Source organism: Oenococcus oeni (assembly GCF_020510245.1).
Lineage (GTDB): Bacteria > Bacillota > Bacilli > Lactobacillales > Lactobacillaceae > Oenococcus > Oenococcus oeni.
Genome location: NZ_CP084701.1, coordinates 1,267,872 through 1,383,214 on the forward strand (window position 1 = coordinate 1,267,872; position 115,343 = coordinate 1,383,214).

115 protein-coding genes, 3 tRNA genes and 3 rRNA genes (2 of these 121 cut by a window edge) are annotated in these 115,343 nt (G+C 37.7%); 20 read left to right on the plus strand and 101 right to left on the minus strand.

The window, feature by feature from the left end:
* The 3 genes in view from J3U91_RS06690 to J3U91_RS06700 are tightly spaced (at most 2 nt apart) and all read right to left on the minus strand, a layout consistent with a single transcriptional unit that may run on beyond the window.
* Positions 1–651 carry the 5' portion of an ABC transporter ATP-binding protein gene (locus J3U91_RS06690; protein WP_002817382.1) on the minus strand. 24 nt of this gene lie to the left of the window's left edge, so 651 of the gene's 675 nt are visible here — the first part of the coding sequence; the start codon lies at positions 649–651; the stop codon falls past the left edge of the window.
* A gap of 2 nt (positions 652–653) precedes the next feature.
* Positions 654–1,715: an ABC transporter permease gene (locus J3U91_RS06695; RefSeq protein ID WP_002818587.1), complete on the minus strand. Its 1,062-nt coding sequence runs from the start codon at positions 1,713–1,715 to the stop codon at positions 654–656.
* Between the two features lies 1 nt (position 1,716).
* The gene (locus J3U91_RS06700) at positions 1,717–2,265 is read right to left on the minus strand and encodes a TetR/AcrR family transcriptional regulator (protein ID WP_002817384.1); all 549 of its coding nucleotides are present in this window, start codon (positions 2,263–2,265) and stop codon (positions 1,717–1,719) included.
* A gap of 569 nt (positions 2,266–2,834) precedes the next feature.
* On the opposite strand from J3U91_RS06700, the gene crcB reads away from it, so the two are divergent.
* Entirely contained in the window at positions 2,835–3,221 is a 387-nt protein-coding gene (gene crcB, locus J3U91_RS06705) for a fluoride efflux transporter CrcB (RefSeq protein ID WP_002817385.1), read from the plus strand.
* A complete protein-coding gene (locus J3U91_RS06710) occupies positions 3,218–3,577 on the plus strand; it encodes a CrcB family protein (RefSeq protein ID WP_002817386.1) in 360 nt (119 codons plus the stop codon). The genes crcB and J3U91_RS06710 overlap by 4 nt, the downstream gene beginning before the upstream one ends.
* A 501-nt stretch (positions 3,578–4,078) precedes the next feature.
* On the opposite strand, the gene J3U91_RS06715 is transcribed toward J3U91_RS06710, so the two are convergent.
* Complete coding sequence (locus tag J3U91_RS06715; RefSeq protein WP_002818585.1) at positions 4,079–4,666, minus strand: MFS transporter; 588 nt, start codon at positions 4,664–4,666, stop codon at positions 4,079–4,081.
* 513 nt (positions 4,667–5,179) lie between these two features.
* Between J3U91_RS06715 and J3U91_RS06720 the strand changes: the two genes are divergently transcribed.
* Positions 5,180–5,587 (plus strand): hypothetical protein, encoded by a 408-nt coding sequence (locus J3U91_RS06720; RefSeq protein ID WP_002818583.1) that lies wholly within the window; start codon positions 5,180–5,182, stop codon positions 5,585–5,587.
* A 58-nt stretch (positions 5,588–5,645) separates the two neighbouring features.
* On the opposite strand, the gene J3U91_RS06725 is transcribed toward J3U91_RS06720, so the two are convergent.
* Complete coding sequence (locus tag J3U91_RS06725) at positions 5,646–6,113, minus strand: winged helix DNA-binding protein (RefSeq protein ID WP_002818582.1); 468 nt, start codon at positions 6,111–6,113, stop codon at positions 5,646–5,648.
* Between the two features lie 99 nt (positions 6,114–6,212).
* Between J3U91_RS06725 and J3U91_RS06730 the strand changes: the two genes are divergently transcribed.
* Positions 6,213–6,809, plus strand: coding sequence for an NAD(P)H-dependent oxidoreductase (locus tag J3U91_RS06730; protein WP_002818580.1), 597 nt, complete (start codon positions 6,213–6,215; stop codon positions 6,807–6,809).
* A 41-nt stretch (positions 6,810–6,850) separates the two neighbouring features.
* Here J3U91_RS06730 and J3U91_RS06735 read toward each other — a convergent pair whose 3' ends face one another.
* The 10 genes from J3U91_RS06735 to J3U91_RS06780 form a co-directional block, all read right to left on the minus strand.
* Positions 6,851–7,483 carry a L,D-transpeptidase gene (locus tag J3U91_RS06735; protein WP_002818578.1) on the minus strand — a complete coding sequence of 211 codons (633 nt, stop codon included), beginning with the start codon at positions 7,481–7,483 and terminating at the stop codon, positions 6,851–6,853.
* A gap of 104 nt (positions 7,484–7,587) precedes the next feature.
* On the minus strand, positions 7,588–7,989 hold the full coding sequence (locus J3U91_RS06740; protein ID WP_002818576.1) for a DUF3021 domain-containing protein: 402 nt from the start codon (positions 7,987–7,989) through the stop codon (positions 7,588–7,590).
* A gap of 2 nt (positions 7,990–7,991) precedes the next feature.
* Positions 7,992–8,441, minus strand: coding sequence for a LytTR family DNA-binding domain-containing protein (locus tag J3U91_RS06745; RefSeq protein ID WP_002818574.1), 450 nt, complete (start codon positions 8,439–8,441; stop codon positions 7,992–7,994).
* 30 nt (positions 8,442–8,471) lie between these two features.
* Positions 8,472–9,224 carry an ABC transporter permease gene (locus J3U91_RS06750; RefSeq protein WP_002818572.1) on the minus strand — a complete coding sequence of 251 codons (753 nt, stop codon included), beginning with the start codon at positions 9,222–9,224 and terminating at the stop codon, positions 8,472–8,474.
* A gap of 118 nt (positions 9,225–9,342) precedes the next feature.
* Entirely contained in the window at positions 9,343–10,230 is an 888-nt protein-coding gene (locus J3U91_RS06755) for an ABC transporter ATP-binding protein (RefSeq protein ID WP_002818571.1), read from the minus strand.
* A gap of 301 nt (positions 10,231–10,531) precedes the next feature.
* Positions 10,532–10,696, minus strand: a complete 165-nt coding sequence (locus J3U91_RS06760; RefSeq protein WP_002818570.1) for a hypothetical protein — start codon at positions 10,694–10,696, stop codon at positions 10,532–10,534.
* Positions 10,697–11,025: 329 nt separating this feature from the next.
* Complete coding sequence (locus J3U91_RS06765; protein ID WP_002817398.1) at positions 11,026–11,829, minus strand: alpha/beta hydrolase; 804 nt, start codon at positions 11,827–11,829, stop codon at positions 11,026–11,028.
* Between the two features lie 97 nt (positions 11,830–11,926).
* Positions 11,927–13,198 carry a D-alanyl-D-alanine carboxypeptidase family protein gene (locus J3U91_RS06770; protein WP_002818569.1) on the minus strand — a complete coding sequence of 424 codons (1,272 nt, stop codon included), beginning with the start codon at positions 13,196–13,198 and terminating at the stop codon, positions 11,927–11,929.
* A gap of 518 nt (positions 13,199–13,716) precedes the next feature.
* Complete coding sequence (locus tag J3U91_RS06775) at positions 13,717–14,076, minus strand: helix-turn-helix domain-containing protein (protein ID WP_002818567.1); 360 nt, start codon at positions 14,074–14,076, stop codon at positions 13,717–13,719.
* Between the two features lie 215 nt (positions 14,077–14,291).
* Positions 14,292–14,795, minus strand: a complete 504-nt coding sequence (locus tag J3U91_RS06780) for a GNAT family N-acetyltransferase (protein WP_002820281.1) — start codon at positions 14,793–14,795, stop codon at positions 14,292–14,294.
* A 184-nt stretch (positions 14,796–14,979) separates the two neighbouring features.
* Here J3U91_RS06780 and J3U91_RS06785 point away from each other — a divergent pair, with 184 nt between their 5' ends.
* Positions 14,980–15,150, plus strand: a complete 171-nt coding sequence (locus tag J3U91_RS06785; RefSeq protein ID WP_002818565.1) for a hypothetical protein — start codon at positions 14,980–14,982, stop codon at positions 15,148–15,150.
* A 373-nt stretch (positions 15,151–15,523) separates the two neighbouring features.
* Positions 15,524–15,976: a hypothetical protein gene (locus tag J3U91_RS06790; RefSeq protein ID WP_002818561.1), complete on the plus strand. Its 453-nt coding sequence runs from the start codon at positions 15,524–15,526 to the stop codon at positions 15,974–15,976.
* 752 nt (positions 15,977–16,728) lie between these two features.
* Here J3U91_RS06790 and J3U91_RS06795 read toward each other — a convergent pair.
* From J3U91_RS06795 to J3U91_RS06810, 4 genes are all read right to left on the minus strand, one after another.
* On the minus strand, positions 16,729–17,256 hold the full coding sequence (locus J3U91_RS06795; protein ID WP_011677541.1) for a hypothetical protein: 528 nt from the start codon (positions 17,254–17,256) through the stop codon (positions 16,729–16,731).
* 111 nt (positions 17,257–17,367) lie between these two features.
* Positions 17,368–17,550 (minus strand): TMEM175 family protein, encoded by a 183-nt coding sequence (locus J3U91_RS06800; protein WP_002818556.1) that lies wholly within the window; start codon positions 17,548–17,550, stop codon positions 17,368–17,370.
* A 1,923-nt stretch (positions 17,551–19,473) separates the two neighbouring features.
* A complete protein-coding gene (locus tag J3U91_RS06805) occupies positions 19,474–19,650 on the minus strand; it encodes a hypothetical protein (RefSeq protein WP_002818554.1) in 177 nt (58 codons plus the stop codon).
* A gap of 108 nt (positions 19,651–19,758) precedes the next feature.
* Positions 19,759–20,166, minus strand: coding sequence for a hypothetical protein (locus tag J3U91_RS06810; RefSeq protein ID WP_002818552.1), 408 nt, complete (start codon positions 20,164–20,166; stop codon positions 19,759–19,761).
* Positions 20,167–20,251: 85 nt separating this feature from the next.
* On the opposite strand from J3U91_RS06810, the gene J3U91_RS06815 reads away from it, so the two are divergent.
* Both J3U91_RS06815 and J3U91_RS06820 read left to right on the plus strand, forming a co-directional pair.
* Positions 20,252–20,521 carry a hypothetical protein gene (locus tag J3U91_RS06815; protein ID WP_002816753.1) on the plus strand — a complete coding sequence of 90 codons (270 nt, stop codon included), beginning with the start codon at positions 20,252–20,254 and terminating at the stop codon, positions 20,519–20,521.
* A 335-nt stretch (positions 20,522–20,856) separates the two neighbouring features.
* Positions 20,857–21,066 carry a KTSC domain-containing protein gene (locus J3U91_RS06820; protein ID WP_002818550.1) on the plus strand — a complete coding sequence of 70 codons (210 nt, stop codon included), beginning with the start codon at positions 20,857–20,859 and terminating at the stop codon, positions 21,064–21,066.
* A gap of 86 nt (positions 21,067–21,152) precedes the next feature.
* Here the strand turns inward: J3U91_RS06820 and J3U91_RS06825 are convergent, their stop codons facing one another.
* The 3 genes from J3U91_RS06825 to J3U91_RS06835 all read right to left on the minus strand — a co-directional run bounded on the left by J3U91_RS06825 (position 21,153) and on the right by J3U91_RS06835 (position 24,839).
* Positions 21,153–21,587, minus strand: a complete 435-nt coding sequence (locus J3U91_RS06825) for a hypothetical protein (RefSeq protein WP_002818548.1) — start codon at positions 21,585–21,587, stop codon at positions 21,153–21,155.
* 146 nt (positions 21,588–21,733) lie between these two features.
* Positions 21,734–23,014, minus strand: coding sequence for a chloride channel protein (locus tag J3U91_RS06830; RefSeq protein ID WP_002816749.1), 1,281 nt, complete (start codon positions 23,012–23,014; stop codon positions 21,734–21,736).
* Positions 23,015–23,543: 529 nt separating this feature from the next.
* Entirely contained in the window at positions 23,544–24,839 is a 1,296-nt protein-coding gene (locus J3U91_RS06835; RefSeq protein ID WP_002820282.1) for an MFS transporter, read from the minus strand.
* 103 nt (positions 24,840–24,942) lie between these two features.
* Between J3U91_RS06835 and J3U91_RS06840 the strand changes: the two genes are divergently transcribed.
* Entirely contained in the window at positions 24,943–25,530 is a 588-nt protein-coding gene (locus J3U91_RS06840; protein ID WP_002818546.1) for a winged helix-turn-helix domain-containing protein, read from the plus strand.
* A 249-nt stretch (positions 25,531–25,779) separates the two neighbouring features.
* Here the strand turns inward: J3U91_RS06840 and J3U91_RS06845 are convergent, their stop codons facing one another.
* Positions 25,780–26,634 carry an oxidoreductase gene (locus tag J3U91_RS06845; protein WP_002818545.1) on the minus strand — a complete coding sequence of 285 codons (855 nt, stop codon included), beginning with the start codon at positions 26,632–26,634 and terminating at the stop codon, positions 25,780–25,782.
* An 83-nt stretch (positions 26,635–26,717) separates the two neighbouring features.
* Between J3U91_RS06845 and J3U91_RS06850 the strand changes: the two genes are divergently transcribed.
* Both J3U91_RS06850 and J3U91_RS06855 read left to right on the plus strand, forming a co-directional pair.
* Positions 26,718–27,077 carry a MerR family transcriptional regulator gene (locus J3U91_RS06850; protein ID WP_002816744.1) on the plus strand — a complete coding sequence of 120 codons (360 nt, stop codon included), beginning with the start codon at positions 26,718–26,720 and terminating at the stop codon, positions 27,075–27,077.
* A gap of 189 nt (positions 27,078–27,266) precedes the next feature.
* Entirely contained in the window at positions 27,267–28,226 is a 960-nt protein-coding gene (locus J3U91_RS06855; RefSeq protein ID WP_002818544.1) for a D-2-hydroxyacid dehydrogenase, read from the plus strand.
* A gap of 307 nt (positions 28,227–28,533) precedes the next feature.
* On the opposite strand, the gene J3U91_RS06860 is transcribed toward J3U91_RS06855, so the two are convergent.
* The 4 genes from J3U91_RS06860 to J3U91_RS06880 form a co-directional block, all read right to left on the minus strand.
* Positions 28,534–29,325, minus strand: a complete 792-nt coding sequence (locus J3U91_RS06860) for an alpha/beta fold hydrolase (RefSeq protein ID WP_002818543.1) — start codon at positions 29,323–29,325, stop codon at positions 28,534–28,536.
* A gap of 1,242 nt (positions 29,326–30,567) precedes the next feature.
* Positions 30,568–30,639 (minus strand) — tRNA-Glu (locus J3U91_RS06870).
* Positions 30,640–30,887: 248 nt separating this feature from the next.
* A complete protein-coding gene (locus tag J3U91_RS06875; protein ID WP_002816741.1) occupies positions 30,888–32,195 on the minus strand; it encodes an alkaline phosphatase family protein in 1,308 nt (435 codons plus the stop codon).
* A gap of 58 nt (positions 32,196–32,253) precedes the next feature.
* Positions 32,254–32,925 carry an aggregation-promoting factor C-terminal-like domain-containing protein gene (locus tag J3U91_RS06880; RefSeq protein ID WP_226489928.1) on the minus strand — a complete coding sequence of 224 codons (672 nt, stop codon included), beginning with the start codon at positions 32,923–32,925 and terminating at the stop codon, positions 32,254–32,256.
* A 330-nt stretch (positions 32,926–33,255) separates the two neighbouring features.
* Between J3U91_RS06880 and J3U91_RS06885 the strand changes: the two genes are divergently transcribed.
* The 5 genes from J3U91_RS06885 (at position 33,256) to J3U91_RS06905 (ending at position 36,171) form a co-directional block, all read left to right on the plus strand.
* Complete coding sequence (locus J3U91_RS06885; RefSeq protein ID WP_004164862.1) at positions 33,256–33,630, plus strand: acylglycerol kinase family protein; 375 nt, start codon at positions 33,256–33,258, stop codon at positions 33,628–33,630.
* Positions 33,603–34,229 (plus strand): diacylglycerol/lipid kinase family protein, encoded by a 627-nt coding sequence (locus tag J3U91_RS06890; protein ID WP_226489929.1) that lies wholly within the window; start codon positions 33,603–33,605, stop codon positions 34,227–34,229. The genes J3U91_RS06885 and J3U91_RS06890 overlap by 28 nt, the downstream gene beginning before the upstream one ends.
* Before the next feature lie 79 nt (positions 34,230–34,308).
* Positions 34,309–34,749, plus strand: a complete 441-nt coding sequence (locus tag J3U91_RS06895; protein WP_002820284.1) for an Rrf2 family transcriptional regulator — start codon at positions 34,309–34,311, stop codon at positions 34,747–34,749.
* 107 nt (positions 34,750–34,856) lie between these two features.
* Positions 34,857–35,636 carry a (S)-acetoin forming diacetyl reductase gene (locus J3U91_RS06900; RefSeq protein WP_002820287.1) on the plus strand — a complete coding sequence of 260 codons (780 nt, stop codon included), beginning with the start codon at positions 34,857–34,859 and terminating at the stop codon, positions 35,634–35,636.
* 172 nt (positions 35,637–35,808) lie between these two features.
* The gene (locus J3U91_RS06905) at positions 35,809–36,171 is read left to right on the plus strand and encodes a hypothetical protein (RefSeq protein ID WP_002820288.1); all 363 of its coding nucleotides are present in this window, start codon (positions 35,809–35,811) and stop codon (positions 36,169–36,171) included.
* 37 nt (positions 36,172–36,208) lie between these two features.
* On the opposite strand, the gene J3U91_RS06910 is transcribed toward J3U91_RS06905, so the two are convergent.
* The 4 genes from J3U91_RS06910 to J3U91_RS06925 form a co-directional block, all read right to left on the minus strand.
* Positions 36,209–36,448: a hypothetical protein gene (locus J3U91_RS06910; protein ID WP_002820289.1), complete on the minus strand. Its 240-nt coding sequence runs from the start codon at positions 36,446–36,448 to the stop codon at positions 36,209–36,211.
* A gap of 863 nt (positions 36,449–37,311) precedes the next feature.
* Positions 37,312–37,791: a DUF3324 domain-containing protein gene (locus tag J3U91_RS06915; RefSeq protein WP_235043489.1), complete on the minus strand. Its 480-nt coding sequence runs from the start codon at positions 37,789–37,791 to the stop codon at positions 37,312–37,314.
* 32 nt (positions 37,792–37,823) lie between these two features.
* Entirely contained in the window at positions 37,824–38,270 is a 447-nt protein-coding gene (locus J3U91_RS06920; RefSeq protein WP_226489930.1) for a WxL protein peptidoglycan domain-containing protein, read from the minus strand.
* A gap of 138 nt (positions 38,271–38,408) precedes the next feature.
* Positions 38,409–38,984 (minus strand): WxL domain-containing protein, encoded by a 576-nt coding sequence (locus J3U91_RS06925; protein ID WP_002820292.1) that lies wholly within the window; start codon positions 38,982–38,984, stop codon positions 38,409–38,411.
* Positions 38,985–39,352: 368 nt separating this feature from the next.
* Here J3U91_RS06925 and J3U91_RS06930 point away from each other — a divergent pair, with 368 nt between their 5' ends.
* Positions 39,353–39,955: a recombinase family protein gene (locus J3U91_RS06930; RefSeq protein WP_002820293.1), complete on the plus strand. Its 603-nt coding sequence runs from the start codon at positions 39,353–39,355 to the stop codon at positions 39,953–39,955.
* A 128-nt stretch (positions 39,956–40,083) separates the two neighbouring features.
* Here J3U91_RS06930 and J3U91_RS06935 read toward each other — a convergent pair whose 3' ends face one another.
* From J3U91_RS06935 to murI, 8 genes are all read right to left on the minus strand, one after another.
* A complete protein-coding gene (locus J3U91_RS06935; protein WP_226489931.1) occupies positions 40,084–40,248 on the minus strand; it encodes a hypothetical protein in 165 nt (54 codons plus the stop codon).
* Positions 40,249–40,274: 26 nt separating this feature from the next.
* Positions 40,275–41,054: a hypothetical protein gene (locus J3U91_RS06940; protein ID WP_226489932.1), complete on the minus strand. Its 780-nt coding sequence runs from the start codon at positions 41,052–41,054 to the stop codon at positions 40,275–40,277.
* Positions 41,055–42,211: 1,157 nt separating this feature from the next.
* Positions 42,212–42,285, minus strand: a tRNA-Lys gene (locus J3U91_RS06945).
* A 59-nt stretch (positions 42,286–42,344) separates the two neighbouring features.
* Positions 42,345–43,331, minus strand: a complete 987-nt coding sequence (locus J3U91_RS06950) for a LacI family DNA-binding transcriptional regulator (protein ID WP_002820135.1) — start codon at positions 43,329–43,331, stop codon at positions 42,345–42,347.
* A gap of 113 nt (positions 43,332–43,444) precedes the next feature.
* A complete protein-coding gene (locus tag J3U91_RS06955) occupies positions 43,445–43,930 on the minus strand; it encodes a hypothetical protein (RefSeq protein ID WP_002820136.1) in 486 nt (161 codons plus the stop codon).
* 5 nt (positions 43,931–43,935) lie between these two features.
* Positions 43,936–44,358, minus strand: a complete 423-nt coding sequence (locus tag J3U91_RS06960; RefSeq protein ID WP_002820137.1) for a DUF948 domain-containing protein — start codon at positions 44,356–44,358, stop codon at positions 43,936–43,938.
* 42 nt (positions 44,359–44,400) lie between these two features.
* On the minus strand, positions 44,401–44,934 hold the full coding sequence (locus J3U91_RS06965) for a YfcE family phosphodiesterase (protein WP_002820138.1): 534 nt from the start codon (positions 44,932–44,934) through the stop codon (positions 44,401–44,403).
* Positions 44,931–45,776, minus strand: a complete 846-nt coding sequence (gene murI / locus J3U91_RS06970) for a glutamate racemase (RefSeq protein WP_002820139.1) — start codon at positions 45,774–45,776, stop codon at positions 44,931–44,933. The genes J3U91_RS06965 and murI overlap by 4 nt, the downstream gene beginning before the upstream one ends.
* 63 nt (positions 45,777–45,839) lie before the next feature.
* Here murI and J3U91_RS06975 point away from each other — a divergent pair, with 63 nt between their 5' ends.
* The gene (locus tag J3U91_RS06975) at positions 45,840–46,265 is read left to right on the plus strand and encodes a YslB family protein (protein WP_002816729.1); all 426 of its coding nucleotides are present in this window, start codon (positions 45,840–45,842) and stop codon (positions 46,263–46,265) included.
* A 4-nt stretch (positions 46,266–46,269) separates the two neighbouring features.
* Here the strand turns inward: J3U91_RS06975 and zapE are convergent, their stop codons facing one another.
* From zapE to atpB, 20 genes are all read right to left on the minus strand, one after another.
* Complete coding sequence (gene zapE, locus J3U91_RS06980) at positions 46,270–47,073, minus strand: AFG1/ZapE family ATPase (protein WP_002820141.1); 804 nt, start codon at positions 47,071–47,073, stop codon at positions 46,270–46,272.
* The gene (locus J3U91_RS06985; protein WP_002820142.1) at positions 47,070–48,320 is read right to left on the minus strand and encodes a DnaD domain protein; all 1,251 of its coding nucleotides are present in this window, start codon (positions 48,318–48,320) and stop codon (positions 47,070–47,072) included. Before J3U91_RS06985 ends, zapE begins: the two co-directional genes overlap by 4 nt.
* A complete protein-coding gene (coaE, locus tag J3U91_RS06990; protein ID WP_002821595.1) occupies positions 48,317–48,940 on the minus strand; it encodes a dephospho-CoA kinase in 624 nt (207 codons plus the stop codon). Before coaE ends, J3U91_RS06985 begins: the two co-directional genes overlap by 4 nt.
* Positions 48,919–49,743, minus strand: a complete 825-nt coding sequence (gene mutM / locus J3U91_RS06995; RefSeq protein WP_002820147.1) for a bifunctional DNA-formamidopyrimidine glycosylase/DNA-(apurinic or apyrimidinic site) lyase — start codon at positions 49,741–49,743, stop codon at positions 48,919–48,921. The genes coaE and mutM overlap by 22 nt, the downstream gene beginning before the upstream one ends.
* Positions 49,736–50,269, minus strand: a complete 534-nt coding sequence (locus tag J3U91_RS07000; protein WP_002820149.1) for an NUDIX hydrolase — start codon at positions 50,267–50,269, stop codon at positions 49,736–49,738. Before J3U91_RS07000 ends, mutM begins: the two co-directional genes overlap by 8 nt.
* Positions 50,256–52,991: a DNA polymerase I gene (gene polA / locus J3U91_RS07005; RefSeq protein ID WP_002826669.1), complete on the minus strand. Its 2,736-nt coding sequence runs from the start codon at positions 52,989–52,991 to the stop codon at positions 50,256–50,258. The genes J3U91_RS07000 and polA overlap by 14 nt, the downstream gene beginning before the upstream one ends.
* A 6-nt stretch (positions 52,992–52,997) precedes the next feature.
* Positions 52,998–54,131 (minus strand): D-alanine--D-alanine ligase family protein, encoded by a 1,134-nt coding sequence (locus J3U91_RS07010; RefSeq protein ID WP_002820152.1) that lies wholly within the window; start codon positions 54,129–54,131, stop codon positions 52,998–53,000.
* Between the two features lie 71 nt (positions 54,132–54,202).
* Entirely contained in the window at positions 54,203–55,180 is a 978-nt protein-coding gene (locus tag J3U91_RS07015) for a DUF2785 domain-containing protein (RefSeq protein WP_002821593.1), read from the minus strand.
* Positions 55,177–56,400, minus strand: coding sequence for an FtsW/RodA/SpoVE family cell cycle protein (locus tag J3U91_RS07020; RefSeq protein ID WP_002820153.1), 1,224 nt, complete (start codon positions 56,398–56,400; stop codon positions 55,177–55,179). The genes J3U91_RS07015 and J3U91_RS07020 overlap by 4 nt, the downstream gene beginning before the upstream one ends.
* A gap of 10 nt (positions 56,401–56,410) precedes the next feature.
* Positions 56,411–56,623: a DUF2969 domain-containing protein gene (locus J3U91_RS07025; protein WP_002816718.1), complete on the minus strand. Its 213-nt coding sequence runs from the start codon at positions 56,621–56,623 to the stop codon at positions 56,411–56,413.
* 4 nt (positions 56,624–56,627) lie between these two features.
* Positions 56,628–57,752, minus strand: coding sequence for a rod shape-determining protein (gene mreB, locus J3U91_RS07030; RefSeq protein WP_002818537.1), 1,125 nt, complete (start codon positions 57,750–57,752; stop codon positions 56,628–56,630).
* Between the two features lie 38 nt (positions 57,753–57,790).
* Entirely contained in the window at positions 57,791–58,012 is a 222-nt protein-coding gene (locus J3U91_RS07035) for a DUF1146 family protein (RefSeq protein WP_011677536.1), read from the minus strand.
* Positions 58,013–58,067: 55 nt separating this feature from the next.
* Complete coding sequence (locus tag J3U91_RS07040; protein WP_002818535.1) at positions 58,068–58,496, minus strand: F0F1 ATP synthase subunit epsilon; 429 nt, start codon at positions 58,494–58,496, stop codon at positions 58,068–58,070.
* A gap of 13 nt (positions 58,497–58,509) precedes the next feature.
* The gene (gene atpD / locus J3U91_RS07045) at positions 58,510–60,024 is read right to left on the minus strand and encodes a F0F1 ATP synthase subunit beta (RefSeq protein ID WP_002818534.1); all 1,515 of its coding nucleotides are present in this window, start codon (positions 60,022–60,024) and stop codon (positions 58,510–58,512) included.
* 14 nt (positions 60,025–60,038) lie between these two features.
* Positions 60,039–60,950: an ATP synthase F1 subunit gamma gene (atpG, locus tag J3U91_RS07050; RefSeq protein WP_002818533.1), complete on the minus strand. Its 912-nt coding sequence runs from the start codon at positions 60,948–60,950 to the stop codon at positions 60,039–60,041.
* Positions 60,950–62,512, minus strand: coding sequence for a F0F1 ATP synthase subunit alpha (gene atpA / locus J3U91_RS07055; protein ID WP_002818530.1), 1,563 nt, complete (start codon positions 62,510–62,512; stop codon positions 60,950–60,952). Before atpA ends, atpG begins: the two co-directional genes overlap by 1 nt.
* Before the next feature lie 3 nt (positions 62,513–62,515).
* Positions 62,516–63,067 (minus strand): ATP synthase F1 subunit delta, encoded by a 552-nt coding sequence (gene atpH, locus J3U91_RS07060; protein WP_002816390.1) that lies wholly within the window; start codon positions 63,065–63,067, stop codon positions 62,516–62,518.
* Positions 63,067–63,597, minus strand: a complete 531-nt coding sequence (atpF, locus tag J3U91_RS07065) for a F0F1 ATP synthase subunit B (RefSeq protein WP_002818522.1) — start codon at positions 63,595–63,597, stop codon at positions 63,067–63,069. Before atpF ends, atpH begins: the two co-directional genes overlap by 1 nt.
* Before the next feature lie 24 nt (positions 63,598–63,621).
* Entirely contained in the window at positions 63,622–63,834 is a 213-nt protein-coding gene (gene atpE / locus J3U91_RS07070) for a F0F1 ATP synthase subunit C (protein WP_002816393.1), read from the minus strand.
* Between the two features lie 39 nt (positions 63,835–63,873).
* A complete protein-coding gene (gene atpB, locus J3U91_RS07075; protein ID WP_002818520.1) occupies positions 63,874–64,599 on the minus strand; it encodes a F0F1 ATP synthase subunit A in 726 nt (241 codons plus the stop codon).
* A 127-nt stretch (positions 64,600–64,726) separates the two neighbouring features.
* Here atpB and J3U91_RS07080 point away from each other — a divergent pair, with 127 nt between their 5' ends.
* Positions 64,727–65,587: an NAD(P)H-hydrate dehydratase gene (locus tag J3U91_RS07080; RefSeq protein ID WP_002818518.1), complete on the plus strand. Its 861-nt coding sequence runs from the start codon at positions 64,727–64,729 to the stop codon at positions 65,585–65,587.
* Here J3U91_RS07080 and J3U91_RS07085 read toward each other — a convergent pair.
* The 26 genes from J3U91_RS07085 to ezrA form a co-directional block, all read right to left on the minus strand.
* A complete protein-coding gene (locus J3U91_RS07085) occupies positions 65,565–66,866 on the minus strand; it encodes a D-serine ammonia-lyase (protein WP_002816395.1) in 1,302 nt (433 codons plus the stop codon). The genes J3U91_RS07080 and J3U91_RS07085 overlap by 23 nt on opposite strands.
* A 135-nt stretch (positions 66,867–67,001) precedes the next feature.
* Positions 67,002–67,118, minus strand: a 5S ribosomal RNA gene (rrf, locus tag J3U91_RS07090).
* Between the two features lie 73 nt (positions 67,119–67,191).
* A 23S ribosomal RNA gene (locus tag J3U91_RS07095) occupies positions 67,192–70,079 on the minus strand.
* A 213-nt stretch (positions 70,080–70,292) separates the two neighbouring features.
* Positions 70,293–70,365 (minus strand) — tRNA-Ala (locus J3U91_RS07100).
* 99 nt (positions 70,366–70,464) lie between these two features.
* Positions 70,465–72,029 (minus strand): 16S ribosomal RNA (locus tag J3U91_RS07105).
* Together the 16S, 23S and 5S rRNA genes with 1 tRNA gene alongside form the textbook arrangement of a ribosomal RNA operon.
* A gap of 400 nt (positions 72,030–72,429) precedes the next feature.
* Complete coding sequence (gene rpoC, locus J3U91_RS07110; RefSeq protein WP_002820333.1) at positions 72,430–76,131, minus strand: DNA-directed RNA polymerase subunit beta'; 3,702 nt, start codon at positions 76,129–76,131, stop codon at positions 72,430–72,432.
* Positions 76,132–76,142: 11 nt separating this feature from the next.
* Positions 76,143–79,736, minus strand: a complete 3,594-nt coding sequence (rpoB, locus tag J3U91_RS07115; RefSeq protein ID WP_004164905.1) for a DNA-directed RNA polymerase subunit beta — start codon at positions 79,734–79,736, stop codon at positions 76,143–76,145.
* Between the two features lie 221 nt (positions 79,737–79,957).
* Complete coding sequence (locus tag J3U91_RS07120; protein WP_002816803.1) at positions 79,958–80,161, minus strand: cold-shock protein; 204 nt, start codon at positions 80,159–80,161, stop codon at positions 79,958–79,960.
* A gap of 175 nt (positions 80,162–80,336) precedes the next feature.
* Positions 80,337–81,344, minus strand: a complete 1,008-nt coding sequence (locus J3U91_RS07125) for a DUF4811 domain-containing protein (RefSeq protein ID WP_002820335.1) — start codon at positions 81,342–81,344, stop codon at positions 80,337–80,339.
* A complete protein-coding gene (locus J3U91_RS07130) occupies positions 81,341–82,879 on the minus strand; it encodes an MDR family MFS transporter (protein ID WP_002820337.1) in 1,539 nt (512 codons plus the stop codon). Before J3U91_RS07130 ends, J3U91_RS07125 begins: the two co-directional genes overlap by 4 nt.
* Positions 82,880–82,960: 81 nt before the next feature.
* Positions 82,961–84,808 carry an ABC transporter ATP-binding protein gene (locus tag J3U91_RS07135; protein ID WP_002820338.1) on the minus strand — a complete coding sequence of 616 codons (1,848 nt, stop codon included), beginning with the start codon at positions 84,806–84,808 and terminating at the stop codon, positions 82,961–82,963.
* Positions 84,801–86,552 (minus strand): ABC transporter ATP-binding protein, encoded by a 1,752-nt coding sequence (locus J3U91_RS07140; RefSeq protein WP_002820339.1) that lies wholly within the window; start codon positions 86,550–86,552, stop codon positions 84,801–84,803. Before J3U91_RS07140 ends, J3U91_RS07135 begins: the two co-directional genes overlap by 8 nt.
* 45 nt (positions 86,553–86,597) lie before the next feature.
* The gene (gene trhA, locus J3U91_RS07145) at positions 86,598–87,251 is read right to left on the minus strand and encodes a PAQR family membrane homeostasis protein TrhA (protein ID WP_002820340.1); all 654 of its coding nucleotides are present in this window, start codon (positions 87,249–87,251) and stop codon (positions 86,598–86,600) included.
* 50 nt (positions 87,252–87,301) lie between these two features.
* On the minus strand, positions 87,302–88,432 hold the full coding sequence (gene recA, locus J3U91_RS07150; protein WP_002820341.1) for a recombinase RecA: 1,131 nt from the start codon (positions 88,430–88,432) through the stop codon (positions 87,302–87,304).
* Positions 88,433–88,548: 116 nt separating this feature from the next.
* Positions 88,549–89,109, minus strand: a complete 561-nt coding sequence (gene pgsA / locus J3U91_RS07155) for a CDP-diacylglycerol--glycerol-3-phosphate 3-phosphatidyltransferase (protein ID WP_002820342.1) — start codon at positions 89,107–89,109, stop codon at positions 88,549–88,551.
* Positions 89,106–90,080, minus strand: a complete 975-nt coding sequence (locus J3U91_RS07160; protein ID WP_004164906.1) for a helix-turn-helix domain-containing protein — start codon at positions 90,078–90,080, stop codon at positions 89,106–89,108. Before J3U91_RS07160 ends, pgsA begins: the two co-directional genes overlap by 4 nt.
* Before the next feature lie 20 nt (positions 90,081–90,100).
* Positions 90,101–91,378: an EF-P 5-aminopentanol modification-associated protein YfmH gene (gene yfmH / locus J3U91_RS07165; RefSeq protein ID WP_002820344.1), complete on the minus strand. Its 1,278-nt coding sequence runs from the start codon at positions 91,376–91,378 to the stop codon at positions 90,101–90,103.
* Positions 91,368–92,621, minus strand: a complete 1,254-nt coding sequence (locus J3U91_RS07170; RefSeq protein WP_002820345.1) for a M16 family metallopeptidase — start codon at positions 92,619–92,621, stop codon at positions 91,368–91,370. The genes yfmH and J3U91_RS07170 overlap by 11 nt, the downstream gene beginning before the upstream one ends.
* Before the next feature lie 7 nt (positions 92,622–92,628).
* Positions 92,629–94,062 (minus strand): cardiolipin synthase, encoded by a 1,434-nt coding sequence (gene cls / locus J3U91_RS07175; RefSeq protein ID WP_002820346.1) that lies wholly within the window; start codon positions 94,060–94,062, stop codon positions 92,629–92,631.
* A 3-nt stretch (positions 94,063–94,065) separates the two neighbouring features.
* Entirely contained in the window at positions 94,066–94,611 is a 546-nt protein-coding gene (gene mreD / locus J3U91_RS07180; protein ID WP_002820347.1) for a rod shape-determining protein MreD, read from the minus strand.
* On the minus strand, positions 94,604–95,455 hold the full coding sequence (mreC, locus tag J3U91_RS07185; protein ID WP_002816816.1) for a rod shape-determining protein MreC: 852 nt from the start codon (positions 95,453–95,455) through the stop codon (positions 94,604–94,606). Before mreC ends, mreD begins: the two co-directional genes overlap by 8 nt.
* 12 nt (positions 95,456–95,467) lie before the next feature.
* On the minus strand, positions 95,468–96,475 hold the full coding sequence (gene mreB / locus J3U91_RS07190) for a rod shape-determining protein (RefSeq protein WP_002820349.1): 1,008 nt from the start codon (positions 96,473–96,475) through the stop codon (positions 95,468–95,470).
* A gap of 45 nt (positions 96,476–96,520) precedes the next feature.
* The gene (locus J3U91_RS07195; RefSeq protein WP_002820351.1) at positions 96,521–97,735 is read right to left on the minus strand and encodes a bifunctional folylpolyglutamate synthase/dihydrofolate synthase; all 1,215 of its coding nucleotides are present in this window, start codon (positions 97,733–97,735) and stop codon (positions 96,521–96,523) included.
* Positions 97,728–100,436, minus strand: a complete 2,709-nt coding sequence (locus J3U91_RS07200; protein WP_002820770.1) for a valine--tRNA ligase — start codon at positions 100,434–100,436, stop codon at positions 97,728–97,730. The genes J3U91_RS07195 and J3U91_RS07200 overlap by 8 nt, the downstream gene beginning before the upstream one ends.
* A gap of 1 nt (position 100,437) precedes the next feature.
* A complete protein-coding gene (locus J3U91_RS07205) occupies positions 100,438–100,647 on the minus strand; it encodes a hypothetical protein (protein ID WP_002820771.1) in 210 nt (69 codons plus the stop codon).
* Between the two features lie 141 nt (positions 100,648–100,788).
* Positions 100,789–102,492: a septation ring formation regulator EzrA gene (gene ezrA, locus J3U91_RS07210; RefSeq protein WP_002820773.1), complete on the minus strand. Its 1,704-nt coding sequence runs from the start codon at positions 102,490–102,492 to the stop codon at positions 100,789–100,791.
* Between the two features lie 271 nt (positions 102,493–102,763).
* Here ezrA and rpsD point away from each other — a divergent pair, with 271 nt between their 5' ends.
* Entirely contained in the window at positions 102,764–103,378 is a 615-nt protein-coding gene (gene rpsD, locus J3U91_RS07215) for a 30S ribosomal protein S4 (RefSeq protein ID WP_026163821.1), read from the plus strand.
* An 84-nt stretch (positions 103,379–103,462) separates the two neighbouring features.
* On the opposite strand, the gene pnuC is transcribed toward rpsD, so the two are convergent.
* From pnuC to dnaX, 16 genes are all read right to left on the minus strand, one after another.
* The gene (gene pnuC / locus J3U91_RS07220) at positions 103,463–104,233 is read right to left on the minus strand and encodes a nicotinamide riboside transporter PnuC (RefSeq protein ID WP_002821742.1); all 771 of its coding nucleotides are present in this window, start codon (positions 104,231–104,233) and stop codon (positions 103,463–103,465) included.
* 150 nt (positions 104,234–104,383) lie between these two features.
* The gene (groL, locus tag J3U91_RS07225) at positions 104,384–106,018 is read right to left on the minus strand and encodes a chaperonin GroEL (protein WP_002820778.1); all 1,635 of its coding nucleotides are present in this window, start codon (positions 106,016–106,018) and stop codon (positions 104,384–104,386) included.
* A gap of 3 nt (positions 106,019–106,021) precedes the next feature.
* A complete protein-coding gene (locus J3U91_RS07230; protein ID WP_002820779.1) occupies positions 106,022–106,297 on the minus strand; it encodes a GroES family chaperonin in 276 nt (91 codons plus the stop codon).
* A 112-nt stretch (positions 106,298–106,409) separates the two neighbouring features.
* Positions 106,410–107,075: a redox-sensing transcriptional repressor Rex gene (locus J3U91_RS07235; protein WP_002820780.1), complete on the minus strand. Its 666-nt coding sequence runs from the start codon at positions 107,073–107,075 to the stop codon at positions 106,410–106,412.
* An 83-nt stretch (positions 107,076–107,158) separates the two neighbouring features.
* Positions 107,159–108,184: a tRNA (adenosine(37)-N6)-threonylcarbamoyltransferase complex transferase subunit TsaD gene (gene tsaD / locus J3U91_RS07240; protein ID WP_002820781.1), complete on the minus strand. Its 1,026-nt coding sequence runs from the start codon at positions 108,182–108,184 to the stop codon at positions 107,159–107,161.
* The gene (gene rimI, locus J3U91_RS07245; protein ID WP_002820782.1) at positions 108,181–108,696 is read right to left on the minus strand and encodes a ribosomal protein S18-alanine N-acetyltransferase; all 516 of its coding nucleotides are present in this window, start codon (positions 108,694–108,696) and stop codon (positions 108,181–108,183) included. Before rimI ends, tsaD begins: the two co-directional genes overlap by 4 nt.
* The gene (tsaB, locus tag J3U91_RS07250; RefSeq protein ID WP_002820783.1) at positions 108,680–109,405 is read right to left on the minus strand and encodes a tRNA (adenosine(37)-N6)-threonylcarbamoyltransferase complex dimerization subunit type 1 TsaB; all 726 of its coding nucleotides are present in this window, start codon (positions 109,403–109,405) and stop codon (positions 108,680–108,682) included. Before tsaB ends, rimI begins: the two co-directional genes overlap by 17 nt.
* Entirely contained in the window at positions 109,402–110,400 is a 999-nt protein-coding gene (galE, locus tag J3U91_RS07255; RefSeq protein WP_002820784.1) for a UDP-glucose 4-epimerase GalE, read from the minus strand. The genes tsaB and galE overlap by 4 nt, the downstream gene beginning before the upstream one ends.
* 37 nt (positions 110,401–110,437) lie before the next feature.
* Positions 110,438–111,184: an acyl-[acyl-carrier-protein] thioesterase gene (locus tag J3U91_RS07260; RefSeq protein WP_002826696.1), complete on the minus strand. Its 747-nt coding sequence runs from the start codon at positions 111,182–111,184 to the stop codon at positions 110,438–110,440.
* Positions 111,177–112,040 carry a 16S rRNA (cytidine(1402)-2'-O)-methyltransferase gene (gene rsmI, locus J3U91_RS07265; protein WP_002816830.1) on the minus strand — a complete coding sequence of 288 codons (864 nt, stop codon included), beginning with the start codon at positions 112,038–112,040 and terminating at the stop codon, positions 111,177–111,179. Before rsmI ends, J3U91_RS07260 begins: the two co-directional genes overlap by 8 nt.
* On the minus strand, positions 112,012–112,914 hold the full coding sequence (locus J3U91_RS07270; RefSeq protein ID WP_002816831.1) for an AAA family ATPase: 903 nt from the start codon (positions 112,912–112,914) through the stop codon (positions 112,012–112,014). Before J3U91_RS07270 ends, rsmI begins: the two co-directional genes overlap by 29 nt.
* Complete coding sequence (locus J3U91_RS07275; protein WP_002820788.1) at positions 112,914–113,240, minus strand: cyclic-di-AMP receptor; 327 nt, start codon at positions 113,238–113,240, stop codon at positions 112,914–112,916. Before J3U91_RS07275 ends, J3U91_RS07270 begins: the two co-directional genes overlap by 1 nt.
* Positions 113,237–113,878 carry a dTMP kinase gene (tmk, locus tag J3U91_RS07280; RefSeq protein WP_002820789.1) on the minus strand — a complete coding sequence of 214 codons (642 nt, stop codon included), beginning with the start codon at positions 113,876–113,878 and terminating at the stop codon, positions 113,237–113,239. Before tmk ends, J3U91_RS07275 begins: the two co-directional genes overlap by 4 nt.
* On the minus strand, positions 113,875–114,102 hold the full coding sequence (locus J3U91_RS07285) for a hypothetical protein (RefSeq protein WP_002820790.1): 228 nt from the start codon (positions 114,100–114,102) through the stop codon (positions 113,875–113,877). Before J3U91_RS07285 ends, tmk begins: the two co-directional genes overlap by 4 nt.
* The gene (recR, locus tag J3U91_RS07290; RefSeq protein ID WP_002820791.1) at positions 114,099–114,704 is read right to left on the minus strand and encodes a recombination mediator RecR; all 606 of its coding nucleotides are present in this window, start codon (positions 114,702–114,704) and stop codon (positions 114,099–114,101) included. The genes J3U91_RS07285 and recR overlap by 4 nt, the downstream gene beginning before the upstream one ends.
* On the minus strand, positions 114,704–115,343 hold the final stretch of the coding sequence (dnaX, locus tag J3U91_RS07295) for a DNA polymerase III subunit gamma/tau (RefSeq protein WP_002820792.1). It continues 1,145 nt past the right edge of the window; 640 of the gene's 1,785 nt are visible here — the last part of the coding sequence; the start codon falls outside the window, past its right edge; it ends in the stop codon at positions 114,704–114,706. The genes recR and dnaX overlap by 1 nt, the downstream gene beginning before the upstream one ends.

A 115,343-nucleotide genomic window follows, 5' to 3' on the forward strand; every position in this document is an offset into this window, starting at 1 on the left:
ATCGAGAATTTCATAAATCTTGTCGGCAAAATCCACTAAACGCAAGTCGTGAGTGACAACTACGATGCTTTTGTGTTGTTCTTTTGCTAAAGATTTAAATAAACTGCCAACCTCTTTCACATTATCGCTATCCAGCGATGCCGTCGGTTCGTCCGCCAATATAATACTGGGGTCCGTGTACAGTGCTCTTGCAATTGCCGCTCGCTGATTTTGGCCGCCTGATAATTCCCCGGGGTATTTTTCTTGCAGTTCCTCAATTCCTAATTTCTTTAAGAGCGAATCCAAACTGGAACTATCCAAATTACCCTTATTTTTGACTTTATCAACCAAGACAAATTGTTCTTTTACGGTTAAGTATGGAAGCAAATTATATGATTGGAGAATGAAAGCAATTTTATTTAAACGCAAAGTATCCCGGTCCTTTGACGAAAGACCTTCAATTGGTTGACCTTCAATATTTACCTGACCGGAGGTTGGTTTTTGCAATCCACCTGCGATTGTCAAAAAAGTGCTTTTACCAGAACCAGAAGGACCCAACACTAAATTAAATTGATTATTTTCGGCAGAAAAATTTATATTTTTCAAGACGTGGACTCGGCTTATTTTATTTCCAAAAATTTTATTGATATTCCGTAATTCAATCACTGACATATTTATTCTCCAATCACGCTAATCGGGTTAATACGGACAATGATCCTGGCTGGAATCAATGCGCCGATAAGTCCGGTTATAATCAAACCAACAGCAACGGACAGCAAAATAGGTAAATTAAAACTCATTGGCACGGCAGTCGGGATAAAAACAGCAGTCAAAATTGTCAAAAGAGCAGCAATAATCAAACCGCTAACAACAAGAATTGCCGACTGGCAAATCGTCGCAATAACAAGAATTTTCGCCGGAATTCCTTGGGCCCGCAGAACCGCATAATTTTTTATTTTTTGAATTGTCAATATATATAAGAAAACAGCAATTACAATTAAAGAAATAATCATTAAGAAAGCAATCATGAAAGTAAAAGTTGAATTTTGGGCCGAATAACCCGGTAATTGATTAATAAATTTTCCTGATGAATAACTTTTTAGTTGAGAATTAGCTGCCTTAAAATTAGAAGATTGGGAAACGACCGCACTGGCTTTAAAGTCGCTTCTGCTACTCTGCATTTTTTTCCAGGCACTCAAAGTTCCGTAAACGACTGGAGCAACACTCAATTTAGCGCCTTTAGTAAAGCCAACAATTTGATATTTTCCAGAGAAGGAATTGAAACTGACTTTCTCGCCGAGTCGATAGCCGTCATCTTTGAATTGTTCGTCGACAACAATTTCCCGATTACTAGCTGCTTTACGTCCACTAAGCAGTTTGATATTCTTAAAAATAAATTGGTGTTTATCCAAGCCGATAAACTGAGCAGATTCCTTTTTATTCCCTTTCGATTTAACTACTATCGAAGCTTGGCCGATATAAGCATCTTTTCTGCTTAGCTTAAAAGTGCTTAACTCCTTCTTCGTGATCAAAGATTGAGATAAATTAATATCTGAATCCTTGTCCAAAACAATTCGTTTTATATGCCAAGAATCAATCACCTGAGTATTTTCTTGAGCCAGGCCCAAAGCTAAGCTGGTCAGGACAAAAATCAAATAAGCAATTAAAACGATCATCGATATAATCAGTCCATAACGTAGCTTTTCTCGTTTAATTTCTTTTAAAGCCAAGAACATTTCATTCATCCCCTTTTTTGGATAATTGTTTTAGTAAAACCGCCAAACGTGTGATTGCCATGTCCTTTATTTCTGGATTCAGCATAATCAGTTTGATAGTTTCATGGCTCATAACTTTGGCAGCCCATTGCCGATCATTTTCTTCAGTTGAGGAAGAGCTTCCTCTAGAAGGAGATTTTCTTTTACCAGCCAACAAGGATTCGTTCTTCAAAAAATGCATCTTTATAAATTGATAATAATCAGTCTGGTTAATTTGATTAACGAAATTTTCAACTTCCTCGATATATAAATTAGGATCAAAATTAAAGTTATTCAGCCGCCCAACGATATTTCGGTGAATATCAGTCATAGCCAACTTATAGAGATGTAAATATGCGTCATCCAAGTCATCAAAATATTTATAAAAAGCTCCACGAGAGATGGCTGCATTTTTAACAATCCGCGCCACCTGGGCCTCAGCCAAGGAATAACTTGAAAATTCTTGATTTAAAGCTGCAATTATCCGTGCCTGTTTTTTTGAGTCCAAATTAAGAAAAGTTTTTGATACCATTAATATCCTCTAAATAAGTGACACCACGTCACTAAGATAAATTCTATCAGAATGGTGACACGGCGTCAATTTTTCTAAAAACCAATCATATTTTTAGAAGATGATTGGTTTCTCTATATATACCAATTTAATAAAAATAGACGATTTTTTAGTCGTCGGAATATGATTAAAAAATAAGTAATTTAGTAAGGTCACTGACAAGAATAATAAATTTATATTTAACGTTAAGTAAGATAAAACTTCACCAAAAGTGGAGTTTCTTTGGATGAAAAAAAGACCACCATTGAATGGTAGTCCGATATGCATTGATCTGTTGAATCTATTTAATGAAATGAAAAAAGTTCAAAAAATTTAACTTCGATTAAAAGCCGTTCTTAATACTAAGGTGTTGTAGCCATTTGCGGCTACAAGCAATAGCCTATTTCTCAACAATTAAGTGTAAATAAAATTTTAATTAAGCGTAAATAAAGTATTTAAAAAGAAATTGTTCTTTCACTTTTTTAAATTTAATTGAATAGAAAAAGAAATAAATATATTATGAAGAGACATTCTTTTTTTGGAGAAATAAAATGAACTATTTTTTGATGATAATATTGGGAGTTTTGGGCGCGGAATCACGCTTTGCAATAGAATTAACTATCGATAACAGCGCTTATCCTTACGGTACTTTGATAATTAACATGATCGGCTGTTTTCTCTTGGGTTTTATGTATTATTTTTTTGTCGAAGCAAAAAAAACGATAAATCAACTCGTTGCGGTAGTTTCAACTGGTTTCGTTGGCTCATTCACAACTTTTTCAACTTTCGAACTAGAAATTTTCAAAATGTTTCAATTAGATCAATATTTAAAAGCTATAAGCTATTTTTTCGTAACAATGTTAAGCGGGTTATTGTTCGTCTTTCTGGGATATTGTTTAAGTAAATTAATAATAATTAAAAGAAAGGAAAACAAATGATTCAAATATTTTCAGTCGCTTTGGGCGCCGCATTAGGTGTTCTTGGTCGCTATCAAATAACCAATTCAATTAAGAAAAAATGGTTGAATATGATTTATCCCTGGCCAACTTTTTTGATTAACTTTTTGGGATGCCTTCTTTTGGGTTTGTTTTATTCGCTTAATTTATCGGAAAATGTATATCTTTTTTTAAGTATGGGCTTTACCGCTACTTTTACAACTTTTTCAACTTTTAACTTGGAGAACATAGAATTACTGAAGTCTCATCAATATCGGCAATTTTTTAAATATCTCTTGGCAACTTATTTATTAGGATTTTTCGGTGTTTTTTTAGGTTTTTTTATTGGCAATTTGTGATTTTATATATCAATAAAGTAATTAAAAACCCAAAATTTAAAATATTGCAATGTTTTATCATCAAACATCCCGTTATCTCGTTCGGGTCGGTTAAAACATTCTTTATCAGGAAATATTAAAAGCTCATTTATTCATTTTTTAATTTATTGTTCGTTTGCTATTTCTATTTGAATATAACAAGATCGAGAAAAAAATTGCCAAACATATACCCAAAATTACATAAGTCCATCGCTGCCAACTGCTGACGAAAAAGCCAAAGATAAAATCACCTAAAGGCTGAATTCCATCAAAAAACAGGAATGTCAGTCCAAATATCCTACCTGAAAATTTAATATCCGTTTCATCTTGAATAAAGGTAGTAATGCTTCCAAAGAATCTCGCCTGAAATATACCATAAATTAAAGCAATTAAGATCCAAGCAGTTAATGAAAAGAAAATTCCGCAAAAACCAGCATAATACCATAGAACAATTGCTCCCAGTAAATTCTTTCTGGTTTAATTTTACGTTTTTGAAAAGTAAACCACACGCCTCCCAACAATCCTCCAACAGCGGAAACTGTTAAAAAAACTGTAGTTTGTTGAATTTCCCTGAAAAAAATGATGTGCAATGTAAGGAGCTGCCAATAGAAAACCAGCATAGCAAAAATTAAAAATCCCCATAGCCAACATGTACATCAACAAATTTGAATGATTCTTAACGTACTTGAAACCGATCAGGGTACTTGTAACAATAGATTCTTTCGCATTATTTTTTTCATCTTGAACTTTTTTATATGGTATCAGAAAATTCATACAAAGTGCCACTATATATGACAATGCATTGATTAGCAAAAACTCGCTAAAATCAATATTCTTGATTGCTAATAATGCACCTCCTACGAGCGGCGCAGCCATATTAGCTAGATTAAAAAAAGTATTTGATATGGCATTAAATTTTTGTAAGTATATTTTAATAACCACTTCAGGAGTAATCGCTTTGGCTGCCGGATAATTCAGAGCAAGCATTAAATTCAAAACGAAAGTAATTATGATTAACAAACAGATTTGTGGTTGTTCATTATTTACGTAAAAGTTGCCTGATAAGCACATCAACGCTGAAATGGTATCTGTCCAGATCAAGACTTTTTTCGATTATACTGGTCAACTAATAATCCAACTAAAAAATCTCCTAAAAGAAATGCCAAGCCTCCTGATCCTTCGATTAATCCTAATAACTTGGTATTTCCGGTTGCTCGAACAAGTAACCAATTGAGTCCCAAAACGTAAATAGCAGAACCCAGTTGAGAAGCAAACGGACTGAAGATAAGTGGAAAATAAGCTTTTTTGAGCTATTATTCATATCTTTCGAGATTACATTAAACAATAGAAAAGAACAAGTTTAATGGAAAAACCTCACTTCAAACTTTTAATCGTCATGTTTTGTCCCTCTAACCTAATGTTGGTATACACAAAGTTAACTGACCAAGATAATTCTTATAGGCCCAATATCTCATTAGGGTTAAAAACAACTATGCTTTTAATGGAAATCAAGATAGTTATTTTGATTCTAGATCAGTTATTTAAATTAAAATAGAGCCGTAGGAAATAAAAGAGAGAAGCGACATGTATATCGGAAGGCCTTTTTTACAAATATTTCTTTTTTTTAAAAAAACTGTCATTGCAGTTATCGCAATGTATATAGCACTTGCACTAAGAATCGACAATATGGAGCACTTTCCAATTAGCGGTGATAATGTTTTAGTCACTAAAATTTCTGTCTTAATCGCTGTTTTCGTCGCAATTTTAAATGCCTATCAAATTATTTGCGTATTCATCGAATTGAATCAAACCTTCAAAATAATTTATTTAAGCAGTTGCTTTTTAAGTAATGCTTCGATAATTATCGTCTCCGCTATCAATTTAAGATTATCCCCAGCCATGTATTTAGGAATATTCGCCGGAAGCCTCGGCCTTTTGCTTTTATTATGCGAATTCTACAAAAAACAGCAGTTGCTTGCCCGAGAAAAATAAAAGCCTTCGGTTTAGCTGATCAAAGCTAGCTGCCTAAATATTAAAATTATTTATTCTTTCATTCTTCGCGAAGATCGTTAATTGATGCGAGAAAATTTCCAATAAGGCTTAATTCATTTGCACTAAAACCCTTAGAAAAATTCAATAATCGTTGATCCATTTCTCGATGGTATTCTGCGTGCAATAAATGTATTTTTTCTCCTGTTTCGGTCCCTTTCAGATAGGTGTCTTTTTTGTTATCTGCAAGATGGTACTTTTCAATCAATTGCAATCGAAAAAGCTTATTGACTATTTTAGAGACTGCCCCCTGAGTAAAAGACAAATGTTTTACAATTTCTGAAATCCGTGAATCGTGATGCCGAATAACAGTACTTAAAACGTCCAGATCAGAAATTGAAAGTGAATTCAAAAGTTCGGCTAAACCATCTGAAACGGTGTGCTCTAATAAATAGTTCCTAACCTTTTCCGTATTATCGTAATTGCGATATCGGCGAAGTTCATGACTAATCTTTTTAAAATTGTTCATAAAATAAATTCCTTGGAATATATATTGACTTTTATTGTCTAAAGTACAATAATAATTATATTCCTTGGAATATAAAAAAGAAAGTGAGATACCACAAAAATGAAAACTGTAATTATTTTTGATCATCCCTACGGTATTACCGCCAGTCATAATCAGCCACACAAGCGTTCTTACTCTGCAGCTCTTGCTCAACAAGCAATCAAGGATCTGAAAGACAGTGGAAATAGTGTTGATATAATTGACCTGCAAAAAGACAATTTTAATCCAGTCATGGGCAAAAACGATTTATTAAATTGGCGAACGAAAAGTTTTGTCGATAAACAAAGTCAGAATTACTTTGATCGTCTGCAAGATGCCGACGAGATCATTTTCATTTTTCCAATTTGGTGGGAGATGATGCCGGCGTTGACGAAAGGATTCATTGATAAAGTTTTCGCCAAAGGACAGATAAAGAAAGCAAATGGTCATAGATTAATTTTGCCGGTCAAGACAAAAATACGTGTTTTAACAGCAATCGGAACACCAAAAATTATTTATAAATTTCATTATGGAAATCAATTGGGCAAAATGCTGAAACGCGGTGTCTTTGGAAAAATGGGTCTTAAGGATTTTAAAATTATTAATTTTAACGCTGAAGATCGAAGCAAAGAACAAAGAATTAATGATTTAAAAAAAATCAAAAAAATAATTTTATAAAATCAGGAAATTCTTCAAAACGATAACTAGCGGCAAAATTTTCAGGCTTTAAAAGTACCGTGAACAACAACTTTGGTTCCTTGGGAAATGTTTTTGTAAATCCATTTGGCATCCGGAATCGATAGGTGTACACAGCCATGAGAATTCGGTTTTTTGCCAAGTTCTTTTGCTTGAGAAACTATATATTTACCGTTCTTATCTGTTGGTACCGTGTGGAATAAATAAACACCATTGTCTTTCCAAGATACCCAATAACGAGCTCCCTCTTTGGATGACGCATTATAAAAGAATGTTCCCCGTTCTTTTTGAATTTTGTAAGTTCCCGTTGGTGTTGAATCATCAATTCCAGTCGAACAATACATTTCATATAGAATTTTATTGCCACTTTTTATATATACTCTCTGTTTGGCGATGGAGACATCTATCCAAACGTTTTTATATTTTGATAAAACCGGATAAGATGCTTTTTCAGAAGGTTTTTGCCAATCTGCAGCTCTCATTCTTGACTTGAATGAGGTTTCCTTCTTTTTGTCTCGAAGTTTCTTGGCTTTAGCCCTCGATGAGATAAGTTGATTTTTATAGTGTTCCCGATTAATTCCGTATCCGGCAGCTGATAAAAAAACCAAAAACAGGAAAAGATAAATAAAAATTTTTTTCCTTTGTTTTTTCAACATCAAACCTAAGTCTATCACAGTGTTTCTAAATCAATATAAAAAATTGAAAATTTTTTTCATTCTATAGATACCTGAACTATTTTTATTAAAGTTAGATAATCACTCTAATCGTCTTCATTTTTTTTTGCCGACAACTTTTGGTTAATTTCTTTAATATCATGGTTTATTTGGCTTTTAACAATTAGCCAAACAACTATATAAATGGAAATAAATCCAAGCGAACCACCAATTAAAGTTACATGTACATTATTGACATAGGCATAAATAAAAACAGTAAAAGCGGTCAAAAAGAAATGGATTATAAGTTGGGCAAGAAAACTCAAGTATTCGTCCATTTCGAAAATCAATGAAAATAAACCAATAAAAGCGCCAAGTAGAAGAACACTAAAAATCTCGAGTTTTGAAATAGGAAGCGTTTTGGAAAAAAGTTTTGAAATAAGATAGATTGATGAACTAAAGGCAATTCCAACCAAGACACCTCTGATAGCTTTCCTTGCAAGATCCATATTTATAAGCCCAGCCTCTCTTTTAAATTGATTAAATATCTCCTACTAACATTAATTTTTCTATCATTTTTCATGATCGCCGTCATGTTTCCAGAAAAGCCAGCTTCTAAAGATTGAAGATAATTAATGTTAATAACCGTGCCACGAGCTATCTGAACGAATCGGCGATCAAGTTTTTCCAAAGTTTTATAAAGTCGGCCCCGGGTCGTGTAAGCTGTTTTTTCAGAAAAAAATCTAAGTTCGTCTCCATAAACTTCGATTGCAACCAACGAATCCTGATTAATAAATTTAATTGCATTACCGACGTTGATCGAAATTATCTGGTCGAAGTGTTTATATTCTTCTATATAAGCGATTAATTGATTGACGTTATCCGAATAATCATGTGCAGTAACCTGCACAATCACCTCATTTTCCGATAATCTGTTGTTCGATAAGAACGAAATCTTCAAATCTTTTTCTCCAGTCCTAGTTGCTGAATATTATAACCTTCTATCTTTTCGCAGGCGATTTTCAAAAAATGATTTGAAAGCAACAATCAAAAGAGCGGCCAATAATGCAATGATCAGGACAGAAAATTCTTGAGTACTCGACGTCATTGATTGCCATTGATAGCCTATTCCCAACTGTTTTTTGAAATCGATTAATTCATTGTTCGATAAATGCTTGAAAGAAGAACTCAATTGATTATTCATTAAAAGGCGCCTATATAACGATGCCGAATAAGATCCTGGATAAATTTTGATCAGAGTTTGTGCAAAAGTTGGTAAAGAACCAATCGGAATGTAAATTCCGGAAAAGAAACCTGATGCCGTGCTGATAATTGAAGAAACAGTTGAAAGTGTCGTTAACTTTTTAATGAACGTAACGACTAGTAAGCTAATTGCTGAAGCACTAAAAGCATTAATAATCGCTAAACCCAACAAAGGCAAAAAAACATTTGTTTCCACTTCGATATTATCTGAATAAGCAAAATATCCCCACGCAGTTAAGAAAACAATTATTTGCATAATAATGCCAATAACAACTGCGCTTAGAAAATATCCTAATTGGATTAAAAAGGGTTTAACAAGGGTAATTAAAAAGTCCTGCAATTGTTGTTGTTCACGATCTTTTACCAATCGATTTATGCCCGCCAGAGTTGTTGTTGTAGCGGTTACAGAAAGCATTCCACCTATCAGCCAAGGATCAAGAACCTTCACTGTATGCGGAACTTCAGACCAATTTTTAAGCATTCCGTTTTTTAAAAAACAATATATAGACCCAGAACAATCAAAGAACTCAAAATCGAAAAGAAAAGTCCTGACCGATCTTTAAAATATAGTGTTAAATTGCGCTTCATTAATGAAAACATTAACGAATCTCCTTTCCTGTCAGTGATATAAAGACGTCATCCATTGTTCCCTGCCGAAATTCAAAATGATCAATTTGTTTTGCATATTTTGATAGCAAAGAAATTGCTTCTTGGGAACTATCGGTATCGATAATTAAACTTCCCTGCGACTCACGCAATTTGTTTCCCCAAGACAAATCTTTTTCAATAAAATCATTGTCTCCCTCAATCGTTAAAACATTTTTTGTATATTTCTGTTTTAGTTGGCTGGATGTCCCATGGGCAATCAAATGACCATGATCGATAATATAAACATCATCTGCTTGATCGGCCTCCTCCAAATAGTGAGTAGTAAGAAAAATTGTCAAATTTTCATTTTTTTGCATCGCTGACAAGGTCCCCCAAATCAGATTTCGGGTCTGAATATCCAAGCCAGTTGTCGGCTCGTCAAGAAATAAAATTTTAGGCCGATTAAGTAGAGCCCTGGCAATATCAACCCGACGTTTTTGTCCACCTGACAAGGAACCATAAGCCTGATTTTGAAATTCTTCAGCCTGAACAATTTCAATGACTTCATCAACTCTCTTTTTCGGTAGTCGCTGATATAGATTAGATCTGAAAAGCAGATTTTCTCTAACTGTCAATTCTTTATCAAGGATGCTTTCTTGAAAGACAATCCCAATATTTTTTCTAATTGCCTCCGGACTCTCTTCACCATCAACCAAAATTTTCCCCCCACTTGGTCTTAAAATAGTAGTTAACATTTTGATTGTTGTCGACTTGCCGGCTCCGTTAGGACCCAAAAAAGCGACCAGCGATCCCGCATTAACATTTATGTCGATATTGTCGACTGCTTTTTTCTTATCATAAATTTTCGTTAGCCTCGTTGCATTTAAAATTGTTGCCATTTGTTACCTCTTTTTTTAGTTATTCAACGTAAAAACAGCTTACCCAAAAAAAGATCCTCTAAATTGTAAATATAGATAAGTGGCAGTGATAATTTGATAAGTGGTAGAAATTATGATATTAAAATTTCAATAATAAATTAAAAAATGATAAGCCGGAAAACAGACAGAATTTCATTATGTATTAAAAAGCAGGGCAACATGAAATGGTCTGCTTTTTATAAATATCAGTTATTTTGAGGAGAAGTAGTTGCACGAATTGATTCTTTGACAGATTCGACGAGAGGCTAAAAAAATTAAAATCTTATCGTTTTTTTAAATCAAAAAGCGAACGAATCAAAAATCCAAAGGTAAAACCGGCAATCATATTAGTGGCCGCAAAAACAAGAACTTTCTTAGCCGGCAATCTCGTCTCGATAGTCAGAGCTTGTTGAAGCATATCACAGTCCTCTAGATCTTTATTTTTCATATCAATACCGCCTTTATTTTTTATACCTTGGAAACAAAATAGTTATTAAAAAACAGCCCCATCAACAGTGGCAGATCATATGGTTTTAACATAATCACTAAGACTGTCTAACATTTGTAAACACTAACTTTAAAGCAATAAGCTTTGATGTTTCATGCCACTAAATGTTGGTGGAAGCTGCTTTCCGGATTCCCGAGACCCTGTTCCCCTCTCAGGAAACACCTCTGACGAAACCAATCATCAGTTTCGATCTCGTTTAAACCCTATTTATATTATATCAGCTTTCACGATAAATTGAAAGCGCTTTCTATATAAAAGGATACAAAAAACTATGACAAACGTTTTTCTGCTTGATAATTAATTGGCAGCCATTGCAAAATATTTTCTATATATTTACTCCAGTAATACCATTCATGATCGCCGGGGTTAGTTTCATAAGAAACATCGTATCCCATTTTGCGCAGACGAGGAATAGCCTTTTCATTAGCACCATAAAAAAAATCCTGTTGTCCAACCCAAGCATAAAGTTTCGGTAGTTCTATGCCGGTGTTGGATTGGCGCTTTGCTAGTTCGAAAATATCATTTTTTGAACCGGAAAATTTATCAAGATCACCAAAAATTCCTTTCCAATAAGCTTGTTTTTCCATATCCAAAAAACCAGGATAATTTAAACTGGATATCAAGGTACCGGATAAAGAGGCTGCATAGCTGAAATAACTGCTCGAGAAAGCCAATTTAAAAGCGCCATAGCCACCCATCGACATGCCGGCGACAAAATGTTTCTTCCTTTTAGTTGAAATTTGTGGAAATAAACTGGCAACTTTTCTGGGCAGCTCCTGAGATATTGCATCGAAATAATTCATACCGTAATCAGTATTTGTATACCAGGCCAAATCGGCCGCAGGCATAATAACTGCCAACTTTGTCTGCCGGAGTAAACGTTCAATATCGCTTTTTCTCTGCCAATCAAAATGATTGCCGGACATGCCATGTAATAAATAAAGTACCGGCAAATCTTTCAAACTGTCATTTGTCCAATTTGGATTATGATCAGATTCTTCAGGCAAAAGAACGTTCATCACCCGATTCATTCCCAAAACCCGTGAATAATAATTAACTTCTAAAAATGCCATTTGTTTTTTGAAACTCCCTAATAAAAATTGAAATATTTGATAAATATAGATAAAGAATAATTCAGTAATTTTGAACTGTGAAAAAACTTATCAAATTTTAATTTGTTTGAAAACTTTTGCTGAAAAACAGTTGTCGCCAAGCACGAACTATAAAATTAGTTTCCTTGACCCTTTCGTTACTGTCAACTTTAACTGACAAATATTTCCCATAGAGAAAATCATTTGCTAGATTACTGCTTGTTTTTACTTCATCATATCCGATCATTTTTCCTTTAGATAAGGGATACGAAATATTTTTCTTAACTTTTATGCTGCTATAAACTAGACTTGTCTTTTTTTTCGGAACAAAAAGTGAATATCGATAGCTATTAATGGTTTTTACTTTTCCATTTTTTCCAGTAGCGGCAATTAGTTTGGCTGAGCCTTCGCTTTTTGCGATTTTCTTTATAGAACTTGCCTTATTAAGCTGTGAAAGCATCGAAACAGTTTGAACAAATCTGGTTGATTCATCAGTCATCGAGCCACTGCCTAAAACAACCGTAATTACTTTTTGGCCTTTGATTCTTGTTTCACCGATAAAATTCCCACCAATAGATTCGGCTGATCCTGTTTTAATTCCAGTGAATTTGTATGGAGACTTAATGTTCTTTAAAAGTTGATTCGTATTTTCGATTGTATAAGAAGACCCGCTGGTCGAACTGACGACCGCAGAAGATTTATCGGTAATTTTTCGAATTGAAGGAAAATCAAGCATCAAATGACGGGATACCTCTGCCAACTCTTTAGCAGATAATTTATTTTCAGCATCATCAGAAGCCAATTTATCTTTATAAGCTCCCATTTCTCCATTTGTCAATCCAGCCGGTGAATATATTTTTACTCCCTTGATATTCCATGAGGAAAGAAGCTTTTCCATTGCTGTCTCGGTTTTTGAAACACTTCCAGTAATCGCCGCTCCTAAAGCAATTGCAGCACCATTTCCCGACGGTAGCAAGGCATCCTCCAGCAACTCCTTAATCGTATATGAGCGAGTAGCACTCAAAGGTACATTAGTAATGGTTGTTTCCTGACTAATTGCCACAATTCCGGATGGGATTTTAACTTTGGTGTTTAAAGATATTTTATTTTCTTTTATTCTTTTTTCAACCAGATAAGCAATTAACAGCTTGCTTATAGACGCAATCGGATAGCGTTTATCAGCATTTTTCGAAGCAAGAATCTGTCCGGTTTTTTCATCTATTACAATTGCCCCCTTCGCCTTGATTGAAGGAGTAATAATTGCTGCTTTCACTTTTAAAACGTTGATTGAAAATACTGTAAAAAAAGCAAACAAAGATAATATGAATTGCTTAAAGGTTTTCAGTTGCACTAATTTTTCCTTTCCAGTTATAAAACTTGTTTATTCAATTGATCAATATTACTAAATAAAAACCACCAATCAAATGGTGTTTTTTTGCTTTCATGAAAAAGGTCAAATCCACCCACTAAAGTCAGATTTTCTGACGGTCTGTTTTCAATCAACAAAAGAAATTAGTGATAATAGAGATTAATTTCATTTGTTCTACCAAACACAATGATCAATGTAGTCAAGAAAACTTAAATAAAATTAAACTGGATATTAAATAAAAAATAAAACCGTCGCTAATTAATAACGACGGTTCGCGCAATGAAAAAATAATCTGAAGCTCAAATGTTCAATTAAAAGCTATGTTTATGTAGTCACCTATTTGGCTACAAATAAGATGCTAACATCAAATTATCAAGTTTACATAAAAATAAAATTAACTATAAATAAAAAATATCGAATAATATGTTCTGACGCCAAAAAGTAATTTCTGATTTTTACCCAATAAAATTGGAAAATAATTCATCGTAAAAATGCGTAAATTAATATAACTGTTTTCTTTGAAACTCCTGTCGCCACTTATAGATTGTCGTCGAACTAATACCGATATAATCAGCAATCGCCGAGTAGGATATGCCTTCCTTGCGCATTTGATAAGCCTTTTGTTTCTTTTGGTATATATTTAGCTTTTTGGTTTTGTTTGGGTCAAGCAATTCTTTTTTATGATCACTGTCTGATAAGTGATCCCACAAATCACGAACTTTTATCGCCAAATCTCCGTAACCGTGTTCTGTCGAAAAACGAATCGAATCTTCAATTTCAGTTCGATATGATCTTGGCGTGAAATGATCCTGCTTTTGTAAATCCAATAGTTTGCTGGCTAAATCTGTTAGGTCGGTCACGGCTGTCTCCTCTCTTAAAAACGTTCTTCTCATATGAATGAATCAGTTTTCATTACTAAATAAATACATGAGTAGTTAACGTTCTAAACATTTAAAATTCTAATATTTGAAAACAATTTTTTCTATTAAATGAAGATTAGATATTGGCATAATTTTTTTAATTTTTTTCAAATACAACCAAAAAATGATCCAAAAGGACAATTCCAATAGCGATATTAATATTTAACTTCTTGGCGAAAAATTCCCATTAGATAGCTATCATGATATTTTCCATTAGCAAAAAAATGTTTTCTGAGTTTCCCTTCTTCAACGAAACCAATTTTTTTGTATATGTGAAGTCCTTTAACGTTATCTACGTCAACGTATAAATATACTTTGTACATATTCAATGTATTGAAAGCATAATCCAACCCTTTTTTCATAGAAATTGTTGCAATACCATTTCCACGAAACGCTTTCTCGATAATAATTTGAATTTCGGTAGTTCTGTGGATAAAATCAATATCTACAAGTTCGAGAATACCGGCAAATTCACCATCCTTATCAACCACAAAACGACGCTCCCGATCATCATGAATATGCTTATCGTATAAGCTAACTAACTCATCAAATGATTCGTAAGGTTCTTCGAACCAAAAAGCCATCGTCGTTCTCTCATTATCCAATTTGTGGACAAGATCTAAGTCCTTTCTCTCCAACGTTCTAATTTTTATCTCCATTTATTTGCTCCTACTTTAAATCGTCCATAACCTATATGCATTAATTAAATTTTACACAATCAGATTACCTCAAAGAATGTCTTTAAAACTTAACGAAAAAAGATCGGTTCTCATCAAAAACAAAGTTTTGCTATTATTAATCACAAATAAAAAACATTTTTAAGAACTTGTTGGGAGGAAAATTATGCCATTGAAAAATAACAAAAGTAAAAAACAAGGGCAAATCAAAAAAACGATTAAAGAAACTAAAGAAATTCTTTCAAACGCTAAAGATCTCGCCGAAGACCGAGCCGAAGACATTAAAAAGAACTTAAATAATGAAGATGATGAGGAAAGCAAAAAGCAAAAAAAATAAGTAGATAAAAATTATTTAAAAAAAGAGCAATCGAGTCTTTTTATTAATCGTTTAGTCAACACATCAGTTCCAAACGGACTGTTTTTAATAGTATTAGTGATTTATCGACTAGCTATTTCTGAAAGTCCGGATAAAACTCCAGGCAGTGAAAATAATACACATCAACAAAAAAAGTATATAAGTGATCGCTGATATTTGGATAAACATCAAAAAGAAAAGATATAAAAACGATAATGTTTCCATAACTAAATCCTAAGAAGCTGGGGTTAAATAAATATATATTTAAGGATAAAAGAATATTAATCAATTCCATTAAAAAGGATTTTTAAGAATATTTAATTTCAAAATTGTTTTCTTGTGCTTAAATACGAATATGAAAAAAAGTTACAAATACTTTTTAAGATTGCTTATTTTAATTATTGTGCTGGGCTCTTTATCATGGATTGGAGTTATCTTTAATCGGCAACTGGCGATGCAAAGCAAAATAAATTTAAAAATTAAAAATAATTTGTCATATAAAAAAAGTCAAAAAAGCAGTTATGGAGAAACAGATTTAAAAACAATCAAAAGTATTAGTTATGACATATTTTGGAAAAAAATAACAATTAAAATTAAAAACGATCTGCTACAGGAGACTAAAGCCAAGAGAAAGAAAGTTATTTTAGCCGGAGAAAACATCGTTGCCAAATCTATTTCAAAATATAACAAACAGCAACATTTGAAATCTTGGAATTGGTATCGCTCGACAAATGTCTATTCAGGTAAAGAAAAATTAGCTTCGTCTTATGTAAAAAATAATAAAGCTTATATAAAATGGAAAAAATAATCCAAATTATTTTTCCTACTATTGGAAACAATTGATACTCTAATCGCATAGCCATTAAACTACAATTACCAAATCTCTTCAGTGAAAGCGTAGGAGCAATCATTAAAAGTCTGATCGGTGGTTATTTTGGAATGTTGGCTTTGGTTGATAATTTCTCAAGGTTTAGGAAACGAAATAAATTTTGCTTCACTTAAGTACAAAAAATCGGTTTCAAAAAGTTTTTATGTGCGCCAATATATTCAACGATAGTTGCTTTTACTTCGGTCTTTTATATCTATTCCTATCCATAAAATAAATTAAAATTCAGTGTATTAGTAATTTATTTTCCACAAGACCAATTCCCAATCTTGTGTTTGGGCCAGCCTCGTATATTTAATATGGCGGTCATCCCTTGCTCCAAACGCAATTGGAAAAAAATGTCAATTTGGCAAAATGCTCTAGTCTAAATCCTAAAAGTCAGAAGTAGACGATAGAATTAAGCAGCAATATTGAACAAATATTTAATTACGCCTTATCTTATTCCCATAAACATATTAAAAATTATGTACTTGAAGCAACTATTTTATTTAACGCCCCTCCTTTAAATAAATAAGAAACATTCATATTAATAAAACAATTAAAAAAGGGTCTCTAATCAAGCTGTCTTTTAACATGTTTGAAGGTTTTTGCGGAGTCTATTCCTAAAGTATTGAAGAATTTGAAATGATCAGAATAGTATTCAAAAGAATCTTGGAATTAAATTATTTTAAATTTCAACGATGCCTTGGCCGATTGAACCAATTTTTTAGTTGATCTTCACTGATATTAAAAGATTTTTTTGACTCTTGGACAAAATCATTCCAGGCTTTTTCTTTAAGCGCTTGATTACTGCCACTTAAATGGACCTGGCGCCTATATCGTTGTATCATTTTTTGGAAATCTACTCGGTCTTTGCCAGACATATCAAGGTAGGTTTTAATTCCTTGACTCGGCATTTTTTCAACTTCTTTGAAATCGGTACGATCATCGTTAATTGTTAGAAAAGATCTGATTGGAATTGCTAAATACAAAAATAAAGCAATTTTCGGTAAAAATAAGGCCAAGAATATCAAAACAATATTTAAAATAGTTTGTTGATTATTATGTTTCCCGTAAATTGAATAATAAACCCGCTGCATATCGCTCTTATTGGAATATTTGGAATGAATAAGGTCTATTGCTATCCACCGAAATATAAATTCAATCATTAAATACAAAAGCCCATAAAGTATAACCGTGGCTGAAATAGCATCTTCAGTCATCAATTTAGTAAAAGTTGGAATCAGCGAAAGAAAAAATACTAAAATAAGTTCTCTTAATATAATACCCTCGGATACTTTTTCAACTTCGGAAAATAAAACCGCATGTTGATATCATATGTTCGCCAAAAAACAAAAACTTACTAAATAAACACCAATAGATATGAATAAGTTAACAAAATCAATTTGCCTATTAACTATTTTGATTGGCAATTCCAGAACCATGACTGTCGCAATAATTGCCAGAATTGCATCAACGAAAGTATCGAGTCTGTCTTTTATTTTCTCTGAATTCATTCAAAATCCTTTCAACCAAAATCATGTTTAAAATAAATTGAATTATTCATAAATTTTAGCCCACGAGATCTAAGAATAATAAAAATAATCTTAGACATCATTTATTCGACTAGTATAACCCATCAATTATCCTTAAAAAATACCATGAAACTTCCTTTATGCCCCCAGGATCATATCTAAATTTGATCATCGATTATTTAGATTTATAGTTCAGGATTGATCATCAACTTAAAAATCGCGAAAAAACAAAAACCAATCTGGTTAGGGATTGGTCGATAATTACATATATTATATTCTAATGTTTATTTTACTAGAAATGCAATCTGTCAAATGATTGTTAGGCACCCTATTAAGGTGCCTTATATAATTATATAACGTTTTAATACAAAAAACATCAGAATATTCTCCGCTTGATATTTTTGAACATAAGATATCAATAAAGAAAAGAATTCAAGTTATGCATTAGTAAAAAACTAAAATATATAGCTAATAAAATCGTATCTGAGTCCTTTAAAAAAATAAAAACTATTTTGCAACTAAATAAAATTAAAAAAGAACAGGCAAAGAGACTGTTGATTCTACAGTCAAAACAGCCCTAATTGTTATATTAAATTGTTTATGTTGCAAATAAATAAATGAAAAGAGAATAAGGGATCAAAAAATAATAGTTTTTTCATAATGGCTCACACTATCCTGTAGCTAATATATTGCTACAGGATCAATGTATTGCTGATTAATTAAAAGCAAATAAATTTTGACTTAAATGAACATAAAAAGCTTTAAGAAATAGCGTTAACCAGAGAATGTTTAAGTTTTAAATTTATATTCTCACATTTATAAAAAACTAAAAAAGCCACCCAAAAGTGGCTATAATTTTTGAAATGTGAAGGTCTAAACGGAGTTATTTGGTGTTGTTCTTCAACACCACCATTAATTATAGTACATAAATGTAAGCGCATACAATAATATGCTGATTTTTAATAATAGGCGGACCCTAAGAATTAGATAATTATTTTTTTATGTTCTACCAGGAATTCATTTTTTAGTCTTTTCAACAAAATATTAGCTATTTTCTGAAATTCCTCCGAATTTTCCTTGCCAAACCGTGTATTTAAAATATTCCAAAATCCGTCAAAAAGAAAAAATGTTTTAACCAGAAATCAACCCTTTTAGTAATGAAATTTAAAGAACATCTTAAAAACCAACTAAGCAAAGCTTTTCTTCGTGTCTATGGAAATACGCTCTGGCTGCCATTTGTTGTGCTTTTAACAATTCCTATTTTTAATTCAAAAAATAGTATTAAAAACTTAAAATTCTGCGCCCTTTAAAATATTATTGAGCAAAAAAATACCGCCAAACAAATGTTTGACGGAAACAAATTGGATACTTTGCTTTTATTTTTGTGGTTTAAAAACTTTATGGTTTAAAAACCACGCGGTTATTCTACAACAAAAATATTTTTTGTTTATTAAACAAATACAAAAATCAAACTTATAGATTTCCGAAATTTCTGATATTTTTTTAGAATACTCATCCAAAAAAATTATTTTATCAATAAAAAATAGTACCCAATTATTTACAATCGGATACTACAAAAAAATTACAGATCTAAAAGTTATCTTTTACACTTGGATATCGGTAGCCGATATCCATGTCTTTATTATAAGCGGTTATTTAATTATCGATATAGAATCACACCTTGTATTGAAAGTTAAGATATGAGAAAGTGTTTAAAAAATTAAACAAATAATTAAAGTTCATTTCTTTATTCGAATAATTCCTTTAATAAATATTTATCATTTTGAATATCAATCAACTTATAGGTTTTGTCGAAGTATAATTTGACCTCTTGGTTAAGTATTTTATCTTTGACTATCCTTTCAGCTTTAATATTAACCATAATTTTATCTATTATTTTTTCACTTAAACCAACGGTTTGATTTTCAGCGGAAATAAAACAGCATTACGAAGACGATCAAAACGATCTGGGGCATCGGTTCGAATATCTTGAACCGTGAATGATATCGAATTCAATTGTGGATCGCTGTCATTAAAATCGACATCATCTTTGTTAAATAAGTAATCAAAATTAATACGCATAATATTTTTCCTTCAAATGTTTATCGTCATAACAATATAAGCATAAGATTTTGGAAAGGTTTTAAATCGATAATTTCCAGCCAACCGCCGCTTCTTTAAAAAAAGATATCATTCATTAGCATTTAATTGATCAGAAAGCTTAAAAATGCGTTTTAAGTGAATGATCAACTTTTTGTAAACAGCTTCGGTTATTTCTATATGATTAGAAAGTCCGCTCAATGAGCCTTGGAGAGTGTAAACCCGAGTTTTGAAATTAAATATTTGATTAGAATCCGCTTTTTTGTTTCCCATAATTTCGTGCAAAAAACGGTAGCAGTCACTGCAATCCATTCTAAAAAAAATTCGTGCATTATTCTGTTCAATTTTCTCTCGATCGAAATCATGTAATTCCCCATCAGGAAAATGTTTATCAAACTCATTAGTAAATCCAGTAAGTTCATTATCAATACGATTTAGCAGCTCGGAATTACTCATAACTAGATTATTAATCAAATTGCAAAAAAATAAAATACACATACTAATCATCTTTCAAAAAAAATATAAATCCTGATAAAATAATCCTTATTAGCACTTTTTGATTTTTTTGATAGGATAGATTGTTATGAATATAAATAAAAACGAATATAAAATTCTAAATAAACTTTATAAAACAAAGAAAGCAATTAATATAGAAAGATCAGACACCTTAGATTCGCTGGTCAAAAGAAACCTTGTATCTGTTATAGGAACTGAAGAAAAGTTCATTCTGGATGCCGGTGGAAAAAAAGCCCTGAAAGAATATTTGGCCAACAAGAGTTCATCCTATGTAAGAATATATAATTCCGTGCTTTCTCTATCCGCCCCACTTAAACCTTTAAACCATAATTATTGAACTTTAAAATGACAATATTCTTAAGTGGAAACTTGTCGTTTTGACCGCAGGCGATCTGTTTGGTATCCGGAGAATTTTTATATCGCTTTTATACGTGCAAAAAAATTATGAGATGATCATAAACAACTGTGAGCTAGATTTTCGCTCTACATGTTCGTGATTATCTTTTTTATATTTTTCATTAAACACGAACATTAAATTAAATTTAAGTTTTTTTAGTTAATATTTAACGATTATAAAGATTTTTTTTGATTAATATTAATTGTTCCATGTACTAGAATACGAACTAGGGAAAAGGTCTTTTCCAAACGAAGAAAGGAGAATTAATTGATATCATGGAATTTCGTAAAGTTATGTCAAACAACATTAATCACGTTGGTTATGACCAAAATACTGGAAAATTAACCGTCATTTTTCGTGACGGTCGTGTCTACAGTTATGGAAATATTGCTTTTAAAACTTATTATTCATTCATCAACGCGACATCAATCGGAAGATATTTTGCAATCTACATAAAGCATCGCCCTTATCAGCGAGGCTACTAAATTAAATTTCCATAAACACCCGGATTCGGTTGAAATCAATTAAGGTAAAAATTTAAATCGCTAATTGAATTAAAAAAACACCACTATTAAGGTGTTTTTTTAATTAACACGCCTAATAAACAAACCGAAAGAATTAAGTCTATCAATAAGCCCCAGGAATAAGTAAACATCATACTTAAAACACCGCTTTGTCCAAATAGAGAAGAAAACAAATTCCTCTGGTACAAGAATCTAAAAAACGGACTGATGACCGACAAAAGAATTACTATGTGAGCGGTGACGGATAAAGAGGTAAAAAATACCGATTTGCGAGATTCTTTTTTGAATGCAAAGAAAAGTGTTGTAGCAACTAAAACCATCAAAACAATAAACAAGAACAAATAAGCGGGACTGGTCATTAACTGCCAGTAGTTTTTAGTTGCAATCGAAAATTTTTTTGCCTCTCCAATCCCTGTGTGAGGTAAAAAACTAATAATAAATAATAAAACAAGCAAAGCTTTTAAAATATTCCTTTTTATCATAATTTTCCCCATTCAATTACATATCGATCAAATATTAATTTAACAAGATATTATCAATAATTAGTTAAGTCAAAACCAATATAAGCTTTTAAAAAGCAAACATTTTATTAACGTATAACAAAATTGAAATAAAAAAAGCTAGCTCACTATTTTAAGATGACCCTCGAAACACCGATTGACAAGGCCACTCCAAGACCTAAAGGCAGAAAAGCCGAATAACCGAGATGGCTAATCTCGATAAGCATGAATAAGGCCATCAAGGGCGCCTGTTGAGCTGCGGCCAAAAAAGTAACAGCCCCGACAACAGCACATTGCCAAATCGGAATGGAGGGCCATATGAAAAATAAAATCGATCCCAAAAGAACACCAGTAACCGCTCCAATTGAAATGGAAGGTGTTAAAGTACCGCCAGCAGTTCCTGAACGAATCGTAAATAAAGTTAATGTAACTTTTGCCACAGCGCCGAACAAAAGCAGCATCATATAACTTAGTCCCTGAGTACTGGTATTCATTGCCATTTGCGCCAAAGCACGGCCATTTCCCATAATCTGAGGAAAAAATGTCGCTATCAAACCGGTCGCCAAAGCTGCAAGCGGTAATTGCCATAAAATATGCCAATTTTTTGTCTGTTTTTTTTCGGCCAGACTGACTGATTTGTGGAAGAAAGCCCCCAATATTCCACAAATCGGTGCGATGCAAAGGATAATCAGCAAAAAGATGAAAGAAAAATTATTGTCCTTCACCAAATAATAGGGTCCAAAGCCTTTGGCAATCGATCCAACCAAAGTCGCAATCACGGACATAACCAAACTAACGCTAATGGCACGCGGCGTGATCTTCTTCAACAAAATTTCCAGACAGAAAAAACTACCTGCAAGGGGCGCAATATAAACTCCGGCAAAACCCGCTCCGGCGGCAGCGGCAATCAACAATTGATAATCTTCTTTAGATAAGACTGTCAAATGCCACTTTTGGATTAATTTCTGCCATTGTTGGGCAATCGCAGCCCCGGCTTCTCTTGGCGCTAATTCTCGGCCAATCGACCCACCACTGCCAACGTAGAAAATCTGCGTCAAAACATCGATAATAGTCGCTAAAAACGGCATGCTGTCGCCATTCACTGCTCTTTTGACTCCGATAATGGATTTAAATCTGTTACGTAAAACGTACCAAACCAGAGCCACTATTATGCCGCTAATCAAAACAGAAAGAAGCCGGTGCAAAGGAGAAATTCCAATTGAACTTGGTTCCAAGGCTGTTTCTTTGAATTTTAAAAAAATCCGCTCGATTAAATCAAGAAATAGGCTAAGAAAAAGTGAACTAGCCCCAACAATTAGTCCCAACACCACCGTTGAAAGTGCCAGAACAAATGTTTCCTCTTTTCCGAAATACCGATTCTTTTGTTCCACTATCTCCCCTAAACGCATTCGTTACACCAAACCCATAAACAGTAAATGCGATCCTTACCCTTTAATTTTAACTTTCAAATTTCATAAAACTTTATTATTCAATCAGGTCAACTCTTTGCTTCTATTTGCTATCCAGACATCTAACAATGTTTTTTTGGAGTTCTCATCATTCTGAGGATATTGCATAAGGAAGAAGAAATTGAAAAACTGATTTTTTAACGCACTGCCCCATAAATTTTATACCATTATCAATTCCAATTGATCGTTTTTATTAAGTTTATTTATATGGCAATTACTATAAGAGGAGGTGTTCGGTATGATTGAAATAATTTTTGTATGTGAATTATCAATCCAGTTCAAAAATCAGAATTAAACAGCACATAAAAAACAAAGCCGTCTCTTATGAGGAGACGACTAAGTACATATGAAAACTTAAATTTTTTGATTACTGATGGTCGGCACCTTCAAACAGCACCTTAATTATAAATATAGAATTTCTGAATTAATTATAAATAAAAACCGGCTCAGCAAAGAATTTTAATAAGAATTATGTTTTTGAATAACTATCTGTCATAACATCTCTGTAAATTGAAAAACCAAAAACAAAAGCATATACGAATAAAAAGATACCACTGAAAATTAAAATGTTGGAACCGTTGATAATCTTTTGAAACAAAAAGGTATAGAATAGCGTGCCGACTGGCATTATGGCAGTTACAGCAGTCACCAGAATCGACACTACCCGACCAAGAATATGCGTTGGCACGCTAGTTTGCAATTTAACATTGACTGCGACATTGAAAATTCCATTCATAAAGCCTGATAACATAACAATCAAAAATCCATACAAGCTTATCCTTAAAGGGTCGTGAAATATATCAATTAAGAAACCTAATAAAGCCATCGAAACACCCATAAGTGGCAAAGGCAAAGAAAATTTGAAAAATAGGTATTTATCACTCGGTAAAATGCTCATCAACAAACTGCCCAGTAACAAACCAAGCGCAAAACCAGTTTCTATATAACCGACCGGTCCGTTTCCGTCGTGCAAACGAGTAACGATCATAAACGGCATTCCAACAGTTATGGCCGTGAAAAGAAAATTAATGACAACGGCAACGAAAACAATGTTTTTAATTAACGGGCGTTCTTTAATATAAGTTAATCCAATTTTAAAGTTCGAGAACCCGGATATAGCATTATCTAATTTCGTTTTGGAATAATTTTCTCTTTTTTCATAGTGGAAATTCATCGTTAACAATATTGCAAAGGAAACCAAAGTCGTAATGATTTCGATAAAAATGAAGAATCTAAAACCTGTCAAAGCATACAAGGCCACTCCGAGGACCGGTGCCAAAATAGAAGAAAGTGCCGATGCCGACTGGCTTAGCGAACTTAATTTCTGGATTTTTTTATCATTGACAAGTTCATGAACCGAGGCTGAATAAGCGGTAGTAGAAAAATTAGTTGAAATTGAATTTACGGTAACGAAAATCGCTACCGGAATCAATTTATAAATACCGAAAAAAATATTAATAGAAAAAGCAAAAATCAGTAAAAATATTATTCTTAACAGGATGCTGCTGACTAAAATAAATTTGTGTTTGTATTTATCAACAAGATTTCCAACCGGAACTAAAAACAGCAAACTGACAATTGGAGAAATAATCGTCTCAAGCCCAAAACTAAGTGGCGATTTAGTATCATGCAATAGCATTAACCCCATCGCAAAAGAGAACATTCCACCACTTAAAGAACCGATCAAATTACTTGACACATCCTTGATTATTTGCAGATTGGATTGAGAATCTGTAATTATAGATTGTGAGTTCTCATCCGTCATAAACGATATTTTCCCTATTAAATTTATTTAGTAGATTGATAAAAATGTAATCGATTGATTATATTTTGTCAAGGTTTTATTATTATTTTAAGAGGTTGAGAAGATGAAAGAAAAAACAGTTTCGCAGTTGGCTAAATTAATGGCAGACGAAAAGATTATTGCCATTCTAAAAGCGACAAAGAACAAAAAAGGTCTTACTTCTAAAGAAATTTCCAAAAAAACCAATATACCGGCAAACCAACTTTATTATTCAACTAAAAAAATGTTGGACCAAGGTTTATTGGAAATTTCCCAAAAACAAAATATAAATAATTTTCAAGAATTTTATTATTCCAGCTACAAAATGACCCATCAAAACCCGAAAATATTTCCAAGTTTAGATAGTGATTCGGAGAGTGACATAAATATTTCAGCCTCTTGGATTAAAGAACACGATAAAGAAATTGTGAAATGGATTATTTATGAAAATCAACAGTTTTTAGAAAGCTTACAATCGGATATTCGAAAAAATGGAAACGATAAAGAAATAGATGAAGATATGCGCACCAGCGCTTCTAAAAGTTCTTTAAAGTTATCGGAAAAGGCCGAAAAAAAATTAATGAAGGATATACTCCTATTGCTAGCAAAAGCCGAAAAAAACGATAAGGAAAAAGACAAAAGAACCGTTAATCTCCTCCTCGAAAAATGGTAAGAAGAGGAGCGGTTTTCCCGTAAATAAGGAAAAACTTAAGATGAATTAATTATTCAATGTGTTAGTAACATACTTATTCAACCATGATAAAACAATTATATGAACAGCTATTTGAATCAAACAGTTTATTAAAAAATATTGGCAAAGGCATCATTAGAGTAATTTAAAAAAGAAAATTAAAACCGTCTCTGAATTAGGACGGTTTTAATTTAGAGAAAAATATGTTATTAAATAGAAAAACTAATCAATTTATTTTTTCCAATAATCATCATCTCCAAAACTCAGGTGTGTCTCATCATCACGATATTCCTTGAATTCTGAAAGAGAATTTTCATAACCTTCTACAGCCATCTTGTACGCATCAGTTCCAAATAAATAATGCATAGGCTGTTCTTTCATATGAGCCAATTTAATAAATGCTTTGGCAGCCAGTTTAGGATCTCCGTCCTGCGATCCGGAGCGTTTTTCCGATACTAGGCGAGCCTCATGTACCAGCGAATAATCATCGATTAAATTCTTAGCTCCCTTATGGCTGGCGCCGGCCCATTTTGTTCGAAAGGCGCCCGGTTCTACATTAGTAACTTGGATACCCCAGGGTGCAACCTGCTTACGCAATGACTGAAATAGACCTTCCATCGCAAATTTTGTTGCATGATAATAAGCAAAAGTTGGAAAAGCGGCTAAGCCGCCTATTGATGTAACGTTGATGATACGTCCGGATCTTTTCGCTCTCATTTTTGGTAATACCGCTAAAGCCATATTATTAGCACCCCAAAAGTTTGTTTCCATCATTTGACGGACTTCGGTCTGATCTGATTCTTCCATTGCCCCGAAATAACCATAGCCGGCATTGTTCACTAGCACGTCAATAGATCCAAAATGAGATTCTGCTTGTGAAACGACATCACGAATTTGTTCTGGTTGAGTCACATCAAGAGACAACTTTAAAATATCGGCTTCCCCTGTTCCTAAATCTGAAAGACTATCTAATTTTCTTGCCGTTGCCACGACCGGATATCCATCACTAATTAATTCTTCAACGAGTGCCCGACCAAAGCCTGATGAAGCCCCGGTTACCAACCAAACTTGTTCTTTTTTATTCATTTTAATGACCACCTTTCAATCGATGTTTTCATGCTAGCATGTTAAAGTAGCTTGAAGTCAAGTTTAGATTTGGAGTTAATCACGTGTCATCTATTTCAGAAATAGCTAAACAGTACAATTTTTCAGCTTCGGCCATCCGTTATTATGAAAGCCAAGAACTAATCAAAATTCCACGAGATGAAAGCGGCCAACGATTTTTCGACCCTAAAACTAAAGAACGCATTCGCCTTTTAGTCCATCTGCGTCAAGCAGGCTTATCGATGGCCGAGATGAAAAATTACCTGAATCATTTACAAGATCACGATTATGAAGTTAGACTGCTCGAACAGAGCCACAAACGGTTGACAGATAAAATAGAACAAATGAAACAAACGTTAAATTTTTTAGATTATAAGATTGAGTATCACAAAAATTCAAAAACAAATGAACATGTACTTAATTAAACAGTCATTGTTTAGAAAAAATTATATTTTTTCTAAGTAAATACCGAGTTGCTCAAAAAAATATTCTAACAATCTGGTAAATTGTTATATATATATATATATCGCTCCAAAATGGAAATAATAGCAACCAGTATAATTAAAGCTATCAGGAACAATCCTATATAAATAGAATGGCTGAGAGAACATATTATGAAAATTGTGCTTTTAGATGGTTATGCTTTGAACAAGGATTTAAATTGGCAACCGTTAAATGAACTGGCTGATTTCGAATTTTACGATCGGACAGCAGCCGACAATAATAAAGAAATTTTAAAAAGAATCGGCAATGCCGAAATCGTTTTAACTCATAAAACACCCTTAAACGATGAAGTGATTAAGAAATCCAAGCAATTAAAATACATTGGAATTATGGGCACAGGGTATGATGTTATTGATATAAATAGTGCTAACAAGAATGGCATAGTTGTTACAAATGTTCCGACTTATGCCACTGATGCCGTAGCCCAATTTACTTTTTCTTTATTGCTGGAAGTAACGGGACAGGTTGGCCTGCATGATCAATTAGTTCATAAGGGCACATGGTCAAAAGGCCCTGATTTTACTTTCTGGAATAAACCGCTTTTCGAATTAAAAGGTAAGACGCTAGGACTAATCGGCTATGGACGAATTGCTCAAAAGGTTGCTGAACTTGGGCATGCTTTTTCCATGAATGTTATTTTTTATAATCACCGCCCTAAAAAAATAGCCAAAAAATGGATAAAACAAGTTACCTTAGATAAACTTTTACAAAAATCTGATGTCATAAGTCTTCATATTATCCAAACTCCAGAAACTATTGATTTAATCAATAAAAAAACTATTGAGAAAATGAAAAAAGGGGTTATTTTATTGAATACAGCGCGAGGAAAATTAGTTGATGAAGCAGATCTTGCAAGTGCGCTAAATGGGGAAAATATTTATGCATATGCCACTGATGTAGTACAAAAAGAACCAATTAATAGTAATAACCCATTATTAAAAGCCAAAAATTGTTATATCACGCCCCATATTGCATGGGCTCCTTTAGAAACCCGAGAAAGGTTGCTAGATATAACAGTTGATAATTTAAAACAGTTTTTGAAAGGACACATTCAAAATAAAGTCGATTAATTAATATTTTTAATTCGAACACAACATAAATATCACTAAAACAGGGTTTTCTCAACGAATACATGCAGCCATTTTTAATATGCCATAAATCATATATTGAAATATTTATCGTTTAAAAAAGTTATTCTCAGCAAAATACAGATTATTCAATTACAGAATGAACATTTGAAAAAATTCATACTTTTAGACTAATCGGTTTTAAATTAAATAATAAAGAAAAAACACCCGATAAATAGATCAGATGCTTGAATAAATTGTGACAAAAAACAAAATCGCCTCGGATAGGAAACAATTTTTAATTTAGTTTTTATTTTTCGATAAATTCGGTAACGCTTTTATTGAAATGATCAGCTTCTTCAAAAAACAGCATATGACTAACATTCTCAAATAATTCGAATTCTGAGTTTTGAAGTTCTTCGCTAACCTTTTTAACTAACTTCCAATTGAAAAAACTTTTCTTTCCTGAAAAAACAAGAGACGGAATATCAATCGTTTTGATGATATCAGACCAATCATTAGCCATATGATTATAGAAAAGTGGTGAAACAAAATCAGCATTTGCTTTATCTGTATCTTCGATTAAATCGTTTAAGTTTAAACTTTTATCAATTACAATATTTTTGATAAAACCATTGAGTGCCCCTTCTTTATCCGTATAAAGAGAGGAACAAAAATCAAGCGTCTGCTGATAATTCAATAATCCCGAAGGGTTGTCTTTAGTGTCCAAACCCAAAGCTGGTTCGTCAACAAAAATAAACTTCTTCAAACGGTCAGCGCGAAAAAGATCCCAGTAGCTCCAACCAACAGAGCATCCCATTGACCAACCCAAATATGTCACATCATTCAAATCAAGATGCTTAATCAGTTCATGGACATCAGTAGCTAATCTAGAAATTCTTTTCCCTGAAACAGCTTCATTAGAATTTCCATGGCCTCTCAAATCAATTGTCACAACATGGAAATGTTTGCTTAATTCCGGAACATTGTTTTTGAAGTATTTCCCAGAGCAACCATAACCATGAACCATCAAAAGGTTCTTTCCACTTCCTTGTTCAGTATAGTAAATCTTTGTATCATCGTTTGTAACAAAATAAGACATTCTGTCTATCGCCTCCTGTCTCAGATTATCACTATGGGTAACTCTATAAAAAGGAATTTCCTATAGTAACTATTAGTAACTATTAAGAAAATTAATAACTAAAAAAACGCCCACCACAATTAAGTGACGGACGCAGTGAGATATATTCGTATAGGCGAAAGCTCTCCACTTTCGATGTTTTTGTATATAAAAAACAGCCCTCTTTACAGTTTCAAGTCAATCAGTTCTACCTGATATCTCTAGCTGTTCACATCCCAATGTAGGTTAACTTTGAAACTTGCGCTTCAATGTTTCATTACATGAATGCCAAGAGAACTGCTCTTGGGTCCTTTGAGATCCAATCTTACCCCTTACAGGGTCTTGTCTTCGTCAGTATCTAGAATACGCTTTATGATCTCTTCAAACCCTATTTATAGTTTAACATGATTTAGGATAAAAAGAAAGCGCTTTCTAATTATCAAGAGTAATCAAAAATCCCCGCATAAAGCGAGGACTTATCATAGCGTGAACTATGAACGAAAATATTGGATATCGACCATGACATCCATAGGCAATTATATACGATATCTGTGTTTTGTATATATAAAACACCAAATCGATAAGATTAGACGATTTACAGTCATCTGTTAGGATTAACAATCAAATTACTTGGCACTGTCAATCCCAAGGGCACTTTGCAATTAAGATATAAAGCAATAGCTTGAGTGGCCGAAAACATTTGTTTGGAGCCTAAATAATTAGTATCTACCTGTGTGATAAAATATGACTTCAATTAAAAAATGGCAGCTGTTTTCGCATCCAAAATAGCTCCATAACCTGGGTTTTAAAAATGGACTTTGGAAAAGCAGACACTTTCTGTATATAAATCTGTCTTTTTATTATTGAAAAAATATTAAGCAAATACGTTATTAAAAGGTTCTAGCCAAGTTTAATTTCAATAATTAATTAACCCGTCTGGAAAAGACCATGACGTAAATACTGTCCAAATAAGTAAAAGACTAGGACATGCGAATTTAATGATTACAGAAAAAGTTTTTTCCCAGCTTTTGGAATCAAAAAGAAAAGAAGATGATGCCAAAGCTATGAGCATATTTTAGTGTGGCAAATTTGTGGCAAATGTGGCAAAAAATAGCACTGAATCGAGTAGAGAAAAGTAGTATCTAGAGTGCTTAGAAACGTTGATATATCGACATTTGGATACAAAAAAGGCTTTATACCGGTAATCGGTATAAAGCCTATTAGTAGCTCGATCGGGAATCGAACCCGAGATTTCGCCGTGAAAGGGCGACGTCTTAGCCGCTTGACCATCGAGCCAAATGGTCGGTGTCACAATTAAGCAACGTAAATATAGTACGGGAAAAAGTCACGAAGGTCAAGCGTTATTTTCAATTTTCTTTGTCATTTGCCAAAACTATTAAGACAGCCAAGGAGAAAGGCACCAAAACGTAGATATTTAAGCCCAATATTTTTTGAAATTTGGGTTCACAACAATAATAAAATTGGATCAAATTAATTTAGGCCAGAGACAAGAAATCTCAAATCATATTAATGTTTCCTGTATCTTAGTCTATAAAAGCATCTTTAATTTCTTCACCATCAATTGAATTGGTAAATTTCAGACCAAGAATTCTGGCAAAAGTGGGCGCTTCGTCAATCAAACGAGCAGAGCGAATTTTTTTGGCTGCTTTAATTCCCGGCCCAGATAAGATCAAAGTTGTTTGATAATTTTTTCTTGTTGGAAGAAAACCATGGACGGCATGATAACGATCCGTTTGGCCAATTGAATTCGCGTCAACTTCCTCAATCAAAGATGTAACTGAAATTTCATCAGTAAAATAGTACCCCGCTTTGGCTTCAACCATTAAGTCAGCTTCCGGATCCGCTCCCAATTCGATTAATTCTTTTTTAGAATATACCTTTTCAATCCCTTGACCCGCATGTTCCTTAATCAAACGTGAAATCCCAGCTGCCATTTTCGGATCCTTTAAATAAATGTAAGTAGATCCATCGGTCGTTTTAGCCATGACACGCCAGTTGGTAATAACTTGTTTTTCTTCGTCATAATCCAACCAGGAATTTTGTTTAAATAAATAATTCAGGTGAATCATCCTTGAAACATCAATCTGATAATGATCGCCAAGAATAGCAATATTTGTTTCCTGCAAACGATTAATTTTTTTCAAGGAATCAAGCATCATCCCCAAATGGGTATCAAGCCTCTCTAATGCTTCAATTGCTTCTTTGGATTCAACCCCGTAATGGTGCCGCATCGAATCAAGATCCACCAAATGGACAAGCGTCAAATCAGGATATTTGTGTTCCAAAGTCCAGCAAACCGAGGCAGTCACAAAGTCATCAAGTTGTGGTTGCGCGATCCCATTACGTAATTTACCAAATTTAGAATTCATGTGAATGGTAAAAAAAGGTGAGCTGGCCTTAAATGATTGAGTATATTGATTCTGCCAAATTCGGTTAGGAAAAATTTCAGCAATATTATATTTAATTGCCGGGCTTCCAGCGGTTACAGGCCATAAAAAGGCAGCAACGTCCATCCTTTGTTCATACGCCAGTTGATACAACGTCGGTGCTTTAACATACTTAGACCACCAATACCAATCAGGAGCAGAACCACGTTCGATCTGAGTCAAAGTATTATTAACGATAGCATGATTTTTTGGGTAATCTCCGGTCACAATAGTTGTATGGCTAGGATAAGTGAGTGTTGGATAAATACCAAATATTTTCTTGACATGTGTCCCCTGTTCAATCAAAGACTTCAAATTCGGCATGATATCCAAATGATTTTTTGCATCCAGCGCACCAAAAGCATCAAAAGACACAACCAATAAGTGTTTTTTATCCTTAAACATTAACCATATTTTAGATCAGGATACAAAAAATTGCTTCGAACAAACGAAGCAATAATGTTTAATACCAGCCATATTCACGATGATGTGCAGCAGCGGCAGCCCAAGAACCATAACGGGCTGCAACATATTTATCGGCTGCAGAACCGGAATAGCCGCCATACTCAGCTGCGACTTGGCTGCTCAACTGAAAGGCTCCCTGATATTGCCCATTCGAGGCATTTGCATCCCCACCTGATTCAACGCTTTCGATCCAAGCCTTGGAGGGATCGCTAATACCATAGCTGTCGGAACTGGAAGTCGTAGTGGTAGTGCTTGCGGAACTGGAATTAGCAGTTGTACTACTGCTTGAAGAAGTTTGATAACTAGTATCCGTATATGTTGCCTGTTGACCGGATTCCTGTTGGGAGGATTCATTTTCAGCAGCTTTAGCCTGCGCAGCTTTAGAAGCAGCCGACTGTTGGGCAGCCTTCTCAGCTGCGTTCTTTTTGGCTGCCGCTTCAACATTAGCTTTTCCTTTGGCAGTATATTGCTCGGACAATATTTTGTCCGTCATCGCATGAATTTCAAAAGGCTGATTAAAAGATGACTGCTTAATTTGCTTTTGAAATTTACTTTGATTATTGGAAACCGCTCGAGCGGTTGTTAAAGAAGTTGATTGGATTTGTATAGGAACAATAGCTGCTGCCAAAATGACAGACCTAACAAGTGAGTTTACGCTTATTCGTTTCATTGCAAAGCATATATTGGCTGGCAAAAATTACTTGAAAATATCAAGAATATTGTTATTTTGTAACAGACCATTTAATTTGTATAATGCAATAAGCTTCAATAAAAGCTTTTGGCTTTGTAATATTTTGAGTTAAGAACATTTTTCACTTAATTATTTTTTAATATATTCAAAAAAAGCTTGAAATAATCCCCACTTGTATAATACAAACATGGAAAATATGATAGAAAAAAGCTTTTTTTAATGAAAAAGACACAAAAATGGGTATCTTTTTTAGAAGTTATTTTTAAAATTATGAGAATCATTTTTAATGAAGCTTACAATTAAAAAAATATGAGGCCGCATTTTTACGCAATCATTAATCAACACGCTGGTAATTATCGAGGACGTGAAATCTGGCATAAGATACAAGATTATATTATTGGTCTTGATATACGCCTTTCGGTTCTGATTTCATCCTATCCTGGGGCGCCGAGAGACTATGCTTATGATTTGGCAAGCGACTTGCCCGATAAAAAATCCAATATTGTAATTTTGGCCTTTGGAGGGGATGGAACCCTCCATGAAGTTCTAAACGGTCTGCTTGACGCGAAACGAAAACATCCCCTGCCGCTGGCTTATATAGCTGCCGGTTCAGGCAATGATTTCGCTCGGGGAGCTAAATTAGAATCTGCCCGACATTGGAAAAAAATCTGCAGGAGTTGTTAAAAGTCGATCATTCCAATAATCTGAATATTGGCGTTTATCAACTAAATAATAACCCAAAGAAACACTACTTCATGAATAGATTCGGGATCGGATTCGACGGGGCAGTCGTCAACGCAAGCAACAAATCAAAGTTTAAAAAAAGATTCAACTATGTTGGATTTGGGGCAGTTAGTTACCTAATCTCGGCAATTGCAATGGTTTTTCAAGCAAAATCATATTCAGCGGAATTCGAGGGCAACAATCTGCAAAAGAAATTTCCCAACGCTTTTCTAATGACCGTGACCAATCATCCATATTTTGGCGGTGGAATCAAGATTGCCCCCGATGAGAAAATTGAGATGCACAACTTAAAACTGGTTGTTTTTCAAAAAAATAATTTAATTCAACTAATCGGTAATTTGCTGACAATCGTATTCGGATCTTTTCAATACAAAATGAAATCAGTCTACAACAAAACTTTAAAAGATGATTTCAGCTTAAATGTCGATTCCAAACAGTTAGCTCAAATTGATGGCCAGGTCTTGAATGAAAATTCTTTTCAATTAAATTTTTCTCGAACAACATATCCTTTTTGGATACCGACAAAATCCGAAAAATAATATAAACGAATGAAGCAATCGCTACCACAGACCGTTTGTACTGACGATCGTTGTACAATATTATTCAGGAGAGGTTTTAATGGCCAACACTCAATTAAGCGATGCGACTCATGTTTTAGTTTATATTGCTCTGCACAAAAACAAACAATCCGTTAAAAGTTCCGAAATTGCGGTTAGTTTGCAAACGGCCCCCAGTTTAGTTAGAAGAATTATGAGTAAATTAAAAAAAGCTCACTTGTTAAATGCCGTTCAAGGTTCACCTCAACCGGTCTTGGCAAAGGCTGCTGAGCAAATTACTCTCCAAGAAACATACCTTGCAGTTTCCCAAAAAAGAAATCTATTAAACGTTGATCAAAATACCGACATGCTTTGCCCGATCGGTACAGCCATTCCAAAAGTTCTGGATCATTATTATAGAGAAATCCAGACAGCTGCAGAAATGAAAATGGCTGAAATTACACTACAAGATATTATTAACGACACTAAAGCGCGGGAGAAACAATTTGATAGCATCAAGTAATTTTCACTATTTTTTAATTTGCATCTTGTTATGAAAATTATCTTCTGCTAGAATATTTTTTGTGATTTATTTTACAAATATTTATACGGATAAAATTAGAGGCAAAGATGTCAAATAAAGTTGCAATTATTACGGGAGCTGGTCAAGGAATTGGTAAAGCAATTGCTCAAAGACTGGCAAAAGACGGTTTCAAGACGGGACTGATTGGTAGACATTTAGAAAAAGTCGAAGCAGTGGCAAAAGAACTAAATGAAGAATATGGTTCCGATACTGCTATAGCCAAAAAAGCCGATGTCTCAAAACGCGACGAAGTTTTTGCAGCTTTTCAAGAAATAAGCGACAATTTCGGAGATTTGAATGTTGTCGTCAATAACGCTGGCGTTGCTCCAACCACTCCAATTATGGAAGTCACCGAAGACGATATGGAATGGACCTGGAAAATCAACGTTGATGGTGTTGTATGGGGAATTCAAGCGGCTGCGACCATTTTTAAGAAATTCAATCACGCTGGAAAAATCATCAACGCTACCTCCCAAGCCGGAGTTCAAGGCAATCCAGATTTAACCGCTTACGGATCGACAAAATTTGCGATTCGTGGAATTACTCAAACAACTGCCAAAGAGTTGGCTAAATTTGGTATTACTGTTAATGCTTACGCACCTGGAATTGTAAAAACACCAATGATGGAAGACATTGCGCACGAAGTCGGCAAGAATGCCGGAAAAGACGACGACTGGGGAATGAATCAATTTGCCAAAGGAATCGCCTTGGGTAGAATTTCCGAACCGGAAGATGTTGCCAATGCAGTTGGCTTTCTAGCAAGTTCTGATTCGAATTATGTTACCGGTCAAACAATCGTCGTTGATGGAGGTATGGTTTTCAACTAAAACATTATCAAGAAATCAAGATTAATAAAAAAGGACCACTTTTATAGGTGATTCTTTTTTTATTGGTCCGAATTAATAAAAAAATCAGTATTTTTTGTTCTTTCGACTCCACAAAGACTGATAATTAATTATCAGCATTTTTGTTGAAATCTTGGAGGGATAAAACAATAAAATGTCTAAAATTAAAATTGCAACAGCTACTTTATTTTTCAGCAACGGAGAGAAATTAAAAATAACCGAAAATGATAAGTTGGGTGGTCTGCGGCCTCATAATGCAGATGAAGTTTTTAAAAGGCATGATGAAAGGGTCTATAAAAGCAAAAAAGAATACTTTGATGCTTTCCCAAAAGAATTTTCCAACCATCTTCTACCGGATTTGTCGGTTGGGGTCGACGCTACCGTTGGATTATTGGACTATATAACCGATTTAATAATTAACTACGGTTTTTTCTATGTCGGTGACGATATAAAAAATGTTTATTCGACTTCGGCAATCGTTAAGATCCAAAATGCCTTTGAAGAAAGCGAAAATTAATTTTTTCGTACTTGCATACAAAATTTAAAATAAAAAATCAGCGTTGAAAGAGCTCGTTAAACTTATGATTCAAAATATCAAAATCAAGATCTTTTTCCAAAAAACGAATTCCATCTGCTGTTTCCTGACCGCCCCACTGTAATTTGTTAACAGTTCTTTTATAGCTGCCATGAAATTTGGCTTTAAATTGTGCAAGCTTATTCTTATCAAGCATTAAGTACTGATAAACCAAAAAATTTTTGTAATCTGGTAATCCTTGATAACAATCTTGATCCATGTTCAACCTCTTTTTAAATCCTCGTCGTAAAATTTTGCAAAAATATTTGTTTCCCCTTTAAACAAGGGCTACGACTATCAATATATTTTAAAATCATTAAGCATAAATAAAAGTAAAATTAATCATAAATAAAAAATATAAAGTTTTGTTCACATTGATCCGCTGATTCTTCCTGACTGATTTTTTTGGACATGCGATCTTTATGCATTTTCTAAAAATATTAAACTTACAAAAAATTAGACATTTGAATAATTTAAAAAAGATTGGCTCCTCCTCGATTTGAAGAAGCTAATCTTTTTTAGCAATTAAAAATTTTTTTTGATTTAATTAAAAAAACAATTTTTATAACCAGACCGCTTAATGCAAAAAAATAATTACTACGTTATTGCTCAAAAAACCTGTATAAAAACAATTTTCCAATAATAACGAGTAATTTATCCAGAACGATGATGAAAAAGCTAAGATCTTTAATCAATAACGATCAAGGCCTAATCAAGATGATATTGATTTTATCGGAACTGATGATCGCTTAAATTCAATTAAATAAAAAGAACGAGAAGAAATTCAAGCCATTTCAAATCATCAATATTCTGGCACAAATAACCAACATATGGTGATTATTCCCGAGGGAAACGGATTTGACACCGATCCGACATATTAAAGAGACATAACAAAACCTTTTTTACGGCGTTGCTGTGTATTCGTTATCAAAATAATTCATTCTTAATTTGTTCCTATGTTTATTTATTAAAATCAATATATTTTTGTATCTTTCCACTATTACTCGAACGTTTTTCTGTTCTTTATATTTTTGCTTTGAATTTTAATGGTTTTGAAAATAAAGTTATGCAAAAAAGGACATTTTACTTTTTCAAGTTGTGTCTCCTGCCCAGCCAGTAGGCCAAAGCCAGTAACAGAAGAACAATAAGTAAAGCTAAAGAGAACCAAATCCATGAATAATTGCGTTTAATGACAATTTTCTTGTTAACACGGGCAGCCATTTTCTTAGAAATTGTAAATTTTCTGGAAAAATTCCAGTTCCGAGTTCCAGATTGTGCCTCGAGTTTTAAGATATATTTCCCAGCCTTGATACTTTTATCATTTGTGCTAATAGCATAATTAAAATTTGAATTAGGGGCCATCTGCATATTTGTATTGGAACTTTTAGAAATTACTGTATTCCCATCGCTATCGAGAACCTCGGAAGTTATCTTTAGTTTTCCGAAAACCGTTGGCGTTTGATTGGAAATTTTAGCTAGAATCACAGGAACTTTATTGATCGATGCTGGTTTTACATTTTCTAAAAGTAACTTGGTATGAACAACTTTGTCTTTTTCAGACAAAAAGACCGGAACCACTACTGCATAAGTATTTTTTAATTGAATACCACTGCCGCTTTTTTTATCGTTTTGGCTATTTGCTTCTTCTTTAATGTATAATCCACCGACAACCGTTCCGGAAAAACTTTTTTTGGAATTTTTATTTTAAAAGTCAGTGTTTTAGACCTACCAGCTTTTAAGCTTGCTCTTTGAACATGACCAGCCATTTTTGAAAATAGCAGTTTTCCTTTAACCCTATGACCTGTATTTCTAAGATTATATTGAATTAAACCAGAATCTCCTGTATAAGCAGTGTTGGCTTCAGCCTTAAATGTTTTCAAAGAACTGCTTGTATTTTTTATAATTAATTTGACCGTCCGTACAGTATTCGGATTTACTTTTAATTCAAAATAATCCCTATGATTGTTAGCATCTGATTGCACCGGTTTAACCGTAAAACCGGCTTTTGTTTGTGCACTGGCATTGAAACCGTTAATTAACAAAAAACCCAGTAAAGATATCAGAATCAAATTGAAATGCAGAAGAAATTTATACATGAACTTCCTTTAACCTCCCTAACAAAATAAAAAGCCAAAGAAATTGATCTCCGGCTTGCATAAAGAACAAAGAAACGAAAACAATTATTCAGCACCTTGAGTTTCAGCGGACGTATTAGCCGTTAATACCCAGTTAACGCTTCCCGAATAAGTGCCAGCTAGAACATTTGTATCTTGTCCAAGCGTAATCGAAGTATTGCTCGAGCTGAGTGCTTGAGTCAATGTTCCGCCAGTCGATGCAGAATTATCCCAAACCGTACTGGTGGTACTTCCATCAGTTGAAGGAGTAATAGAAACATTATTGATAGTCAGTGACGATACATCAAGTGTATTATCTCCATTAGTTAAATCCGTAACTCCAGCTGCAAGAGACCAACCGTCACCTGAACCGGTATCATCTGTAACCTGGATATTTCCCGCTGTGTCCAAAGGGCTGTTTACGGTCGAGGTTGCATTAGCAATATCACCAACTCCTAAAGAAGTGAAAGCAAGATCAGGAGTGCTATCTAAAGACAAGCTCCCCGCGGTGACACCTACACTCGTCGTACTAGATCCTGTTGTATCGGCATAGGCACTGCTAATTGGGCTAACCAGAGCAAACAGCCCCAATGACAGCGACGCCAATAAGGACAGTGGGGCAATTTTTGATATTTTTTTCATAAAAAACTCCTAAGCCATTTTGAAAAGGCTTTCCTTAAATGCAATTATTTTATTAAACGAGATTAACTTTCGGTCATGTGCCATACATTCATGGTCTTCTACATTATGGGTAGACCCTAAAAATTCGATCCTTATAAAATAATTTTCTTGAAAAAGATCAATATTCTATCAATAATTTTGCTTTTTTAAATTAAAAAGATTGATTTGATAAGCTTTAGTGATTTTACTCACTACTAAATTTATTATGCTAAAATTTAGGTGCCTGTATGTTTAGGGTCTACCCATAGCGCAATTAAAATAAAATTGTTAAACTGAAATTAATAATCATTACTTTGGAATGTTTAATAAATATTTGGATACTATAAAAAATGAAAATTGCTTATGCACGGGTTTCTTCTCAGGAACAAAACTTAGCTCGGCAAATTGCCCGCTTAAAGGCTATTCCAGTTGATCGTATTTTTGCCAAAAAACAATCTGGTAAAAATTTTAGCGAACGAAATAAATTAAAAAACTTATTATTTTCTCTTAAAAAAGGAGATATTGTATATGTGACCAGTCTTGATCGTTTGGGACGCAACGCTAATGATTTAACTAAATTAATTCAACTAATCCGAGAAAAAGGTGCTACATTTCAAAGCCTGGACTTACCGGATTTTTCGGCTATCCCAGATCCGAATTTGCGAAATATGTTAAACGACATATTGTTAACTGTTTTCAAATTTCAAGCACAAAGCGAGCGGGAAAGAATTCACGAACGTCAAAGACAAGGAATTGAAATAGCTAAAACAAAAGGAATATACAAGGGTCGGCCTGTTCTTCATAGTGCTTTAACGAATAATATACATAGACGGTCAATATATTTAGCAATTAAAAAGGACTTAAAAAAAGGTGAATCTGCAATTCGATTAGCTAAAAAATATGGTGTAAGTCATAGTACGGTTTATCGAATCAAACACGAATTACATTTATGATTAAATTATTGAATATATCGAAAATATAAAATAATGTTTTAAAAAAATCGTCAGGATTGTTTCTAACGATTTTTTAAAATTATTCATAAGTGCAAAATAAAACTCTCGAAAAATCGAGAGTTTCCATATCATTCACCATAATCATCAGGAGCAGTCCCTTGGTCATTAATCTTTTTGGCAATAACCAACGGAACCGTTATTTTTGTACCAGAAGTTGCTTTATAAGTGTAATCACCCTTTGATTTGCCATAAAATTGGATCTTATCATTCTCCAAGATATGTGATCCGTTCATAATCGAAGGATCAAAGGCGACATAGACTATATCATCATGTCACCATTGATCGCAACCCGCAAATCGGTTTCGTCATCACCTTCCAATACCTGAACAACTTCTCCGGTATAAACCACTTTTTGTCCTTTGTATTGATCAGGGTTTCTGGCCAATGAATCATAAGTTATATCGGATCGATAATCAGCAGAGGAAAAAGCCTCTGTAGATGACGACGAAGACGCTGCAGTTGATGAGGAGCTCGAACTACTCGAGGTTGTCTTTTTCTTTGAAGATAGGCTTTTGATATACCGTGACATTGCTCCATTCACGACCAATGTGGTATAGCCAAATTTGCCTGCCTTTTTAAGAATATTTTTTGAAATCTCGGGCGAAGTCCATTTCTTTTGATAATTGGTTACGGCCAAAATAGAAGTTTTCGTTTTATCTCCACTTTTGGGATCAACAGAATTAGTTATACCTATCGGATCAACTACAACAGAGAATTTCCCATTGCTAACTTTTGCCCAACCTGCTCCAGCTACGGATTCACCTGCTGTAAATCCGTAATTCAGGTTACTTTGACTATATGGAGTAACAATTATTTTAGAACCATTAGGAGCTGAAGTTGTTCCTTTAAGTAACCAAGTGTAATAACTATTTGATTTCACAGAAGTTATTTTTGTTTGGTAAACTCTATACTTCCCTGCTTGATAACTCTCACTATTTTTTACCATTGTAAAAACAGTTAATAGAGCAATCACGGCTAAAGCAACAAGGACCAACCAAAACCACCATTGTTTGTAAAACGATTTATTTATTTTTTTCATTTCCCTCTCCAAAAAATTAGTTCACTATCCCTTCACAAATGTGAACCTGTTTAATTGTAAACGTTTGTATAGCAAACAATTACAAATTAAAAGATAGAAAATAAAAAAATAATTAAATGATATATTTTTAATACTACAAAAATAGAACTTGAGTTATTAATATGTAAAGGTTTCGGTACAAACAAGCAACTACTACTAATCCCAAACTTTTAAATAAAGTCCGAAATCCAATTAGTTTTTTAAAAGGATAAAAATAAAAAAATTAGTGAAAATATTTGGGTAAATTGTGGTGGCGCTCTTTGGTATGCACAGACGGATTCAAAATAAAAAAACAGTTACAAATAGAGCAGAAGCACCTAAAAGATCGCAAAACAAAAAAATTACCGAATCCTTGGCTATTTCCTGGATCTCTTGTTACTTTGAACTTGTATATCTAATAAAGAACTTGACTACCCTGTCCTTGATAAACGCTTCGCAGCTTTTTCTTGTCACGCATAAAAATATCTGTTTCTTCCATATCGATATTGTTTCGTAGCGGAGATTACCCAAATAGATTTGATAAACGACGTAATATCGCGCATCATACTGGAAAGTTTTAAGAACTAAAATTCTCAAAGTATGGAGATTTTAAAAAACTTGGAACTAATTCTTAAGATTGTCTCAATAACGGCTCAAAACCGGCTATTTTTATCGATATTCAAACAAATATGGATATTGAGGAGGTTAAAGATCCCACGATTGAAGATATCGATTTTATTCATTAAAAAATAGGATTGATAAATTCATGGATAGATTTGGAAAAATCAAAGCTTCAAAAAAAGATCGGCAAGTAAAACCGCACGACTACGATATATAAAAAAATTGAACTTATTCAAATATTTCAAAGAAAATTAAGCTTTGCGCTATACGCACCATAGCTATACCCTTTTTTACTGTCCAAGGGTATCTCAATTCGATATGTCTAAACCCGCAAAACTATTACGATTATAAATTTTCAATAAGATGTTGTGCAGTAAATTATGCATTTTTAATGAGCATCCGTCATAGACAGTTAGATGTTTGAGCAGATCGCAAAAGGCTTGCAAATCGGCATTTGGGTACAAAAAAACCCGCCATATGGCGGGTTTATTCCCAAGGACACCAGATTGACCATCTAGTGCCCCCTCCCGGACTCGAACCGGGGACCTTGGGATTAAAAATCCCCTACTCTAACCAGCTGAGTTAAAGGGGCATTGCTTTTTACGCAACAAAAATATTTTACGGGAATATAAACATTTTTGCAAGCTTTTTTTACTTTGTTGTATCTCGCATTACAAATTCGTGAGGTAAAACAACTTTTGAATCATCAATTTCCTGTCCAGACATTAATTTCGTCAGCAAGCGCATTGCAACAGCACCGATGTCAAACTTAGGTTGCGTAACCGATGAAATGGCCGGGCGAGCCATTTTGACAAGTTTTGTATCATTCGAAGAAATAATTTGAAACTGGTCGGGAACTTTAATTCCGTTATCCTGCATATAATTTAAAATTCCCAAGGCTGGTTCGTCTTCACCGACAATAACCGCTTTAATACCATCTTCGTACAAATGCTGGGCTAAATTATAACCCGCTTGATAATCGTCATCCGATTCATAAATTTTTCCGCCAGAAACGGCATTTAAAAATCCTTGTTGTCTCAAACTTGATAAGCTTCCCTCTCCAGGATTATCAACCAAAGCAACTTCGGACTCGTCAAGATCGCTTTTCTTAAGCATTTCACCAGCCTGACTGAAGGCCTTAACGTAATTAATATTAACCGAAGGAAGTTTTCCCTGGGGATCGACCGAGCCGGCAAAAACGACTGGAAAAGGAGAATCTTCCAAAAGTTTCAACATTTCCCCGGAAGTCTTATTGCCCATGTAAATCATTCCGTCAACATGTTTGTCGATTAAAGTATTCAGAGCAGCTTTCTCGGCTTCCGGATTTTCGTCGGAAACAGCAAGAGTAACCGAATACTTATAAATTTTCGCAACCGCATCGATTCCTTGAGCTAATTCCGCATAATACAAATCAGTCAAGTCGGGCATAACCATCCCGATCATCGTAGTTTTTGAACTCGCGAGTCCCTTGGCCATTGCATTTGGTCGGTAATTTAGCTCTTTAATTGCTTTTAAGACTTTTTGTCTCGTTTCTGATTTAACTTTGCCGTTATTGTTAACTACACGACTAACTGTCGCAAGACTAACGCCAACCCTTTCCGAAACGTCATATATTGTTGGTTGCTTGTTATCTGTCATCACTTTTACCTATTATATAAATAATAACGATTATGAAAACATTATGCAAGCGATTACATACGAAATATTCTAATAAAGTTAGTAAAAAAGCTAGGAATTATCCTAACTTTTCATCATTTATCTTCTTTTTCGTCACTATCCGGTTTTGTCAAATCGTCTTTTAAAGCATCATCTTCTTCTAAATCGATGTCTTCTTTGGAAAAACGGTGACGTAAATCATCAATTGTGTCTTTGGCTTTATCGACATAAGGACTTGCTTTATCGACTAAATCATAAGCTTTGTCCTTTGCCTTTTCGACATAAGGGGAAGCCTGATCAATAACGTCTGCCGCCTTGTCTTTAACTCCTTGATAGGTATCGGCGTATTTCGAATCTTTGATTTGCTCATCAAATTCGCCAACTTTATTCTTTGCTTTTTCAGAGAGGTCACCTGCCAAATCAGCGCCAGCGTATGCGGCATCATACCCTAAATCTTTTAATTTATTACCGGTATCTTTGGCTTTTTTAATTAATTCATCTTGTTTCTCTTGAGGCAGAGCTTTAAAAGCAACATAAGCTGCCGCAGTTGCCAAAATACCTGCTACCAATCCTTTTGCCATTTTTATCATCCTTTCTTCTTTGCTCTACTCTTTTTGAATCGATTGAATACTGCTTCTCCCGCACTGAAGATCACACCAGACTTAAGTGCCGAATCGGTCAAGTTGTTAACCATTTTCCAGGCTTTTGCTTTTTTGCCGACAACCTCAGTCTTTTTTTTATTAATCTTATCCGTAAAGTGGCTGACTGTCGAGCCTAAATCCGCCGTTGCCTGAACGACCGGATCCAAACGTTCTACCTTGCTTGTCAGATCATTTAGAAGCGACTTAGTAGTGGCAGTAATTTGATCAGCGTCGCTTGCAATCGGTTCAATGTGTTTTTTTAAAATCCTTATTGTCTGATTAATTGAAATCAAAACAACGACAATTGCAATTACGAGGACTGCGAAAGCAATCGCAGCAATTAATCCTGCTATTTGACCAATATTCATATGCCCTCCTGTTTTCTACATTATAACTGCTTTCAAGACGAATTATCTGCTGAAAACCTGGCGTAAAAATGGTATTTCCTTGAAACTACGCGAAAAATATTCAACGATAAATTCACTCTTATTAATAGTTAAAATCACATAAGTGCCACCGATCGATCGCTGTGGTCCACGGGGATATGTAGTTGAGCCAGGGTTTATAAATAGCTTCCCATTGTATTTTTCGGCCAAAATAACATGCGTGTGCCCAAATAGAACAATATCGGCATGGTGCTTGTTTGCTAAGTGATCGAGCTTTTCAAAACCATTGTTGACATGAGCCAAATGCCCATGAGTTTGGTAAATAGTTATATCGTCAGTTTTATTTTTATAGACATTTTCAATTGGAAAATCACTGGAAAAAAGATCCATATTGCCTAAAACAACATGAATATTCTCCCAAATTGGATCGTCCGATTCGAATTGAGAATCTCCATTGTAAAAAATAGCGGCAATCTCCGGATTATCTCGATAATGATTGAGAATTTCCTGAAATTCAGCCCTATCGCCGTGTGTGTCACTAAAGATTAAATATTTCATTCTTTTAAACCTTTTTGATCAATATGAAGTTCTTTAATCGTTAAATTGCTTTTATTGAGCCATTCACGAGTGAATTTGGAAAAACGGCCAATATTTCCAGTCGTATAAAAAACGTCTTTTTCATGATGATTAATATTCTTTGAATCGTGAAAAGCGTTATTTTTTCTCATTATCTCCGCTGTTTGAAGGATTTCCTCTGAAGCCGGATCAACAACTGCTACGTTTTTATCGACCGCTGCCTGAATTTCCTTCTTCAAAATAGGAAAATGAGTACATCCTAGAACTAAGGTATCGGATTTTTTACCATCGTTTTTTTCTTCCATCCAATTATGAATCGCTTGATAAACGATTTGTTTTCCCTTAGGAGTTCCCGCCATATCGCTTTCAACAAGTTGAACGAATTCAGGAAGAGCTTTTTGTTCAATAACCAAATCGGAATTCAGGGCTATTAATTGGTCATAATAAGCCTTCGACTCAACAGTCGATTGGGTTCCGATGACATTGACATGTAAATTTCTTGTCGCATTGATACCGGCGAGCGCCCCGGCAGAAATAACACCAATTACCGGTATCTCCAAATACGCCCTTAACTGGGGCAGAGCCTGTGCGGTAGCTGTATTACAAGCAACGACCAACGCTTTAATATTGTGTTTTTTAACGAGAAAATCGGCCATTTGCAAGGTAAATTTTTGAATTTCAACAGTTGGTCGCGGTCCATAAGGCATTCGCGCTTCATCACCAACAAAATAAACCGACTCATTCGGTAATTGTTTTAAAGCTTCGCGGACAACGGTTAAACCGCCCAAGCCAGAATCTATGTATCCAATTCCTCGATTATCCATATCTTAAGTATAGAATGTTTATGTAACTTTTATGATTCGTTACAAAAAGCTATACTAATTGGTGTGAAGAAAGACGCTTATAAAAACCTTTCAAAATTTTCAAATAATCAAACAGCTTTTTCGTTGGCCTTATTACGTGACGGAATTTTAAATGATATTTTAGATGACGATGCTAATGACATTCTTTATTACGCGGGAAAAGAAGTTGCCCGGCAATTTTATACAAAAACGTTAAACGGCATTCAAGAATTTTTTTCAGCAGCCGGATGGGGAGATATTCAGATTTCTTCTCAAAAGGAAAACAAAGAAAGCTGGCTTTTAACAGGCGAAGCAATAAAAATTAGGTCTGCAGCAATCGATGAGCCCTCATATTTTCTCGAAGCCGGATTTTTAGCTCAAGAAATTCAGCAACAAACTCATAGAGGAACTGAATGTTCATATCAGTCCGATGATAAATCGCGAGTTATCTTTACGGTTTACATTGACTAATTAATCAGCGACGACTTTGTCCGCCCATTTTAATCGGCTCGCTCAAAAATTTGATTCTCTCGATTATTCGCGCTGCCTTAATTGGCTCTGCAACTCCCCGAGCTATAGAAAGATATTGTTCCTGCAGAGACTTTATATCAAAATTGGAAGTAAAAAAAGTCGGTCGTTGATAATTCATCCGGTCGTCAAGAATTGCCCCAATAACGTTATCGCGGACCCAGGTCGTTAAATCACCAGCTCCCAAATCATCAAAAACAAGAATTCGGCTGTGCGCGATTTTGCGAATCAGGCGCTGCTTTTCCAGCATCTGAATTTCATTCAGGCGGTTAATCAATGCGGAGACATTCACGAAAGCTGTTTCGATATCCTTGGCAGCCAATTCGTTTAGTAAAGCCGACATCAAATAGCTTTTTCCAACACCGAAGTTTCCCCAAAGATAGATGCCCTTCTTAAATTGTTGACTTGCCGAGTAATCCTCGAAAAAAGAAATTGAAGCCAACAAAGCTTGATTTCTCTGTTCATCAACACTAAAATCGGCAAAAGTAACTTTTGCCAATTCTTTGGCTTGACCAATCCTTAACTGATTCTCAGAAACGGCATTGGCCGCTTTTTCGTAGAAAATATTGATCGTGTCGTTAACCAAAAAGAGTTCCGGATAATAATCCGGAAATAAAGGCTGCTTGATTTGATTGACAAAATCAGCCAAAACATCTGCATTATCTTTCAGTAGCCGTTTTTTATCCTGTAGATGATTTTCTGTAACGAATTTATTGACTTGTGGATTTTTTAAGATTTCGGTTAAATTCATGAGTTCTTCTTCTCATGCTGATATTTTGCCAAAGCATCTAAAGCAATTTGGTTATCTACTTTTTCAGCGGTTCCATAATCTATTTTCTTTTCCTTTTGAAGCGGTCCATTTTTAAAATTATGTTTTTCATTCTGTTTTTTTTGCCGGGACTTAATTGACAAAATTGCTTCCGCAGCATTTTTAACTTTAGCCTGCAGAAAAGAATCGGCAATTGCCTGGGAAAGAGGCGCAGGCAGATTACTTGACTCCATCCCAATTATAACTTGATGGGTCAAAATATTAATTACGTCTGGAGCTAATCCCAAGTCGAATAAATGTTCCAGATTTTTTTGCTCCGAACTCGTTACAATGCCACCACGGACCTGCTTTAATTGAGCCAAAAATTGATAAGGCGCAAGTGATTGGGCTGCCTTGACCAATTGTCGCTCGTCATTGGATAACTGCCCAGAAAGGTCAGAATCGTCCCTTTTTTCAGCCTGTTGTCGCGGCTTAGAAGCTAATTTATTAATCTGTTGACGAAAAAGACTGTGTTCAATCGTTTTTTTATCGATTAAAAGTGAATTCGCCAGTAAATCAAGTATCTGTTCCTCGGAAAAACCATAAATCAAATGCTGTGAAACAATAAAATTATGTTCCTTGGATATTTCTGTTTCGGAAACACCGTATTTTTTTAAATTATCTTCGATGATAGAAAAATCAAAATCGTCAGCATCGATATTCGGAAATGATTTTTTGGTTTTCTTGAATTGTGATTGATCTATTTTCGGTTTTTTTAAAGATAAATCGCCAAAAGCTTCATAAAAGTTCGCATTAAGCTTAATTCCAGAGAAATTGGGAAAAGTCTTTTTTGTCCCATCGACAATTATTTGAAAGCGTTCCTCGCCAACAACACTGAAGAAAAAGCTCGATAATAAATCATCGGAAAAAAAATCATCCCGAGAAAGTGGTTTTTTTAATTTGAACAACAAAGTTCGATCGTCCAGATAGCTGTTCAACAAACCAGTAGCTTCAAGTTTTTTTCTTGCATCATCAAACCCGGTTAAAGAAATATTTAAAAGATCCAACAAATCGTTTATTTGATAGGATGTTTCGCTTGAATCCAATAACTGAAAATAAGTTGAAAAAGAATCAACTCCAATCAGTGGTAGATAAAAACGGGTCAGGTTTTTAAGATCATTGCTGTCAAAACTAACGGGATTAACGATAAAATTCCAATATGAATTCAATTGTGTTTGTCTTTCAATCATGGTTCAAGCTTATTTTCAGAGATAAATTTTAGCACGCATTCCTTTAAACTGGCTTTATCGCGAGAATTATCCACGACAAAATCAGCTCTATCAACTTTCTCCTCCAAAGGCATTTGGGCCGCAATCCGGTTGATTGCCTGCTGTTCGGAAATATGATCACGCATAATAAGGCGCCTGAGTCGAGTTTTTTTATCGGCATCAACAACAATCACAGAATCCAGTTGGTTTTGCCATCCACCCTCGTAAAGCAAAGGAATATCAAGAATCAGTGTCTTGATTCTGCCCTCGTTTTCAAAAAATTCCATCTGCATCTGCATCAATTGTCTAATAGAAGGATGGGTAATTGAATTTAATGTTTTCAGCGCTTCTGGATCAGAAAAAACAATTTTTCCTAGTTCTTTTCGGTTCAAAGAAGCGCCCTTCATAATCGGTAAACCAAAAGCATTTTTGATTTCTTCTAATTCCGGGCGTCCTGGCATAACTACTTCGCGGGCTATTTGGTCAGCATCGATAATCGTATAACCAAGTTCGCGAAAAATATTGGAAACAGTCGTTTTGCCACTGCCAGTCCCACCGGTCAAACCAATTTTTTTCATCTTTATTTTTGACATTTTGGACAATAGGTCGTTCCCCTCTGTGCAACTCTAATTTTAATTAATTCGCCTCCATCGCGCTCGCACGGCTGTCCTGCTCGTCCATAGGCATGGAGCTTGTCCTGCATACGACCGGTGTGACCGGATGCATCGATAAAAGAATGAACCGTCGAACCACCGTTTTCGATCGCAAAGGCCAACTCCCGAATTATATTTTCCCGTAAATTATCAGCCTCTTCTTCACTGATTTCATTGGTTGGCCGCAAAGGGCTTATTTCGCTGAGCCATAATACTTCATCGGCATAAATATTTCCGATTCCAGCAACATTGTTTTGATCCAAAAGCAAAGCTTTGACAGCTTTTTTGGACTTTTGCAAACGATTATAGAAATAATCAAATGTCAAATCGCTCTCAACCGGTTCCGGACCCATTGACCCGATCGACTTAACTTCAACCGCTTCGTTGCCGCTTTTCACCAACTTCATTTTTCCAAATTTTCGTGTATCGTCATAAAAAACCTGTTTACCATTTTCAAGTTCAAAAATCATTTCCGTATGTTTATGCGGAGCCTCTTGAGCAGCCTCGACCGAGTACCTTCCCTCCATACGCAGATGGGAAACAATCGTCAAATTATTATCGAGACGAAAAAGAAGAAATTTACCACGTCGATCAATTCTAGAAACAGTTGAACCGACAACTTTTTCGATAAATTCTGTCCGATCGCTATCCAACAGTTTTGGATAAATAATCTTTAAATCTTTGATTTTTTCATTTTCGAAATATTTTTTTAATCCACGACGGACAGTTTCAACTTCTGGTAATTCAGGCATTTTCCCCTCCAAATAATTTTTTATAAGCTTTCAAAAGATAAGGCAAATAATTAGATGATAAATATTTAATCGCTTGATCGAAAGGCATGAACTTTGCTTGTTCAAGTTCAGACTTTTGAATCCTAATATCCTTAATCGATAGGTCGGCTTTGATAACATACCAATTGTCGAAAACAGGCCAATTACGAAAAGTTTCAACGAAATTCTCTTCAGAGAAATTGAGTTCAAGGCCAACTTCCTCTTTAACTTCTCGCTTGATCGCCGTTAGAGAATCTTCGCTGGCCAACACAGAACCACCGGTCTCAAAATCCCACTCACCAGGTCGTCCAATTTTATTAAAGGAACGTTGCTGCATTAAAATCTCATGTTGATAATTAAAAATGCTTGCATTGACAAGTGAATGCCATTCTCCAGGTTTGAAAGGCTCCCCACGATGCTTTAATCCAATTTTTCGGCCTTCTTTATTTAACAAATCCCAACTTTCTCCAAGTTTGTCGGCGCGATTATCGAATTTATTTTTCGTCATACCAGTTAACTCCATGATGTGCTTCGACACGCAGAGGGACATTTAATTTGACGGCCGAATCCATGACTTTTGGAACAAGCTCTTCTAAAATATCAATCTCCTGCTTAGGAGCTTCGAAAATCAATTCATCATGAACTTGTAAAAGCATCTTTGCCTTAAGATGATTATCGTCTAAGGCCTGCTGCATTTTAATCATGGCAATTTTAATAATGTCAGCGGCCGAACCTTGGATTGGTGTATTAGTAGCGGTTCGTTCCGCAAAAGATCTCAAATTGAAATTTTTGCTGTGAATATCCGGTAAATAACGACGGCGTTGAGCAATCGTTTCTACATACCCCTGTTTGTGAGCTAAAGCAATAATCGAATCAATCCAGTTTTTAACCTTCGGAAATTCATGAAAATAAGTCTGAATAATTTCCTTCCCTTCAATTCTTGAAGTTCCCAAGCGTTGAGCTAAACCAAAATCGGAAATTCCATAAACAATCCCAAAATTGACGGCTTTTGCACGACGACGCTGATCGAAAGTTATTTTTTGATCAGTGCTAAGACCAAAAATAGAACGAGCCGTAGCCGCGTGAATATCTTCTCCTGATTCAAAAGCTTTTTTTAAGTTTTCATCCCCAGTAACGTGAGCCAAAACACGCAGTTCAATTTGTGAATAATCGGAACCAAAAATTTCCCAGCCTTCATGGCTCGGAACAAAAGCCTTTCGAATTCGTTTTCCTTCTTCATCGCGATCGGGAATGTTCTGCATATTGGGATCAACCGAGGAAAGTCGCCCGGTTTGCGTTAGTGTCTGTAAATAGCGAGTATGAATCTTGCTATCGTCAGGATTCACAACTTCCAATAAACCCTTTACATATGTCGAATTGAGTTTTGCCAATTGTCGATATTGCAAAATCAAACCAACGAAAGGATATTTTTCGGCTAATTCTTCAAGTACATTAGCAGCAGTTGAGTAACCGGTTTTAGTTTTCTTAATCGGCGGTATTTTCATATGAGCAAAGAGCAAATCGGCCAATTGTTTTGGAGAATTAATATTAAATTCCTGACCGGCCTCCTCATAGATTTGTTTCTCCAATTCAAAAATACGTTGGTCGAATTCCTGGCCAAGTTTCTTCAACTCTGCTTGGTCAAGCTTGATACCGTTAATTTCCATTGAAGCCAGAACTTTTGACAAGGGTAATTCTATTTGCCGATACAACTCAGCCTGCTGATGATCAGAAAGTTTTTTCATAGACGGATCATGCAGTTTACTAATCGTCGAGGCCTTATTGGCCATATGAGAAAATAGAGTCTCGTTGTTTTCAGGAATTTTAAACTTAACCCCGCTTCCGTATACTTCGGCATCCGATTCAAGAAAAACATTAAAACGATTTGCTAAAGTAGCTAACTGATTATCGTTATCCGTGGTATCAAGCAAATAAGAGACCAACAAAAAATCAAAATCCAAATTATTAATTTGTAATCCAAGCCGATTAAGCAAAACAATCAACTCTTTGGCATTAAAAACATATTTCGGCAAATCACCCTTAAAAAGTTTCCTTACTACCAAGGAATTCAACAATTCAAGATCTCTACTGGCAAAATAGCCATCATTTTCGTTTCCAACTACAAAAGCTGAAATTTTAGCAGTGTGATAATTGTCGGAATCAGTCTGAAAATAGACAGTCAAATAATTCTTTATTTCCGATAAATGATCAAGATTTGCCGCTTTTAATTCTGTGACTTGAACGTTTTTTTCTTCTTCTTGGTCTTGTCCCACCATGCCGGCTTTCTGCATTGAATGAATTTTGGCCAATTGAACCTTAAAATCCAGTTCTTCATAAAAGGGAATTAATTCCTGAAAATTAATCGGTTGATTGATTAATTCCTTCATTTCCAATTCAACCGGTGCATCTGTTCGAATGGTGGCTAATTCATGTGCGCGATAAGCCGACTCTTTATCATTTAAGAGATTTTCCTTAAGCTTTGAAGTCTTCATTGAATCAATGTGCTGATAAATTCCATCAAGGCTGCCAAACTCATTTAACAATTTAATTGCCGTTTTCAAGCCGACTTTCGTCACGCCTGGATAATGATCAGATGTATCGCCGGTCAGGGACTTCATTTCAATCACTTGACTTGGGGTAATGCCGCCCCACTTTTCTGCCAAAAATTTCGGTGTATATCTATCTAATTCAGTAACGCCTTTTTTAGTGACATTCACAGAAACGTTGTCAGTGACCAATTGAGTTAAATCCCGGTCTCCAGTAATAATCGTCGTTTTCAAGCCGGCTTTTTCAGCGAGCTTTGAATAAGTACCAATAATATCATCAGCCTCAAAACCCGGTAACTCATAAGAATGGATTCCGTGTAAATCGACCATTTTTCTTAGATAAGGAAATTGTTCCGATAATTCCGGCGGTGTAGTCTGACGATCGCCTTTGTAGTCGTCAAAAATTTTGGCACGAAAAGTGGTCGCCCCTTTCCCGGCGTCCCAGGCAACCAAGGCGTAATCCGGATTCATTTTTTCAACAACCTGATCGAAAAAATTGTTGAAAGCAACTAAAGCATTGGTATGCAAGCCAGTATGAGCAACCATTCTGTCCAGTTGATTATACATAGCGTAAAAAGCTCTGAAAGCTAAGGAATTACCATCAATTAATAAAAGTGTTTTTGTCATTGCTTTTATTTTAACAGTCGTTTTCAAGCTCAAACAAAAATGCCCAACTCTGGGCATTTATTTTTATTTTTTAATATCGAACTGCCCGAGTTTTTCCGAACCGAGTTCTTTAAAGGAATAACTAATATTTTGTTCGCGCTTAAATTCTTCAAAAGCTAATTGAATTAGTTTTTCCGCCTGTTGGCTTCGATTCATTCCGGCGGCCTCAAACAAAATCGGGAAAAGACTCATATTCGTATTTCCCGGTAGTGTATTAGGCTCGCTTAGGAAAATTTCTCCATCTTTGCTCATCAGAAAATCAATCCGGGCAAATCCTTTAATTCCAAGTACTTTATAGGCTTTTACAGCCATATTCTCGAGTTCCTTGCTTTTGGCTGGAGATATTTTGGCTGGAATTTGGTACTTCATTTTTGAATTATCAACAAATTTATTTTTATAGTCAAACCATCCACTGCCATGATCCTGCCCAGGAGCCCAATGTGCTCCGATTGGGCTGGTAATGACACGATCATTGCCCAGCAAACCAATTTCCAACTCAGTTGGACTTTCAACAGCTTTTTCAACTAATAGCTTTTCATCGTACTGAAAAGAATCCCTCAAAGCATTTTCATACTCTTCAGCATTAGTAACTCGAGAAACGCCAACCGAAGAACCTTGGTTAGCAGCTTTCACAAAGACTACCTCGCCAAGTTGTTTACTTACGGAATCCCAATCGGGTTTATTTTTATCATTTTGAAAAATAACGATATATTTTGTATTTCGAATACCGTTAACTGTCATTAGTTCTTTGGTAATCACTTTATCGAAACTGATTGCATGAGCTCTAAGTCCCGATCCAACATAAGGAATGTTCATCAAACGGAACAATCCTGCTAAAGTGCCATCTTCGCCAAGATTTCCATGCACCGAGGGAAATAAAACATCCAACTTTAAATTTCTAATTGAATCAATCGGTCCAAAAATATCAGCATTTTTGTTCGGAAGACCCGCTAAAAGTTCATCTTCATCTTCACCGAAAAGAACTCTTTTAGAAGTCTCGCTATCGATCATAATCCCTTTTTTAGAAATTAATACAGGGAAAATCTGATATTTTTCCGGATCCAATGCGTCATAATAATTTTTCGCCGAACGCTTGCTAACATCGTGTTCAGATGAATTCCCGCCGAAAAAAAGGCCGACACGTATTTTTTCTGCCATATCTGCTCCTATTTAAAATAAAAAAGAAATTCTAGAAACTTAAGAATCTCATATATTCACAAACTTGTCAATCAGTTTAAATAATCTCTGGTGCTTTGAATATAATCAATAATCGAACTGGGAAAACTATCTTTTTGGAGGAGCAAAACTTGTAAAAGACGATTACGATTATAAATTTTATTCCAGCCAGCTTCAGTAGCAACTGTCATTTGAGCAGTTAAGCCTTGGTGCCAAAACTTGAGGACGCGTAAAAAGTAATCTTCGTAAATTTCATTTAAATTAGTGATATTTGCCAAATAAGCAACAATTCTAGAATCTTCTCCAGCAACAAAAGGAACTGGACAATTATGATAGCCAACCAGCAATGAAGCCAATAATAAAATCTTATCGGAACGTTTTACCGATGGATTCGCGCATAAAAGATCCCAGACATTCCCAATATTGGTAAAAGCATGTGCCCACCCTTTTTCACCGACAAAACCGCGGCCATCGTGTTCAAGCAGCGAATAAGCAATAACTTGATTGATAATTCGATCCCTCAATTGAGTATCGATAAAATGGATTTGGGCATCAGCACTTAACAACTGGCCTAAAACCAAAAGTGAAAACGACCTTTGGAAAACGCCATCATTCAAAGGCTCTAAAATGTGTCCAAAAAGTCTTTCGTCAGCTACCAAATAATTAGCCATCCAACGCATTTGTTCGGGGCTGAGAGCTTTATTAGAAATTAAATCCGTCAAAAAATAAAAAGCCCCACGATCGCGGTAAGCCGGATTAGTAGAAGCGAGTTGTCTCAAGACTTCAAAAAGCTGGTCGTCTGTCAATAAAACCTTTTTAACCTGAATGAACTTTTCAGCTGTCTTTTGCATCAAAGCCAAAGCGGTATCCCCATCATCAACAGGCTTGACAATTGTCTTGGATCTCCGGGATAAACGGCTCACCAAATTTTCCAATTGTCCATTTAGGGACTGATAAATCTTTCCACTGGATAATTTGTCTCTTGCTTGTGAAACTGTATTTTTAACTAAAGTTATCTGATCATCGATCATTTGAAATTAGTCTCTTTCTTGGCAAATTCACTTGTGAAATTGTGATATTGCATACTTAAAGTCAAACCAATACCAATCATGTTTGCTATTAATGCAGAGCCTCCTTGGCTAATAAAAGGAAGAGGAATCCCAGTCAGCGGTACCAAGCCGATACTCATACCGATGTTTTCAAAAACATGGAATAAAATCATTAAGACAACGCCGGAAACAACATAAGCATAAAAAGAATTCTTCGTATCAAAGACTCTCCGGATCATGCTATAAATCAGGAAAAAGTACAACGCAATTAAAACAAAACCGCCGACAAAACCCAAGCCTTCGCCAATAACGGAGAAGATCATATCAGACTCACGAACCGGGACATAAACTGTAATATTATTCAGACCATTTCCGAAAATACGACCGGAACCAATTGCCTTTATAGACTGATAAAGTTGGTAACCGGACGAATTTGTATCGTTGCCGCTGGGATCAAGCCAATCATCTATTCGTGCAAATTGATATGATTCGAATCCGAGCTGAGTTAGAAAATTTCGTCCAGGAGTCGTTGTAACGGCAAAAATAGCCAGTGCGCCAATCGTTCCGAAAGCACCGACAATTGGTACCAAAATACGATTCAAAATACCGGAAACAAGAAAAATTCCTCCAAAAATGGCAACGAAAACTAAAGTTGAACCAAAATCATGCTGTAGAAGCATCAAAACAATGACAGGTATTGTAATTCCCGACATTTTCGCGATTAGCAAAAAGTCCGAAGAAAGCGTATGAACGGAATAATTTTGATTATGTGTGTAAACAACTCTCGCCAACATTAAAATTAAAGCAGGTTTCATTACCTCCGAAGGCTGAAAAGTCAGGCTGCCAATTGCCAACCAAGATTTAGCGTTGGTTGTTGCTTCAAGAGATCTACTATAAGCAAACAAAACGAATACCAACAGAAAAATTCCTAAAGCATAAGCAACCGGAGCGAACCTGAAAAGTTGCTGAGAATCAAGGTGCATCAAAAAAATAGCGATACTCCACCCAAATGCCCACCATAAGCACTGGACAAACATGGATTTAACAATTGAACCACTAGAATCAGCCTTTAGCGCCAAAAATATGGAAACAAAACCAATTGCCATTAAAGCGATTAAAACAAAAATGATCCGCCAATCAATTCGTGAATCATCTCGCCAATGAAAAGTTGTGCCTCTGTTTTTTAAATTTAAATTCTGCATTATTTATTAATTAAGCTTGCCGCAAATTAAAATTGGAAATCACGGCCATAACTGCCTGATCCTGTTTTTTAAAATCACCAAGAAAATTGTCCCAAGAATTTTTAGCCGAATACAAATCATTTTGCAAAGTTACATTGCCGATTGTCTTGCCGGCAATTAAAACATTGATAATCGCTCCGTCCTCAACCAATTCTACTTGATAATTTTTTTCACGATTAGACATTCAGCTAGTTCTCAACTTTATTGATGTGAATATTATTTGATTCAATTTGAATTTCCTGATCAAGTTTTTTCTTGTAAGAAGGATTACCGATTCCAAGAATTTGATGCGAATTATGGCGTTCGCGTTTCGCATATTCGAGTAAAGTTCCGGCGCCTTTGGCAACGTTGTCAAGCGGAGATTCCGAAATATTTACCGGTACGTGCAATTCCTGCTGCAATAAGGTATCAATACCGCCGCCTTTAACCTTCGAACCAAGCAAAGCGCCACCGCCGGTTAGCATAATTCCACGATCGATAATATCGCCAGCAAGACCAGGTTGAATTTCACCAAGAATTTCCTTGGCCGAACGAACGATTGTATTTAAAGTAGCATGCATCGCTTCTTCAATATCGTTAGAATCAATCGTAACCTGTTTTGGCAGTCCCTTAACGGAATTGGCATCGTTCAAATCCTGACCACGAATTGTCATTTCAATTGGATTGGTAACCTGCAAAGAAGATCCGACATCCTGTTTGATTCTTTCAGCCATTGGCATTCCAATCAGAATACCAAACTGAAGACGTAAATAACGAATAATATCCTGAGTTAATTGGTCTCCAGCCATCCGCAAGGATCTGCTGGTAACAATATCTCCACCGGATAAAACAGCTATATCGGAGGTCCCACCACCAATATCGATTACCATACTACCGACAAAGTCAAAAATATCCAAACCAGCACCGACAGCCGCTACTTTTGGCTCGTATTCAAGATAAACATTAGTCCCGCCGGCAGACTGAGCCGCTTGGATAATAGCCTTTCTTTCGATTTCTGTAATATTAGTCGGAGCACAAACCATAATATTAGGACGGCTCATCCATCCTTTGACACGCAATTGGTTGACAAAAGTAGTCAGCATTGCTTCGGTCGCATCAAAATCAGAAATGACACCATCTTTTAATGGACGGACGACACGAATATCCTGATTTCCACGATCGATCCATTTATAAGCATCAGAGCCAATTGCCAAGACCTTATCAGTTTTAACATCGATTGCAACTACTGATGGTTCGTTTAAAGCGATCCCTTGACCTTCAACATAGATCAAGACATTCGCTGTTCCTAAATCAATTCCAATATCTTTAGCCATAAAACCTCGCTGTCAATTATAGCACGGCATTTTTTCCTCTAGTGTTGAAAACTTTTACTAAAAGTAATGATTAAATTTCCCATTGTTAAAAAGAAATTAGCAACAAAATAACCGATTATAATTGCTAAAAAAGCACGTAAAAGCCTAACTTGATGCCTGGCATCTTTTAAAACGAATTTCTCAAATTCAATATTTTGTAAACTCCAAAAAGCCATATATACACAAATAAGTGTAAAAATAAATTGAAAAAAACTTTGCATGTAATGATTGTATACAAAAAAAGCACAGTAAACTGTGCTTTTACAAGAACTTATTTTACCGAACTTTCGAAGTGTTAATTCGATTAATCGCTCGAGCCAAAGCTACTCGGGCACGAGCCCTCTCATCAGCTGTCTTAGCATTTTGAGCACGAGCCTTTGCCCGCTGTTCAGCAGCATGAGCACGATTAACATCAATATCCTCGGCATTCTCGGCCGAATCGGCAACAACGGTTAATACGTTATTGCTGAATTCAGCAAAACCGCCGTTCACCGTGTACAAATCTTCTTTTTCGCCACGATGGATACGCATTTGTGAAATCTTCAGAGCAACGACAATCGGTACATGATTCGCCATTATACCCATTTGCCCAATAGAAGTATCCAAAACGGTCAAATTAACATCCGACTGATTATAAGCGGTACCATCCGGGGTAACAATGCTGATCGTTAATTTATTTTTAGTTGTCGAACCGTCTTCTGCCATAAATCAACTATATCTAGCTTTCCAGCTTTTTAGCCTTTTCAACTGCTTGTTCTATCGTACCAACATTTCTAAATGCTTCTTCAGGAAGATCGTCATGCTTGCCATCAAGAATTTCCTTAAATCCACGAACTGTGTCCTCAACCGGAACATACTGTCCAGGAACGCCGGTAAACTGTTCAGCAACAGAAAAAGGCTGACTTAAGAAGAATTGGATACGACGAGCACGATTAACGATCGTTTTCTCTTCATCAGACAATTCATCCATTCCTAGAATCGAAATGATATCCTGCAACTCCTTATAACGCTGCAAGAAATGTTGAACCTGTGTAGCAACCTCATAGTGATCTTCACCAACAATATCAGGTGTTAAAGCACTAGAAGTAGATTCCAATGGATCAACAGCGGGATAAATACCTTGTTGTGTTAGAGACCGCTCCAAATTGGTTGTAGCATCCAAATGAGCAAAAGTTGTTGCCGGAGCCGGATCAGTATAATCATCAGCCGGAACGTAAACCGCTTGAATTGAAGTAACTGATCCCTTCTTAGTTGAAGTAATCCGTTCCTGCAGTTGACCCATTTCCGTAGCTAATGTCGGCTGGTAACCAACGGCTGAAGGAATACGGCCAAGTAAAGCAGAAACTTCCGAACCGGCTTGTGTGAACCTAAAGATGTTATCAATAAATAAGAGAACATCCTTACCTTCTTGATCACGAAAATCTTCGGCCATCGTCAGTCCAGTCAAACCGACACGCATACGCGCTCCAGGCGGCTCGTTCATTTGTCCATAGACCATGGCGGTATTTTTAAGAACACCGCTTGCCTTCATTTCGTAATACATATCATTGCCTTCACGAGTACGTTCACCAACTCCGGTAAAGACAGAAATTCCATTATGGCCCTGAGCGATATTATGAATTAATTCCTGAATTAAAACAGTCTTACCAACGCCGGCGCCACCAAATAGTCCAGTTTTTCCACCACGCAAATAGGGCTCAAGTAAATCAATAACTTTGATACCTGTTTCAAGTACTTCGGCTGAAGTTGCCAATTCATCATACTTTGGCGCCGAACGATGAATCGGATGGCGGTCAACGCTATTAGGAATTGGATCTCCTCCATCAACAGGCTCACCAAGAACATTAAAGACACGTCCCAACGTCGCTTCTCCAACCGGAACTTCAATAGGAGCACCGGTATCAAGAACCTTCATGCCACGAGTCAATCCATCTGTCGAATCCATCGCAATCGTCCGAACTACACTGTCGCCAAGATCAATTGAAACTTCGATAGTCAATTCAGAACCATCAATTCGTTGAACCTTTAAAGCATTGTTGATATCAGGAAGTTTCTTATTATCAGGAAACTGGACATCTACAATCGGTCCGATAACCTGAAGAACAGTTCCTTCAGCCAAATCCTTTTCATTCGAAACAGAGGCCTTAGTTTGAGTAGACTTTGAACCACGGGTTCTTTTAGCAACTTTGCTCGTACTTGAAGCAGTAGCTTTTGTTGTTTTCTTTTCTGCCATCTATTTCTCCTTTCTTACTGTAATGCAGCCATTCCACCAGTGATCTCTGTGATCTCTGTCGTAATTGCTGCCTGTCTAGCACGATTATATTTCAACTCGAGAGTAGAAATCAAATCTTTCGCATTATCTGTCGCTGCCCGCATCGCACTTGCAGAAGCTGCATGCTCTGCTGTTTTCGCATCCAAAATCGCTCCATACAACAAAGATTGCGCAAATTGCGGCAAAACAATTTTTAACAAACTTTCAGGTGCCGGTTCAAATTCGTAAATACTGGATTGGCCCTTATATTTGTCTGCTGTAAGATTGCCCTTTTCATCGCGTTGAAAATTCTCCGATCTTATCGGTAGAATCTGTTGGTTAACAACATCATTTTTCAAACGATTAATAAAATGATTAAAGACTAATTCCAAGGCATCAAATTTACGAGCAGCATATTGTTTCGTAACTTCTTTGACCAAGTCAGAAACTTCCCAGAACTTTGGAACATCAGTGATATCCCGATTTTCAAAAGCGATAGTGAAGCCTCTTTTAGCATAATAATCAGAACCCTTGCCCCCAAGTGCAAAAATAACAGCATTTTCCTTGGTCAACTTTTGTTCACGCATAATCTGGTCGGTTCGTTTCAAAACTTGGTTATTATAGCCGCCGACCAAGCCCCGATCAGAAGTAATCACAAGAATTGCCGTGGTTTTAACTGGACGTTGCGTAATAAAAGGAATCGAAGATCCATTTTGATGCTCAAGCAAATGTGCCGCAGCAAGGTGGGCAACAATCGCTTCAACATGATTAGCATAATCGAGATATCCGGACGTATGCTTCTGAATCTGAATGAGTTTACTCGAACTGACCATCTGCATCGCGCTCGTAATCTGACTGGTTTTTTTAGTTGAATCAATCCGACGACGAATATCTTGAAGGCTAGCCATTATTTATTAGCCTCTTGTTTTGTTGAGGGAGCAACATAGTCAGTTGGTTCAACTGACTTAGAAAAATGCTTCTTAAAATCATCAATTGCCGAATTTATATCTTTTTCGTCAGGCAAGTTTCCAGTTTTTTTGATTGCAGCAAAAATCTTCTTATATGACTTATCACCAGAAACAAAATCAATTAATTCTTTTTGGAATCTTTGAATATCGGAAACATCGATATCATCCAAATATCCGTGTGTCAAAGCATACAAAACAATTACTTGATGTTCAACCGGCATCGGTTGATGCAAAGGCTGATTAAGGACCTCAACAGTTCGACGGCCACGAGCCAATTTTGCCTGTGTTGGCGCATCGAGATCAGATCCAAATTGAGCAAAGGCTTCAAGCTCATGATAAGAAGCCAAATCAAGACGCAGAGTACCGGAAACCTTCTTCATCGCTTTAATCTGCGCATCTCCACCGACACGAGAAACAGAAGTTCCTGCATCAATCGCAGGACGGTTGCCCGAATAAAACTGATCAGCATCCAAAAAGATCTGCCCATCGGTAATAGATATAACGTTGGTCGGAATATAAGCTGAAACATCACCGGCTTGAGTTTCAATAATCGGTAAAGCCGTCATTGAACCACCGCCTAGTTCGTCACTCAATTTAGCAGCGCGTTCAAGTAATCGGCTATGCAAATAGAAAACATCGCCAGGATAAGCCTCACGTCCGGGCGGACGCCTCAAAATCAAAGAAAGCTCACGATATGCCGTTGCTTGCTTGCTCAAGTCATCGTAAACAATAAGAACATGTTTGCCATTATACATAAAGTATTCGCCGAGCGCTGCACCGACATAAGGCGCCAAATACAGCATTGGAGCAGGCTCTGAAGGGGCAGCTGAAACAACGATCGTATAATCGAGGGCACCCATTTCGCGTAAAGTCTCGACCTGAGTCCTAACTGTCGAATCCTTTTGTCCAATGGCAACATAAACAACAATCATGTCTTGATCTTTTTGATTTAGAATTGTATCAATCGCCAGAGAAGTTTTACCGGTCTTACGATCTCCGATAATCAATTCACGTTGTCCTCTTCCAATTGGAACCAAAGCATCAATAACCTTGATACCGGTTTGAAGCGGTTCGAAAACAGATTTACGCTGCATAACACCAGGTGCCTTAAATTCAACTGGACGAGTGTGCTTCGTTTTAATTGCACCATTCCCATCAATTGGCTGACCGAGTGCATTAACAACACGACCGATCATCTCATCGCCAACCGGAACTTCCATAACTTTACCAGTTCTTTTAACGGTGTCACCTTGACTAATTCCATCAAAATCACCTAAAACAATGATTCCAACTTCAGACTCCTCAAGGTTTTGTGCCATACCATAGACGCCGTTTTCAAACTCAACCAATTCGCCCGACATAACATTAGCCAAACCGCTGGCACGCGCAACACCATCACCAACATAGGTAACAGTTCCGACTTCGTCAATCTTTAATGTAGAATCATATTTCTCCAGTTGTTGTTTAATTAACGAACTGATTTGATCTGATTTAATTGCCATCTATTACTCCTTTCCGACAGCCTGCTTAATGTGGTTATTCAGCTGTACTAACTTATTTTTTATTGATCCATCAATAGTTTTTGAGCCAGCGGTCAAAATTACACCAGCAATTACATTAGGATCGACAACATTTTTTACCTCAACATGTTGATAGCCAAACTTTTTCTGGGCAATTTTGCTTAATCTCTTGCTTTGCTCAGCCGTGATTGGAATCGCAGTCTTTGCAATTACCAAAGAATGATTGTTAGAAGCACTAACGCGTTGATCAAGATTCTCGACAATTTCTTCCAAAAGAGAAAAATGACGATTATCGGCAAGTGTTTCCAAAAAATTCTTCGTCGTTGTAGAACATCCCTTGCCCAATATTCCAATAAAAGCTTCCTGTTGTTGGCTTGAAACAGACACATCATCCAAGGTTTGCGCAAGTTCTTTATTACGTTCAAAAACAAGTTCGATAACTTGTAACTCCGATAAAACTTTGGCAGTTTGTTTCCCGGAAACTTCCATCAAAGCTTCGGCATAATTATTAATGACTCTGTTCTCATTAAAAGCCATTAGGATTTCTCCTTAACAGAACTATTTTCCTGCTGCTTTTCAAGTTCTGAAATAAAATCATCAATTAGTGCCTTATGCTTGGAAGCCGTGATCTCCTTACCGATAATACGTGAAGCAATCGAAACAGACAGATCGGCAATCTCATCTTTAGCAGAGTCAAGTGCGTCATCTTTAATTTGACGAGCATCTATCTGGGCCTGACGATTAATAGAATCTGCATGAGCTTGAGCTAAATCGACAATTTTCTTGCTTTGTTCTTCTGACGACTTTCTAGCATTTTCCATTAAAGCAGTTGCCTGAGATTGACTCTCTTTTAAATTAGTATCAGCAACGGTTTGAAGCTTTTTCGCTTCATTTTTCGACTTAGCGGCTGAATCCAAATCATCATTAATTTGGTTTGCTCGAGCATCCATAATTTTAGTAATTGGACCCCAGGCAAGCTTCTTCAAGATGAACATGAGCAAGATGAAAGTTAGCAACACGAAAATCGCTGAACCATCTGGTATTTGAATTGCAATTGTTGTGAGCATACTAGTCATCCCTCCTTAAAATAATTATTCGTTGATTAAAACAAACGACATAGCAATAACGATAATCGGCATAGCCTCGACTAAAGCCATTGAAATGAACATATTAGTCCTCAAATTACCTTCAAGTTCAGGCTGACGCGCAATGGACTCAATTAGTTTGGCCATCAACATACCATTTCCAATACCAGCACCAATAGCTGATCCGCATAAAGCAATACCTGCAGCAATATAATTCATAATTTACTCCTTTTATTCCTTCTTAAAATAAGATTGCATTTATTCTTTAGTGACCATCTGAGAAATATAGACACTCGTTAATGTCGCAAAGACAAAAGCCTGAATAGATCCAATTAATATACTAAACGCTTGCCAAGCTAATTCTAACGGAATCGCCAAAATAAAACTAAGTGGCGAACTGAGCTTATCACTCGGCAATGCAAATCCTGAAATTAAAGTCAACAGAATCTCACCAGCGAAAATATTTCCATAAATCCGGAGTCCGAGAGTTAAAAAGTTCGTGAATTGTTCGAGAATATTAATAGGAAACAAGACCGGAATAGGTGCCAAATAAGTATTCCTGAAATAACCTTTGTAACCAAACTTCCCAACGCCAGCAAAACGTGCAACCATTAATGTTATCAAAGCCATTGTCATGGTAACTAACGGAACTGCTGTTGGACTTTTTATTTGTGCCGAATCACTACCGAATTGAAGAAAAAGGCCCATTTGATTCGAAACAAATATAAAGAGAAACAACGTAAAAATATAAAGCCTATATGTTGATCCTTCTGCCGTTGGAATTTGGTCCTTAACAATTCGATTAGTAAAATCAATAGTCCATTCAAGAAAATTTTGTCGTTTCCCTGGACGAATACTCAATTTTCTCGACAAAAATATCACGATTGCCAAAACCAATACGAAAGCCATGGACGTTGAAATAATCGTCGTCCAATCAAAAGTTAAACCTAAGAATTGGAAGGTCTTCAGTGTACCACTGGGCATACAATCACCTCTTTTCCATAAATCACATTGTAACTCTTTTTTTTTAGTAAAAGAATTAATTTTGTTTATGTAAACGTTTCCGAAAAAAATGTTTTATCTTTGCGATATGCTTGTCTAAGGGTAAAGAATGAATAAAAAAATTATTGAAAAAGAAATCCTTTCTAAAGTGATCAAAAAAAGAAAGGAAGAGTCAAATAAAACAAACTACGGACGGATTCTTTTGATATGTGGAAGCCAATCTTTCGGTGGAGCTGCAATTATGGCGAGCAAAGCAGTGGTATATTCCGGCGCAGGTCTCGTTACGCTCGCTTCGGATATGATTAATCGAGCACCGTTTTTATCATCCGTATCTGAAGCAATGTTTTTGGATTATACAAGAACCGATAAACTAATTAATTCAATCGCAAAATCCGATGTAATTCTAATTGGATCTGGATTGGAGGATTCTGATTTTAGTTTCAGCTTATTGAAATTAGTTTTTCAAAATGCAAAAACAAATCAGCTTTTAGTTCTTGACGGAACAGCTCTCTCAATGATCGGAAAAAGGAACTTAAATATTCCGAAGAAACCGACAATAATTATGACGCCCCATCAAGGTGAATGGCAAAGAGTTTCAGGACTATCCATTTCAGAGCAAGTTCCAGTTGAAAACTACAAAAAAATGGTTGATTTAAATATAGATTTTCTTGTTTTGAAAAGCTCGGCCACGGAAATTTACGCACTTCAAAATCCAAGAGAATATAAAGAATTAAATATTGGCGGCCCATTCCAAGCAATTGGCGGCATGGGCGATACCTTAGCTGGGTTAATAGCTGGTTTTCTCGGACAGTTTAAAAACGATCAAATATCGGTCATTCAAGCAGCAACTTATTTACATAGCTATATCGCTCGAAATTTGAGTCAAAAACAATATGTAACTCTTCCAACGAGAATTTCCGAACAGATTCCCACAGAAATGAAAAAAATCATTCAGACTTCCAAGTATTAAAGATTCTAACCGCTTTATCTTCATATTTATGCATTGTATTTTTTGGTACCATCGATCCTCCGGTAGCCCAGACCATATGAGTTGCCGAATCTGGAATTTCGGATATTTCCTTGGATTGAATTAATCCACGGATTCCAACCGCCGCAGAAGGTTCTACTTCAATATTTTCCAGCTTTTTAAGCATTCCCTGATAAGCAAACATATCTGAGTCAGAAACAGTTGCAATACCGAATAATTTATCTTTCATGTATTTCCCGGCAATCATTGATGGTCTACCGACGGCAAGGCCATCAGCTGCTGTCTTACCATCAATTCCAATATCGTAAACCGAAATATCATGATTGAGTCCACTGGCCATGCCTAAAAGAACAGACGGCATGTGTGTAGGCTCAACGAAAATAGGGATAACAGCATCAGCAAATTGCAATTTTAAACCAAAAGCGACCCCACTAGGTGAACCACCCACACCAGCCGGAAGGTAAACAACTAGAGGATGTTCTTTTGAAACCTCTATTTGCATCTTTGATAACTGTTTCTTAACTCTTTCACCAGCGGTAGCATAGCCGGCAAAAAGCAATTTAGAACCTTCATCATCGATAAAATAGCTATATGGATCCCTTTGCGAGGATACACGAGCCGCCGCGACTGCATTTGAAAAATTGTCATCATAAATCTTAACTTCGACACCATTTTGACGAAGTTTGTTAATTTTCCAGTCAGTGGCATCATGGGACATGTGAATCCTTGCTTTAAATCCAAGCGTACTGGCCATTAAGCCAACGCTTAGTCCCAGATTGCCGGTGCTAGCAACCTCGATTCTCCATTGGTTGAAAAGCTTTCGATACTTATCTTTTCGAAGGTCTTGATAATTATCTTTTTTTAAATCAAAACCATTTTCAATTGCTATTTTTTCAGCAAAACATAATACTTCATAAATTCCGCCCCGACTTTTAATCGAACCACTTACAGGCATTAAATCGTCTCTCTTAATAAGAAGAGAACCTTTAACTGAAAGCAAATCTTTGATTGAATCCATTCTTTGAATTGGGGATTCAATAATGCCTTTACTTCGCTTAGTATCTGAAAAAACCGACTCTAAATAGGGTGCAAAACGTTCCAAACGACGATTAGCCTGAAAAATCGTTTCCCGGTTCACATCCAGGTCGGGTAATTCATCTCCATAATTAGGATTTTTCCAAAAGATTTCTTGATAGTTTTTTAAATTCAATAAAAATTGATCATTAAGATTCAATTTCTTTTTCAATAAAGTCTCTGTCATTTCGCCCTCGTATACCTGCTTAATTATAATGATCGAGTCAGTCGGCAGACAAATCCTGTGAGGATAATTAACACGAATCAAAGCAATCGTTAAAGTCGTAGGCTGGGCAAAAAAAAACACCCAAACGGGTGAATTGCATCGCATCGACCTAACCTTGCAACAGGCGTTCCTGTAACTACTTTGGGCCCTGACAAGCTTAACTTCTGTGTTCGGAATGGGAACAGGTGTGACCTCATCGGAATTAACACGACACTCAGTACTTGCGCGCTGATAACCGAATAGTAATTTAACACTGTTAATCAAGCAATTGAACCAAACCACTTACTTGGTTAAGTCCTCGACCTATTAGTACTAGTCCGCTCCATGCATCACTACACTTCCACTTCTAGCCTATCTACCTGATCGTCTCTCAGGGGTCTTACTTCTGACGAATGGGAAATCTCATCTCGAGGTTAGTTTCTCACTTAGATGCTTTCAGCGATTATCTAATCCATACGTAGCTACCCAGCGGTGCTCTTGGCAGAACAACTGGTACACCAGAGGTATGTCCATCCCGGTCCTCTCGTACTAAGGACAGATCCTCTCAAATTTCCTGCGCCCACGACGGATAGGGACCGAACTGTCTCACGACGTTCTGAACCCAGCTCGCGTACCGCTTTAATGGGCGAACAGCCCAACCCTTGGGACCGACTACAGCCCCAGGATGCGATGAGCCGACATCGAGGTGCCAAACCTCCCCGTCGATGTGGACTCTTGGGGGAGATGAGCCTGTTATCCCCGGGGTAGCTTTTGTCCGTTGAGCGATGGCCCTTCCATACGGAACCACCGGATCACTAAGTCCTACTTTCGTACCTGCTCGACTTGTCAGTCTCACAGTCAAGCTTGCTTATGCCTTTACACGCTACGAATGATTTCCAACCATTCTGAGCAAACCTTTGAGCGCCTCCGTTATCTTTTAGGAGGCGACCGCCCCAGTCAAACTGCCTGCCAGACACTGTCTTCGATCAGGATAACTGATCAGAGTTAGAACGTTCATACAACAGAGGTAGTATCTCAAGGGTGACTCAATCGAAACTAGCGTTCCGACTTCAAAGTCTCCTACCTATCCTGCACATGCAGCACAAACATTCAATATCAAGCTACAGTAAAGCTCCACGGGGTCTTTCCGTCCTGTCGCGGGTACCCAGCATCTTCACTGGAATTTAAATTTCACCGAGTCTATTGTTGAGACAGCGCCCAAATCATTACGCCTTTCATGCGGGTCGGAACTTACCCGACAAGGAATTTCGCTACCTTAGGACCGTTATAGTTACGGCCGCCGTTCACTGGGGCTTCAATTAAGACCTTCGCCGAAGCTAAGTCCTCCTTTTAACCTTCCAGCACTGGGCAGGCGTCAGCCCCTATACTTCATCTTACGATTTTGCAGAAACCTGTGTTTTTGATAAACAGTTGTTTGGGCCTATTTGCTGCGGCTGGTATAAAACCAGCAGTCCTTCTTCCGAAGTTACGGACTCATTTTGCAGAGTTCCTTAACAATAGTTCACTCGCTCACCTTAGTGTTCTCCACTTGAGTACCTGTGTCGGTTTGCGGTACGGGCAATATTTTCTTCCTACGAAACTTTTTTCAGCAGCGTGAAATCACACAATTTCCAAGTAAACTTGGTACATTCACAGCTTATCCTTAAACATAAAAGCATTTGACTCTTATGAAGACTAACTGTTTAAAACCACATCCAATAGTGGCCTGTGTTATCCTTCTGCGTCCTTCCTTCGGCAATTAAATATCGGTACAGGAATATCAACCTGTTGTCCATCGACTACGCTTTTCAGCCTCGCCTTAGGTCCCGACTAACCCCCCGCGGACGAGCCTTCCGGGGGAAACCTTACTCATTCGGTGGATAGGATTCTCACCTATCTTTCGCTACTCATACCGGAATTCTCACTAGTTAACGCTCCAACATGTCCTTACGGTCATCCTTCATCGCGTTAATTACGCTATCCTACCATGCTTACGCATCCACAGTTTCGGTAATATGCTTAGCCCCGGTACATTATCCGCGCAAGAGCACTCGACTAGTGAGCTATTACGCACTCTTTAAAGGGTGGCTGCTTCTGAGCCAACCTCCTAGTTGTCTATGCACCTTCACAACGTTTTCCACTTAGCATATATTTAGGGACCTTAACTGGTGATCTGGGCTGTTCCCCTTTTGACGATGGATCTTATCACTCACCGTCTGACTCCTGCACATACTTAGCTGGCATTCGGAGTTTATCTGATTTTGGTAACCCTTGAAGGGCCCCTAGACCAAATAGTGCTCTACCTCCAGTAAGCTAATTGCAAGGCTACACCTAAATGTATTTCGGATAGAACCAGCTATCTCCGAGTTCGATTGGAATTTCACCGCTATCCACAGTTCATCAAAGGGTTTTTTAACACCCACTTGTTCGGTCCTCCAGTAGGTATTACCCCACCTTCAACCTGACCATGGATAGGTCACTCGGTTTCGGGTCTACAACTACGTACTGATTCGCCCTATTAAGACTCGCTTTCGCTACGGCTCCAGTCTTTGCACCTTAACCTTGCACGCAATCGTAACTCTCCGGTTCATTCTACAAAAAGCACGCTCTCAGCCATTAACGGCCTCGAACTTCTTGTAAGCACACGGTTTCAAGAACTATTTCACTCCCCTTCCGGGGTTCTTTTCACCTTTCCCTCACGGTACTTGTTCGCTATCGGTCACTAGTTAGTATTTAGCCTTGGGAGATGGTCCTCCCAGATTCCGACCCAATTTCACGTGCTGGGCCGTACTCAGGATCCTGATTAGAGAGTACAAGATTTCGCATACGGGCCTGTCACCCTCTTTGGAACAGCTTCCCAACTGTTTCTGCTATCTTATACCTTTGTAACTCAACATCAGTCCTACAACCCCTGGATGCAAGCATCCAGGTTTGGGCTCTTCCGCGTTCGCTCGCCGCTACTGACGGAATCGAAATTTCTTTACTTTCCTACTGCTACTTAGATGTTTCAGTTCACAGCGTTTGCTTCATCTAATCTATGAATTCAAAAAGATGATGATCATTAAGATCGGGTTGCCCCATTCGGAAACCCCGGGTAAGCTTACTTACAGCTAACCGAGGCATATCGTAGTTAGTCACGTCCTTCATCGCCTTCTAGTGCCAAGGCATCCACCATGCGCCCTTATTAACTTAACCTATCGATTAAAAATCGACGATTAACTAATAAATTATTTATGAGATCTATCTCTAGATTTTATTAGCGGTAACTTTTCAGTTACTTTTATCGAAGTGAATTTCTCGGTTCAATTTACCTGATGTCTCGATGTCGTAAGAGACATCAGGATTTTAATTAACAAGAAATTAAATTACTATTCAGTTATCAATGTGCAATTGGCAAAAAAATGCCAATGGAGAATATCGGGTTCGAACCGATGACCCCCTGCTTGCAAAGCAGGTGCTCTCCCAGCTGAGCTAATTCCCCAGTTGCTTGTGTTTTCAGGGCGGCGCTCTGAAAACCGAACAGAACTCAAACAAACAAACCTTGATATTTAAATCAGTGTAGTATTCCGATTATCCTTAGAAAGGAGGTGATCCAGCCGCAGGTTCTCCTACGGCTACCTTGTTACGACTTAATCCCAGTCATCGATTTTACCTTAGGCACCGGCCTCTAAAAGTTAGCCAAGCGACTTTGGGTACTTCCGACTCCCATGATTTGACGGGCGGTGTGTACAAGACCCGGGAACGTATTCACCGCGACATGCTGATTCGCGATTACTAGCGATTCCGCCTTCGTGGAGTCGAGTTGCAGACTCCAGTCCGAACTGAGAGAAGTTTTAAGAGATTAGCTTACCGTCGCCGGTTTGCGACTCGTTGTACTTCCCATTGTAGCACGTGTGTTGCCCAGGTCATAAGGGGCATGATGATCTGACGTCGTCCCCACCTTCCTCCGGTTTATCACCGGCAGTCTCATTAGAGTGCCCAACTAAATGCTGGCAACTAATAACAAGGGTTGCGCTCGTTGCGGGACTTAACCCAACATCTCACGACACGAGCTGACGACGACCATGCACCACCTGTATCCAATGTTCCGAAAGAAAAGCTTTCATTACAAAAGCGATCATTGGTATGTCAAGACCTGGTAAGGTTTTTCGCGTATCTTCGAATTAAACCACATGCTCCACCGCTTGTGCGGGTCCCCGTCAATTCCTTTAAGTTTTAGCCTTGCGGCCGTACTCCTCAGGCGGGGTGCTTAATGCGTTTGCTACGTCACTAGGAGGCGGAAACCTCTTAACAACTAGCACCCATCGTTTACGGTATGGACTACCGGGGTATCTAATCCCGTTTGCTACCCATACTTTCGAGCCTCAACGTCAGTTACGATCTAGCAAGCCGCTTTCGCCACTGGTGTTCTTCCACATATCTACGCATTTCACCGCTACACATGGAGTTCCACTTGCCTCTATCGCACTCAAGTAAATCAGTTTCCAATGCAGTTCCGAGGTTGGGCCTCGGGATTTCACATCAGACTTAATAAACCGTCTGCGCTCGCTTTACGCCCAATAAATCCGGATAACGCTCGGGACATACGTATTACCGCGGCTGCTGGCACGTATTTAGCCATCCCTTTCTGGTAAGGTACCGTCAAGCTGAAAACTTTCTCTGAATTCAGTTATTCTTCCCTTACAACAGTGCTTTACGACCCGAAAGCCTTCATCACACACGCGGCGTCGCTCCGTCACACTTTCGTGCATTGCGGAAAATTCCCTACTGCAGCCTCCCGTAGGAGTTTGGGCAGTGTCTCAGTCCCAATGTGGCCGGCCAGTCTCTCAACTCGGCTACGCATCATTGCCTTGGTAGGCTTCTACCCTACCAACAAGCTAATACGCCGCAAGACCATCCTCTAGCGATCCAAAAGGACCTTTCAAACAGATCACATGTGTGATTTGTTGTTACGCGGTATTAGCATCTGTTTCCAAATGTTATCCCCCACTAAAGGGCAGGTTTCTTACGTGTTACTCACCAGTTCGCCACTCTAGTCATTGCCTCACTTCACCCGAAGGATCAATTCAGCGGCTAGCGTACGACTTGCATGTATTAGGCACGCCACCAGCGTTCATCCTGAGCCAGGATCAAACTCTCAATTTAAAAAGTTTGAACTTAGCGTTCATAATGAATTACTGACTGTTTGTTTTACCAAACGTTGTTACGTAATTTATTGTTTTTGTATTACGAATTGACTTCGCAAATTAATTAATTTGTTCATATCTATTTGCATAAATATGAATCCCTACACAATTTGTTTGTCTTTGTTCTGTTCAGTTTTCAAAGTGCTGCGTCACTTCAAAAGCAACCTTTATATCGTGCCAGAGAAGCAAGCGAATGTCAAGACTTTTTCAACAATTTCTTGAGAAAAGAAATCTTTTAAGTCCGCCGCGCTCCCTGAGCTGACTTAAATATATTACAGCCATTTAAACCGAAGGTCAATAGGAAAATGAAAAAAAATATAAAAACCCGCTGAAGATTCAGCGGGTAGGGAAAAAGTTATTTATTTAGCGCTATTACTTGCTTTGTTTCCAGTTGAAGAAGCAGGTTCTTTATCGAATGCTTTTTGTAATTCATCCAATGTAGGAATCTTTTCCAATGGTTCGACTGGAGCAGCAACAACTTCGTCTTTAATATGACGATATTCAGCGACACCAGTCCCGGCAGGAATAACTTTACCGATGATAACATTCTCCTTCAAACCGACCAGAGGATCGTTTTTGCCGCGAATAGCAGCATCCGTTAAGACACGGGTGGTCTCTTGGAACGAGGCGGCAGACAAGAATGAATTAGTCTCTAGAGAAGCCTTTGTAATACCAAGCAGGACCGGACGCGATGTAGCAGCCGTTTGACCTGAAAGAATTGTTTTGGCATTGGCACGACGGAAGTCGGCAATATCCAATAATTCACCAGGAAGCAAGTCGGTTTGTCCAGGATCCATCACACGAACCTTACGGAGCATTTGACGAACCATAACTTCAACGTGTTTGTCGGCAATACCAACACCCTGCATACGGTAAACTTTTTGAACTTCAGCCAACATGTAGTTTTCAGTCTTCAAGGTACTGGAAACTTTGATCAATTCCTTAGGATCCAAAGGTCCTTCGTTGATCGCTTCGGAACGATGAATTTCGTCGCCTTCGGCAACTCGCAAACGAGCAGAAATTGGTAGAACGTATTCACGGGTATCGGTTTCTCCTTCAATCGTAACTGTCTTGGTACGATCAGCCGGGTTCTCTTCGATACTAGTAACTTTTCCGGTTACTTCGGAAATTTCAGCACGTCCTTTAGGATTACGGGCCTCGAAAATTTCCTGAACACGAGGGAGACCTTGAGTAATATCTTCTGACAAAGCAACACCACCAGTATGGAAAGTACGCATTGTCAATTGAGTACCAGGTTCTCCAATCGATTGAGCAGCAACCGTACCAACGGCTTCACCAACTTCAACGATGTCTCCGGTTGCCATATTGCGACCATAGCACTTAACACAAACACCGTGTTCGGTACGGCAAGTAAAGATCGAACGAATTGTAACTGTTTGAATCCCAGCATCAATGATTTGATCAGCAACATGTTCATCAATCATTTGGTTCTTCTTAGCAATTACTTCGCCGGTTTTTGGATCAATAACCGGTTTCATTGCATATCGGCCCAAAATGCGGTCATAAAGCGGTTCAATAACTTCATTGCCATCCATAATTGCAGAGACATCAAGACCACGATCAGTACCACAATCTTCTTCACGAACAATAACCTCTTGGGCAACATCAACCAAACGACGGGTCAAATAACCAGAGTTAGCAGTTTTCAAAGCCGTATCAGTCATGCCTTTACGTGCACCATGAGTAGAAATGAACATTTCCAAAACAGAAAGTCCTTCACGGAAGTTAGCAGTAACGGGAAGTTCAATAACCTTACCGTTAGGAGCAGCCATTAAACCACGCATACCAGCCAATTGAACGAAGTTTGAAATGTTTCCACGAGCTCCGGAATCACTCATCATAAAGATCGGGTTCTTTGAATCAAAGGAAGCAATCAACATTGATTTGATCTTGTCTTGAGCATCCGACCAAGTTTGAGTAACTTGAATATAACGCTCATCATCGGTCAACAAGCCGCGACGGAACTGTTTAGTGATTTTAGCAACCTTTTCATGGGCTTCTTTAAGTACCTCGCCTTTTTCAGGAAGTTCGGTAACATCCGACATAGCAACGGTTAAACCGGAACGAGTTGAAATATCATACCCAAGATCCTTCATATCATCAAGTAAAACAGAAGTCCTGGTTACTTGATAGCGGGCATAAATTTGAGCGATGATATCCGATAGAAATCCTGATTTAAATGGTCCGTTCAAAGATTCGTTTTTGAACCATCCAACAATATCAGTACCGGGATCAAGGAAGAAACGATCATCGATGCCATTAAAGTTCTCAGATTTTGGTTCGTTAATATATGGAAAATCATCCGGCAAAATTTCATTAAAGATAACTTTACCAACTGTTGTAACCATTATTCTTGCACGCTGATGGTCCGTAAACGGTTTTGCTTTATCGAAACTGGAAGCTGCGATACCAATACGAGTATGCAGTTCTACTTCGTGATTCTGCAAAGCCATCTTGACCTCGTCGGCAGAAGAGAAAATCATCCCCTCACCTTTAATGCCGGCTTCTTCAGTTGTCAAATAATAGTTTCCAATCGTCATATCCTGCGAAGGAGCAACAATTGGTTTTCCATCTTTAGGTGCCAAAATGTGAGAAGCAGCCAACATCAATAAACGCGCTTCAGCTTGCGCTTCATCAGACAAGGGAACGTGAATCGCCATTTGGTCACCATCGAAATCAGCGTTATAAGCCGTTGTAACCAGTGGATGCAAACGCATCGCTTTGCCGGATACAAGAACAGGTTCAAAAGCCTGAATACCAAGACGGTGCAAAGTAGGTGCACGATTAAGCAGAACTGGATGTTCCTTAACAACTTCTTCTAAGACATCCTGAACAACATCTTCATGGCGTTCAACCAAGCGACGGGCTGAACGAAGGTTATTTGCGCCACCGTTCTCTGTCCCTAATTCGATTAGTCGGTTATAAATAAAAGGCTTAAACAATTCAACAGCCATCTGGCGAGGAAGACCCATCTGGTTCATTTTCAAGAAAGGTCCAACATCGATAACCGAACGACCGGAATAATCAACACGTTTTCCCAACAGATTCTGACGGAACCGTCCTTGCTTACCCTTGAGCAGGTGGGAAAGCGACTTCAAAGGACGATTACCAGGTCCGGAAACAGGACGGCCACGACGACCGTTATCGATCAATGCATCAACAGCTTCCTGGAGCATACGTTTTTCGTTTTGAACAATAATTCCAGGAGCATTCAAGTCCAATAAACGCTTAAGACGATTATTACGATTAATAACTCGACGGTACAGATCGTTTAAGTCGGAAGTCGCAAAACGACCACCTTCCAATTGGACCATTGGGCGCAAATCAGGAGGGATAACCGGAACAACATCCATAACCATCCATTCCGGCTTGTTGCCGGATTGAATAAAGGCTTCGACGATATCCAAACGACGAACGGCACGAGTCCGTTTTTGTCCGGTAGCGTCCTTTAATTCGTTCTTTAATTCCTTAGCCTGTTTTTCAAGATCGACTTCTGCTAATAATTCTTTAATAGCTTCAGCACCCATCTTTGCATCAAAAGTATCAGTACCATACTGGTCTTGATATTGACGATATTCAGCTTCGGTGATCAATTGTTTCTTTTCAAGTGGCGTGTTTCCGGGGTTAATTACAACGTAACTGGCAAAATAAATAATTTCTTCAAGAGAGCGCGGACTCATGTCCAAAATCAAGCCCATTCGACTTGGAATTCCCTTAAAGTACCAAATATGTGTAACAGGAGCAGCTAATTCGATATGGCCCATTCTCTCGCGGCGAACCTTCGAAGAAGTAACTTCGACACCACAACGATCACAAACAATCCCTTTATAACGGATTCGCTTATATTTTCCACAAGCACATTCATAATCTTTAATTGGTCCAAAAATTCGTTCATCAAAGAGACCGTCACGCTCTGCTTTTAAAGTACGATAGTTGATCGTTTCTGGTTTTTTAACTTCACCATAAGACCACTCGCGGATCTTAGCTGGCGATGCTAAACCAATTTGCATAGATTCAAATTTGTTAACGTCTATTGCCAAGTTTTTTCTCCTTAAACATTTTCTTCATCAAGTTTTGTTGCTGGAATCCGTGGCGTATCGTCATCGTCTCCTTTAAACAAATCAGGCTTTTCTTTAGCGATCTGTTCCAATGCATCAACCGTCGCAACATTATCGTCTTCATCCATTTGAGCCATTTTTACTTCTTGGCCTTTGCCATTGAGGACCTTCATATCAAGTCCAAGCGCCTGCAGTTCTTTAACAAGAACACGGAAAGATTCCGGAACGCCGGGCTTTGGAATTGCCTGCCCTTTAACGATAGATTCAAAGACCTTATTACGACCGCGAACATCATCAGACTTATAGGTAAGAATTTCCTGCAAAGTGTAAGCAGCACCATAGGCTTCAAGAGCCCAAACTTCCATTTCACCAAAACGCTGTCCACCGAATTGGGCTTTACCACCCAAAGGCTGTTGCGTAACAAGAGAATATGGTCCAATTGAACGAGCGTGAATCTTGTCGTCAACCATGTGAGCCAGTTTCATATAATGCATAACACCAACAGAGATTCGGTTATCGAAGGCTTCACCGGTCTGTCCATCATAAAGAACTGTCTTGCCATCTTCGTCAAGTCCAGCCTCTTTTAGAGCATCGATAATTTCATCATCAGAAGCTCCATCGAAAACAGGAGTCATAATTTTAATACCAAGTTTTTTAGCTGCCATGCCCAAATGAAGTTCCAAAATCTGTCCGATATTCATACGGGATGGAACACCCATTGGAGAAAGGAGAATATCGATTGGTCTGCCATCCGGCATAAACGGCATATCTTCTTCTGGGACAACAACCGAAACAGTTCCTTTGTTTCCATGGCGGCCAGCCATCTTATCGCCGACTTGGATCTTACGTTTTTGAGCAATGAAGACCCGGACCATCATATTAACTCCAGGAGCCAATTCATCGCCATTTTCTCGAGTGAAAATTTCGACATCCTGAATAATTCCGCCACCGCCGTGAGGAACACGCAAAGAAGTATCACGAACTTCACGGGCCTTTTCACCGAAAATAGCATGGAGTAAACGTTCTTCGGCTGATAATTCCGTTACACCCTTTGGAGTAATTTTTCCAACTAAAATATCTCCATCTTCAACTTCGGCACCAATTCGAATAATCCCGGAATCATCAAGATCCTTTAATTGGTCTTCACCAACGTTAGGGATTTCACGAGTAATTTCTTCAGGTCCAAGTTTTGTATCACGTGCTTCAGACTCGTGTTCTTCGATATGAATAGATGTGTACACATCGTCACGGACCAGTCGTTCGTTTAAGACAATTGCATCTTCGAAGTTATATCCATGCCAAGTCATAAAGGCGATAACCGGATTTTGTCCAAGAGCAAGTTCACCATTTTCCATTGCTGGTCCATCGGCAAGCACTTCACCTTTTTCAATCTTTTCACCAACTTTAACAATCGGAGTCTGGTTATAATTCTTTCCGCCATTCGAGCGCTGGAATTTCATTAATGGATATTCATGGAGAGTTCCATCTTCTTCGCGGACTTTAATTGTTCGGCCATCAACATATTCGACTGTGCCCTTTTCTTCGGCAATTTGTGCTAATCCGGAATCGACCGCTGCACGATATTCAATTCCGGTTCCAACGATCGGAGAATGCGGAGCAACCAAAGGAACAGCCTGACGCTGCATGTTGGCCCCCATTAAAGCACGGTTGGAATCATCATTTTCAAGGAAAGGAATCGCAGCTGTCGAAACAGCAACAACCTGTTTTGGAGAAACATCCATGTAGTCGACATCTTCAATTGGCGTTTCAATATTGTTATCGCCATGACGAGCGGTAACAGTTGGATTTGTGAAAGATCCATCGTCATTTAACGGAGAGTTAGCTTGAGCAATCGTGTAATTATCTTCGACATCGGCAGTCAAGTAATCAATCTTGTCGGTAACTTTATGGGTATCCCAATCAACACGGCGATAAGGCGTCTCGATAAAACCATATTCGTTGATCCGTCCATAGACAGCCAAAGAGGTAATCAAACCAATGTTTGGGCCTTCTGGAGTTTCAATTGGATCAATACGGCCGTAATGAGAATAATGAACATCACGAACTTCATAACCAGCACGATCACGAGTCAGTCCACCAGGTCCCAAGGCAGACAAACGACGCTTATGGTTCAATTCGCCAAGCGGATTGGTTTGATCCATGAATTGAGAAAGTTGTGAAGAACCAAAGAACTCTTTGACTGTGGCAACAACCGGACGAATATTAATTAATTGTTGCGGTGTAACAGTGTCGGAATCTTGAATCGACATCCGTTCGCGGACAACACGTTCCATTCGCGTGAGGCCAATACGGAATTGGTTTTCAAGCAGTTCGCCAACCGAACGAATTCGACGATTGCCTAAATGATCGATATCGTCAGTCGCGCCGACTCCCTCTTGGAGATTGAAGAAATAGTTCATGCCGGCAATAATATCGGCAGGAAGAATGTGATGAATCGACTCGTCAATGTGGCCATTTCCGATTAATTTAATAACTTTAGTCGGATCAACCTGACTGAATATTTTAATCGTCTGAACTTTAATCGGATCGGGCAGGACTCCTTCTTCATCAGGTTGCAGATTTTCAACGTGAAAATCCTCTTCATCGAGTAGTGGAGAAATCAGTTTCATACTTTTCTTATCAATCTTCGTGTCCTTAGGAACAACAACTTCGCCGTCGGAATTCAAAATATCTTCAGCTAAAGTCTGACCCAACAAACGGGATTTCAGAGAAAGTTTTTTATTGACCTTGTAGCGACCAACATTGCCAAGATCATAACGTTTCGGATCAAAGAAACGAGCCGCTAATAGTGAACGAGACGAATCAATCGTTTTTGGTTCACCGGGACGCAAACGCTCGTAAATATCTTCCAAGGCTTCACCGACTCTAGACATCGAAGGATCTTTATGAACATCTTTTTCAATTGCCAAATTCAAAGAATCTATCTCGTCGCCAAAGATATCTTGGATCTCCGAATCAGAGCCAAAACCAAAGGAACGAATTAATTCCGTAATCGGAAGTTTACGGGTTCGGTCAATTCGAATATTAGCAACGCCTTTGGCATCGGTATCCAATTCCAACCAAGCACCACGGTTTGGAATAACCGTAGTTCCATAAACAACTCTACCGGTTTTATCGGTATCTTCGTTGTAATAAATTCCCGGAGAACGAACAAGCTGCGATACAACAACACGCTCGGCTCCATTAATCACAAAGGAACCATATTCGGTCATTAATGGAAATTCGCCAAAATAAACATCCTGAGACTTAATTTCGCCAGTTTCTTTATTCGTCAAACGAAGAGTAACATGCAGTGGAGCCGCATAGTTAACGCCTTGTTCGCGTGATTCCTTTAACGAATATTTAGGTTCTCCTAATGAGTAATCTACATATTCAAGTGATAGCTTGCCGGCAAAATCTTCGATAGGCATGATATCATTGAACATTTCTTTAATGCCTTTATCCATAAACCACTTATAAGAGGCAGTCTGGACTTCGGTCAACGGTGGGATTTCAAGCACTTCTTTAGCAGAAGAGTAACTGCGTCGAGTAACATGCTTATTTATCTTCACATTATGTGTAACCAATGTAATTCCTCCAATTTTTATCTAGGTCAGTCAATTTCATTCTTCTCAAATATTTTGGTAAATAAATTACTAAATTATGTGAGATTATGAGCATAAAAAAGCGCTGATCCAAACGGATCCGCGCTTTGAAGTAGTTACGGGACAATATTTCCATAACCACATTTTAAAAAGACCTCACTGCATAATGATTATACACAGAAGGTCAATGAATTGCAAATTTATTAGTTAGCTTTATTAACGTTAACGGCTTGTGGTCCACGTTGGCCATCTTCAACTTCAAAAGTTACCTTTTGACCTTCATCTAATGACTTGAAGCCATCAGTCTGAATAGCTGAGAAATGTACGAATACATCGCCACCGTTGTCGCGAGTGATAAAACCATAGCCTTTATCGGCATTAAACCATTTAACTGTACCTGTTTCCATGAAAAAATTCTTCCTGCACCTAGTGCGTCTTTAATCTATTTTTTGTTGTACATAATTGGCGCAGAGCTTTGAAACATTTGAATTTTGAATCTTGGAACCTTACCGATTAATACTTCTTCATTATAACAGAACTATTGAAAGAAAACCGATTAAAAAGTTCGGTTTCTCATTAAAACTATTTGCTGCTGGAGTTACTGCTCTGCTTTGAAGAAGTAGAAGATGAATTACTGGAACTGGAAGATGATGAAGAAGAACTGGAAGAGCTGGAAGACGAGTTCGCAGCCGAGGAAGATTTTGCAGCAGATGCAGAGGCTGAGGCACTAGCGGATGCCGAACTTTGTGCAGCCTCCGATTGAGCAATCGAAGCCGACTCGGAAGCCGATGCGGCAGCCTGTTCAGAAGCAAGTATTGAACTTGAAAGAGCTGCGGACTCTTTTTTAGACGCAGCCTTACTTGAAGATTCAATTTTTGCTGTGAGATCTTTATCCGTTTTCGTCAAAGAGATTGATAGCAAGACACGAATAGCAGTTACCTGAATTCTCGCGGCTTTTTTATCCTTCCCCGCTTCTTGAGCTTCTTGAGCTGCTGCTAGTAATGTTAATACCTTCTCGTTTTTAATTTTTTTTGGATTGGCAATCAATTTTTGCAGTTTTGATAACTGCTTTTCAGTTAGTTGAAGCCACTCATTATCGGGAATTTGGAAAACAACTTTCTTTTTGCTGACAACTTTATCAAGTTTGCCGAAGCCAAAGAATAATTTCGATAAACCATCCTTATACTTCCATTTTGTTACTTTTGTAACCCGATAAGCTTTGCTACCGGAAATTTCTTTCATGGAAAGGCTGCTTGTCGAAGAAGGAACGGCAGTTCTTACTTTAGCGGAATTTTCTTTGTTTTTATAAAGATAAATCGCTAAATCACTGCCAAGCTTTTTATTACTTGTCGTAGCTAAAATGCCTGCGCTTAATTTATTGCCGGCGACCGAATAGATTCTTTCCTTTTGCGAACTAACAACTTTTGCCATGCCAAAATGTTCATTCATGTTCAAAATCATTAAAAGAATGCTGCCAAAAAGAAGCAGGCTGGACAGACTTCCCCAAAGACGCCGCAGAAAAGCAGTTTTAAGCAACATCCAGCTTACAAATGTCGTCAGCGCAAATAAAGCGACTAATACAAAGATCATGATTGTTTGTCCCCTTTCTCATCGAGGAGATTCGGATCGTTGCTAATAATCTTACCTGAATGAAGAAAACCGGAAATGATAAATCCAAGAAGAGCAAAAATCAAAGCAATTGCAAACGAAGCATGAAAACCAGTTAAGGTTACATCGAGAGTTTTTCGACTAAATTCCAAAACGTTTTCCGATTTCAAAGCTTTGGCTGGCCCCTCTGTATTGGCAATATTTTGCGTCACAGAAGAAAGCAAGGAAACAACAATTGCAGAAGCGACCTGTCTGGCAGTGTTGTTGGCGGCAGTCCCATCGGAAGCTTTTTCTTTTGGGAGTGCAGACATTGCCGAAGCGGTAAGCGGCATCATAACCATCGCGATTCCAAACATTCTCAAAGCGTAAAAGATTGTTATAAAAGACTTTGGCGTATTTAAACCAATGAATAAGAAAGGAAATGTTGCAATCGATAAAATCATGAAACCGACTCTCGATAACCGTTTTGCACCATTTCGATCATAAACTGCTCCGGCAACCAGAGACATAACTCCCATCAAAACCGCTCCAGGAAATAGAGTTAAACCGGATGACAATGGCGATAAACCACGAAGTTCCTGCAAATAAGTTGGAATCATCATTTCAATTCCCATCATTGCCATCATCGATAGAGAGATCAAAATAGTTGTGACCGAAAATTGTTTTATTTTGAAAACGCGGACATCCAAGAAAGGATGTTTCATTTCCAATTGATGCAAAACGAAAGTTGCAATAAAGAAAATACCAATCAATCCCGGAATAATAACATGCGGAATATCAAACCAACCATCATAGTGTGAATTGGCAACATTGGTCAGTCCCCATAAAAAGAGACCAAAACCGACCGTAGACTGAACCAAAGAACGAATATCGAGCTTAATATTTTGATTTGGCACAACATCATGCAACAAGAACAAACTCATAACCAGGTCTAAAGCAATTACAAACATCGGTAATAAGAAAATGGAACGCCAGGAATCAGACAAAGTCAAGCCGAGAATCGTATGGTTCTTATCTAAAATCCATCCGGAAAGTGTCGGGCCAATCGCCGGAGCCATTCCGATAACCAAACCACCCAAGCCCATCGCGGCTCCACGATCTTTAGCCGGAAATATGTAAACAATAACGACTTGCATCAAAGGCATTGTAATTCCAACGGCAATTGCCTGAACAATTCGTCCCGCTAAAAACCAATTCCAGTTGTTGTTCGGGGCACTATAAGAAATATATTGCCCTATTAGAAGCATTGAGAACGCAACAACATAAAGCCATTTAGTTGGAAACTTGGTCGACAAATAAGCTGAAACAGGAACCATAATTCCATTTGCCAGCAAAAACCAAGTAGTTGCCTCTTGAGCCGTTGCCAGGTCAATATTAAAATCATTCATTAATGTCGGCAGAGCAGTTCCTAAAGAAGTTCCCATCAGCATTCCCGCGAAGGTAGCAACCAAAACGGCTAGCATAAATAGGCCGCGACTATAATTTTTTCCGTGAATATCAACTGATTTGGCCGACATTTATACCTCCATAAAAACAAAAAAACAAACAATAATTATTACTTATACCGTCTTTTAAAATAACGGAAAAATGGTGACATTTCAGATGGCTCCATTCGAAAATTGTGAATTATACAGATCGGCATAAAAGCCGTTAGCATCCAAAAGTTCTTCATGCGTTCCAGTTTCGACAATCGACCCATGATTCATAACAACAATATTATCAGCATTCTGAATTGTCGAAAGCCGATGAGCAACAACAAAACTGGTCCGGGAACTTTGCAGTTTTTCCATTGCCCTTTGAATTAAAATTTCTGTTCGCGTATCAACAGAGCTGGTAGCTTCATCAAGGATTAAAATTTCCGGATCAGCAAGAAAAGCCCGGGCAATCGTTAACAGCTGCCTTTGACCCTGCGAAATATTAGAAGCCGATTCATTGAGGATTGTTTGATATCCCTTGGATAGCTGGCGGATGAAACCATCGGCATAAGCCTCTTTGGCCGCAGAAACTACCTGTTCTTCAGTCGCTTGTTCGTTACCATATTTAATGTTGTCAAAAACAGTTCCGGTAAAGAGCCAAGTTTCTTGAAGAACCATTGCAAAATGAGAACGGGCTTCCGGTCGCGTCAAAGTCCGGGTATCAAAACCCTTATATCTAATTGAACCATCTTTTACATCATAAAAACGTTCGAGAAGATTAATAATCGTTGTTTTGCCAGCACCGGTCGGTCCAACAATTGCAATCATCTGGCCTTTATCGACTTTAAGCGAATAATCTTTGATTAATAAATTATCACTGTAACCAAATTTAACGTGATCGAAAGACAATAAGGATTTAGGATTCTTGATATTTTTCGGTAAATTTTTGAAATCGTTAGTCATTTCTTTCGCATCAAGAATTTCGAAAATTCTTTCGGCACTGGCAATCGTCGATTGAATTGTATTACTTAAATTGGCAATTTGAGTAATCGGTTGCGAGAATTGATTGGTATATTGTAAAAATGCCTGAATATCGCCAAGCGGCAACTGACCATTCGCAACTTGAATCGAACCAAAAACAGCAATTAACAAATAATCCAGATTATTTAAAAACTGCATCGCCGGAAAAATCAAAACAGAAATAAATTGAGCTTTCCAAGCGGCTTGATAATATTTTTGACTTTGTTTTTCAAATCTATCAATCACTGGAATTTCACGATCAAAGGTTTTAATGACCTCATGGCCAGAAAAAGTTTCCTCGACTTGGCCATTCATAATTCCCAATACTGCCTGCTGTCTGGCAAACAGTTTCTGGGCATGCGGAGCAATAAAACGAACAACAAAAATGCTGATTGGCACCGTAATGAAAGCAATCAAAGATAAAGACCAACTAATAGTCAGCATAAAGAAAACAACGCCGAGAAAAGTTAAGGCGGAAGTGACAATTTGAATCAGCGCTTGTTGAAGAGTCCCGGAAATATTATCCATGTCGTTAACAACCCGGCTCATAATATCTCCATTTTGATGCTGATCATAATATTTGATCGGCAAGCGAGCCATTTTGGCTTTGAACTCCGATCGCAAACGAAAGATCGTTTTCTGAGAAATTCTCGTCATGATAGCCTGCTGAAGAAAACTCATAAGGGCCGAGAGAACATAAATAATAGATACTTCAATCAATATTTTGATAATTGGTTGGTAGGAGATTTGATATTTTTCGGACTTCAAACCAGCAACAACCCCTTTATAAATGATCGTTGTAGCCCGACCCAAAATTTTCGGTGCAGAAACAGACAACAAAACCGACCCAATCGCGAGAAGAACCGAAAAAACAACACCAATTCTGTTCCGACCAAGATACTTAAACAGTCTGACCGTCGTACCCCAAAAATTATGCGGGTGTTCGGCGACTCTTGCCATCGGCCTCGGTCCATTGCCGTTTCCACTCATTCTTGCGGCCGGATTACGCATAAATTTTACCTCCGGACTTGGCTAAGATATCATTTTTATGAAGTTGGGAATCGACAATTTCTTTGTAAATCGAATTATTTTTCAACAATTCTTGATGCGTGCCAAGACCAGAAATTTTTCCATCCTCCAAAACGAGAATCTGGTCAGCATCTGCCACGGTCGAGACACGTTGAGCAACAATGATTTTTATTGCATTTTTTATTTTTTTATCTTCGGAAAGTGCCTGCCGTAAATTGGCATCAGTCTTAAAATCAAGAGCAGAAAAAGTATCATCAAAAATATAAATATCGGCCCGTTTAATTACTGCCCGGGCAATTGATAAGCGTTGGATCTGACCACCGGAAAAATTATTGCCGCCTTGTTCAACCGGTGCATCCAAGCCGCCTTGTTCTTGAATAAAAGAATTTGCTTGGGCAATTTCCAAAGCACGATTCATATCTTGTTCACTGGCTTGAGAATTGCCATACTTTAAGTTGCCTCGAACAGTACCTTCGAAAAGAAAAGACTTTTGGCTGGTAAAAGAAATGTGTTTATGTAGATCACTTTGAGAAAAATCACTAACATCGTCTCCGTTAATCAGCACCTTACCGCCGGATACATCGAATAATCGAGGAACGAAATTGATAAGACTGCTTTTCCCTGACCCTGTTCCTCCAATAATCGCCAGCGTTTGTCCTTTATGAATCTCAAAATTAATGTCATCAAGGACTTTCTTACTCGAACCGGAAAAAGTAAAGTCGACATGGGAAAACTTCAAATCGTCAATTGGATCAAGTTTTTTCGGTTTAATCGGATCGTTAATAGTGTCCTTGATATCAAGAACTTGCTGAATTCTTTGTGCAGATGCCTGAGCCCGTGGAACAACAACAAAAATCATTGAAAGCTGCATGAAAGAAAACAACATTTGTGTTGCATATGTAATAAAAGACAAGAGATTGCCAACCGGCATCAGACTCCCGGCAATTAAATGAGCACCAAACCAAACAATCGCTATATTCGATGCACTGATAATGAAGGTCATCGCCGGACTCATCAAACTGGTAATCACGTAAGCGTTAATTGCATTTTGTGTGAGATTTATATTAGCCTTTTTAAAACGATTTTGCTCGAATTCATCTTGATTAAAGGCACGAATAACCCTCACTCCAGTTAATCCTTCACGAAAAACCAAATTGATTTGATCCGTTAAAGCTTGAATCTTTTTAAAAAGGGGTACCGATTTGGTCATGACCAAAATGACAACCAAAGCCAAAACCGGCATTGCGGCAGCGAAGACCAACATTAAACGAGGACTCTTAAAATAAGCCATCACGCTGGCACCAATTAACATCATTGGAGATCTAATCATCATCCGAAGCATCGAATAAGTGGCATTCTGCATTTGGACAACATCATTGGTCGTTCTCGTAATCAGTGACGCCTGACCAAGTTTTTCAAAATCGCCATCCGCCATTTTTGTAACCTTGCGAAACATAAAACTTCGCAGTTTGACGCCAAGTTTTTGAGAAGAAGTAGCTGCCAGTAACTGGTTACAGATTGCTCCGACAATTCCAAAAAAACTAACAATCAACATAACCAGACCGGTTTTCCAAATATAAGAAATATCATGTTTGACAACACCAATATTAACTATATTCGCAGTAATCGAAGGCAAAATAAGATCAGCGGCTACCTGAAAAAACAAACAAAAAATAGCCAGAAAAACAACGAATTTATTTAAATTTTTATAAGCCAGCTTGAACATGCATTTTAAAATATATGTTACGCCAGTTTTAAAAAAAAAATCAAATTACATTGTCAGATAGATTGAAGAATACATTAAAGCCGTCCCGAGAAGAACAAACAAATGCCACCAGACATGGTTCCACCAAATTCTTGTATTCAAATAAAAAAAAGTTCCCGCCGAATAAGAAATTCCGCCCCAAAACAGCATCCAAAGTGAACTAGTCGGAATACTGTCTTTAACAATCGGAAATAGAAAAACAATTAACCAACCCATTGCCAAATAGATCAAAACCGAAATCCAGCGATACCTGCCGATAAACATGAAATCGTAAACAATTCCTCCGATCGCCAAGATAAGGTTGGCAACCCATATCCACAAAGCAATCGGGTTTTTAATGAAAATCCAACAAAAAGGGGTATAGGTTGCCAAAATTATTAAGAAAATCCCTAAATGGTCAAAATGTTGGAAGATCCAAGCACAACGGGTAAAGATCAAAGCATGAAAAAGAGTGGAATTTAAAAGAAAGATAATCAGACAAACTGAATAAATAATCAAGGCCGTTAGGTCGATCGCCGAAGTATAGCCTGTGTCTGCAGCTCGAATAAAAAGAAAAATAATTCCAATGATTGCGGCAGCAAAGCCGAGACCATGAGTAATCGAATTAAAAATTTCTTCAACGATACCAAAGGTTTTTACACTATGCTTTTTACTGTCCATCGTTCAAGTTTACCCTAATAAAAAATCCGACTCGCGCGGATTTAAAATAATTAATAAATATCATCGTCGGATAAATCATCGCCGGGATCACTCGACTTAGGATTGTAGTTAGGATCATCGAAAGGGTCCGAGGCAGAGTCTTTACTCTTTTTATTGTCTCCAGGATCTTCATCTGAATCCTTCTTTTCACCAATTCCATATTGATCGCGGACAGAAGTGAAAATTTCGTCATGTTCCTTTTTGTGTTCCGGACTGTCTAGCCAAGAAATAGCGTTAACACGGCCTTGACCAATTTTCTCTCCTTGGTAGGCATACCAAGCACCAGACTTATTGATAATGTCTTTATCAACCGCAAGATCAATTAATTCTCCGGTTTGGCTAATACCTTTTCCGTACATAATGTCAACTTCGGCAACTTTAAACGGAGGAGCAACTTTGTTTTTAACAACTTTAATTTTGGTATTATTTCCAACAATATTCGTGCCATCTTTAATTTGAGCAGATCGACGCACTTCAAGTCTAACAGTCGAGTAAAATTTCAAAGCACGGCCACCCGGAGTTGTCTCTGGATTTCCAAACATAATTCCTATTTTTTCACGAATCTGGTTAATAAAAATTGCAATTGTACCGGTTCTATTCAGTGTACCGGCAAGTTTCCGAAGTGCCTGGCTCATTAAACGAGCCTGTAAACCAACATGAGAATCGCCCATTTCTCCTTCGATTTCAGCGCGTGGGACCAAAGCCGCGACCGAATCGATAACCAATAGATCGATTGCCCCGGAATTAACCAAATCATCAGCGATTTCCAAGCCCTGTTCTCCGGTATCCGGTTGGCTAAGCAGCAAATCGTCAACATTTACGCCAAGAGCTTGCGCGTATTTCGCATCCAAAGAGTTTTCGGCATCGATATAAGCCGCCGTGCCGCCCTGTTTTTGGACTTCAGCAACCGCATGCAAAGCAACAGTTGTTTTACCTGAAGATTCCGGTCCGAACACTTCAATGATTCTTCCTTTCGGATAGCCACCAACCCCTAAAGCAATATCGAGTTTTAAAGAACCTGTTGAAATAACATCGATCTGTGTATGAACATTTTCACCCAAACGCATAATCGATCCCTTACCAAAATCTTTTTCAATTTTCTTTAATGCTGCATCGAGTGCAGCTTTTCTTCCACTAGCCATAAAACCTCACTTGTTTATTATGCTACGAAAAGTAAGCATATACGAACATTTGTTCGTACTTTAAAATAACTTAACCTTCGAAATATTAATACGTTTTTTTCTAGTATTTTTGAAAATTACATACCATCGGAAAAAACAGAACGATTTTTAACGAAATAATCGATTCCAGAATATATCGTGAAAATAACGGCCAAATAAATCAGAATCTGTCCAATCGGAAAACTAATTCCAAAATTGCTGCAGTACAAAAAAATAATTGCAAACATTTGAGTAAAAGTCTTGATCTTACCAGGCATCTGAGCTGCAAAAACTGTTCCACTGTTTTCAACAATCAAAGTTCGAAGACCAGTAATCGCCAATTCGCGTATCACGATGATTGAAGTAATCCAAGCTGCAACAACGCCATAACGAGTTAGAAATATCAGTGCTGTCATAACAAGCAGCTTATCTGCCAAAGGATCGGCGAACTTACCAAAATTAGTAACAAGATGGCGACTGCGGGCAATTCGTCCGTCGAGCAAGTCAGTGATTGAAGCAATCGCGAAAATAATCGCGGCAACAATCCATCCAGTTGAATGTCCGAAAGTCGAAGACCACTTAAGCGGCAGACTCAAAATCAAAATAAAAATCGGAATCAAAAAGATCCGAAAAGTAGTTAACTTATTAGGTAAATTCATTGTGAAACCTTCTCCCTTTTAATGATTATATTCGTGATTTGAACCGAAGATCCGGACATAAAGTTCGTATTTTTGCCATCAAATAAGATTTCTGTATTGTAGGGGTTGCCGACATGAATCGTGGCTTCCTTTTGGCCTTTACTTAAAGTGACCTCTTTATAACTACCGGCAGGAATCGTCGTTTCGAATTGGGTAACGCTGTCAACTGTAAAAATCGTCCATGAAGCGCTGCTGGCCTGTACCTGAATTGTGTGAGCCTTGTCGTCATAAAAAGTCATCGTTGCCGTATTACTGCTGAATTGTGGTTTAGACAAAGCTTCTACATTGGAACTGCTGGATGACGATGAACTGCTCGAACTGCTCGATTTTTGCTTTGAACTCTGCATTTGCGCCGAACTGGAATCGATTTTTGTTGACGTTGTCGAATTGGGATGAACCTTGCCAATAACAATCCAAGCCCCAAAAGCCAAAATAAAAAGCAGGGCAACAATAAGCAAAGGAATCTTCTTCATCAAACGCCGCGGCATTGAAAGCGATAAATTCATTCCCGCTCTGGGAATTCGATCGGAACCAACGCGAATAGAATTCTTGGAAATCTTTTCGTTGCCGGTCTTGTCTTTATCCGTCTGACGATCATTCCAAGTACCTTTCGAATCTTCTTCATTGAAAAAAAGCGAATCCGGATTATTTGAATTTTCCTGGTCGGATTCAAAATCAGAATCCAGATCTTTGTCCCTGTCCTCCGAGGTATCCAAGATAGTGTTTGGATCCAACCCAACCGTATTGGCGTATTGGCGAATAAAGGCTTTCACATAAAAAGGACCAGGGAGTTTATCAACTTGGCCAGTTTCAATTGCCTGCAAATAGCGCACTTGGATCTTGGTTGAAGAAGAAATGTCTTCTAAAGTTAATCCATGATGCTCACGTGCGTCCTGCAGATGCTTTCCAATTGCTCGGTAATCAGTATCCATTCATAAAAATTATAACAATCTTATTCAACAGGATTTACGCAAAAACTACTAAATGAATCAAGATTGTAATAGCTTTCAAATAAATTAACCGCTTTGCGATAAGTTAACTCCCGCAACTTTTCAATTACTCGAAAAATATTTACGTCCGTATTAAAAACATCAGCAATTGTAAAAACATTATTTTCCAGCTGATCTAAAGACATCGAAAGTTCCCCCAAGGAAGCTTTCTTTTGCCATTGGAATTCTTTTTCCAGTTCTTGACTATAAGAGATATTTTTCAATTGAGAATATATCTCCTTGAACAATTCTTTATTTTCGGAATGGCCAGTAAAAGTGATGAAATTATAATTTCGGCCAACATCGGCTTGTGCCGAGAAATCGTCATTCAAAAATCCTTGATTATAATTCCTTAAATACCAATCGGAGGAATCCGAAAAATAAATGTCTAAAATCAAATCGCTTGAAAAAGACAGATCAATCGCCGTATCTATGTCAGGCAGGTTCCCACTGCCTTTGATACCTGCTGCTAACAAAGGAAGAGCAACCGGCATATTCTGTTCGGCGCTTTTTTTAACCGGAATTTTAGCGTTGAAACGATTGACTCGCGAAAAATTAATCCTGGGACGCGTTAACCGAGCCTGTGTCTGTTTCAACAAAGCTAAAAGACCGGTGGGATCAATATTGCCGGCAATTTTCAATTGCAAGTTGCTTGGCTGATAGAAGTATCGATGAAATTTATAGAGTAAATCAGCGTTTATTGTTTCGATGCTGTCAATATTGCCGGCAATATCCTCTCCAAGAGGTTGTTTCCGATAAAGATTTTTCATTAGTCCAAAAGATGAAACCCAGTCCGGCATATCTTGATACATTGATATTTCCTGTCCGATAATTCCCTGTTCCTTAGCAACCGAAGCCTCGGTGTAATAAGGTTCCTGAACAAATTGCAACAAAAGTTTGATCGATTGATCAATATTTTCGGTTCCCTGAAAATAATAAACGGTCTGGGACTGACTAGTGTAGGCGTTGGAAAAGGCCCCATATGCACTGAATATTTCACTAACATCGCCATTTTTCTTTTCAAACATTTTGTGTTCCGCGAAATGTGCTGTCCCGGAAGGAAAAATAATCGTTTCACCCTTTTCATCAACAATTTGTTGATCGGTTGCTCCGGCATTAACAAAAAGAGCTGCAAAAACGGAATGGAAATCTTTTTTTGGAATTAAAGTTATTTTAAGACCGTCGTTTAAGGTCTCTGAATAAACCCGTTGATTGTATGATCGGAAATTTTCAGTTTTCATTTATTAATAAGGCCTCGGTTTGTTCAATAGAATGTCGAGAAAAGTCGGATACCTGATCCTTTGTAACTGAATTAATTATCCTAATAGCGTCATTCGGATCTACTTTATATCCGCTCAAAAAACTGTTCAAATGGTTTTCAACTGCGCTCCCCTGATAATCCTCACTCGATATAATGCCTGTCGTCAATTCTTTTTTAATTGACGCAAATAATTTATCGGAAAAGTTACCATGTTTAATATTGGTAATTTGTGCTCTTATCTCCTTTTCGACTTCAACTAGATTATTTTTGTCAAGTCCAGCCTGAATAACCATCAGACTATCTTGGCCGATAATCGAAGAATTAACATAATAAACCAAGTGCCTTTTCTCGCGAATGTCAGAAAAAAGCAATGACTCGCTGGAACCGCCAAGCAGCCTTGAAAATAAAATCGCCAGAAAACGTTGTTCCGAAGAATAATTGTAATCGATTAAACTGTAGACATCTTCAATTAAGGACTGATCTCCTCTTTCATAAAGCCTTACCTTTGTAAAATTATGCGTTTCCTGCCTATAATTCAAGTCCTTCAAAGCGGCCGATTCCGTTGATAAAATCGGCCATCTTGCAATAATTTTTTTGATATTTTCCTTTTCAATCGGACCGGAAACAGACATTGCCACATGATTGGTCAACAGCATTTGTTCAAAAGCCTCAACGATTAAGAAATTTTTTAATTTTTTAATAGAATCGGCATCTCCTTCCGGCGATACTTGCATATTTGGATCGGAAAAATACTTCATCAAAGCCTGCCGATGAAGCTTGTAGCTTTTATCGTCGAAAGCTGCCAAATATTCTGCTAAAAAGTTCTTTTTTTCGGTTTGAAAAAAAACTTCCGGAAACAAATCATTAATAATTAAAGGTCGGTAAATTTGTTCAAATAAAAAAGCTAGTCCCTTTTCAACCAGCGGATAACCATCAGCAATATTCGGATTCGGCAATTTTAAACTAAAACGAATCTTAGAGATCTGCCCAAAGCGAACAGTTGAAACAGAAAAATGAGCCCCATAAAGTCTATTTAACTGTCGGGCAATTAACTGACGATTAGAAAAAGCCTGGGAACTATTTTCAAGTATCCTCGCCAGCATCGCTCTGGGCGCAGCAGATTCTTTTTCAAAGGATTGACAAAAATCAACGACTATTTTAACCGACTCAAACTGATCCGTACAAATTAGATCAAGATTTATTCCATTAGATAATTTTTCCATATTTTCCTTAAAGTATCGGTGATAGCAGACGAGAAAATTTCTGTAATACTGTCATCCAAAATCCCTGTGTTTCGAAATCTTTTTTGCTTAAAAGCTTTGACTTGGAAAGGTCAATCGAAATTTGTTTCTCGATTTTTTTAGCGAAATAGCTGCTGTAAATGAAAGCATTTGCTTCAAAACTTAATTCAAAAGATCGAATATCCATATTGGCTGAGCCAATGCTGACGATTTCATCATCAATAATTAAAAGCTTGCTGTGCAAAAAACCACCATCATAACGATAAACGTTTGCTCCGAAATCAATAAATTCCTGCGCATAGTACTGAGTTGCCCGGTAAACAAAAGGATGATCGGGACGATCCGGAATAAAAATGTTAACTTTGACGCCGGCCGCTAAAGCTATCGTAAGACTTTCGTAAATCGGTTGGTCGGGAATCAAATAAGGGGTCTGGATGGTAATTGATTTTGTCGCCAAAGTTATCATTTTCAAATAACCCTGTTTAATTTGCGCCGTTAAAGAATCCGGCCCCGAAGAGACAATTTGGATTGGATGAATTCCATTAACTTGAGTCGCCGGAAAATAATCTTCCAAAAAAGACAATTTGTCTTGTTTCTTAGCGGTTGCATTCCAATCGATAAAAAAACGCGATTGTAAAGAAAGTACCGAATCACCAATAATTTTAAGTTGGGAATCACGCCAATTGCCAAACCTTTTCGACTTGCCAAGATACTGATCACCTATATTGAATCCTCCAATATAACCAACTTTTCCATCAATCACAACAACTTTTCTGTGAAAACGAAAATTGATTCGCAGGGCTAATAATTGAAAGCGCCTGGTTAAAAAAGGATAAACGGTCCCGCCGGCTTTCAGTAAACGATGATACATTCCTAAATGAGTTCCGTGAGATCCGTATGCATCATAAATAACTCTAACCCCAACTCCCTGACGGGCTTTCTTGGCCAACAGATCAACTAATTTATTCCCGATAACATCATTGCTGATTGCAAAATAGGCTAAATGGATATGGTCCTTGGCCTTGTCTATTTCAGCAAATAAATCATCAAAAAAAGCCCGGCCATCAAAAAAAGTTTCCAGATCATTGCCATAAGTCAGTATTGATCCGGAATTATTTTCAAATAGTTCAACAAGCATACTCGCTTTTTGATTCAAATGTAAATGATGACCATAATATTTTTGGTTATCTCTGATTTGCTCGCGACCGACGATTTCCTGACTTGTAAAATCAAAGATTTTTTTATCGGAAATTCGGCGACCGGCAAACCAATAAATAACGAAACCGATTACGGGAACAAAAACCAAAACGACTAACCAGGCCCAAATTCTGCTAACATCCCTTTTACTCCAAAAAACCGTAATAAAAGATAAGGTCGCGTTTAGTACCAGGACTATTAAAATTACAGCAATCAACAAATTCATGAGCTATTTATTAATTATATAAGTTAACGACTCGACTGGCCGGTAAAAAATAATTTCAATAAAAGCATTAAAAATAATTGTTGGTAAAACGGTGAAAATTATGTAATTAGCAAAGGCAATATCGGTTTCATTAACTAAAATTCCAGCTATAAAAACCAAAAAATAAAAAACCAAAAGCCCGGTCGCGATTGTCCAAAAAGTTGACCAGATTCGGTAAGGCATGCGTTGATCGATTAGATAAACCACATAGGCGCTAACCAGATAAGAAACCAAATAGGTTCCAATCGCCTGTGTGTAATATAAATCAAAAATAAGGCCAACGGCAACTAACCACCACCAAAAAGCGAAGTGCTTATCGGAATGAAAATGAATTGCGTAAAATATGCCAACAAAAGTTAAATTAGGAAGAATACTAAAGTCATAAAAAGACAAAAAATTTGAAAATCCGGACATTAAACTGCCATCAAAAAAAACTAGAAAAATTAAAAAAATCGGATAGACAATTTTTGGGCGCAAATAACGGTTGTTTGAAGTAATTTTATTATTCATTACCGCCAACTCCGGTTACTACAAGCACACTGGAAATATCCGATAGATTTGCGGCTGGTTTTATGTAAATTTCTTTGGCAATACCGTAAGTATCGTCACGAACACTAACAACTTTACCAACGTAAAGTCCCTTTGGCAAAATTCCTCCAAGTCCGGAAGTTTGGACAAGGCTCCCTTTTTTAACTGTAGATTTTGAAGTTAATTCATCAAGAACAAGTTCATCCGTATCAGAGTCGTATCCTGAGATAATCCCATTAACAACTTTTCCACCACTGGTGACCTGAACAGGAAAACGATCAGAATCAGAATCGACATTCGAAATAAGTGTAACTTTACTGCTCGTATCGGAAACCTGGGTTACTTTACCGATCAAACCTTTGGAATCCAAAATCGGCGAATTCTTTTTTACACCGGCATTCGAACCCTTGTTAATAATCAATTGTCCATTCCAACTGCTGGGAGTTCGACTAACAACGACCGCGCTGGAAGTACTGTAGTCGGTTAAAGAATCTTTCAGTTTTAAATTAGCCTTGAGTTCCTTATTTTCTTTTTTTAACGTCTGAATTTTCACTTGATCAGCAGCAATCTGATCCACACGCTTAACAAGACGCTGATTCTCTTTGTATGTTTTAAACAGTTGCGTCAATGAATTGGTCGATTTTCCTAAGGCACTAGTTGGTGCCGAAACACCGCGACCAAAAAAAGCCCCTACATCTGAAACAAAGCGCTGGACAACCGGTATTTCTTTCGCCTTGCCATAAAAAAGACTTGACCCAATAATCAAGCTAACAGCTACAACGACTGAAATTATAGTAATTAAAATTTTCTTTCCGTTAAATCGCAAAACTAACCTAATTTATTCTTTAAATTGTAACTGGGAAGAGCGAAGCATCTCACCCAGTCCGTTAACAACTGCTTCCTGTGGATTTGGCGCAATAAAAACTGGAACGTGAACTGTATCGGCAATTGCCCGATCCAAAAAACGCAAATTAGCGCCACCGCCAGTTAGAGTAATACCGCGATCAATAATATCTGAAACCAATTCTGGGAGAGACTCTTCCAAAGTTGTCTGAATCTCCGTCAGAATATGATTTACGGGACTGGCAATCGCTAAAGCGACATCCTCTGCTGTAACATCGCGTTGAGCCGGAAGGCCGGAAATTAAATCAATTCCTTTGACAGTCGCCGAACCTAATTGTTTTGAAGCCTTAACATTTGCTGAACCAATTTCTTCTTTAAGGATTTGAGCATCCCCTTCGGAAATTCGGAAATTATAACGCTGCAAAACCATATCTTTAATTGCATCGTTCATTGCGTCGCCGGCATAAACGGTCGAACGGGTTGCGTTAGCTTTACCCAAACTGATCGTAGCAATATCAACCGTTCCGCCACCTAAATCAACTACCATTGTTCCCGGGGCATCGTAAACCGGAAGTCCTGCGCCAACGGCAGCAGCGATCGGCTCGTCAATAATATAAGCATCTTTAACACCGGCTGATTGAGCAGCATCTTTAACAGCCCTGCGTTCAACCTCTGTAACACCACTAGGAACACCGATAATTGCAACTGGTTTTCCCGGATGATTATTGTAGGCAACGTTTAAAAAATAATTCAAAAGTCCGATCGTCGCATCCAAATCGGAAATAACGCCTTTTCGTAATGGGCGGATGACCGAAATAGTTGGTGGATTCTTTTCAAACATTTTGTGAGCTGCTGAGCCAACAGCCATTAATTCGCTTGTTGCTGTATCTTTTGCAACAAAGCTTGGTTCGTTAATAATAACTCCGGATCCTTCTAAAAAGACCAGAGTATTGCTTGTGCCGAGATCGATCCCGACATTTTTTTGTCCAAATCCTAATGCCATATGTGTCCTATCCTCATAAGTATAACACGCTGTTTTCTTACCTTTTTAATTGCTTTTTGCTAATTTTGCTTTTAAATATGCGCGTGCTTGGCTAACAAAATAAAGCGAACCGGTAACAACGATCATTTGTTTTTTTGGGTCGATTTCGCGCAACAGATCATCTAATTGCCAATGCCATTCTTTATAGCTGCTAGACTCGGCTGTTTCTTTATAAGCCTGCCAATTAACCGGAAAAACGGTCGCCAACGGCAAATCAGAAAAACTAGCGACCGAAATATTTTTCTTCTTCAAGTGGCCAAAAACAATCAATTGTTCTCGATCGCCATACTCTTTTAGTAATGAATCATTAAGTGTCGCAATACCTTGAATGTTATGAGCTCCATCCAAAATTATCAAGGGGTCTTTAGAAATTTTTTCCATCCGTGCCGGCCAGGAAACATAATTTAAAAATTTGATCAATTTATCCTGTGGCCAGCTGTCAATAATTTTCAAAAAATGATCGGCTTTTGCCGTCTCATGCAGATAAAGTTTAACCGCCGCCCAAGCCAATGCAGCATTATAGCGTTGATAATAGCCACGCGAAAGTGGAAGTTTGGAATCGATTTGTCCATAAGGAATCTTCAGTTCTTTTGCACGCGCTTCAATCACATCTTTGGCTTCATTCGGGATCCGGCCATAAACCAAAGCTTTGGTACTCGGCTTAACGATCCCAACTTTTTGAAAAGCGATTTTTGCAAGTGTGTCGCCTAAAATATCCATGTGATCAAGCCCAACGCTGGTAATAACGGCAACAGTCGCATCAAGAACGTTCGTGGAGTCCCAAAGACCGCCAATCCCAACTTCGACGACTAGAGCATCCAAATGAGATTCGGAAAAATAAAGGATTGCAATCGCGGTAATGACTTCAAATTCAGTCTGGTCAGTATAATTTTCAAAAACAATCCTGGTGTATTTAAGCAAATCGTCATCTGAAATATACTTGCCATCGATCTCAATTCGTTCATTGAACTTAATAATAAACGGAGAAACAAATAAACCGGTGCGATATCCGGAGGCAGTCAAAATTGCCTGTGAAAAACGAGAAACGGAACCTTTGCCATTGGTCCCAGTAACATGAATAATTGCCGGTAATTTCTTTTCCGGATGACCGATTTTTTCCAGCAAATTCAACAATCTTTCTTGCGTATCGTGTTTAGCCCGCTTCCCTGCTTTCGTCAAGGAATGAATCCATTCGACTGCTTCATTTTCATTTTCAATCATGATTTTCTTTCAATTCTTTAATACGGGACTCGGTGGCATTTAACTTCTTTTGCCAGTCGCTAAGTTTACTCCTTTCAGCTTCGACAACTTGTTTTGGTGCACTATGAACAAATTTATCATTCGATAATTTTCCCGATGAGCGTTTGACCTCTGCGGTAAACTTTTTTGCTTCTTTTTGAAGACGGTTTATTTCTTCATCCAAATTAATCAGTTCCGCTAGGGGAATGTAAACAGTCGCTCCCGAAATAACCCGTGACATCGATAGCGACGGCGCTTGAATTTTTTTGGAAATTTCCAACTGTTTAGGGTGTCCGAAACGATTGATATAATCAATATTACTCCGAAAAATTTCTTCCAATTTTTCGTCATCGATTTGAATAAGAATGTCAACCGGAATTGAAATTGGTGCTTTTGCTTCAGTACGAATATTCCGAATTGCAACAATTAAATCCTGTAGGATTGTAAAGGATTTTTCCGCCTGTGGATCATTCAGAGCTTTATCAATTTTTGGATAGTCGGCAATTACCAAGCTTTGATTATCTTGGTGTTGAGGCAATTGTTGCCAAATAGCTTCAGTAACAAAAGGCATGATTGGGTGCAGCAAACGTAACGTCTGATCCAATACATAGGCTAAAACCTGTTGAACCGGCCTTTTGTTTAGTGCTGAATCATCATTCAAAGTTTCCTTGGTCATTTCAATATACCAATCGGCAAAATCATCCCAAATAAAGTTGTAAAGTTGACGGCCAGCTTCACCAAACTCGAATTTATCGAAATTTTTTGTTACATTCTCAATCGTTGAATTCAAACGCGATAAAATCCATTTATCGGCCAAAGCTAAAAGATTTCGATCGGGCAGCTCGATTTTTGTATCAGTTTCCAAATTCATCAAAACATAGCGAGAAACATTCCAAATTTTATTAATGAAATTCCAAGCTGAATCCATTTTGTCATTGGAAAAGTTCAAATCCTGTCCCGGAGTTGAACCGGTAGATAAGAACCACCTTAAGGCATCAGTTCCGTATTTGTTAATTACATCCATCGGATCGATTCCATTACCCAAAGACTTGGACATTTTGCGGCCCTTTGAATCACGTATCAGTCCATGAATCAAAACGTTTTTAAAGGGTCGAGTACCGGTAAATTCTTTGGCTTGGAAGATCATCCGGCTAATCCAAAAGAAAATAATGTCATAACCGGTAACCATTGTCGAAGTCGGATAAAAACGTTTGTAATCGGAGTTATTCGTATCCGGCCAACCAAGTGTTGAAAATGGCCATAGAGCACTGGAAAACCAAGTATCCAACACGTCCGGGTCTTGTGTCCAACCATCGCCTTTTGGAGCAGTTAATCCAACATAGGTCTCTTTTTCGCCTTCTTTCGTGTCACGATACCAAGCTGGAATTCGATGTCCCCACCAGAGCTGTCTTGAAATAACCCAATCATGAATATTGTTCATCCAAGTCTGATAAGTATCTTCAAAACGAACAGGCCAAAAATCAACTTTGTCATTTTGTTGTTTTTGCATTTTTAGGGCCTGCTCTGCCAAGGGTTTCATTTTTACAAACCACTGGGTGGATAAACGGGCTTCGACTTGAACATCGGTTCTTTCGGAATGACCAACTGAATGGACAATTGGTTCGATTTTCAACATATAATTGCCATCTTGAAGATCATCAACAATCGCTTTGCGAGCTTGGAAACGGTCCATACCCTGATATTTACCGGCGTTTTCATTCATCGAAGCATCTTCATTCATTGTGTTGATTCTGGGTAAGTTATGACGATTACCAACCTGAAAATCGTTTGGATCATGAGCCGGCGTAATTTTAACCATTCCAGTCCCGAAATCTTTATCAACGTATTGATCGGCAATAATTTCAATTTCACGGTTAACTAAAGGAACGACAATCTTTTTGCCAACTATTTCCTTGTAACGTTCATCAGAAGGGTTGACAGCAACAGCGGTATCTCCAAACATCGTTTCCGGACGGGTTGTCGCTATTTCAATATAGTTCTTGCCATTGAATTTGAATTTTTTATCGACAAAGGGATATTTAACGTGATAGAAAGCCCCTTTATCATCTTTATGAATAACCTCAATGTCGGATAAAGCAGTTCGAGCCTGAGGATCCCAGTTGATAATATATTCTCCACGATAAATCAGCCCTTTTTTATATAAATCAACAAAGACTTTTCTAACAGCTTCATTCAGGCCTTTGTCCAAAGTAAAACGTTCCCTTGAAAAGTCCAAAGAAAGACCCATTTTGGCCCATTGTTCTTTAATTATCGAGGCATATTCATCTTTCCACTGCAAAACTTTATCAACAAATTTTTCCCGACCTAAATCATAGCGAGAAATACCATCTTCACGCAAACGAGCTTCGACTTTCGCCTGAGTAGCAATTCCGGCGTGATCCAGTCCTGGTAGCCATAAAGTGTCGTAACCCTGCATTCTCTTTTGTCGAATCAGCATATCCTGCAAGGTTGTGTCCCAAGCATGTCCCAAATGAAGTTTTCCGGTCACATTTGGTGGCGGAATAACAATTGAATATGCCTCAGGCTGCCCATCGGCATATTTTGCAGGTTTTAGCTTCTTGTCAACATCCGGATTGAATAATTCTTCTTGCTGCCAATGGTCGTAAATTCCCTTTTCAATCTCGCTTGGATTATATTTAGTCGACATATTGATTTCGCGCATTTTATTTGTCCTTTCGACGAGTGTATATAAAGGTTGCCAACGCAACAACTAACAAAATAATAGCCGCCAGATGCATTTTGTCATGAAAAGCTAATTCTAAAATTTTCTTAATTAAAAATAATCTTGCTCGCATAATCAAAATAAAAACGCCCTGAGAAAATCTCGGGACGCTTTTGCGTGGTACCACCCAAGTTGCTTGTTGCCAAGCCACTTAATATCTTCCGTTTTCTATATCTTAGCAACCTTCGATTTAAGCGTTCTGATTTTCACCAACCATCAGATCTCTATAAACGTTATCGTCTACTCCTCTAAGTTGACTATTAGTATATCTAACCAACGATTTGCTTTCAAGCTAAAAAGGTGTCTGATTGCGATTAGTATAACCATCTTTTAATCGCTCATAACTGCCTGGGTCAACCTGATCCAAAGCCCGGCCGACCAAATCAACCGTTCTTCCGTAATCAAGATCCCGTTCATAGTACAAACGTGCCTGCTGCAAAGCCGAAATAATTTCTTGGCGATCGGAAAAACGATTTGCATAATGAATCAACTCGACAGCCAAATTGGCATTAACATACAACTCCGAAGAGCTGGACTTAAGATCAGCAAGATCCGTTGTCACCTCATGAGCCTGCCGCTGAGCATCATCAAGATTGACTCTTGAAGCCGAAACCATATTATTCAAAGCCTTAATTTCATCTTGTACCGAAATAAACTGTAAACGATAATCTGCCGGAAGCCCTGGCATATCGACCTGTTCCAAAATTCGACGAATGTTTGACAGTTCGCCTGAGTATTGAAGGGAAATTCTTTTCAGATCATCAAAAACCTGTGGATATGAACTAATTGTTATATAAAGATCTTTTTGATTCTTAGCAATCTGGTCTAGTTGTTCAAATAAGCCATTTTGAATTTCGCGGATAGCAGTAAAAGGAGCCTTCTTTTCGTGCCAACGTTTTTTACTCTCCTCGTTTTGCTCGGAAACGGATTTGATTTGTTCTCCCCAACCACGAGTGTCTTCTACCTCTGAATGCGAGAGCGTAAAACGATGTGCCAGACGATCAATTTCAAGTGTCAGTTCTTGATTTTGTGCACGAACGTGTTTTAATTGATTAGTTAATCGACGATCATTTTTCTTGACATCGTATTCGGCGCCATATTCGTTTTCAATCGTATCGTAAAGAGTTTTAATCTGTACTTCAAGAATTCTTTCGGCATCCGCTGTCTTTTTCATGTCCAAATTTTTCAAAGCATTTAAAATCTGGCTATGGCTCTTTTTCATGTCGGCAATTACAACATTTGGATCGGCATCGAAAACAAATCCTTGTTTTGTCAATTGATCGGCACCGTTTTGCAATTCCTTGAAGTTCGTTGGATAACGATTGACTAATTTATCATATAGTGGAGGAATATCAATCATTTTCTTTTCCAAATCGTTAGTCTCGACACGAAGTTGTTCATAAACATCAGTCGCAGCCGTATGGTCACCCGATTCGGTTAATTTAACAAACTTGGCAAAATTATCTTCCAAACCGGAGAGAACATTCTCTAGCGGCTCGGAGGCCGGACCATATTTAAAGGATTCGGCCAAAATTTTCTTCCGCAACTTGTCATATCTTAATCGAAGTTCATCAACCGCCTTGCGGTGTTCCTGATCGACTTCGTTCAATTTCTCCAAGCCGCCTTGAATACTGGCAATTTTTGCTTTCGTTTCTTTTAAAGTCGAATTCAAAGTGTTGAATTCATCGCGCGTTTTAAAAACATTCAATCCACGCGAATCAAAAACGACCGAATTGGCTAATTGGTCAATATGCAGGAACTTTGAATTCTCAATATCGTTATAATCGGCTTCCAACTGCTGATACTCATGCAGGGATTTTCCGGTTAAACTTAATTTACGGGCATCCAAAAGCGCTTGTCTGACGTTAATCTGTGCCAACTTGTCTTTTTCTTCTACAACTTCATTCGCTCGTTTTGCATAGGAACGCTGAAAAAGTACGGCGGCCAGGTAACTGACCAGTAAAATTATCGAAATTATTAATAAGACCCAAATCATAGCTGCTTACTATTTTATGTCTTATGGAGGCAAGTCAAAAGCAACATCAGCTTTTCTTAAAATATAGTTCGCTTTAATACGAACATAGCCAGTCCTCATGCTTGCTTTTCAGCCATTGAGCGCGTATTATGGAATGGTTGTTTACAGCAGTCAAGCAGGAAGCTCGTCAACAAATCGATTTCAAAGCAAATCTTTGAGTAGGCAAGCTGTTAGACCGAAGTCGATTTGCACGAATCTTGGCTTGGCCCATTTACAACAGAATGGAGAATATATGTCACGTTATACCGGACCAAAATGGCGTTTAAGCCGTCGTCTCGGTATTTCTCTTTCTGGAAGCGGCAAGGAATTAGCAAGACGCCCTTACGCTCCCGGTGATCATGGAAATACCGGACGTCGTCCAAAATTATCAGAATATGCCACGCAATTGCGTGAGAAACAAAAGCTTCGTTTTACTTATGGATTGTCAGAACGCCAATTCCATAATTTATTCTTAAAAGCCGGCAAAATCCGCAAGGGTTTGCACGGTACCAACTTCTTTATTTTACTTGAGACACGTTTGGATTCAGTTGTTTTCCGTCTTGGACTAGCGTCTACCCGCCCACAGGCTCGTCAACTAGTAAATCACGGACACATTCTTGTCGATGGAAAACGAGTAACGATTCCTTCTTATGAGGTTAAGCCTGGACAGATCATTTCTGTTCGCGAACGTTCAAAGAAAATCGTTCCAATCCTTAACTCGGTAGAGGCTTCATTGAACAACACTCCCTTTGTTGAGTTCGATGCAGATAAGCTGGAAGGAAAGTTAACTCGTTATCCAGAACGTGAAGAACTTGGTGCTGATATTAACGAATCTCTAATCGTTGAATATTACAACCGTCTTGGTTAATTTATTAATTAAGAATCACCTGATGGTGGTTCTTTTTTTTACAAAAATATACAAAAAAAGAAGCCCTTCGGCTTCTTAGTTTTTTCAATTGCTTGTTTTAACCGTATGGTGGAACCAAGCTATTTTTTTGTCCAGCAATGCAACGGCATCATTGGCCAAATAAAGCATGTAAGTGAAGAAGAGGACCAGTGAGGCATCTCCTTGAACAGCAGTAACTCCCCACAATGCAACTTGGGCCGCTCCCTGAATAATCCAAAAGTAATAAGACTCTGAAAAACGCAAAGTTGTTAAAAGTGCTCCAGTTATTCCGATCGCCGCAGTGAACGAATCGATAATCGGGCGAGGTGTCTTGGTAATATAAATCTCAAAGAAATATAAGACAATCCAAGCTGCAAAGAAAACCACTGAAAACATTTTGTACCAATAAGACGAATCATGTTTCTCATTACGAGCTCCGACTTCGGAAATCTTGCGTACTTTCTTTTCAACATCAATCGCCCAATTTGGTGAAATCAAAACAGGTATGTCAAGTAGAACAATATAAACTCCCTGAAGAATCGCATCAGAAGGGTTTTTAGCGTGGATTGCAACCACAATATAAATTAATGCGGAAATCAACCCAAAAACTCCATTTAAGGGACGTGTATTCGTAATTGCAAGTGTTGTAGTGAAGCCTAAAATAGCGGCTACAAAAGTCCAAATTGCAATTGCGTTCAAGGGTGCGCTAAATGTTTGCCATGCAATAAAAAGATAGCCAAATAGCAAGAGTATGTATGACGATGTTGACCAACCAGACATTTGGTGAATGTACCAAGATGGTTTAAATAAATCTTTAAAAGTATGTTGTTGCTCCATATAATTCCTCCAATTTTTTGTTCTATACGCGAGCGCGCGTTATTAAGAGTAACAAAAAAATCCTGATCGAAATCAGGATTTAAAACAGTAATTTAAATTTATTCAATTAACTTTACTATCATTAAAAAACTTAATTAAAAATAGAGAATTTTACATCATTCCCGGCATACCGCCAGCATTAGGAGCAGCTGGAGCAGCTGGAGCGTCTTTCTTAGGAAGCTCGGCAACAACTGCTTCGGTAGTCAAAATCATAGCTGAAACAGAAGCGGCATTCTGCAAAGCAGAACGAGTAACTTTGGTTGGATCAACGATTCCAGCATCAATCATGTTAACCCATTCACCTGTCGCAGCATTGAAACCAACTTCTGGTTTTTCGCTCTTAGCACGTTGAGCAATAACCGAGCCTTCCAAACCGGCATTTTCAACAATTTGGCGTAAAGGCTCTTCTAGGGCACGAAGAACAATTCTTGCACCGGTAGCAACATCGCCTTGTAATGAATCAGCAACTTTCTTAACTTCAGGAATTATATTAACAAATGCGGTTCCCCCACCTGCAACAAAGCCTTCTTCAACGGCAGCACGAGTGGCATTTAAAGCATCTTCAATCCGATACTTCTTTTCTTTTAATTCGGTCTCAGTTGCAGCACCAACTCTAACAACAGCGACGCCACCAGCTAATTTAGCAAGACGCTCCTGGAGCTTTTCGCGATCAAAGTCCGAAGTAGTCGAATCGATTTCTTGACGAATCGACTTGATTCGATCAGCCAAAGCAGTCTTGTCGCCTTTGCCTTCGACAATTGTCGTTTTGTCTTTTGTGATAGTTACACGATTGGCTTGTCCCAATTGGTCAATAGTTACATCTTTAAGTTGTAAACCAAGATCCTCAGTAACAACCGTTGCACCGGTCAAAATTGCAATGTCCTGTAACTGAGCCTTGCGACGATCACCAAATCCAGGAGCCTTAACAGCAGCAACATTAAAGGTTCCACGCAACTTATTCAATACCAAAGTAGGAAGAGCTTCTCCAGTAATGTCGTCCGCGATAATCAAAAGAGAACGTCCCTGTTCGACAACGCTTTGCAAAACTGGCAGAATATCTTGGATGTTGCCAATCTTTTGGTCAGTAATCAAAAGATATGGATTGTCCAAATTTGTTTCCATTTTGTCATTATCGGTAACAAAGTATTGGCTCATATATCCACGATCAAACTGCATACCTTCAACGACATCCAATTCGGTCTCGATACCTTTGGACTCTTCAATCGTGATGACACCATCATGACCAACTTTTTCCATGGCATCGGCAATTAATTTACCAATTTCTTCATTAGCAGCAGAAATAGAAGCAATCTGTTGGATAGAAGATGAATCCTCAACTTCGTGGGAATTCTTGTTTAAACCAGCAACTGCGGCTGCAGTTGCTTTTTCAATTCCACTACGGATACCAACTGGGTTAGCACCAGCTGTAACATTTTTCAAGCCTTCATTAACAATAGCTTGAGTCAAAACAGTTGCTGTAGTTGTTCCATCACCAGCGACATCATTAGTTTTGGAAGCTGCTTCCGTAACAAGCTTGGCTCCCATGTTTTCATAATGATCGTCCAACTCGACAGCTTTCGCAATTGTGACACCATCATTGGTAATTGTTGGTGTTCCATAGCTTTGCTCCAAAACAACATTGCGACCCTTAGGACCGATCGTTGTCTTAACGGCATCCGCTAATTTATCGATTCCAGCTTGCATACGAGTGCGAGCATCTTCAGAAAAGCGTACTTCTTTAGCCATATATTACAATACCCCCAAAATATCTTTTTCGTGAACAATGAGGTAATCTTCCCCGTCGATCGTAACTTGAGAACCGGCATATTTATCAAACATAACTTTATCGCCGACTTTAACAGACTTGGGAGCTTTTGAATCTCCAACACTTGTCTCCGAAATTGCCACAACAGAACCCATCACTGGTTTTTCTTTGGCATTATTTGCAATTAAAATTCCGCCAACCTTTTCTTCTTCAGGTTGGTCAATACTAAGAACAATTCGATCGCCTAATGGTTTGATCATGTATGTAAAACCTCCTTTTAATTTGTTCCGCGTAAAATTATAACGCAATTGGTCAAAAAAGGTCAAACTTTTTGACAAAGTCTGACCTTTTTAAAATTAAATTGAATAATGCCTATTTGGCACTTTTAATGTTTTCAAAATTATCAACGAAATAAATCAAAGTCTGCATCCCGGTCGTTAAATCAACATGCTGGACCCTGACACTATTTGGAACCGTGATTCTAATCGGAGAGAAGTTTAGAATGCCCTTAATACCGGCATCAACCAATTGGTCGGTAACTTCCTGGGCGGATTTTCCGGGAACCGTCAGAATTGCAATCATAACATTTTCTTTATTTAATTCGCTTTTTAAATCGCCAATCGAATAGACCGGGATCGTTTCACCCTTTTCATTATCGATCTTCAGTTCCTTTTTCTTTGGATCGACATCAAATCCCATTACAATCTGAATGTTGCTTGAATGAACAAAGTTGTATTTCATCAAAGCTTGGCCTAAATTACCAGTTCCGACCACGGCAACTTTATTAAGCTTGTCCTGAGACAAAACCTTGCTAAAGAAATCCAGCAAAGCCGAAACATCATAACCGAATCCACGCTTTCCAAGAGCTCCAAAATAAGAAAAATCACGACGAACCGTGGCTGCGTCAAATTTGATCGCCTCGGAAATTTCTGTTGAATTGATCCGCTTTATGCCTGCTTCATGCAGCGAGGATAAATAATAATAATAAATCGGCAAACGTTGAGCGGTTGCGCGTGGTATCTGTGTATCAGCAGTCATAGTATATTCAAATCCTTTCATTGACCTAAGATATATTAATTGTAAACGAATTAGATAAAAAGATCACAAAAATTGTGAAATGCTCACATTCTTGCAAAATTTAAAGATGGATCAACATTCAAATCAAGTGGTGCAAATAATCTCTGTTTGTAATTAAGATAAGCAGCTGCACCGATCATTGCTGCATTATCACCGGATAATTTAATCGGTGCTTCCGTAAGTTCAATTTTATATTCTTTCGATAAATTTTCAAAAGCAGTTCGTAAAGCCAAGTTGGCAGCAACGCCGCCACCGAGCAATAGCTGCTTTGGTTGAAACTTTTCAATTGCCAATCTACTCTTTTCGGTAATTGCTTCAACGACTGCTTTTTGAAAACTTGCAGCAACATCGTTCCTATTGAATTCTTCTGAGACCTGTTCGTGATGGTGAACGTAGTTTAATACAGATGATTTCAAACCGGAAAAAGAAAAATCAAAATCGTCTTCGGTATGTGCAATTGGAAATTTAATAACAGCCTTACCGTGACCAGCCATTTCTTGAATTTCTTTGCCAGCTGGATATTTAAGGCCAAGAATCCGACCAACTTTATCAAATGCTTCGCCGGCAGCATCATCAAGCGTTGTACCGATGATTTGAAAAGTATTCTCTTTTTCCATCCAAAGTAATTCCGTATGACCTCCGGAAACCATAATTGCCAATGCCGGATAAACCGTTGCTTTGACAAAGTTGGCTGCACTGATGTGCCCGGCTAAATGGTTAACGGCAATAAAAGGTAAATGATGGACCATAGCAAATGTTTTCCCTGCCATCAGACCAACCAATAAAGATCCAACTAAACCAGGACCGTAAGTTGCTGCCACCGCGGACAATTGCCGTTCAGGATCATTAATACCGGCTTTTGTCAAAGCTTCTTCCGTTACGCGATTGATCCATTCTAGATGATGGCGGCTGGCAACTTCGGGAACGATTCCACCAAACCTTTGGTGGCTGGCAATTTGAGTGGCGACAACATTGCTGAGAATTGTATTACCGTTTTTAACAACTGCCGCACTCGTTTCATCGGCTGAAGATTCAAAGGCTAATATTATATCATCTGTTTTCTCATTCATAAGCACCATTCCATCTCAATTGCATCCTCATGATCATCATCGTAATAACTGGGCAATTCCTGTATCTCTTTAAAACCGAGCGTTTCATAAAGCTTACGCGCTTTTCTATTTGAACGGCGAACTTCCAAAGACAGAATTCCCAGATTGTTTTCTTTAACCAATTGCCCGGCAAACTTAATCAAGTAACTGCCAAGTCCTTTGTTTTGCCAAATCGGCAGCACGGCAATATTCGTAATGTGCAAATCATGTTGCCGTTTGCGATAAGAGATACCAATGAAAGCAATCGCCTGTCCACCAACATTGGCCGACAAATACAAATTGCCGCGGCCTTGATTGATTTCCGAAACAAAAGCAAATTGATTCCAAGGGGCGGAGCCGGTATAAACAGCCTCTTCAATCGCGACTAATTTTTTCGTATCTTCCAAATCGACCTGGCGAATCAAAATTTGTGTGTTGGCAATCTCGATCCGTCGTTCGCTAAAACCCTCGATTTTTTTAGACTTCAGAAACATATTTGCTATATTCCCCATCCTTCGCTTCCGGATGTTTCGCTTCCCAATTCATTTCGGCAGCTGTTTTTCGCAGGTAATTGGGAACAAAGTGATCAGGATCAATGACCGGTAAAAACAAAGCCGACTTTGCCAGAACTTTTGGATCGATTAAACGATTGGATTTCTGCTCGACAAATTTAAAAGCATTATCCTTGATTTCATTTTTGAACTCGTCGCCGCTTCCTTCTTCAAAAACAAAGCAGCTATTCTTTGGCAGTTGTTTTAGCAGCTTGGAAAAAACCCAGTGTTTTTCAGAAACTACAACTTTTCCCTGCTGATCATAAGCTGCGGCAAAAACGTTATGGTTGCGAGCATTAATCAGCGGTACTTTCAATTGACCGGCAGTAAGCTTTATTGAATCACTAATTGCAAAAAGGGTTGAAACCGCCACCAAATCGCAGGAAAGCTGACTGGCCAAAATTTTGGCAACCGTTGCGCCGATCCTTAATCCAGTAAAAGAACCAGGCCCGGCTGTTACCACTATTCTATCCAAATCTTTGTAATCCCAAGCTGCTTTTCTCATGAGTTCGGAAATAGCCGGTAAAATCTTCATCGAATGTGTTCTGGCCAGATCATGCTCATGATTATGAGCAAAAAAAAGGCCGGTTGTCGAATCGAAAATACCGACATTCAGCGTCGATCCGCTTGTATCAAAAGCTAAAATTTTCATTGTTCTTTATCATCATAGCCATTTGGATGTTTAGTCATCCAATTCCAGGCAGATTTAATTTCATCCTCAACGTTACTTAATTTAGGATCCCAGCCAAGTACTTCCTTGGCTTTTTTCGGGCTAGCAACCAAAGCGTCCGGATCACCGGCGCGGCGGGGGCCAATCTCAACTTTAAAATCAATTCCAGTCACCTTTTTGGCGGCACTGATTAATTGTTTATTTGACATGCCCATTTCTGTTCCCAAATTGAAACGATTGGATTTATTTTCTCGTTGCAAATATTCCAAAGCCAGAACATGAGCATCTGCCAAATCAACAACATGTACGTAATCACGAACGTTTGTACCATCAGGAGTATTGTAGTCATCCCCAAAAATAACCATTTTATCTTTCTTGCCCTGGGCGACCATTAAAATATTTGGAATCATATGCGTTTCCGGATTGTGATCTTCGCCAATTGAACCATCGGCCTTGGCTCCGGCAACATTGAAATATCGAAGGGCAACCCCTTTAATTCCATAAGCTTGATCGGACCAAGCCATAATTTGTTCCATCTGTAGCTTTGTCAATCCATAAGGATTAATTGGCTTTTGTATTTCATCTTCGGTAATCGGGTTATGTTTTGGAACTCCATATGTCGCAGCGGATGAAGAGAAAACGATCTTTTTAACATTGTGATCACGCATTGCTTCAAGCAAAGAAATCACACCGAAAGTATTATTGTCAAAATAAAAAAGTGGTTTTTTCATCGACTCGCCGACTTGAGTTAAAGCGGCAAAATGAACGACTGCATCAAAATCGTTCTCATCGAAAATTTTTTTAAGAGCTGTTTTATCGCGGACGTCGGCTTCATAAAATTTAGCCTGATCCGGAACCGCTTGGCGATGACCGGTCCAAAGATTATCCACAACTGACACCCGATCGCCGTGAGCAAGCAAACGATCGACAGTATGAGAACCAATATATCCGGCGCCGCCTGTAACTAATACATTCATTTTCAATCTCCCTTAATTGTCTCTGATAATGTTATCACTAAACTTCCGACCACTCAATTTCAGCTTGAGCATTAATCAGCGAATTATCCGATATTTCATGGACGCTATGCAAAGGACCGATAAATTGAGCCATCGAAACGACTGACTGGTTCAGCCGGATCTCTTTAACATATTTAATCAAAATTCGTTTCGGTTCATGCCTCAACAAAAAATTTTCCGCAACCGGGACTAAAAAGAACTTTAAATAATTGGAATTATTAACATGTTGATTGGTATCGATATCAAAATAATTCGCTTTAATTTCTTCGACCGAAATTGAAGCTCCGCTGAAACTTCGATCAAGATCGGCCGGCTTCTCCAGTCTCTCAAGACGATCAACGAGATTGCCTTTTAATGGATCCACAAATTCAGAGTCGATACTAACCAGACGGCGACGCTTTAAATCAATCATTGCCCACAAAGAATCAATATGAATTAAAGTATTTCCATCTTGATCGAAAAAATCAAAATCGCGAAAGGCAAAAAAACGATTATGTCTTTTTGGATCAGTCCTGATCTTGATCTTTTCGCCTAAATTCGGACGACGATTAATCTTAATATCATACTGTAATAAGATCCAACCATGATGAGCTTCGACCAAACGCTGCATACCGATTCCCATTTCAACAGTCTGCTTGGAACTGACCGAAATTGCCAATTCCGTGATCATCGGCAAAGAAAGTTTTGCTGTTCGATCACAATAGAAGTCCTCAATATAAAGTTCTTCGGAATAAATTTCAGACATCGTTTTTCTCCTTATGGTAAATTTTATAAACATCGGCTCTAATCAGGCCCAACAGCTTTGCAACTGCTTTAATAGCATCAATTGGTTTCGTTCCAGAAGCAATTCTTTCATCGATCAAATCGACAATTAACTCATCAGAAGGCACGATTGCTTCGTGAATTTTTTTTATCAATAAAACAAATTCTCCTCGCGGACGATTGCTTTTTATAAAATTCAGTGCTTGAGTAATATCACCACGATAATAGGATTCGAATTTCTTTGTTAATTCTCTTGCTAAAACAACCTTGGTTTTTTCACCGAATATTGCACGAACATTTTCCAAAGTTTTGCCAACACGAAATGGAGATTCATAAAAAATTAAAGTTGAGTCTAAGGGCATCAATTCTTCTAACTGTTTTTTCTGTTCGGAATCCTTTTTCGATAAAAAGCCAATAAAAGTAAATTTATCAGCTGGAAGGCCGCTTGCAATCAAAGCTGTGATCCCAGCCGAAGGGCCCGGCAGGCTGATTACATCAACCCCATTTTGGATTGCCGCTAAAACCAACTCATGACCCGGATCGGAAATCGAAGGCATTCCAGCATCCGATATCTGTGCAATATTGAGACCTTTTTTCAATTTATCGACTAATTCCGGTACCCTTTGGGCATAATTATGTTCGTGTAAACTAATTAAATCTTTTTTTATTTGGAAGTGTTGAAGAAGGATTCCTGAATGACGTGTATCTTCCGCAGCAATCAAATCAACTTCTTTCAGCGTCGAAACAGCTCTGATAGTCATATCATCAAGGTTTCCTATCGGCGTTGGTACCAAATAGAGTTTTCCATATTCACTTGTTTGAAAACTTTTCTGTTCCATTAACCATCCTTAAAGCTTCCAAAGTAAATGATTCAAGCATTGTCTGCCAGCTGACGGTAAATCTCGATCGTTGAGAAATTACCAGCCATCTATCCAAGATATCAGCCAAAACCGAATTGGGTGCCTTTTCCAATCTCATCGACAATTCGCTCGAGAGGGCAAGATTGAAAATATTCTGATGTTCATTCGTATCGACAAAATTCAACAAATCGCTTTGTACAAAAGCAAACGATTTTTCTTGACGATTAAATATTTCATCAAGCCACTCTGTAATCGATCTTTTCAAATTAATCGCAAAACCGTCTAGCAAAAGATCGTCTGCTTGGCTGATTGATTTACTAATCCGGCTGATAAAGATCGCTTCGTCTTCTTGAATGCCCTTATCGACTAATTGTTCACTAATTTCAGATTTTTTCTGTTTGGGAATATTAATTAATTGAACTCGTGACAAAATTGTCGGCAAAACCCGATTGCGGTTTCTAGCCTGTAAAAAGATATATTGGCGATCATAGGGTTCCTCGATAAATTTAAGAATCGAATTGGCAGCGGAATCGGTCATTTTATCAGCGTCATCAATTACGGCAATCTGGGGATGCTCCGATTTTTCGGCGAATATATCGCGAACCGTGCGCATCTGGTCGACCGATAACGTTTTTTTTCCTTCAGGAATCTTCACTTCGATTAAATTGGCATTTTCAAAAACATCGTCACCAGTTTTTTCCTGTAAAATTCGGCTGCTGATCGCAGCAATCAAATTATGTATTTCTCTTGGATCTTCACCAAGAAAAAGGTAAGCATGAGAAAGCTTACCCGATTCAATCAAATGCAAAAAAAAACGCTTTAAGTCATTAACTTTTGAAACTTGGTTTGGCATTAAAAGTGTTGAAAATCCTCGATCGCCTGAACAATAATTGTCGCTCCACCGATTTCAACTTCAATCGGTTGGCCAATCGTATCAATACTCATATCCAAACCAACCGGTGGAGTCACAAATTGTTTGCGTGTCTTGGAATGCTCCTTAATGACTCCGATTGTAGTATTGACTTCGTCATCTTTAACGGCAATCAGGAAAGTCGAATTCCCAGAACGTAAAAATCCGCCGGCAGAAGCCAAACGGGTCGCACGAATATTATGCTCGACTAGAGCATTGGCAACTGAAGAAGCATCCTTATCTTGTACAATTGCAGTAATAAGTTTCATATCCAACCTTTCAAACTTTCTTGAATTAATTGTAAAGCATTAATAGCTATTTTTTCAGGACTTTGTGTGGCATCAAGCACTTTTATCCGATTTGGCTGATCTTTGGCGAGCTGCAAATAGGTCTGACGAACCTTTTTATGAAAAACAAGTCGATCCTTATCCAAACGATTAACCTCATCACTACGATGCTTCATAATTCTTGCAATCCCGACTTCGCTTGGAAGATCAAGCAAGAGTGTTAAATTCGGTTGCAACCCATTGGTAGCAAAGTTATTAATTTCGCCGACAGCTTCAATTCCCAGTTCGCGGCCACCACCCTGATAAGCAATCGATGAATCAACAAAGCGATCCGACAAAACAATTTTTCCATCTGCCAAAGCCGGTTCGATTTTTTCCACCATATGTTGAGCCCGCGCAGCTGCAAAAAGTAGTGCCTCCGTTCGTCGATTCATTTCCGGATATTTCAGCCCCAGGACAATTTTTCGGATCGCCTCGGAAATTCTGACACCGCCAGGTTCTCTTGTTTCGATCAGATTATCGCCAAAAATATCTCTGAGAGCCGGCATTAAATTATCCAATAAGCTGGTCTTTCCGGCACCATCCGGTCCTTCTATGGTAATAAAAAAACCTTTTTTCATTTTCTAATTCCTACATCCTTCAAACGGACTTGACGCATCAGATAGGCCTGTTTATCTTTTGCCAGCATCGTTCTGGAATGAATAAAACGCTGGTTAACATGGCCGGACTGTAGGTTACGTTCCGTTTGAAGACAGGCATCGTAATCATCCTGTAAGCGACTGACTGCATCAATCAGGCTTTGATGAAAGAAATCGCTGTATGAAATTTTCTTTCCCCAAATCATATTTCCGTCCTCCCGTTTACTGCTTGTGTAAGTGTTAATTGATCAGCATAATCAACATTCGTGCCAACCGAAAGTCCACGAGCCAATCGAGTAACCTTAATTCCCGAAGGTCTGATCAAACGTGCCAAGTAAAGAGTTGTCGCTTCGCCTTCCGTTGAGGCATCCAAACCAATGATTACTTCTTTGACTTCTGAATGGTCAGACAGGCGCGTAATCAAACTAGTGATATTAATATCTTCCGGTCCCCGTCCCTCCATCGGCGACAAAACACCATTTAAAACGTGATAAAGTCCGTGATAATCATGAGTATTTTCAATTGCCATCTCATCTTGACTATTTTCGACAACGAAAATCTTGCTTTGATCACGGGACTCATCGCTGCAAATAACACAGGGATCATCATCTTTGGAGGTAATAAAACCGCAAATGCGGCAAAAAGTCAGATCGGATTTACTGGCTGACAGACTTCTAGCAAAATTCTTAACATCGTCGTCAGACATTCCCAATGTATAAAAAGCCAAACGAGTCGCCGATTTTCGGCCGATACCCGGTAATTTACTATAAGATTCAATTAATTTTGCAATTGCTTCCGGATACTGCATTACTTATTTTCATCCTTTACTTTGACAATATCACCAAATAATTTTTTCGCTTTATCGACAACATCACGATTTTCAGATGATTCGGCCGGTGTTGCTTTCGCTTTGGAAGTTTCTGATTGAGTCGAATTCGGCAGCTGTGTTTCCTGAGTACTTTTATCCTCAATTTTTGCACCGCGAAGTTTTAAAATATAATTTTTTCTTAGGGTCACCCAATCGGCTTCGCTGATAAAGACCAGCTGATATTTAACTCCAAGCAAATCGAGAAGACTTTCGGAAAGTTTTGCAACAAAGTCCGGCGTTCTGGCAGCCGCCTCGGCCAATTCAGGATGGTTGAAAGAAATTATAAGTCCCTTTTGACTGGCGGCAACCGGTTCGGAATTTTCTGCCAGCATTGCAACAGATTCATCGAAATCCGCAACGATATCCGGCCAGGCATCTTTGACAGCCTGCAGTTCGCTTTTAACCGCTGCCTCCATTACTTGCCACGCCGAATCGTCATCCGTTTTTGCCAAACTAGGGCTTTCAAGCGGTTCCTCATTTTGAGATGCCGGTTTCTCGGTTGACTCGGGCACTTGATTGCTCTTTTCGTTTTTTTCCGCAATATCAACCTGCGCCTGAGGATGATTGTCAAAGTCACTT

What these genes read in the sequence shown, in the direction of transcription:
- J3U91_RS06695 (WP_002818587.1), bottom strand. Translation starts at nt 1,715, where the DNA reads ATGTTCTTGGCTTTAAAAGAAATTAAACGAGAAAAGCTACGTTATGGA.
- J3U91_RS06700 (WP_002817384.1), bottom strand. Translation starts at nt 2,265, where the DNA reads ATGGTATCAAAAACTTTTCTTAATTTGGACTCAAAAAAACAGGCACGG.
- crcB (WP_002817385.1), top strand. Translation starts at nt 2,835, where the DNA reads ATGAACTATTTTTTGATGATAATATTGGGAGTTTTGGGCGCGGAATCA.
- J3U91_RS06710 (WP_002817386.1), top strand. Translation starts at nt 3,218, where the DNA reads ATGATTCAAATATTTTCAGTCGCTTTGGGCGCCGCATTAGGTGTTCTT.
- J3U91_RS06715 (WP_002818585.1), bottom strand. Translation starts at nt 4,666, where the DNA reads ATGTGCTTATCAGGCAACTTTTACGTAAATAATGAACAACCACAAATC.
- J3U91_RS06720 (WP_002818583.1), top strand. Translation starts at nt 5,180, where the DNA reads ATGTATATCGGAAGGCCTTTTTTACAAATATTTCTTTTTTTTAAAAAA.
- J3U91_RS06725 (WP_002818582.1), bottom strand. Translation starts at nt 6,113, where the DNA reads ATGAACAATTTTAAAAAGATTAGTCATGAACTTCGCCGATATCGCAAT.
- J3U91_RS06730 (WP_002818580.1), top strand. Translation starts at nt 6,213, where the DNA reads ATGAAAACTGTAATTATTTTTGATCATCCCTACGGTATTACCGCCAGT.
- J3U91_RS06735 (WP_002818578.1), bottom strand. Translation starts at nt 7,483, where the DNA reads ATGTTGAAAAAACAAAGGAAAAAAATTTTTATTTATCTTTTCCTGTTT.
- J3U91_RS06740 (WP_002818576.1), bottom strand. Translation starts at nt 7,989, where the DNA reads ATGGATCTTGCAAGGAAAGCTATCAGAGGTGTCTTGGTTGGAATTGCC.
- J3U91_RS06750 (WP_002818572.1), bottom strand. Translation starts at nt 9,224, where the DNA reads ATGCTTAAAAATTGGTCTGAAGTTCCGCATACAGTGAAGGTTCTTGAT.
- J3U91_RS06755 (WP_002818571.1), bottom strand. Translation starts at nt 10,230, where the DNA reads ATGGCAACAATTTTAAATGCAACGAGGCTAACGAAAATTTATGATAAG.
- J3U91_RS06760 (WP_002818570.1), bottom strand. Translation starts at nt 10,696, where the DNA reads ATGAAAAATAAAGATCTAGAGGACTGTGATATGCTTCAACAAGCTCTG.
- J3U91_RS06765 (WP_002817398.1), bottom strand. Translation starts at nt 11,829, where the DNA reads ATGGCATTTTTAGAAGTTAATTATTATTCACGGGTTTTGGGAATGAAT.
- J3U91_RS06780 (WP_002820281.1), bottom strand. Translation starts at nt 14,795, where the DNA reads ATGGAGATAAAAATTAGAACGTTGGAGAGAAAGGACTTAGATCTTGTC.
- J3U91_RS06785 (WP_002818565.1), top strand. Translation starts at nt 14,980, where the DNA reads ATGCCATTGAAAAATAACAAAAGTAAAAAACAAGGGCAAATCAAAAAA.
- J3U91_RS06790 (WP_002818561.1), top strand. Translation starts at nt 15,524, where the DNA reads ATGAAAAAAAGTTACAAATACTTTTTAAGATTGCTTATTTTAATTATT.
- J3U91_RS06795 (WP_011677541.1), bottom strand. Translation starts at nt 17,256, where the DNA reads ATGACTGAAGATGCTATTTCAGCCACGGTTATACTTTATGGGCTTTTG.
- J3U91_RS06800 (WP_002818556.1), bottom strand. Translation starts at nt 17,550, where the DNA reads ATGAATTCAGAGAAAATAAAAGACAGACTCGATACTTTCGTTGATGCA.
- J3U91_RS06805 (WP_002818554.1), bottom strand. Translation starts at nt 19,650, where the DNA reads ATGCGTATTAATTTTGATTACTTATTTAACAAAGATGATGTCGATTTT.
- J3U91_RS06810 (WP_002818552.1), bottom strand. Translation starts at nt 20,166, where the DNA reads ATGTGTATTTTATTTTTTTGCAATTTGATTAATAATCTAGTTATGAGT.
- J3U91_RS06815 (WP_002816753.1), top strand. Translation starts at nt 20,252, where the DNA reads ATGAATATAAATAAAAACGAATATAAAATTCTAAATAAACTTTATAAA.
- J3U91_RS06820 (WP_002818550.1), top strand. Translation starts at nt 20,857, where the DNA reads ATGGAATTTCGTAAAGTTATGTCAAACAACATTAATCACGTTGGTTAT.
- J3U91_RS06825 (WP_002818548.1), bottom strand. Translation starts at nt 21,587, where the DNA reads ATGATAAAAAGGAATATTTTAAAAGCTTTGCTTGTTTTATTATTTATT.
- J3U91_RS06830 (WP_002816749.1), bottom strand. Translation starts at nt 23,014, where the DNA reads ATGCGTTTAGGGGAGATAGTGGAACAAAAGAATCGGTATTTCGGAAAA.
- J3U91_RS06835 (WP_002820282.1), bottom strand. Translation starts at nt 24,839, where the DNA reads ATGACGGATGAGAACTCACAATCTATAATTACAGATTCTCAATCCAAT.
- J3U91_RS06840 (WP_002818546.1), top strand. Translation starts at nt 24,943, where the DNA reads ATGAAAGAAAAAACAGTTTCGCAGTTGGCTAAATTAATGGCAGACGAA.
- J3U91_RS06845 (WP_002818545.1), bottom strand. Translation starts at nt 26,634, where the DNA reads ATGAATAAAAAAGAACAAGTTTGGTTGGTAACCGGGGCTTCATCAGGC.
- J3U91_RS06855 (WP_002818544.1), top strand. Translation starts at nt 27,267, where the DNA reads ATGAAAATTGTGCTTTTAGATGGTTATGCTTTGAACAAGGATTTAAAT.
- J3U91_RS06860 (WP_002818543.1), bottom strand. Translation starts at nt 29,325, where the DNA reads ATGTCTTATTTTGTTACAAACGATGATACAAAGATTTACTATACTGAA.
- J3U91_RS06875 (WP_002816741.1), bottom strand. Translation starts at nt 32,195, where the DNA reads ATGTTTAAGGATAAAAAACACTTATTGGTTGTGTCTTTTGATGCTTTT.
- J3U91_RS06880 (WP_226489928.1), bottom strand. Translation starts at nt 32,925, where the DNA reads ATGAAACGAATAAGCGTAAACTCACTTGTTAGGTCTGTCATTTTGGCA.
- J3U91_RS06885 (WP_004164862.1), top strand. Translation starts at nt 33,256, where the DNA reads ATGAGGCCGCATTTTTACGCAATCATTAATCAACACGCTGGTAATTAT.
- J3U91_RS06895 (WP_002820284.1), top strand. Translation starts at nt 34,309, where the DNA reads ATGGCCAACACTCAATTAAGCGATGCGACTCATGTTTTAGTTTATATT.
- J3U91_RS06900 (WP_002820287.1), top strand. Translation starts at nt 34,857, where the DNA reads ATGTCAAATAAAGTTGCAATTATTACGGGAGCTGGTCAAGGAATTGGT.
- J3U91_RS06905 (WP_002820288.1), top strand. Translation starts at nt 35,809, where the DNA reads ATGTCTAAAATTAAAATTGCAACAGCTACTTTATTTTTCAGCAACGGA.
- J3U91_RS06910 (WP_002820289.1), bottom strand. Translation starts at nt 36,448, where the DNA reads ATGGATCAAGATTGTTATCAAGGATTACCAGATTACAAAAATTTTTTG.
- J3U91_RS06925 (WP_002820292.1), bottom strand. Translation starts at nt 38,984, where the DNA reads ATGAAAAAAATATCAAAAATTGCCCCACTGTCCTTATTGGCGTCGCTG.
- J3U91_RS06930 (WP_002820293.1), top strand. Translation starts at nt 39,353, where the DNA reads ATGAAAATTGCTTATGCACGGGTTTCTTCTCAGGAACAAAACTTAGCT.
- J3U91_RS06935 (WP_226489931.1), bottom strand. Translation starts at nt 40,248, where the DNA reads ATGAACGGATCACATATCTTGGAGAATGATAAGATCCAATTTTATGGC.
- J3U91_RS06940 (WP_226489932.1), bottom strand. Translation starts at nt 41,054, where the DNA reads ATGAAAAAAATAAATAAATCGTTTTACAAACAATGGTGGTTTTGGTTG.
- J3U91_RS06950 (WP_002820135.1), bottom strand. Translation starts at nt 43,331, where the DNA reads ATGACAGATAACAAGCAACCAACAATATATGACGTTTCGGAAAGGGTT.
- J3U91_RS06955 (WP_002820136.1), bottom strand. Translation starts at nt 43,930, where the DNA reads ATGGCAAAAGGATTGGTAGCAGGTATTTTGGCAACTGCGGCAGCTTAT.
- J3U91_RS06960 (WP_002820137.1), bottom strand. Translation starts at nt 44,358, where the DNA reads ATGAATATTGGTCAAATAGCAGGATTAATTGCTGCGATTGCTTTCGCA.
- J3U91_RS06965 (WP_002820138.1), bottom strand. Translation starts at nt 44,934, where the DNA reads ATGAAATATTTAATCTTTAGTGACACACACGGCGATAGGGCTGAATTT.
- murI (WP_002820139.1), bottom strand. Translation starts at nt 45,776, where the DNA reads ATGGATAATCGAGGAATTGGATACATAGATTCTGGCTTGGGCGGTTTA.
- zapE (WP_002820141.1), bottom strand. Translation starts at nt 47,073, where the DNA reads ATGAATTTAACCGAAATCTTAAAAAATCCACAAGTCAATAAATTCGTT.
- J3U91_RS06985 (WP_002820142.1), bottom strand. Translation starts at nt 48,320, where the DNA reads ATGATTGAAAGACAAACACAATTGAATTCATATTGGAATTTTATCGTT.
- mutM (WP_002820147.1), bottom strand. Translation starts at nt 49,743, where the DNA reads ATGCCTGAATTACCAGAAGTTGAAACTGTCCGTCGTGGATTAAAAAAA.
- J3U91_RS07000 (WP_002820149.1), bottom strand. Translation starts at nt 50,269, where the DNA reads ATGACGAAAAATAAATTCGATAATCGCGCCGACAAACTTGGAGAAAGT.
- polA (WP_002826669.1), bottom strand. Translation starts at nt 52,991, where the DNA reads ATGCCCAGAGTTGGGCATTTTTGTTTGAGCTTGAAAACGACTGTTAAA.
- J3U91_RS07010 (WP_002820152.1), bottom strand. Translation starts at nt 54,131, where the DNA reads ATGGCAGAAAAAATACGTGTCGGCCTTTTTTTCGGCGGGAATTCATCT.
- J3U91_RS07015 (WP_002821593.1), bottom strand. Translation starts at nt 55,180, where the DNA reads ATGATCGATGATCAGATAACTTTAGTTAAAAATACAGTTTCACAAGCA.
- J3U91_RS07020 (WP_002820153.1), bottom strand. Translation starts at nt 56,400, where the DNA reads ATGCAGAATTTAAATTTAAAAAACAGAGGCACAACTTTTCATTGGCGA.
- J3U91_RS07025 (WP_002816718.1), bottom strand. Translation starts at nt 56,623, where the DNA reads ATGTCTAATCGTGAAAAAAATTATCAAGTAGAATTGGTTGAGGACGGA.
- mreB (WP_002818537.1), bottom strand. Translation starts at nt 57,752, where the DNA reads ATGGCTAAAGATATTGGAATTGATTTAGGAACAGCGAATGTCTTGATC.
- J3U91_RS07035 (WP_011677536.1), bottom strand. Translation starts at nt 58,012, where the DNA reads ATGCAAAGTTTTTTTCAATTTATTTTTACACTTATTTGTGTATATATG.
- J3U91_RS07040 (WP_002818535.1), bottom strand. Translation starts at nt 58,496, where the DNA reads ATGGCAGAAGACGGTTCGACAACTAAAAATAAATTAACGATCAGCATT.
- atpD (WP_002818534.1), bottom strand. Translation starts at nt 60,024, where the DNA reads ATGGCAGAAAAGAAAACAACAAAAGCTACTGCTTCAAGTACGAGCAAA.
- atpG (WP_002818533.1), bottom strand. Translation starts at nt 60,950, where the DNA reads ATGGCTAGCCTTCAAGATATTCGTCGTCGGATTGATTCAACTAAAAAA.
- atpA (WP_002818530.1), bottom strand. Translation starts at nt 62,512, where the DNA reads ATGGCAATTAAATCAGATCAAATCAGTTCGTTAATTAAACAACAACTG.
- atpH (WP_002816390.1), bottom strand. Translation starts at nt 63,067, where the DNA reads ATGGCTTTTAATGAGAACAGAGTCATTAATAATTATGCCGAAGCTTTG.
- atpF (WP_002818522.1), bottom strand. Translation starts at nt 63,597, where the DNA reads ATGCTCACAACAATTGCAATTCAAATACCAGATGGTTCAGCGATTTTC.
- atpE (WP_002816393.1), bottom strand. Translation starts at nt 63,834, where the DNA reads ATGAATTATATTGCTGCAGGTATTGCTTTATGCGGATCAGCTATTGGT.
- atpB (WP_002818520.1), bottom strand. Translation starts at nt 64,599, where the DNA reads ATGCCCAGTGGTACACTGAAGACCTTCCAATTCTTAGGTTTAACTTTT.
- J3U91_RS07080 (WP_002818518.1), top strand. Translation starts at nt 64,727, where the DNA reads ATGAATAAAAAAATTATTGAAAAAGAAATCCTTTCTAAAGTGATCAAA.
- J3U91_RS07085 (WP_002816395.1), bottom strand. Translation starts at nt 66,866, where the DNA reads ATGACAGAGACTTTATTGAAAAAGAAATTGAATCTTAATGATCAATTT.
- J3U91_RS07120 (WP_002816803.1), bottom strand. Translation starts at nt 80,161, where the DNA reads ATGGAAACAGGTACAGTTAAATGGTTTAATGCCGATAAAGGCTATGGT.
- J3U91_RS07125 (WP_002820335.1), bottom strand. Translation starts at nt 81,344, where the DNA reads ATGATCTTTGTATTAGTCGCTTTATTTGCGCTGACGACATTTGTAAGC.
- J3U91_RS07130 (WP_002820337.1), bottom strand. Translation starts at nt 82,879, where the DNA reads ATGTCGGCCAAATCAGTTGATATTCACGGAAAAAATTATAGTCGCGGC.
- J3U91_RS07135 (WP_002820338.1), bottom strand. Translation starts at nt 84,808, where the DNA reads ATGCGTAATCCGGCCGCAAGAATGAGTGGAAACGGCAATGGACCGAGG.
- J3U91_RS07140 (WP_002820339.1), bottom strand. Translation starts at nt 86,552, where the DNA reads ATGTTCAAGCTGGCTTATAAAAATTTAAATAAATTCGTTGTTTTTCTG.
- trhA (WP_002820340.1), bottom strand. Translation starts at nt 87,251, where the DNA reads ATGGACAGTAAAAAGCATAGTGTAAAAACCTTTGGTATCGTTGAAGAA.
- recA (WP_002820341.1), bottom strand. Translation starts at nt 88,432, where the DNA reads ATGGCTAGTGGAAGAAAAGCTGCACTCGATGCAGCATTAAAGAAAATT.
- pgsA (WP_002820342.1), bottom strand. Translation starts at nt 89,109, where the DNA reads ATGAATTTACCTAATAAGTTAACTACTTTTCGGATCTTTTTGATTCCG.
- J3U91_RS07160 (WP_004164906.1), bottom strand. Translation starts at nt 90,080, where the DNA reads ATGGATACTGATTACCGAGCAATTGGAAAGCATCTGCAGGACGCACGT.
- yfmH (WP_002820344.1), bottom strand. Translation starts at nt 91,378, where the DNA reads ATGAAAACTGAAAATTTCCGATCATACAATCAACGGGTTTATTCAGAG.
- J3U91_RS07170 (WP_002820345.1), bottom strand. Translation starts at nt 92,621, where the DNA reads ATGGAAAAATTATCTAATGGAATAAATCTTGATCTAATTTGTACGGAT.
- cls (WP_002820346.1), bottom strand. Translation starts at nt 94,062, where the DNA reads ATGAATTTGTTGATTGCTGTAATTTTAATAGTCCTGGTACTAAACGCG.
- mreD (WP_002820347.1), bottom strand. Translation starts at nt 94,611, where the DNA reads ATGAATAATAAAATTACTTCAAACAACCGTTATTTGCGCCCAAAAATT.
- mreB (WP_002820349.1), bottom strand. Translation starts at nt 96,475, where the DNA reads ATGGCATTAGGATTTGGACAAAAAAATGTCGGGATCGATCTCGGCACA.
- J3U91_RS07195 (WP_002820351.1), bottom strand. Translation starts at nt 97,735, where the DNA reads ATGATTGAAAATGAAAATGAAGCAGTCGAATGGATTCATTCCTTGACG.
- J3U91_RS07200 (WP_002820770.1), bottom strand. Translation starts at nt 100,436, where the DNA reads ATGCGCGAAATCAATATGTCGACTAAATATAATCCAAGCGAGATTGAA.
- ezrA (WP_002820773.1), bottom strand. Translation starts at nt 102,492, where the DNA reads ATGATTTGGGTCTTATTAATAATTTCGATAATTTTACTGGTCAGTTAC.
- rpsD (WP_026163821.1), top strand. Translation starts at nt 102,764, where the DNA reads ATGTCACGTTATACCGGACCAAAATGGCGTTTAAGCCGTCGTCTCGGT.
- pnuC (WP_002821742.1), bottom strand. Translation starts at nt 104,233, where the DNA reads ATGGAGCAACAACATACTTTTAAAGATTTATTTAAACCATCTTGGTAC.
- groL (WP_002820778.1), bottom strand. Translation starts at nt 106,018, where the DNA reads ATGGCTAAAGAAGTACGCTTTTCTGAAGATGCTCGCACTCGTATGCAA.
- J3U91_RS07230 (WP_002820779.1), bottom strand. Translation starts at nt 106,297, where the DNA reads ATGATCAAACCATTAGGCGATCGAATTGTTCTTAGTATTGACCAACCT.
- J3U91_RS07235 (WP_002820780.1), bottom strand. Translation starts at nt 107,075, where the DNA reads ATGACTGCTGATACACAGATACCACGCGCAACCGCTCAACGTTTGCCG.
- tsaD (WP_002820781.1), bottom strand. Translation starts at nt 108,184, where the DNA reads ATGAATGAGAAAACAGATGATATAATATTAGCCTTTGAATCTTCAGCC.
- rimI (WP_002820782.1), bottom strand. Translation starts at nt 108,696, where the DNA reads ATGTTTCTGAAGTCTAAAAAAATCGAGGGTTTTAGCGAACGACGGATC.
- tsaB (WP_002820783.1), bottom strand. Translation starts at nt 109,405, where the DNA reads ATGAAAATTTTAGCTTTTGATACAAGCGGATCGACGCTGAATGTCGGT.
- galE (WP_002820784.1), bottom strand. Translation starts at nt 110,400, where the DNA reads ATGAATGTATTAGTTACAGGCGGCGCCGGATATATTGGTTCTCATACT.
- J3U91_RS07260 (WP_002826696.1), bottom strand. Translation starts at nt 111,184, where the DNA reads ATGTCTGAAATTTATTCCGAAGAACTTTATATTGAGGACTTCTATTGT.
- rsmI (WP_002816830.1), bottom strand. Translation starts at nt 112,040, where the DNA reads ATGGAACAGAAAAGTTTTCAAACAAGTGAATATGGAAAACTCTATTTG.
- J3U91_RS07270 (WP_002816831.1), bottom strand. Translation starts at nt 112,914, where the DNA reads ATGCCAAACCAAGTTTCAAAAGTTAATGACTTAAAGCGTTTTTTTTTG.
- J3U91_RS07275 (WP_002820788.1), bottom strand. Translation starts at nt 113,240, where the DNA reads ATGAAACTTATTACTGCAATTGTACAAGATAAGGATGCTTCTTCAGTT.
- tmk (WP_002820789.1), bottom strand. Translation starts at nt 113,878, where the DNA reads ATGAAAAAAGGTTTTTTTATTACCATAGAAGGACCGGATGGTGCCGGA.
- J3U91_RS07285 (WP_002820790.1), bottom strand. Translation starts at nt 114,102, where the DNA reads ATGATTTGGGGAAAGAAAATTTCATACAGCGATTTCTTTCATCAAAGC.
- recR (WP_002820791.1), bottom strand. Translation starts at nt 114,704, where the DNA reads ATGCAGTATCCGGAAGCAATTGCAAAATTAATTGAATCTTATAGTAAA.